This window comes from Actinomadura craniellae (assembly GCF_003289645.1).
GTDB classification, from domain to species: domain Bacteria; phylum Actinomycetota; class Actinomycetes; order Streptosporangiales; family Streptosporangiaceae; genus Actinomadura_D; species Actinomadura_D craniellae.
The window spans coordinates 57,672-171,095 of the sequence record NZ_QLYX01000002.1; the positions used below are offsets into that span (position 1 = coordinate 57,672).

A 113,424-nucleotide genomic window follows, 5' to 3' on the forward strand; every position below is an offset into this window, starting at 1 on the left:
CGCCCTCATCCGCACCTACGAGGTCCAGTTCGTCCCCGGCCTGCTGCAGACCGAGGACTACGCCCGCGCCGTCATCAGGCTGGGTCACCCCGACGCCCCCGCCGCCGAGATCGAACGCCGCGTCAACGTCCGGATGACCCGGCAGCGGCGCATCCACAACGGCCCCGACCGGCTGCGCTTCTGGGCCGTCGTGGACGAGGCCGCGCTGCGCCGGCCGCTGGGCGGCCGGGACGTGATGCGCACCCAGCTACGGCACCTGATCCACCTCACCGAGGCCAACACGGTCACACTGCAGGTGATCCCGTTCGACGCGGGCGGGCACGCCGCCGCCGGCGGGCCCTTCTCGATCCTGCGCTTCACGGAGCGCGACCTCTCCGACGTCGTCTACCTGGAGCAGCTCACCAGCGCGCTCTACCTGGAGAAGTCCGACGACATCGACCGGTACCGGCATGTGATGGACCGCCTCGCCGTGGAGGCGCGACCCGCCCCGGCCACCCAGGGCCTGCTCGAGGAACTGCTCGATCGACTCTGATCCGGGGTCAGCCGTCGACCGGGACAATGGCGGGACGGCCGTCCGGGCCGACGCTCCAGCCCGGGTTGTGGCAGACCTCCCAGCGGAACCCGGCCGGGTCGGCGAAGTAGCCGTGGAAGCCGCCGAAGGCGGCGGGCTGCGGCTCCTTCAGGATCGCCGCACCGGCCGCGGCGGCCCGGTTCATCACCTCGACGACCTCCTTCTCGCCGCCCACGTTGTGCGCCAGCGTCATCCCGGTCGGTCCGCCGGCCGGGGCGGTGCCGCCGAGGTCCTTCTCCAGGTCCTCCGCGCCGAAGAGGGCGAGCGCCAGCCCGTGCCCGACCTGGAGGAAGACGATCTCCCCCTCGACCTCGGTCATGGGCTCCCAGCCCAGCCCCTCGACGTAGAAGCGGCGGGCGGCGGCCAGGTCCGGCACGCCGAGCGTGATCAGGTCGACTCGTGGTTGCATGTCGGTCTCTCTCCCCAGTGGACGGCGGGTCACGCCATCCTCCCGCTCCGACCGTTGTTCCGTATTGTCGGAATCGGCCACGCTCCTCCGGAAACGATTCCGTGGAATAGTTGAAGATTCCACCGAATCCCCGCATGCTGTCCCGTGTGCGCGAACCATCCGTCGCGCCGAATTCCACAGACAGCGTCGTTCCCACCCCACGACCGCCGACAGGACACATGAATGTTCGAGATCTGGGAGACCGGCGAACCGACCAGGTTCATCACCGGTGCCGACACCCTGGAAGTGGCACTCGACAAGGTCGACACCATGTGCCGGCTCCGGCACGACCAGGAATCCGCCGACATCGAGCGCTCCCAGGGCGGTTACACCTTCGAGATCCGTGACCAGGGCGGTGTGGCCCTCGCCCGGCTGACCTACCAACCCGACGTGTCGCGCCCCTACCAGAGCGTGATCGTGGAGGAACTGCTGCGGCGCACCGGCCCCTGAGCGGGAATCACCGCCACCCGTAGCCGCGCACCCGGCGACTCGTCCTTACTTCAGATCCCGGTGTTTCCGATGCCGATCGCCGCTAACCCGCCGGTAATGCAGAGCAGCGCGGTAGCTTCGCCTGAACAGGGCCGCCTCCGGAACCACCCGCCCCCACCCCGAACGGACGGGCCCGCGCCGGAGCCGTCCGCCAGCGTCGAGGAGCCCTCATGCCCGAACCGACATCGCCGCCCCAGCCGGAGTCCGTGGAGCCGTCCGTCCGGCAGGTCCACGCGCTCACCGGGCTCATCGGCCCACCCGGGATCGAGGACCGGCTGGCCGAGATCCGGCGGGCCGCTCCGACCGGCGAACCCGCGGGCCTGGCACTGCTCGCCGAACTCATCGAGCTGAGCGCCGACGACGACCCCGACTTCGCCCGCGCGGACGAACTCTACAAGTCCGCCCAGGCCGCGCTCCCGGCCGGCTGGGAGAAGGTCGTCACCGCGGCGGCCCTGGGCCGGCTCGCCGTCGACCCGGCACTGGACGCCGACTCCGCCGACCCACGCGCCACGCGCCCGGAACGAGACGGCGCCGCTGCGGGCCGGTGAACCCGCCCGCCTCCCGGAGGCCATGACCCGACCCGACCGGAAATTCGGTGGCTTCGGGCGGTACCGGCCCCTACGGTCGGATCTGCGGGTATTCGGACGGCACCGGCGTCCGGCGGATGACGGCAGGGAGCACGGTGGACCGCGAGATCCGGGCCGACCACGATCGCGACACCATCGTGGTCTACCAGGCCTACGGCCCGGCGATCGCGCGCCCCGCGCTGGCCGCGCAGCGGTTCGTCCCGCCGTTCTCGACCGGGCGGATGACCTGGATCAAACCGTCGTTCCGCTGGCTGATGCACCGCAGACCGGGCCAAGCGCCTGCTCCCCCCGGAGCGGGTCTATCCCCTGCCGCCCGACCTCGCCCGCCGGCTCGGCATGCGCTGAGCCGGCGGAACCGCCGGTTCAGCTCGCGCCGCCGAAGTCCGGCTCTCCGGTGAGGGTGCGCTTGAGCTCGAAGAACCCCGGAACGCCGGCCAGTAGGAGCAGCCCATCCCAGAGCCGGCCGGCCCGCTCGCCCTGGGGAGCCGGGGAGATCACCGGGCCGAAGAACGCCGGCCGCCGGCCGTCCTCCGTCGGCGGGAGGGCGAGGATCGGGGTGCCGACCCCTTCGCCGACCAGATCGACGCCGGCCTGGTGGGAGGCGCGCAGCGGGCCGTCGTACTCCGGCGACCAGGCAGCGCCGGCCAGTTCCGTCGGCAGCCCGGCGTCGTCCAGGGCGGGTTCGAACCCGCTCTCCTCGGCCCGCACGATGAAGCGGGTGCCCATCGCGGTGTACAGCCGGCCGAGCGCGGCGTGGCCGTGCTCCTGCTGCACGGCCGCGCAGAGCCGGGCCGGGAGCCAGAGGTAGCCTTCCGGGTCGCCCTCGGGGTCGTCGTCACGGTGCTCGTTGAGCACCGACAGGCTCATCACGTTCCAGCGGATCTCGATCGGCCGGACCCGCGCCGCCTCCAGCAGCCACCGGGAGGTGATCCACGTGTACGGGCACGAGGGATCGAACCAGAAGTCCACAAGGTGTTTCCCCGGCACCATCCACCTCCGCGTCGGTTACCCGTCCACGTTAACCTCGCCGGGCAGTCAGGGCTTGCGGCCGACCCCGCCGATGTACCACCCGGCACTACGCCTCGTGGCCCGGACCGGGCGCCAGTCCTCCACCATGACCAGGCCGGGTTCGACCAGTTCGAGGCCGCCGAACATTTCGGCGACCTGTCCGGGGGATGTGACGGTGAAGGCGGAGCCGGCCGACTCGACGATCCGGCGCACCCGCTCGAAGGCCTCCGCGGGCTGCCGCTGGTCACTGACATGGGACAGCACCAGGTGGCTGCCGGACGGCAGCGCGTCGGTCAGCGTCCGAACGATCTTCCGCTGGTCGTGCTCCACGCCCACCAGGTGCAGGACGGCGGTCAGCAGCAGGCCCACCGGCCGGTCGAAGTCGATCACCGCCCGCACCTCGGGGTGTTCCAGGATCTCCCGGGGCCGGCGCACGTCGGCGTACACCGAACGCATCGGCTCGTGCTCCGCGGCGATCTCCCGCCAGGCCGCCACCACTTCGAGATCGTGGTCCACACACGCCACCGCGGCGTCCGGCCGGTGCCGGCGGGCCACCTGGTAGACGTTGCCCCAGGCCGGCAGCCCCACCCCGATGTCGAGGAACTGCCCGACGCCCTGCCGGGCGAGGTAGTCCACGGCGCGGACCAGGAAGGAACGGTTCTCCACCCCGGGCATCCCCCGCAGTTGCATGGCCTCGTCCAGGGCGCCGAGCACCGCCAGATCGGCGGAGGTACCGCTGCGCGCTCCGATCGACTCGTTGTAGATCCGGGCGCTGGAAATCCTCCGGCGTTTCGGCCGTCCGGCCTCGTTCACGCTGGTCCCCTGCCCGCCGCCCGCCGCACCGTTCCTTCGGCCGTCCGCACGAGAACAGATCTTGAACGGTGCCGGAGGCCGGGTTTGCCCGGTGCCCCTCTCCCGTGGCGCCCGGTGAGCGGGTCGGCGCGCCGATCCGGGTTCCGCTCGTGAACGGTGTCCTGCTCTTTCGGACACCGGTGATGGCCAATCCTTGGGCCGATACGGGACAGGCGCGTAGCCGAGGAAGGAGAAACCCGGAGGGCGGTGCGGAAACATGCTGCGCGCACGGGCGGGGCCGGCATCCGCGCCGGTGCATGGAAGGCGTGTCGACAAGCGATACCGCCGTGCGCGGTACCGGGGAGGAGTTCCATGAGAGGGCCTGTCTTCATCGCGGCGGTGACGTTCTCGGCGGCGAGTGCCGTGCTCGGCGGGTCGGCCGCGGCCGAGAGCGTCCCCCGCAAGCAGATGTGCTCCACCGTCCGGGATGGCCTGGTGTGCATCAGCGTGACCGGCCGCCCGGGCGAGAAGGGCCTGGTCGGCGTCCGGTACCAGCGCGGCGACGATTCCACCGGCCGGGTCCGGATCGGCTGGCAGGGCAACCGGGCCGACGTCCCGACCCGCCTGTCGGAGGAGATGAAGGTCTCGCCCAACGGCACCGTCGCGCGCAACTGGCGGATCACCGTGCCCCGCGGGTGCGTGCGCGCCCTGGTCCAGGAGGCCGCCGGGGCCGGCATGGCCGTCCGCCCGGGCCCCTGGCAGTGCGACAAGCAGCAGCTCCAGCTTTCCGACCTCTCCCGGGGCGAAGGGGCGGGCGGCCCGGCCCCGGCCACCGGCCGGATCTGAAACCACCGGCCGGCTCCCGGGCGCGCGCCGGTGCGGCGCGCGCCCGGGCCGGTTCAGCCGGCCTGGCGGTGCCGGGTGCGCAGCGCCAACCGGGTGCGGAGCAGCCCGACGGCCTGGGCCGGGGTGGGTGCGGCGGCCTGGGCGCGCACCCGGCGCCCGCCGAGTTCGACATCGGCCTGGACGAGAGCGGGCCGGGGCAGTGCCGGATCGGCGAGAACGCTCAGCGTGACCCGTACCGCGGAGATCGGCTCGGTGGAGTCCGCCAGCACCTCGCGGACCACCCGGCCGGCGCGCTCGGTGTCGGCCTCGTCGACGGCCCCTGAAGTCAGGAACCGGATGGGCGGAACATCGTTCTGCATCGTTCCTCCTTCTGTCTGTGGCCGTACGGCCCCTGGTTCGGCCGTACAACGGATAGACCGAGGAGCCCTTCCCGAGGTTCACATCCGACCCGGTGGAACGGCGAGAGCTTCGTCACTCCGCCCCTGGAGAAAGTGCGTGTCACCCTGTTTCGGATGGGTATGCGAACACTCCAGCGTCTGACCGAAACGGGGTAACGACCATGAGCCATACCTCCGCCCAGACCACGTCCACACGCGTCAAGAGCGCGCTGCAGAAAGCGGCCCTGACGCTGGGCGCGATCTTCCTGCTGCTGGGGATCCTCGGGTTCATCCCCGGCATCACCACCAACTACGACGCGATGAAGTTCGCCGGCCACACGTCCGACGCCAAGCTGTTCGGCCTGTTCCAGGTCTCGGTCCTGCACAACATCATCCACCTGCTGCTCGGCGTGGCGGGTCTGGCGATGGCGAAGACGTCGAGCCTGGCCAAGGCGTTCCTGATCGGCGGCGGTGTGATCTCCCTGATCATGTGGTTGTACGGCCTGTTCGTCGGGCCGACCAGCGGGGCCAACTTCGTCCCGTTCAACGCCGCCGACAACTGGCTGCACCTGGTGCTGGGTGTGGTCATGATCGGGCTCGGCGCGCTGCTCGGCCGCCAGCACACACCCGCCCGGACCTCCCGGGGCCGCGCGGTGTGACCGCCGTCCCGTCCCGGTCGCCCGGCCGGCTCACCGAAGGCGGCCGGGCGGGACAGGTGGGTCCGCCGCACGCGCTCCGGTTCCCGACAGGACCGTGGCGCCCTGCCGCAGATCGGGTGCCCGAACGCTTGTAAACCCCGGTTTCCGTGGTCTTCACCACCTACTCATGCAGTCCCGCAACCGCGCTGATAGCGCGTATTCACCCACCCGCACCAGCCAATTTCAAATTTGGAACGCGGCAATTCACAATGCCCCTGAGCAGGCAACTCTTTGGAAACCTCAGTAGCTTATTTTGAATACATCACGTTCGACCGGCTGGATGCATAACGCGCTCAGCGACCATGAAAGTGGTGAACCCACGTGATGGATGAGAGCAAGTTCGTCGTCGTCGCAAATCGACTGCCGGTGGATCGCACAGTCAAACCGGACGGGACGGCGGGCTGGCGGCGCAGCCCCGGAGGGTTGGTGACGGCGATCGGCCCGGTCATGCGCAGCCGCGACGGCGCCTGGCTGGGCTGGGCCGGCGCCGCAGGCGAGAAACTCGATCCCTTCACCGAGGAAGAGATGGCACTGGTACCGGTGCCGCTGTCGGCGGAGGAGGTGGAGCTCTACTACGAGGGCTTCTCCAACACCACGCTGTGGCCGCTGTACCACGACGTGATCGCTCCCCCCGTCTACAAGCGCCGGTACTGGGATGCGTATGTGGCGGTGAACCGGCGGTTCGCCGAGGCCGCGGCGGGGGTGGCGGCGCAGGGGGCGATGGTGTGGGTGCAGGATTACCAGTTGCAGTTGGTGCCGGCGATGCTGCGGCAGTTGCGGCCGGATCTGCGGATCGGGTTCTTCCTGCACATCCCGTTTCCCCCGCCGGAGCTGTTCCACCAGTTGCCGTGGCGGCGACAGATCATCGAGGGGTTGCTGGGGGCGGATCTGGTGGGCTTCCAGCGGCCGGGCGCCGCGGCCAACTTCCTGCGGCTGGCCCGCCGGCTGCTCGGCGTGCGGACGCAGGGATCCTGCGCGTACGTCGAGGACCGGGTGGTCCGGGCCCAGGCGTTCCCGATCTCGGTGGACGTCGGCGAGCTCGCCCGGCTGACCGCGCGGCCGACGGTGTGGCGGCGGGCCGCGGAGGTGCACGCCGGGCTGAGCGCGTCGAAGATCCTGCTGGGGGTGGACCGGCTCGACTACACCAAGGGCATCCGGCAACGTCTGCAGGCGTTCGGTGAGTTGCTGGAGGACGGCGAGCTCAAGCCCGGTGAGGCGGTGTTCGTGCAGATCGCCACGCCCAGCCGGGAGCGGGTCGAGCAGTACCAGTTGCTGCGCGACGAGATCGAGCAGTTGGTCGGGCGGATCAACGGCATGCACGCCTCGATCGGCACCCCCGTGATCCACTACATGCACGCCTCCTACGACCGGGAGGAACTGGCCGCCCTCTACCTGGCCGCGGACGTCATGGTCGTCACCCCGCTGCGCGACGGCATGAACCTGGTGGCCAAGGAGTACGTCGCCTGCCGGGCGGACCTGGGCGGAGCGCTGGTGCTCAGCGAGTTCGCCGGCGCGGCCGACGAGCTCCGGCAGGCGTACCTGGTGAACCCCTATGACATCGACGGGCTCAAGCGCAGCCTGCTCGCCGCCATCCGGGCGGAACCCGAGGACGTGGCCCGCCGGATGCGGGCGATGCGGCGCCGGGTGACCCAGCACGACGTCGACCGCTGGGCGCAGGACTTCCTCACCGCGCTGGAGGTGGCGCCCGCGCCCTGAGGCGGGCGGCCGGTGCGCGGGCTGTCGCCCGCGCACCGGGGTTCTCCGCCGCTACCCGCCGGGGCTGTAGATGACCCGCTCGGGCCGCACCCGGACGGTGACGCGCTGCTCGTCGGGCCGGCGGAACGGGTAGGTGTCGGCGTCGAGGTACTTCTTGGCGAGACGGTCGATGATCGCGTCCGCTCCCTCGAGTTCCAGCTCGGCCGGGCCCGAGACGCTGACGAAGTGGTAGTCGTCCTCGGGGTCGAGCACCCCGAGGGACACCCGGGGATCGTCGTGCAGGGCCTTCTCCTTGATCCGGCCGACCGCCGTGTTGAAGATGACGTCGTCCCCGTCGACGTCGACCCAGACGACGGTGCTGTGCAGCAACCCGTCGGGGAGGACGGTCGTCACCCATCCGTGGATCGGGCGGCCGAGCAGTTCCCTGGCCTCTTCGCTGAGTTTGGGCATCGGCGGCTCCCCCGTCGGAACATGTGCGCCATCGGTCCCGGTTTCCCTGCCCCGCCCCTCCCGCCCCATCCTGCCGCCGGACATTTCCTGATGTGCTCTTCACCACGACGCGCGCCCCCTCCGCCGCTTTTTGCCCGCGGAACGCGAGGGATCTCCGCGCGCTTGGCCGCCCCGGCGATCGGCGGGGTTCCCTAGGATTGCGGGGCACGGGCCGGTACCTTCTTGGTGAACATCCGTTCGACCGCCGCCCGAGGGCTTCACGTGCCGACCACTGAGACTCCCGAGACCGCCCCGCCGCCCGCGCGGCTGCTGCGTCGCTGGGACCTCGGCGAGGTGTCCGCCTGCGTCCCGGTGGGCGAGGGCCGCAGCCGCCGGATCGACGCCTCCGCGGGGCGCTTCCTGCTGCGCGAGTACACGACCACCACCCGCCGGGAACTGCTGTTCCGGCACTCGGTGCTGGCGGCGCTGGCCGCGGCCGGGCTGCCGGTGCACCCGGCGGCGCCGGCCCGCGACGGCCGCACGGTGCTCCAGAGCGAGGGCCGCCGGTACGCGCTGTTCCCCTGGGCGGAGGGGCGGCGGCTGGGCGGGCTGGAACTCTCCCTCACCCAGTGCCACCGGCTCGGCGGGTTGCTCGGCCGGGTGCACGCCGAACTCGACGCGCTCACCCCGCCGGTGCAGCAGAGCCTCCTGGTGCCCACCCCGCACGCGGCCGAGGCCGTCGCCACGATCGACGGGCTGCTGGCGGCGCTGCCCGCCGACGGCGACGACTTCGACGCGCTCGCCGAGCGGCGGCTGCGCGAGCGACGGGCCCTGCTGGTCGAGCTGTCCGACCACCAGCCGCCCGAGGCCGAGATCATGGCGATGGGTCACGTCCACGGCGACTTCCACGACCGCAACCTGCTGTACGGCTGGTCGGGCTCGGTGGCCGCCGTGCTCGGCTGGGACCGGCTGCGGGTGGCGCCCCTGGCGGGCGAGCTCGTCCAGGCCGCCATCTCCCTGTTCGGGCACCCCGACGAGCGCGGGCTCGACCTCGACCGGGTGGCGGCCTTCCTCGGCGGGCACGCCGAGGAGCTTCCGCTCGACCCCGGGCAGATCTGCTCGGCGGTGCACCGGCTGTGGTGGGAGCGACTGTGCGACTTCCGGCCGCTGCGGCGGCGCTACCTCGACCACGACCGGTCCAGCGACCACCTCTTCCCCGGGGCGGCGGCGCTGGTCGAGTGGTGGACGCCCCGCCTGGACCTCACCCTCGACGTCTTCGCCCGCCCGTACAGCTCCGCCTCCTGAGCCGGGGGAGCGCGCGGAGCGGGCCGTGCGGAACGAGCGGGCCGCGCCGTGCACGAGCGAGGCGAAGGAGGCCGTACGCGCGCCTCCCGAAAAGCCCCGGCAACCGGGACGAAACGGTTGTTCTCGCAGGTGGTACCGGGCCACCATGAGGGCGGAGGGCTGATACGTGTCGTCACCGTTCCACCGGATGTACTCACCCCCCGAGCCGCCCGCCGCACAGCGGCGGCGCAGCCGGGGCCGCGGTGTGGCGATCGCGGCCGCCGCCGTGGTCCTGGCCGGCGCGGTGGCGGCCGGCCTGCTGTTACGAACTTCCGCCCCAGGGGCGACCACCACGCGGGCGCGCCCGGCCGCCCCCGCCCCCGCCTCGGCCCCGGCCGCACGACGGCAGGTGACCGTGGTCCCCTACACCGGCCCGACCGCCCGGATCTCCGACGAGGCCGCCGACCGGCGCCGGCTCACGGTGGAGGAGGTCTTCCCGTCCGGCCGGTTCACCCTGGACGGGAGGGCGTACACCCGGGACAAGGCGGCCTCGACCCCGCGCTGCGAGTGGACCGCGCGCGGACCGCTGGCCGCGGCGCTCGCCGAGCAGGGCTGCGGCCTGGTGGTGCGGGCCACCTTCGTCGACGCCGACCGGCGGCACGCCGTCACCGCCGGGGTGGCGGTCCTGCCCACCGCTGCGGCGGCCCGGGCCGTGAGCGTGCTGGGCGACCCGGCCGAGCGCACCTGGTTCCGCGGCATGCGGGGCCGGACGGCCGAGAACATCGACGAGGCCCTCGGGCGTGCGGCCCTGTCGGTGCGGGGCCGGTACGTCGTCTACGCGTACGCCACCCGCTACGACGGCCGCCCGCCCGGCCCCGAACTCGCCGGCCTCGCCGCGCGCTTCGTCGGGCACGCCGCCCGCCCGCTGGACCGGCGCGCCGCGGGCCGAGCCTCCTGAGGCCTCCTGAGGCCCCCTGCAGCCCCGGATTCCGTCGTACCGGGGCGGTAGGACGGCGGGCGGGAGACACGCCGCCCACCGAAAGGCTGGAAAACCCTGGAATCGTCAGGAAGATCAGATAACCTCCGGGCCATGCGGGAGTCGCCCGACGCGCTGGAGGAGCGCATCGCCGAACTGCGCGGGGCCGTCCGGCGCGCGGTGGCCGGCGGCGACCGGCGGCAGGCGCGGACGCTCCGGGCCAGGCTGCGCGAGGCCGAACGGGCCTGGGACCGGGCGGTGGTCGGCGAACCCGAGCCGGCGCCCGCCGCGGCTCCCCCGGACCGCTCGGTGCGGGTACCGGCCCGCGAGCACGTGCACCACGCGCTGACCCTGCTCGGCGGCCCGGCCGCACCCAAGCTGATCCTCGCGGTGCACGATGCGTTCTTCCCCGGGCCGCTCGGCAACTCGCGGATCAGCAGCCTGCGCCGCGACGAGGAGCGTTCCTTCCGCGGCTCCCCCTACGCCCGGCCGTACTATGTGTGCGCGGCGCTGACCGCGGACCTGCTGGCCCCCGCCCGGGGGCTGCTGGCGATCAGCACCTGGCCGCTGGAGCGGCGGATGGTCGGCCCGCTCAGCCCGCGCACCGACTTCCTCACCGCCGCCCTGCGGATCGCCGAGCACCTGGAACGGCTGGGCGACGTGCCCACCCCCGGGGCGCGGCGGCTGCTGTGGCGGTTCGCCGCCAACATCCCCGGTGCCGCCGCCGACCCGGGCGCCGCGCAACCGGCCGGGCTGGCCGCCGCCGCGCGCGCGGAACTCCAGGTCCACGCCGAGGCCGACGCCGCGCACCGGGCCACCGCCGCCCGGCGCGCGCTGGACCGGCTCGACGAGGCCGAGCAACTGTTCGGCGCCCGGCTCACTGCGGTCCGACGGCGCACCGGCACCCACGGAAAGACAGAAACGGAACCATCGACGTGACCGACCTGGCCGCACGACTCGACCGGCTGCGCGGGGCCGCGCAGCCGCGCAACCACGACGCCCGGACGATCGCGGCGCTGACCTCCAACCCGGGCTGCGCCCGGCGCGGGGTGCTGGACGCCGCCGGGATCGACAAAGACGCGATCGCCGCGGAGCTGGGGTTCGCCGCCCCGTTCGGCCAGTCCCAGTTCGCGATCACCCGGGGCAACGTGTTCGAGGCCCAGGTGAAGGCCGACGGGTGCGCCGAGTTGCTGAGCCTGCTGCGCGACCGGCTGGGGCTGTCGATCCCCGAGGTCGCCTACGACGACCTGGGCGTGGTCGGCGGCAACGAGAGCCGCAAGGTGCGGCATGCCCGCACCCGGCAGCTCTTCGCCCGGGCGCTGGGCGAGGGGCCTGGCACGCTCTTCGACCACCCGTTGCTGCGGCTGGACATCGCCGGCCAGCCCGCCTATCTGGAGCCCGACGTCATCGCGTTCCAGTTCGAGGGCCGGTTCCACATCATCGAGATCAAGTCGTTCGCGATGATCGACGGTCAGGCCGACCCGGCGCAGGTGGCCTCGGCCGCCCGGCAGTCGGCGGTGTACGTGCTGGCGCTGCGCCGGCTGCTGACCGAGCTGGGACACGACGAGGACACCGTCTCGCACGAGGTGGTGCTGGTCTGCCCGGAGAACTTCTCCAACCGGCCCACGGCCACCTTCCTGGACGTGCGCCCGCAGCTCGCCGTGCTGCGCCGGCAGCTCGCCCGGCTAACCGGCATCGACAGGATCGTCGCGGAGCTGCCGGCGGACCTGACCTTCGAGCCCGGCGCGGGGCTGGCCGGCGCGGTGCGCAGCGTCGAGGCCCGGTACTCGCCCGACTGCGTGTCGGGCTGCGAGATGGCCCTCTTCTGCCGGGACGAGGCGCGGGCCTGCGGCTCCACCGGAGCGCTGGGCCGGTCGATCCGCGACGACCTGGGCGGCGTCGACTCCATCGCCACCGCGCTGGCCCTCGCCGACGGCTCGCTGGAGCCCGCCGAGGAGCTGGCCGAGACCGCGGCCGGCCTGCGCCTGGCCGCCCGCCTGCGCCGCGAGGCCCTGGGCGCCGCCTCGTGACCGTCCCGGTGCGAGAGGCGACGGCGTGAGCGCGCTGGGGGCGCTGGCCCGGCTGGAGGCGGTGGCGGCCGGGCGGGCGGTGCCGGTGGCGACCGTCCGGCACTGCCACCTGTCGGAACGGCCGCTGGTGATCGTGCCATTGCGGCTCGCCGGGGAGGCGGTGGCGCCGCTGGCCGCGATGGTCGGCACCGACCCGGAGCGGCCCCGGCTGCTGTTCGTCCCGCAGCCGCGCAACCGCGACCTGCGTTTCCGCTTCGCCGCGGAGCTCGCCGAGGTGGTGCTGGGCCGGATCGAGGAGTGCCGGACGGCCGTGGAGGAACTGCCGCCGGCCAAGGACGGGACGGAGCGCGTCCGGTACGGCGAGGCCCCGCAGATCATCGTGCCGAACCAGGCCGGGGTGGGGTTCCTGCGGATGCTCGGCCGGTCCACCCGGTTCCGCCGCACCGACGGCCCGTACCCGGTGGACCCGGCGGTGCCGATGCTGGGCCGCTGGCTGACCTGGTTCGCCGACCGGTACGAGCGTCCCGGCGCCGCGCTGCTGCTCGCCATGACCGAGACGCTGCGGTTGCACTGGGCCAGCGGGCAGAGCTCGCTGGAGGACGGCAACCTGGCGGCGCTGCTGGGCTGGATCGACCCGCCCGAGGGACTGACCGGGCCGCAGGCCGCGGCGCTGGCGGAGGACCCGGTGGCCTCTCCCCCGGCCGGGCCCGCCACCGATCCCTCGTTCGACAACGAGGTGCTGGCCCCGGCGATCGCCGGCTACGACGAGGCCGCCGACGAGACCGGCCTGTCCCATGCCAAGGAGCGGCTGCGCACGGTGCTGTCCTCCCAGCTCGTCCCCACCTGGGAGCTGATGTGGCGGGCGATCGGCCTGCTGCGCGCACTGCCCGAGGGGGCGAACGTGGCCGCCCGCCACGACCGCGACCGCGACTCCTTCACCTGGTACGCGGAGACGTTCGAGGAGGGGTTCCCGCAGGCCCGCCGCGACGACGCGGTCAACGCCGCGCGGCGGCTGCACGACCTGGAGCGCGCGCAGGAGTCCTACGACGCGCAGCGGGCGTTCGACGACCCGCTGGTGATGGCCGAGTACCGGCTCACCGGCGAGGCGTTCGGCGGTGTGGTGACCGAGTGCCTGCCGACCCGGCTGGACGAGACCGGCAAGAAGCCGAAGCTGCGGCCCTGGCTGCGGGTCCGGACCGGCGACCCCGTCCGGCTGGAGCCGGGACGCGCGGTGTGCAGCGCGGCGCGGCCGGGGCTGAAAGGCCGGATCGTGGAGGTCGCGGCGGGCGAGGTGCTGGTGGAGCTGACCGGCGGGATGGGCCGGAAGCTGACCCCCGAGCCCGGCAGCGTGCCCGAGGTCGGTGACCGGGTGTGCTTCACCTCCCTGGGCACCGACTCAGCCCGGGGCCGGCCGAACTTCCCCGAGCGGGAGCAGACGCCGTGGACGCACGGCGGTCCCCCGGCCGAGTACGTCCCCACCGACGAGGACGCCCAGGAGGCGTGGTCGTGACCTTCGATCCGGGCGCCGAGGCCGGGCGGGTCGTCGACGCGGTGCTGGCCGACCTGGCCGCGGGACACCGCGGGGTGGTGGTCGACTCGCCGCCCGGCGCCGGGAAGTCCACGCTGGTGGTGCGGGCCGCCGCGCACCTGGCCGGGGCCGGCGAGCGGCTGATGATCGTCGCCCAGACCAACGAGCAGGTCGACGACCTGATCGACCGGATCGCCACCGGGCATCCGGAGCTGGCGCTGGGCCGGCTGTCGGCCGCCGGTTACGCGCCCTCGGCCCGGGTCGCGGCGCACCCGGCGGTGCGGATCGCGCAGAAGGCCGCCGACCTGGACGAGCATTCGGTGGTGATCGCCACCGCGGCGAAGTGGGCGACCCTGGCGGAAGGGTCGTGGCCGTGGGCGATCGTCGACGAGGCGTACCAGATGCGCTCGGACATGCTGCTGCGGCTGGCGGGGCGGTTCGAGCGGGCGCTGTTCGTCGGTGACCCCGGGCAGCTCGACCCGTTCTCCACGGTGGAGGTGGAGCGCTGGGCCGGCCTGTCCTGGGATCCGCTGCGCAGCGCCGTGTCGGTGCTGCTCGCGCACAACCCCGAACTGCCGGTGCACCGGCTGCCGGTCTCGTGGCGGCTGCCCGCCTCGGCCGCCCCGGTGGTGTCGGAGGCGTTCTACCCGTTCACCGGGTTCCGGGCCGGGACGGCCCCGGGCGACCGGCGGCTGGAGTTCTCCGCCCGCGGTATGGGCACCCCGCACGACCGGGCGCTGGACGAGGCGGCCGCGACCGGCTGGGCGCTGCTGGAACTGCCGGCCCGGCACACCGTGCGCACCGACTCCGAGGCCGTCCGGGCCACCGCGGCGCTGGCCGTGCGGCTGTTGCAGCGCGGCGGGGTGGCGCATTCGGAGCGGGGCACCGCGCCGGTGGACGCCGCCCGGATCGCGGTCGGCGCGGCCCACCGCGATCAGGTGACCGCGCTGCGGGCGGCGCTCGGCCCGGCCGGGGCGGGCGTCACCGTCGACACGGCCAACCGGCTGCAGGGCCGGGAGTACGACGTGACCGTGGTGCTGCATCCGCTGTCGGGGCGCCGGGACGCCACCGCGTTCCACTTGGAGTCGGGGCGGCTGTGCGTGCTCGCCTCGCGGCACCGGCATGCCTGCGTGGTGGTCGCCCGGGCCGGGATCCCGGAGCTGCTCGACGCCCACCCGTCCGCGGAACCGGTGCACCTGAACGTTCCGGTGCGCTTCCCCGACGGCTGGGAGGCCAACCAGGCGATCCTCGCCCACCTGGCGGAGCACCGTGTGCGTGCGTGAGCGGGGCGGCCCCGCCGCGGGGTTCCGCTCCGCTCACTGGCCGGCCTACCGGCTGGCGTAGACGCTTTCCACGAACTCGGCGAGCTTGTCCTCGGGCAGGCTCCGGGCCAGGTCGGCCTCACTGATCATGCCGACCAGCCGCTTGTTCTCCAGCACCGGGACCCGGCGGATCTGCCTCCGTTCCATCATCTGCACGACCTTTTCGGCGTCGTCGTTGGCGTTCACGCACTGCGGCGCGCCCTGGGCGAGCTCGCCGGCCATCGCGTCCGCGGGGTTCTTGCCCTCGGCGATGCACTTGATGACGATGTCCCGGTCGGTGATGATCCCCTTCAGCCGGTCGTCCTCGCCGCAGATCGGCAGTGCCCCCACTCCCAGGTCGCGCATCATCCGTGCGGCCGAGAGCAGGCTCTCGCTCTCTCCGACGCACTGCGCGCCCTCGTGCATGATCTCTCGTGCAGTGGTCATGTCCCCTCCTTCGGTCTCTCCCTCGACCCTGTTCCCCTTTTCCCACCCATCCCACCTTTTCCTGACATCAGCCTTGTACCAGGTCATAGGGGGTATTCCTGGCGGTAATCGGCCGAGTCGTTCCCATGACCGAGCGGCCGGAGGGATTGCGTCCCGGTGGGTTCTGGTATGCGGTTAGGGTGACGACTAGGTCCGGCACTGCGTGGAAGCGGGAGGGACATGAACGACCTCGGTTTCATCTGCGCCCGCTGCGAGGGCGAGGTTCAGGACGTCACGCACGGCCGGGAGAACGAGCTCGAAGGCGTCGGCTACCGGCACGACCGGCGGGTCGAGCCCTGGGACCACGAGCTCGAACTCGCCGTCGGAGAGCCGATCGAGAGCGAGCCCGCCTGCGACTTCTGCGCGGCCACCGACCCGCGGTGGCTGTACTACCCGAGCTTCGACGCCGAGGACGACGAGACCTTCGAGGTCGAGCTCGACGTCACCGGGCTGTCCCCCGACGACACCGCCGGGGCCGTGCTGAACGTGCTGTACCCCTGGTACGCCTGCGACACGTGCTCGGTACTGGTGGCCGACCGCAACCTCAACGGCCTCGTCGACCGGGCGCTCCGGCTGACCCCCGTGCCGCCCGAAGGGCGGCTCGACGAGAAGGCCGTCCGGACCCGGCTGACGGGGGCCTTCTCGGTCTTCCTGTCCACCCGCCCGGGCCGGCCGCAACCGTCCCGGGCCCTCTGACCCCGAAAACCCGTGCTCCACCGATCTTCGAGCCGGTAGCGTGCCCGAATGACCGTTCACCAGGAGGACTCCGGGCAGACCGACCGAATCGCCGGGGTGCTGCTCGGTGCGGCCTGCGGCGACGCGCTCGGCGTGCCCTACGAGTTCGCCACCCCGCCCGGCCCGGACGAGGCACCCGAGATGATCGGTGGCGGGCTCGGGCCCTACGCCCCCGGGGAGTACAGCGACGACACCCAGATGGCGGTGTGCATCGCCCGGGTCGCGGCCTCCGGGGCCGACCTGCGCGAGGAATCCGCGCTCGACGCCGTCGCCACCGGGTTCCTGGAATGGTTGCGCGAGGGCGCCAGCGACGTCGGCATGCAGACCCGCCGGGTACTGGAGGGCGCCCTGGCGGCCGGCTCCCGGCCCCCGGCACTGACCATGCGCACCATCACCGCCACGCTGCACGAGAAGACCGGCCGGACCGCGGGCAACGGCTCACTGATGCGGACCGGCGTGGTGGGCCTCAACCACCTGGCCGACCCGGTCGCGACAGCCGAGGCGGCCCGCGCGGTCAGCGAACTCACCCACTTCGACCCGCTGGCCGGAGACGCGTGCGTGCTGTGGTGCGAGGGCGTACGGCAAGCGGTGCTCGACGGCACCTTCGACGGAGTACGGGCCGGACTGGACCTACTGCCGCCCGAGCGCCGCGACCGCTGGGCCGACTGGCTGACCGAGGCCGAGTCCCGGCCACCCGGCGACTTCATCCCGAACGGCTTCGTGGTGCAAGCCCTCCAGGCCGCCTGGTCCTCGATCACGCACACCCCCGGCACCGGCACGGAACACCTGGTGGCGGCACTGGCCACGGCCGTACGGATCGGCGACGACACCGACACCGTGGCGGCGATCGCCGGAGCGCTGCTGGGCGCCCGGTGGGGCGCGAGCGCCATCCCGGCGCACTGGCGGCGATCCGTCCACGGCTGGCCCGGCCTGGTCGCCGAAGATCTCATCGACCTAGCCCGTAGAGTCTAAGTTTGCTTGGCGCGCAGGGTTTAATTGGCTCGCTTCGCTCGCTTGTCGCGGCGCCTTCGGCGCGCCGTCTTCCCTCGTCGTGGTGAAGATCGCTCGTACCTCACGATCTTCACCACTCCTCAGTCCAGACGACGCGGGCGCCGCTCCCTTTCGCCTCGCTGCGCATCGGCACCTGTCTCGTCCGGCCGGGGGCGCACGACCCCTCAGCATCCAAGGCGCCATAGCGCGCCAACTGAAGGATCAGCTGGCGGGTGCAGTCGTGCCGGTGCTGAATCAGGGGCGGACGTAGAGCGGGTCGTCCCGGAGCGGGTCGTCTCGGTCGGGGGCGCCGTTGGGTGGTGGGGGGCTGCCCAGCGGGGAGGGCTGGGGGGTCGGGGGGTGGCTGGGCGGAGGTGCGGGCGGGGCGCCGAACGGGATGGCGGGGGTGGGTGCGGGCGGCGGGGGGCTGCCCAGCGGGGATCCGGCGGGGCGGGCCAGATCGCCTGGCAGGGGGGATCCGGCGGGGCGGGTGGGGGCGCCTGACGGTGGGGGGGCGCCGTGGCGGGCCAGGTCGCCCGGGAGGGGGGATCCGGTGGGGCGGGCGTGGGCGCCCGGTGGGGGGCTGCCGGGGACCACGTTGGAGGACAGGCTGTTGTGGGTCAGGTTGTCGATCTGGCGGCGGGCGCGGTCGGCCTCGGCCCGGGCCGCGTCGCGTTCCTCGGCCAGCGCGAGCAGCGCCGACTGGAGTTCGGCGACGGTCTGGCCGAGGCGGCGCGTCTGGGCGGACTCCTCGGTCAGCCGGGTGGTGAGCTGGTCGCGTTCGGCCATCGCCTGCTGGATCCGGGCCAGCAGGGCGTCGCGCTCGGCGGCCGCCTCGGCGCGCAGCGCGCTCGTCCGGGCCGCGTCGGCCTCCAACTCGGCCTTGACCCGCAGCACCTCGGACCGCTCGGCATCGGCCTGGGCGACCGCCTGGACGGCCTGCTGCCGCTGCGCCTCGGCGTCGCGCATCGCGGCGCGCAGTTCCTCCGCGTTCTGGCGGGCCGCCGACAGCTCCGCGCGCAGCGTCTCCACCGCGCTCTCCGCCTCGGCGGTCCTGGCGTGCAGGGAGACGAGTTCGGTCCGGGCGGACTCCATGCCGCCCAGCAATTCGGCCTCCCGGGCGGCGACCCGGTCACGCTCGCTCTCGGCGGCCTGCTTCGTGGTCATCGCCTGCTGGGCTATCTGGTGCGCCTCCTCCCAGGCGCGCTGGGCGGCGTCCCGCTTGGCGGTGGCGCGCTTGGCCTCCTCGCGGGCGCGGGCGGCCTCCTGCTCGGCGTTCTCGGCACGGGTCCGCGCCGAGGCGGCCTCGCGCCAGGCGTCCTCGGCCTGCCGGTGCGAGGCGTCGCGCTCGCTCTGCGCGACCGCCAGATGCTGGGCGGCCTCCGCGCGCACCTCGGCGATCTGCCGCTCCACACCGGAGACGCTCAGCTCGGAGGTCAGCGCGCCGGCCAGCACATCGGCCATGCTCTCCAGCCGCTCGACCATCTCCCAGGTCCAGGCGACCTGCCCGGTCAGCCCGGGGGCGCCCCGGCCCCGCTCGCGCTGCTCCCGGGCGGAGCGCTCGCAGGCCCCGTCATTGTCCTGGCAGTAGCGGACCGTACGGACCCCGCCCACCTGCTGCGGCACCGGACGCCCGCAGTTGGCGCACGGCCACACCGTGACCGGGTCGCCCAGCCGGGCAACCGTGCCCTCGGCGTTCTCGGGCCGGGCCCATTCACCCGGCGGGGTGGAGCCGGGATCTTCCCCCTGTGCATTCACTTCAGTCACACCACTTATGTCGACCTGCTGACCGTCTGACATGGTAGGCACCCTACGCCTTGATAACAGGATGGCCCCGGGTACTTCCGTGAAACCTGTTAGCTGCTTATACTCTGCGCGCTCGAGTTATGGCATCGCGTACAAGACACGGCACCCACGGGGATGAACGCCATGAGACGCCCGGCCCGGCTCACCGGAACTCGGCCATGGCCTTGCGGATGCGCTTGTCGGAGACCGGATGCCGGGTGCCGAGCTGCTGGGCGAAGTAGCTGACCCGCAGTTCCTCCAGCATCCAGCCGATCCGGCGCACCTCCTCCTCGTCCCGGCGAGCCGGGATCAACCGCGCCACGAACCGCTCGTACTCCTGCTCGACCACCGCGGCCTGGGCCATCAGCTGCCGGTCACGGCCGGGGCTCTCGGGCAGCTTGTCCAGCCGGACCTCCAGGGCGCGCAGGTAGCGCAGCAGGTCGGGCAGGCGGCCCCAGCCGGTCCCGGTCACGAAGCCGGGATGGACCAACCGGTCGAGCCGGGCGCGGACGTCGGTGAGCGACGGCACCAGGGTGAGGCTGGCGGTGCCGCGCAGCCGGCGGTCGATGCCGTGGGCGACGGCCAGCGCCCGCCCCGTCTGGGCCACGACCGCCGCGGTGGCGTCGGCCAGCCCGGACCGGACGTGGTCGCGCAGCCGGGCGAAGCCCGCCTCGTCCCAGACCGGGCCGCCCGCCTCGGCCATCAGGTGGTCGGCGGCGCACGCCAGGCAGTCGTCCAGCAGTTTCTGCACCGAGCCGTACGGGTTGTGGCTGAGCGCCAGCTTGGCCTGGTTGGTCAACCCCGACTGGACGAGCTTGAGGGGCGACGGGCTGGTCAGCAGGAGCAGCCGGCGGGTGCCCGCCCACATCGCCCGGCGCTGGTCGGCCTCGGTGGCGAACATGCGCACCGCCACGCTGTCGCCCTCGTCGGCCAGCGCCGGATACGCCTTGACCGCGCCGCGCTCGAAGGTGCGCGGCAGGGTGCCGATGCTCCACTCCGTCAGCCCGCCGCGCTCGACGCTGTCGGCGGCGGCCGACAGGGTGGAGCGCACCTTGGTCTGCAGCCGCCGCTTGAGCGCCTGCAGGGAGGTGTCCTCGCCCAGGGTGCGCGAGCCGTCCACCACCCGGAAGGTCACCTTCAGGTGATCGGGGAGCCGGCCGAAGTCCCAGTTCTCCCGGGCGACGGTCACCCCGGTCATCGCGCGCAGTTCGCGTTCGAGGGCGTCCAGCAGCGGTTCGGTGCGCGGCCGCACCCGGGCCAGCACCTTGCCGGCCACGTCGGGGGCGGGAACGAAGTTGACCCGCAACTGCTTGGGCAGCGACCGGATCAGTTCGGTGACCAGTTCCGCCCGCAGCCCGGGGATCTGCCAGTCGAAGCCGGCGGCGGTCACCTGGTTGAGGACGCGCAGCGGGATGTGCACGGTCACGCCGTCGGCCTCGCTGCCCGGCTCGAACTGGTAGGTCAGCTTCAGCCGCAGCGGCCCCTGCTGCCAGAAGTCGGGGTAGTCGGCCTCGCTGACGTCGCCGGCCGACTCGTTGATGAGCATCGACTTCTCGAAGCTCAGCAGGTCGGGGGCGGCGCGGCGGGCCTGCTTCCACCAGGAGTCGAAGTGCCGTCCGGAGACCACGTCGGCGGGGACGCGCTCGTCGTAGAAGTCGAACAGCGTCTCGTCGTCCACCAGGATGTCGCGGCGCCGGGCCCGGTGCTCCAGGTCCTCGACCTCCTCCAGCAGCGCCCGGTTCTCGTGGAAGAAGGCATGCCGGGTCTCCCAGTCGCCCTCCACCAGGGCGTGCCGCAGGAACAGCTCGCGGGACGTCCCTGGGTCGATCCGCCCGTAGTTGACGCGGCGTTGCGCGACGATCGGCACCCCGTACAGGGTGACCCGCTCGTACGCCATCACCGCCGCCTGTTTCTTCGACCAGTGCGGTTCGCTGTACTGGCGCTTGACCAGATGCTGGGCGAGGGGCTCCACCCACTCGGGCTCGATCCGGGCGTTGATGCGCCCCCACAGCCGGGAGGTCTCCACCAGCTCGGCCGACATCACCCAGCGGGGCGGCTTCTTGAACAGGGCCGAGCCGGGGAAGACCGCGAACCGGGCGCCGCGGGCGCCGGCGTACTCGCGCTTCTCCGGGTCCATCAGGCCGATGTGCGACAGCAGGCCGGGCAGCAGCGACAGGTGGACCTTGTCCGGGGCGGCGTCGACGGTGTTGTCGGTGACGCCGAGGTTCTTGGCCACCTGGCGGAGCTGGGCGTGCAGGTCCTGCCACTCGCGGACGCGCAGGTAGTGCAGGAACTCGTTCTTACACATCCGCCGGAACTGGCTCGACGACAACTCGCGCTGCCGCTCCCGCAGGTGGTTCCACAGGTTCAGGTAGGCCAGGAAGTCGGAGGTGGGGTCGGCGAAGCGGCGGTGCCGCTCGTCGGCGGCCTGCTGGTGCTCGGCGGGGCGCTCGCGCGGGTCCTGGATCGACAGCGCGGCGGCGATGACCAGCACCTCGCGCACGCAGCCGTTGTCGTCGGCGGCCAGGATCATCCGGGCCAGCCGGGGATCGACGGGCAGCTGGGCCAGCTTGCGGCCGAGCGGGGTCAGCCGTTTGCGGGGGTCCTGCTCCTTGGGGTCGAGCGCGCCCAGCTCGTGCAGCAGGTCGACGCCGTCCTTGATGTTGCGCCGGTCGGGCGGCTCCACGAACGGGAACTCGGCGATCTCGCCCAGCCCCAGCGAGATCATCTGCAGGATGACCGAGGCCAGGTTGGTGCGCAGGATCTCGGGGTCGGTGAACTCCGGCCGGGACAGGAAGTCCTCTTCGTCGTACAACCGGATGCAGATGCCCTCGGAGACCCGCCCGCACCGGCCCTTGCGCTGGTCGGCGGAGGCCCGGGAGATCGCCTCGATGGGCAGCCGCTGCACCTTGAGCCGGTGGCTGTAGCGGGAGATCCGCGCGGTGCCCGCGTCGATCACGTACTTGATGCCGGGGACGGTCAGCGAGGTCTCGGCGACGTTGGTGGCCAGCACGACCCGGCGGCCGCGGTGCCGCTGGAAGACCCGGTGCTGGTCGGCGGACGACAGCCGGGCGAACAGGGGCAGCACCTCCACCGCGGGTGCCGCGCCCGGCCGGTTGAGCCGCTTGTTCAGCGCGTCGGCGGTGTCGCGGATCTCCCGCTCGCCGCTGAGGAAGACCAGGATGTCGCCGGGGCCCTCCGCGGTCAGCTCGTCCACCGCGCCGAGGATCGACTGGACCTGGTCCGCGTCCTCCTCCGGCGGGCGGTAGCGCACCTCGACCGGGTAGGTGCGGCCGGACACCTCGACGATCGGTGCGCCGCCGAAGTGCCGGGAGAACCGCTCGGGGTCGATGGTCGCCGAGGTGATGATCACCTTGAGGTCGGGGCGGCGGGGCAGGATCTCCTTGAGGTAGCCCAGGATGAAGTCGATGTTGAGGCTGCGCTCGTGCGCCTCGTCGATGATCAGAGTGTCGTAGCGGCGCAGCAGCCGGTCGTGCTGGATCTCGGCCAGCAGGATGCCGTCGGTCATCAGCTTGACCAGCGTGTCGTCGCCGGAATGGTCGGTGAAGCGGACCTTGTAGCCGACGGCGTCGCCGAGTTCGGTGCCCAGTTCCTCGGCGATGCGCTCGGCCACCGTGCGGGCGGCCAGCCGGCGTGGCTGGGTGTGGCCGACGACGCCGGTGACGCCCCGGCCCAGTTCCAGGCAGATCTTGGGGATCTGGGTGGTCTTGCCCGAGCCCGTCTCACCAGCGACGATCACCACCTGGTGGTCGCGGATGGCCGCGGCGATGTCGTCCTTCTTCTGGCTGACCGGCAGCTCTTCGGGGTAGGTGATCTCGGGCACGGCCGCACGGCGGTTCGCGACACGGCGCTCGGCCGCGTCGACCTCCGTGGTGATCTGGGCGAGGATCGCTCGCTTCCTGGCCGCGTCCCGGATCTTGCGTGCGCCGTCGAGGCGCCGCCCCAGCCGGTGCCGGTCGTGCGGCATCAACCCGGTCAGGCGTTCGTTCAGCGGGGCGTTCACAGGTGGGGTTCCCATTGCGCTGCAAGGATAGGTACTCGCCGGGACCGACCCGTCATCGGACACGGCGACCTTCCGACGCTAGTCCCCCACCCCCGCCCGGCGCGATCCGTTTTCCGCCGGTCAGCCGGCGGCGCGGCCGATCTGGCGGGCGAGCCCGGTCACCCGGGTGGCCGCGGCCTGGAAGGGGCTTCCGGCGGGCTGCAGGGTCAGCAGCACCAGGACGTACCGGTCGCCCTGGCCGAAGGTGCCGGTGGTGTGCAGGACCGGGCGGCCCAGCCCCAGGTCGGGGGCCGCCACCGGGTGGAAGGCGGGACCGCCGCCGGCGGCGGGACTCACCCCGGGGGCGCGGGGCCCGGTGCAGGGGACGGCGGGGACGTCGCCGAAGCCGGACCACCCCTGCTTGACCGCCCACGGCCGGGGCAGCGCCCGGGGCACGCCGAAGTACTGGTCGAACCGGTCGACCCCGCACTGGGTGGCCTGGTGCAGCTGGGTCATGATGAACGTGCGGGCCGGGCGCGGCGCCCGCTCCAGCAGGTAGCGGTAGGTCCGGGCGATGTCCAGCGCGCTGATGGCGGTGTACCCCCAGAACCCCGGCTTGTCGGCCGGGGGCGGCGCGGTGTCGGTGAGCCCGATCCGGGCGCGCATCCGGCCGATGATCGCGCCCTGGCCGCCCCGCCGCCACAGCAGGGTGGCGGCCCGGTCGTCGCTGGAGCGCAGCATCGGCCGCAGCATCGCCGCGTCGGCCGCCGGGACGGGGGCGGACGCGGGCCGCGCGGCGAAGTAGTCCAGCGCGATCAGCACCTTGACCACGGACGCCGACCGCATGGTCCGGCGCTCGTTCCCGCGCAGCACCACCCGCCGGGTCTGCCGGTCGTACAGCACGTACCCCGCGGTCACCCCGGCCGGCACCCGGGGCGCCCGCACCGCCGGGCGGGTCGGCGCGGGAGTCGGCGCGGCGGAAGCGGAAGTGGGCGCCGCCGGCTCGGCGGCGGGCGGCGCGCTCGCCGGGCCGAGCATTCCGCAGCCGGCGAGCAGGGGCGCCACGCCCGCCGCCACGAGCAGCCTGAAGGACCTCACCGCCTCTGCCTACCAGATCCGCCCACCCGGAGGTGGGAATCCGGCGAGGTCAGGTGCCGGGTTCGGCGTACCAGCGGGGCCGGGCGGGGCGTGGCGGGTCGACGGCGTCCAGGGCGGCGCGCAGGGCGTGCAGCGCCTCGTAGACGCGGGTCTTGACGGTTTCGACGGGCAGTCCGAGAACGCTCGCGGCCTCGTTGACGGAGCGGCGCCGGAAGTAGGTCTCGACCAGGATCTCCCGGTGCGCGGACGACAGGCTGTGCAGCGCTTGGGACACGTTCGCTGAACGCACGGGGTCCTCCCACCGTCGGCGGTGCGCCCACCCGTCCTCGAACCCGCCGGACACGTGACGGTCATCGGTGGGGTACGGGGTCGTGCGGCGCTGTGTCACCCCCTCAAGCTGGCACGCTCCCCGCCTCCGACCAAGCCTCTTATGGCGCTCTTAATCCACGACTAAGTCCCTGATATCGGAGCCCGGTGAACCCGCGACAACTCCTTACCGTTCCAGGACGTCGCCCCTGCCACGCCCCGCCGGCCCGCACCGGAGGGCTAGCGTCACGATCATGCGAGTACTGGTGACAGGATCGGCGGGTTTCATTGGATCGCACATCGTCGAGGCGCTGGCCGCGGCGGGCCACGAGGTCGTCGGGCTCGACCTGCGGGCGGCGGCCGGCACGGCCGCCGGGGACGTGCGCGACCCGGAGCGGGTCGCCCGGTGCCTGGCCGGAGCCGACGCCGTGTGCCATCAGGCGGCGATGGTCGGGCTGGGCACCGACATCCACGACCTGCCCGCCTACACTTCCGTGAACGCGTTCGGGACCGCGGTCCTGCTCTCGGAGATGGCCCGGTCCGGGGTCGGCCGGCTGCTGCTGGCCTCGTCGATGGTGGTGTACGGGGAGGGCCGCTACACCTGCCCGGAGCACGGGCCGACGCCCGCCCCGCCACGGGCCGAGGAAGATCTGGCCGCGGGCCGGTTCGAGCCCGGGTGCCCGCGGTGCGGCGCCCCGCTGGAGCCGAGCACGATCGGCGAGTCCACCGGCCTGGACCCCCGCAACGTCTACGCCGACACCAAGGTGGCCCAGGAACATCTGGCGGCCTCGTGGGCCCGGGCGACCCGCGGCCGGGTGATCGCGCTGCGCTACCACAACGTGTACGGGCCCCGGATGCCGCGCGACACCCCCTACGCCGGGGTGGCGGCCATCTTCCGGTCCGCCCTGGAGCGCGGCGCGGCGCCCGAGGTCTTCGAGGACGGGGCACAACGGCGGGACTTCGTCCACGTCCGTGACGTGGCCGCGGCCAACGTGCTCGCGCTGGAGTCGGCGTGGTCGCGCCCGTTCCGCGCGTACAACGTCGCCAGCGGCGACCCGCGCACGGTCGGCGAGATGGCCCGGGCCCTCGCCGCGGCCTGCGGCGGCCCCGACCCCGTGGTGACCGGGCAGTACCGGCTCGGCGACGTCCGCCACATCGTCGCGTCCCCTGAACGCGCCCGCCGCGAGCTCGGGTTCACCGCCGCGGTGTCCTTCGAGGCGGGCCTGGCGGAGTTCGCCCGCCGGCCGGTGAACGAACCGCGATGACCCGGATATGACCGGGCAAAACCGTCGGCCCGTCACCGCTTCGTAAGGGTCTGCCACGGGGATCCGGGCCTAGCGTCGATCGCATGACCGATGTCGTGCTGCCCTGCCTGAACGAGGCGGAGGCGCTGCCCTGGGTGCTCTCCCGGATGCCCGACGGCTTCCGGCCGATCGTGGTCGACAACGGCTCCGACGACGGATCGGCCGAGGTCGCCGCCCGGTACGGCGCGGACGTGGTCCGGGAGGCTCGGCGCGGCTTCGGCGCCGCCTGCCAGGCCGGCGTGCGGGCCGCCACCGGTGAGGTCGTGTGCTTCATGGACGCCGACGCCTCCCTGGACCCCGCCGAGTTGCCGCGGCTGGTCGCGGCGCTGGCCGGCGCCGACCTGGTGCTCGGCCGGCGGCGCCCGGTGCGCCGGTCCGCATGGCCGGTCCACGCCCGGGCCGGCAACGCCGTCCTCGCCGCGTCGCTGAACCGCCGCCATCCGGATCTGCGGGTCCGCGACCTCGGGCCGATGCGGGCGATCCGGCGCGCCAACCTGCACCCGCTCGACCTGCGCGACCCGCGGTTCGGCTACCCGCTGGAGATGGTGCTGCGGGCCGCGCAGCGCGGCTACCGGATCACCGAGATCGACGTGGCGTACCTGCCGCGGCGCGGCCGGTCCAAGGTCACCGGGACCGTCCGCGGCACCCTGCGCGCCGTCCGCGACATGCGGCGGGTGCTGGCGGCGTGAGCGCGTTCGACGTGGTGGTCATCGCCAAGGAGCCCCGGCCGCGGTATGCCAAGACCCGGCTCACCCCGCCGTACACCCCCGGCGAGGCCGCCGCGCTGGCCGAGGCCGCGCTGACCGACACGCTGGCCGCCGTGGCCGGCTCGCCCGCCGCCGTCCGGACCGTCTGCCTGGCGGGCCGGCCCGGGCCGTGGCTGCCCGCCGGTGTCCGGGTGACCGGGCAGCGCGGGGACGGGCTGGCCGAGCGGCTGGCGCACGCCTTCGACGACGCCCACGCGGGCCGGCCGGTGGTGCTGATCGGCATGGACACCCCGCAGGTGACACCCGGCCTGCTGGCCGCCGCCGGCGACGCGCTGCGCACCCACGACGCGGTGTTCGGGCCCGCCACCGACGGGGGTTTCTGGCTGCTCGGGCTGCGCGAACCCGATCCGGCGTTGCTGCGCGGCGTCCCGATGTCGCGGGCCGACACCGGCGCCCGGCAACTCGCCCGGCTGCGCGGCGCGGGCCTGGCGGTGGCGAAGGCTCCGGAGCTGACCGACGTGGACACCGCCGCCGACGCCGCACTCGTCGCGGCGCAGGCGCCCGGCGGTGCCTTCGCCGCCGCGTTCCACCGGTACCGGCGGGAGGCTCCGGCGTGATCGGCGAGCCGTACGCGGCGGCGCTGGCCGGTCGCGGAACCGCCGAGATCGAGTCGGCGGACGGCCGGCGCCGGCCGCTGCGGGTGGCGGACTGGCTGCGCGCCCGGCCCGGGGACGCGGGCCTGCTGCTGCGGTGCTCCGGGGCGACCCTGGACGTCGGCTCCGGGCCGGGCCGGCTCACCGTCGCGCTGGCCGAGCTCGGCCTGCCCTCGCTCGGCATCGACGTGACCCCGTACGCGGTCGAGATGACCCGCGCGGCGGGCGGGCTGGCACTGCACCGGGACGTTTTCGACCGGGTCCCCGGCACCGGGCGGTGGCGGACCGTACTGCTCGCCGACGGCAACGTCGGCATCGGCGGCGATCCGGGGGCGCTGCTGCACCGGGTCGCCCAGTTGCTCGCTCCGGACGGCCGCGCGCTCGTCGAGGTCGAGCCCCGGGGCGGGCGGAGCCGGGTCGAGCGCGTCCGTCTGGTCGCCGCGGAGCGTCGCACCCCGTGGTTCGACTGGGCGCACCTGGCCCTCGACGACGCCCCGGCGCTCGCCGCCCGGTGCGGCATGCGCCTGACCGACCACTGGGAGGAGGCCGGACGATGCTTCGCCGTCCTCGCACACCGGACCGCCGCACGACCGGCCGGCTGAACAGCCCCGGGATCCGGCGGTCGCTCGGCCGGGCGAGCACCGTCCCGGCCACGGTCGGCGACCGGTTCACCAGCGCGCTGCACGGCGAGCGGGTCGCGGCCTGGCTCGGTGTCTGGCTGGGCATCAGCTTCACGGTCGCGTTCGTCACCGGGCTGATCAGCCATTTCATGCAGCACCCACCCGGCTGGGCCGCCTGGCCGGCGCGCCCGGTGGGCCTCTACCGGTTCACCCAGGGACTGCACGTGATCGGCGGGCTGGCGACCGTCCCGCTGCTGCTGGCCAAGCTCTGGACGGTCTACCCGAAGCTCTGGCGGTGGCCGCCGTTCCGCTCCCCCAGGCACGCGGTCGGGCGCGGCCTGATCTTCCTGCTGGTCGCGGGCGCGTTGTTCCAGGTCGGCACCGGCGTGCTCAACATCGCCTACTGGTACCCGTTCCCGTTCTTCTTCACCACCGCCCACTACTGGACTGCCTACGTGCTCTTCGGGGCGCTGCTCATCCACGCCGCCGACGAGTGGGCCAAGGTGCGCCGGCACGTTCCGGGCGGCTCCCTGGACCGGCCGCTCCGGCCCCGCTCGGCCGAGGACCGGACGCGGCGCGGTTTCTTCGCCTCCGTCGCGGCCGCCTGCGGGCTGGTCGCCCTCACCACGGCCGGGGAGGCGTTCACGCCGCTGGCCCGGCTGGCGGTGCTCGCGCCCCGCCGGCCCGGCGTGGGACCCCAGGGGCTGCCAGTCAACAAGTCCGCCGCGGCGGCGGGGGTCACCGCCGCCGCCGTCGATCCGGGCTGGCGGCTGGCCGTCACCGGCGACGTGGCCCGGGAGTTGTCGCTGAGCCTGGCGGAGTTGCAGGCGCTGCCGCAGCGGACGGCGCGGCTGCCGATCTCCTGCGTGGAGGGGTGGAGCGCCGAGGGGACCTGGAGCGGTGTGCGGCTGCGCGACCTGCTGCGGCGGGCCGGAGCGCCCGACGGCGCCCGGGTCCGGGTGGAGTCCCTGGAGCGGGGCGGCCGGTACCGGACCTCGACGGTCGATCCGCCGCACTGGCACGACCCGCTCACCCTGCTCGCGCTGCGGCTCAACGGTGAACCCCTCGACCTCGACCACGGCCGGCCGTGCCGGCTGATCGCCCCCAACCGGCCCGGCGTCCTGCAGACCAAGTGGGTGACCCGGCTGGTGGTGACCGCGCCATGAGGATCAGGCCGCCGGGGGCCGGTGCCCTCGTCCGCGCGGCCGGGATCGCGCTGATCGGTGTCGGCGCGGCCGGGCTGCTCGCCCACGCCGCCGACACCCGGCCCGCCGCGTGGGCGGTGTGGTTCGCCGGCGCCGCCCTCGTCCACGACCTGCTGCTGGTGCCCGCGGTCCTAGCCGTCGGGGCGGCCACCACCTGGATTCCCGGTCCTTACCGCCGGCCTGTCCAGGCCGGGCTCGCCATCGGCGGGACCGTCGCCCTGGTGGCGCTGCCCGTGGTCCTCGGGTACGGGCGGCGCCCCGACAACCCCTCCGTCCTCCCCCTGGACTACGGCGCCAACCTGCTGCTCGTCCTCGCCCTGGTCGCCGCGGCGACCGGTGCGGCGTCGGCCGCCACGTGGTGGCGGCGCCGGCGGCGGAAATCCCGGGGCCGGTCACCACTCCGATAGCACCAGCGCCTGGACGGCCACGGCGGTCAGCGCCTGTGCCGCCAGCCAGCCGCGGGCCGGCGGCCGGTGCAGGGCCGCGGCGACGACGATCCAGGCGGCGTACGGCACCCAGATCCGCTCGACCTCTCCCCGGGTCACCCCGGAGACGGCCAGGGCGAGCGTGCCCAGCAGCGCGGCCCCCACCAGCGGCGCGACCCCGGTGGCCCAGGCGGCGGGCACCGGGCGGCGGCGGGCGGCACGGCGGGCGGCCGCCGCCACCGCCGGCAGCGCGTACGCGACGGCGGGACCGGTCAGCAGCCCGAGCACGGCGAAGTCCGCGACCAGGAAGTAGGTGTAGGAGCGGCGGGCCGAACCCCCGCTGACGAGGTAGGTGTCGAGCGTTGCGGCCACCCCGTCGGGCCACCAGAACCCGGCCAGGGTGAAAGCGGCCGGGACCACCGCCATGCCGCCCAGCAGGACCGCGACGGCCGCCCGGCGCGGGCGCCCGACCAGCAGCACGGCCAGCGGCACCGCGAACAGCGGCAGCAGCCCGTAGCTCAGGTACGGCAGCGTGCCGAGCAGCAGCCCGCCGGCCGCGGCGGCGAGCAGGCGCCCCCGGCCCCCCCGCTCCTCGCGCCGGACCGCCAGCGCGACCAGCGCCGTCCCCCACGCCGCCACGCCGAGGAAGAAGGCGTCCATCGCGGTGGCGATCCACAGCGCGAGCGGGGCGAGCACCAGGAACGGCAGCGCCCGCCGTGCCGCCGGCTCGCCGGCCAGGCAACGGATCGTGATCGCGATGGCCGCGACCGCCGAGCCCCCCACCGCGATGATCAGGGCCGCGGCCCAGCCCGTGCCGCCGAACCCCAGGGCCTCCCAGCCCCACAGCACCAGCATCGGCAGCGGCGGGTGCCCGCGGGTGTGCACGGGGTAGGCGGGCAGCGCCTCAGTGAACGTCCGCAGCCAGTGCAGCGGGTCGGCCCGGACCGCGGCGAGCCCGGCGGGGTACTCGGTCGGAGCGTTCAGCGGGGCGGCGAGCGCGCCGGGGCCGTCGGCGGCCGCCAGCGCGACCGCCCAGCCCACGGCCGCCGCCCAGGACACCAGGAGCAGGGGACGCCAGGCCAGCCGGCGCGCCGCCACCGGGAACGCGGCGACGACCAGCGCGGCCACCGCCACCGCGGGCAGCAACTGCCAGGTGAGCAACCGGGCCTGGGCGTGCAGGGGCGGCAGGTCGTCCTCGGTCGCCAGCCCGGCCCGGCGGAGCAGGTACCCGACGATGAACGCTCCCGCGATCAGCAGAGCCCAGCAGGCCACGGCGATCCACCCGGCCCGCGGGCGGCCCGCCGAGCGGCCGGAGCCGCGCCGGGTGCTCTCACATGCGGTCACCCGCCCAACCTAGATCCGGCCGGACCCGAACCCGCCGACGCGTCACCGCCTCGTAAGGAAGTCTCAGCGGCTCGCGGCGGCCTGCCAGGTGCGCAGGAAGGACTCGGCTCCGGCGGCCATATCCCGCACGATGGGGTCGCCGGCGACCAGGCGCAGGTCCTCGATCCAGTCGGGGACCAGCCCGTAGTGGGCGACGCCGTCGGTGTTGACGTCCCAGACGCGCTGGCCGGTGCGCTGCCGGTCCAGGGTGACGCCGCCGTCGAAGGACCTGAAGGGGTAGCGGACGGGGTTGCCGGCGTTGCCGGCCCGGGGCGGTGGGAGGGCGCCCAGGCCGTTGGCGTCCAGGCCGTAGCCGTAGCCGGGGACGCCGTGCTCGTCGCGCAGGTGCTCGGTGCGGCGCCATTCCTCGGTGAACCGCTCGGAGCCGAACCCGTAGGAGGTGATCATGCCGCCCAGGGCGTAGATCCGGTGCTGGTAGGCCGGTTCCATCCAGCTGTGCGAGGACAGGACGCCCGGGTAGCCGGCGGCCTCCAGCAGGTCGAGGGTGCGGTCGGCGGCCTTGACGCTCATGTGGTCGATGTCGATCATCATGCCCCGCCGCATCATGCCCTGGAGCGCGTACTCGCCGAGCCCGGTCAGGCCGTGGACGTTGCAGTGCGGCGCGGGCGGGTACAGCGGCGGCGGGAGGAGCCCCGCGAGGAAGTCGGGGATGACTCCGCCGGGCTCGATGGGGTTGTCGTGCTCGGGGCCGGTGCAGGTGCGGGCCTGCCAGAAGCGCCCGGTGCTCAGCAGGTTGCCGAGGTTGACGATGACCCCCTGGGCGCCGGAGTCGAAGCGAACTCCGCACAGCGCGTTGTCGTACTTGTGGCACAGGAACATGCTCCGCACGCCCATCGCGTGCAGCTCGTCCAGCCTGCGGTCGATCTGTCCCCGGGTGCAGTGCGGGATGCCGAAGGTCTGGCGGCAGCCGAACGGCTCGGAGGTCTCGACGCCGAGCACCACGGCGAGTTTCCCGCCGGTGATGACCTGGCGGGCCTCGGCGGGGGTGCGCACGACCCGGAACCAGCCCCGGCCCGGCCCGCCGCTGCGCTCGTCGATGTACTCCTGCAGTTCGAGGGTCCGGCGGGCCTGGACCCGCAGGATCTCCATCTCGTCGCAGGTGTTCTGCTTGAGCGGGTAGATCTCGCACAGCTGCCGGTTGGCGACCAGCTGGTTGACCATGAGGCGGAGGCCGCCGCGCCACGCCCGCTCGACCCACTTGTGGTACGCCTGCTGGTGCGTCAGCGAGTCGGGTGCGGGCCAGTCCTCGAAGGTGGGCCAGCCGACCGGGTCGTGCGTGCCCAGCGGGGAGCCGTGCCGCAGCAGGTTCTCGATGAGGGCGAGCTCGCCGTTGGGCAGGTGGTCCGGGCAGTCCGCCAGCGCCTTGGTGATGCCCTCGGGGTGGAACGGCCGCCCGCACAGCATCCTGCCGCCGAACGCCTCGTAGGAGAACAGGTGGCTGTGCGCGTCGACGAACCCGCGGACCGAGCCGTCCGGGGCGGTGCCGGTGAACGGCTCCCCGACGGCGTTGACCTCCGATTCCGGCGGCGCCGCGCCGGCCGGGGCCTGGGCCAGGCCCACGGCGAGGGCCGCGCACAGCACCGCGGCGAGCGTTCGGATCCCGGGACGGCGACGGAACATCGCGCACCTCACAGTTCGGGGGGAACCGCCGCCCGCACTGTAAAACGGCACACGGCCGGGATCAATGAAACCTGAAAGGGTTTCGCATTTTGGGCCCCGTCCTGGCCGGTCCGGGAGATCTCCTGGACGGGGACCCCGGTGGGGTCCGGCGCGGGCGGTTCGGGATCCTCCCAGGCCGCCAGGCTGAGCAGCAACAGCAGGTGGGCCAGCACGATGATCACGGCCAGGGCCAGTGCCAGATCCCGGCCGTAGCCGCGGCTCACCCCTCGGCCAGGACCCGCTGGGCGATGGCGAAGGCGGTGTTGGCCGCCGGCACCCCGCAGTAGATCGCGGCCTGCAACAGGACCTCCTTGATCTCGTCCGGGGTGAGGCCGTTGCGGAGGGCGGCGCGGACGTGCATGGCGAGCTCGTCGTGGTGGCCGCCGGCCACCAGCGCGGTGAGGGTGATGCAGCTGCGGGTGCGGCGGTCGAGGCCGGGGCGGGTCCAGATCTCGCCCCAGGCGTACCGGGTGATGAGGTCCTGGAAGTCCGCGGTGAAGTCGGTGGTGCGGGCCGTCGCGCGGTCGACGTGGGCGTCGCCCAGCACCTCGCGGCGGACCTTCATGCCCGCGGCGTGCCGCCGCTCGTCGGGCTCGTCGGCCGGGTTCATTTCCAGTACTCCCCCAGGTGGGCCGCGAGGGCGGCGGTGAACTCGACCGGGCGTTCCAGGTTGGCCAGGTGCGCGGCGCCCGGGAGGACGGTCAGCCGGGCGCCGGGGATCCCGCCGGCGAGCGCCCGCGCCACCGGCTCCGGGACGGCGGGGTCCGCGGCGCCGGCGAGCACCAGGGTGGGTGCGGCGACCGCGGGCAGGTCTGCGGTCACGTCGTAGTCCGCGAGCGCCTCGCAGCAGGTCGCGTACCCCTCGGGGTCGATGCCGCGGATCATGGCGATCGCGGCGTCGGCCACCGCCGGGTCGGCGGCCGGGGTGAACCAGCGGCCCCGCGCCCCCTCGGCGATCCCGTCCATCCCCTGGGCGCGCACCGCGGCCGCCCGGTCGTGCCACATCGCGGGCTCGCCGAACCGGGCGGCGGAGCAGCACATCGCCAGCGCGCCGACCCGGTCGGGCACCGCCAGCGCGAGCGTGACGGAGATGGCCCCGCCCAGCGAAATGCCGGCGGCCGCGAACCGCTCGACGCCCAGCCCGTCCAGCAGGGCCAGCACGTCCCCGGCCAGGTCGGCCAGGGTGGCCGGGCCGGGGACGACCTCCGAGCCGCCGTGCCCGCGCAGGTCGTACCGGATCACCCGCCAGGACTCCGCCAGCACGGGCAACTGCGGGTCCCACAGCTCCAGCGTGCTGCCCAGCGACGGGCCCAGCACCAGCACGGGCGCCCCGTCGGGGCCGTCCACCCGGTGGTGCAGCCGCGCGGGGCGCTGCGGGGACGGGGACGTCATGGCTTCCTCCGGTGGTAGTGGGCCTGGTAGTGAGCCAGGGCCCGGTCGGTCAGCTCGGCGGCGGCCCCGGTGGTGCCGTCGAGCCCGGCGAGGCCGGCGAGCATCCGGTCGGGGTGGACGACCATACCGCCGGTCAGTTCGGCGGCGGCGTCGGCGGCACCCGCGACCAGCCGCAGGGTCTCGCGCAGCGGCTGCCACTCCGCGTGCCAGGCCCCGACCGGCCGCTCGTGCTCGCCGACCGCCGAGGCCGCCAGGACCGAGACGTAGGCGGGCACCTGGAGCGCGGCCGAACGCACCCGCACCGACAGCACCGGGTTGCGCTTGTGCGCCATGATCGAGGAACCGCCGCGCCCGGGGGCGGCGGGCTCGGCGACCTCGCCCACCTCGGTCTGCGCCAGCCAGATCACGTCGGTGGCGAGCTTGCCCAGCGCCCCCGAGGTCTCCGCCAGCGCGGCGCCCAGCCGCAGCACCGGGGCGCGCCGGGTGTGCCAGGGCAGGATGGGCTCGGCCAGGCCGAGTTCCGCCGCGTACAGCGGCAGCAGTTCGGGCCCGGCGGGCGCGGCGAGGGTCCCGGCCGCGCCACCGAGCTGGACGGGCAGCGCCCGGCGGGCCCGGTCGAGCTCCTCGCGGGCGTCCAGGCAGCCCAGCAGCCAGCCCGCCGCCTTCAGCCCGAAGGTGGTCGGCACCGCGCGCTGGCCGAGGGTGCGGGCCGGCATCGGGGTGTCGCGGTACCGGCCGGCCAGCCCGGCGAGCGCCGCCAGCGTCCGGTCGAGCGCGGCCAGGACGGGTTCCAGGGCCCGGTGCGCCACCAGCATCGTGGCGGTGTCGACGATGTCCTGGCTGGTGGCCCCGCGGTGGACGTGCCCGGCGACCGCCGGGTCCAGGGCGGCGCGCAACTCCGCCAGCAGCGGCACCACCGGGTTGCCGGTCTCCAGCGCGCGCAGCGCCAGCGCTCCGGGGTCCGGGCGCAGCCCGGCCGCCACCCGGGTGATCTCGGCGGCCGCGGCGGCGGGTACGGTGCCGGCCCGCGCCTGGGCGCGGGCCAGCGCGGCCTCGGCGTCCAGCAGCGCCCGCACCCAGGCGGCGTCGCCGGTCGAGGCGGACGCGCCGGCCCGCGCCGGCGCGAGCAGCCCCACGTCGGCGGACGGCGGGTCCGGCCGGATCTCGGGCGGCACGGGTCTCCTCTCGGCTCCGGCCCGGCCCAGCAGGCCGGGAAGGCTCAGTAGGCCAGGAAGACGGTCTCCCGCTCGCCCTGCAGGTGCACGTCGAAACGGTATTCGCCGGGCCCGGCGACGGCGGCGACCAGGGTGTCCCGGCGGGCGGGGTCGACCGCGGCCAGCAGCGGGTCCGCGGGGTCGGGGGCGAGGTAGGCGCGGGTGGCGACCGGTTTGAGCAGCCCCCGGGCGAAGACGAGCACCGCCAGGTAGGGGGCGCGGGCGGTGGTGAAGCGGTACTCCCCGTCCGCACCGGTGGGGCAGCGGCCGAAGCCGGCGTCAGGGTGCCAGATCTCCACCAGCGCGTCCGGCACCGGGTCGCCGGCGCCGTCGAGCACCCGGCCGTGCAGCACGATCGCGCCGGGCGTGCCGGGCGGCACCGTCTCCGGGCCGCCCTCGTAGGGCAGGGCGTAGTGGAAGAACGGTCCGACGGTCTGCGACGGGGTCGGCATCACTGCTCCTCGAAGGGGACGGCGTCCAGCACGATGTCCCATACGTAGCCCAGTGCCCATTCGGGCTCGGTGGTCGCCAGGTCGAAGCCGGCGATCAGCTGCTCCCGCGCCTTGACGTCCGGGATCGACTGGAAGATCGGGTCGAACGCGAACAGCGGGTCGCCGGGGAAGTACATCTGGGTGACCAGCCGCTGGGTGAAGGCCCGGCCGAACAGCGAGAAGTGGATGTGCGCGGGCCGCCAGGCGTTGGCGTGGTTGCGCCAGGGGTACGCGCCGGGCTTGATCGTGACGAACCGGTACCGGCCCGCGGCGTCGGTCAGGCAGCGTCCCGCTCCGGTGAAGTTGGGGTCGAGTGGAGCGGGGTGCCGGTCGCCGGAGTGCACGTACCGGCCGGCGGAGTTGGCCTGCCAGATCTCCACCAGCGCGTCCGGCACCGGCCGCCCGGCGCGGTCGAGCACCTGGCCGGTCACGATGATCCGCTCCCCCAGCGGCTCCCCGGCGTGGCCCCGGGTCAGGTCGCTCTCGGCGGGGTCCACGTCGGTCGAGCCGTACACCGGGCCGGTGAGCTCGACGGTCTCCGGGTCGTAGGGCACCGGCACCAGGTCCCGGGCGGGGGCGCGCAGCGTAGTGCCCCGGTAGTCGGGGTGCAGGTACGGAGGGTGGGTCATGGCCGGTGGCCTTCCGGGAACGCGGGTGGAACGGCTGGAATGTCGGCGGGGACGTCCTCGAACGGCAGGCCGACGTAGTTCTCCGCCAGCGTCGCCGCCGCCGCGTCGGAGGAGGTGACGTAGTCCAGGTAGGAGCGCTGCAGCCGCCGCCCGTAGGCGTCGTCGGAGTCGAAGGTGTGCAGCAGCGTCGTCATCCACCAGGAGAAGTGCTGGGCCCGCCAGACCCGGCGCAGGCAGGTGTCCGAGTAGCCGTCGAGCAGGTCGGTGGAGCCGGTGGCGTACCAGGCGGCCAGCGCCTCGGTGAGCAGCCGCACGTCGGCCACCGCCAGGTTGAGGCCCTTGGCCCCGGTGGGCGGCACGATGTGCGCGGCGTCGCCGGCGAGGTAGAGCCGCCCGCAGCGCATCGGCTCGGCCACGAAGCTGCGCATCGGGGTGACGCTCTTCTCGATGATCGGGCCGGTGGTCAGCGCGAACCCGGGGACGGTCTCCAGCCGGGTGCGCAGCTCGGCCCAGATCCGCTCGTCCGGCCAGTTCGCCACGGGCTCGTCCGGCGGCACCTGGAGGTAGAAGCGGCTGATCGTCGGGGAGCGCATGCTGTGCAGCGCGAATCCCCGGTCGGTCTGGGCGTAGATCAGTTCCTCGGCGGAGGGGGGCACCTGGGCGAGGACGCCGAGCCAGGCGAACGGGTAGTCCCGCTCGAAGACCGACAGCACCCCCGGCGGGATCGCGGGCCGGGACACCCCGTGGAAGCCGTCGCAGCCGGCGATCACGTCGCAGTCGAGCCGGACGCGCTCGCCGTCGGCCCGGGTGAAGGAGATCGCGGGCTTGTCCGTCTCGAAGCCGTCGGGCACCACGTCGGAGACCTCGAACAGCACCTCGCCGTCCGCGGCCAGCCGCGCGGCGATCAGGTCCTTGACCACTTCCTGCTGCCCGTACACGGTGATCGACCGGCCGGGCACCAGCCGCTCGAAGGCGATCCGATGGCCGGCGCCGCCGAAGCGCAGCTCGATCCCGTGGTGCGGCAGGCCCTCGCGGCGCATCCGGTGCCCGACCCCGGCCTCGTTCAGGACGTCGACGGTGCCCTGCTCCAGGACCCCGGCCCGGACCCGGCGCTCCACGTACTCCCGGTCGCGGGTCTCCAGCACCACCGAGGAGATGCCGCGCAGGTGCAGCAGGTGGGACAGCAGCAGGCCGGCCGGTCCGGCCCCGATGATCCCGACTTGAGTACGCATGAACGCTCCAGGACGAAGGATGTTCCGATCCTTCCCGAACGGGCGAACGCACCGTCACCGTTCCTTCCGCTCAGCGGAAGCCCGCCTCGGCGTCGAGGTCGCGGGAGAGCGCCCGGGCGGCGGTGAGCAGGGCCGGCGCCAGCAGCCGCATGTCCCCGGCGTGCCGGCGGGTGACCAGCGAGAGCGCGGCCACCACCCGCCCCCGGGACCGCACCGGGACCGCCACCGAGCGCGAGCCCAGGGACATCTCCTCGTCGGTGCCGGCCACTCCGGAGTCGCGGATCCGGGCCAGCTCGGCGCGCAGCCGGACCGGGTCGGTGATGGTGTGCGGGGTGTGCCGGTGCAGCCCGGCGGCGATCACCCGGTCGGTCAGCTCGGGCGGGCCGAAGGCCAGCAGGACCTTGCCGACGCCGGTGGCGTGCAGCGGCAGTTCGGCCGCCACCCGGGTGACGATCGGCACCGACCGCGGGCCGCGCAGCCGCTCCACGTACAGCGCCTGGTCGTCGCTCAGCACCGCGAGCTGGACGTTCTCCCGGGTGGCCGCGTACAGGTCCTCCATGTAGGGCAGGGCCAGCTCGCGCAGCTCGCGGGGCTCGGTGGCCTGGGCACCGATCCGCCACAGCCGCATGCCCACCCGGTAGGAGCCGTCGGGCAGCCGTTCCAGGAACCCGCCGCCGACCAGTTCGCCGACCAGCCGGTGCCCGGTCGACAGCGGCAGCCCGGCCCGGCGGCAGATCTCTGTTAGCGTCAGCCGCACGTCGCCGGGCAGGAACGCGGCGAGGATCGCCATCACCTTGCCCGCCACGCTGGGCGGGCTCGCCGGATCGCCCATGGGCCCCCTCCCCGGCCTGGTACCCCAGATCAATGTTCGGCAGAGTATTGACTGTCGTCAAGAAAAAGCCTAATTTCACCCCCGTCCGTGATCAGGTCGGGCGGCCACCGCCCGCATTCCAGGAGGTAGCCGCGTGCGCGATCAGGGTCTGGGTTCGTGGCCGGCCCGCCGGGCCCGGATGGCCCCCGAGCGGACGGCACTGATCTTCGAGGGCCGGGCGACCAGCTACGGCGACCTGGCCGAGCGGGTGGCCCGGCTGGCCCGCGCGCTGCGCGGCCGCGGGATCTCCCCCGGCGACCGGGTCGCCTACCTGGGCCCCAACCACCCCGCGTTCCTGGAGACGCTGTTCGCCACCGCGGCGGCGGGCGCGGTCTTCGTCCCGCTCAACTTCCGGCTGGCCGGGCCCGAGCTCGAGTACATCCTCGACGACTGCGGTGCGGAGATGCTGGTCTACGCGCCCGACCAGGCGCCCCTGGTGGCCGGGCTGGACGTCCGCGTCCGGCACCTGGTGTCCCTGGCCGAGGACTACGAGGACCTGCTGACCGAGGGCCGGCCCGAACTGCTGGACGAGACGGTGGGCCACGACGACGTGTGCATGATCATGTACACCTCGGGCACCACCGGCGTGCCCAAGGGCGCCATGCTCACGCACGGCAACCTCACCTGGAACTGCGTCAACGTGCTGCTCGACATCGACCTGACGCGGGACGAGGTGACGCTGGTCAGCGCGCCGATGTTCCACGCGGCGGCACTGGGCATGACCTGCCTGCCGACCTTCATCAAGGGCGGCGCGGCGGTGATCATGCCGTCCTTCTCCCCCGACGGCGCCTTCGACCTGATCGAGAAGCACCGGGTGACGTTCATGTTCGGGGTGCCCGCCATGTTCGCCGCGATGAGCCAGGCGCCCCGCTGGGCGGACGCGGACCTGTCGTCGGTGCGGATCCTGGAGTGCGGCGGGGCCCCGGTGCCCGGCGCGCTGATCGAGACCTACCGCGAGCGCGGCCTGACCTTCCTCCAGGGGTACGGCATGACCGAGGCCGCGCCCGGGGTGCTGTTCCTCGGCCCGGAGGCCGCCGACCGGGTCGGCTCGGCCGGGAAGGCGTCCTTCTTCACCGAGGCCCGGCTGGTCGGCCCCGACGGCTCTCCCCCGCCGGCGGGTGAGCCCGGCGAGATCCAGGTCCGCGGCCCGAACGTGATGAAGGGCTACTGGAAGCGGCCCGACGCCACCCGCGAGGTCTTCGCCGAGGGCGCGTGGTTCCGCTCCGGGGACGCCGCCTACCTCGACGACGAGGGCTTCTTCTACATCTACGACCGCATCAAGGACATGATCATCTCGGGTGGGGAGAACATCTACCCGGCCGAGGTCGAGCGGGCGCTGGCGGGCGACCCGGCCGTCGCCGAGTGCGCGGTGATCGGCGTTCCGGACGAGACCTGGGGAGAGGTCGGCAAGGCCTTCGTGGTGCCCCGGGAGGGCATCGCGCTGGAGCCCGGCCGGCTACTGGAGTCGCTGGCCGGCAAACTCGCCAAGTACAAGATCCCCAAGTACGTCGAGGTGGTGGACGCACTGCCGCGCGGCGGGTCCGGCAAAGTGCTCAAACAGCACCTGCGGCGGAGCTGAGCCCGTGGCCGCCGGCCCCGCCCCCCGGACCACCCCGGAGCCCTGGCCGCCGCCGGCGAGCCGTCCCTCCTCGGTGGAGCGGGCGCTGACGATCCTGGCCGCGTTCTCCCCCGAACGCCCCCAGATGACCCTGTCGGAGATCAGCCGCCCGACCGGCCTGCCCGTCGCCACCGCGCACCGGCTCACCGGGACGCTCACCCGGTGGGGCGCGCTGGAGCGCGACGAGCGAGGCGTCTACCGGATCGGGCTGCGGCTGTGGGAAGTCGCCGCGCTCGCCCCGCGCGGCGTCGGGCTGCGCGAGGCCGCAATGCCGTTCCTGGAGGACCTCTACGAGGCGACGCACCAGAACGTGCAGCTCGCCGTGCTCGACGGCCCGGACGTGGTCTACCTGGAGAAGATCTCCGGGCGGAGCGCGGTGAACGTGCTGACCCGGGTGGGCGGCCGGTGGCCGGCGCCCGCCACCGGGGTGGGCCTGGCGCTGCTCGCGCACGCCGAGACCGAGGTCCAGGAGCGGGCGATCGCCGGACCGCTGCGCCGGTTCACCCCCCGCACCATCACCTCCGGCGCCGAACTGCGGCGGGCCCTCGCCGAGGTGCGCCGCACCGGGGTGGCCGTCAGCGACGGCCAGGTCGAACTCGTCGCGCTGTCGGTGGCGGCCGCGATCCACGGCCCCGACGACACCGCCGTGGCGGCGCTGTCGGTGGTGGTGCCGACCGGCGGGCTCCCCGCCCACGCGTACGTCCCAGCCGTCCGCGCGGCGGCCCGGGGCGTGTCGCGGGCACTGGGGGCGCCGAGCGTCCGGGGGGCCGGACGCGGGTGACGCGGAAGCCGGGCCGCCCCGGGGCGGGGGCGGCCCACTCCGCTCGCTCCCTCGGCTCAGCGGTGCCGGCCGCCGCTTCACCTCACTCACTCCGCGGACCGCTCGTCCCTCACGGCCCACTCCGCTCGCTCCCTCGGCTCAGCGGTAGAAGCGGGTGACGCTCTGCAGGACGCAGGCGGGCTTGGTGCCGCCCTCGATCTCGATGGTGCCGTCCACGGTGATCTGCACGCCGTTTCCGGCCACCTCCTCCACCGAGGCCAGGCTCGCCCGCAGCCGCACCCGGGAGCCGACCGGCACCGGGGCCGGGAAGCGCACCTTGTTCAGCCCGTAGTTGATCTTTGTGGTGACGTTCTCCACGTCCAGCAGGGCGCTGTAGAGCGGGATGAACAGCGAGAGCGTCAGGTAGCCGTGCGCGATCGGCGCGCCGAACGGGCCGGCGGCGGCCCGCTCGGGGTCCACGTGGATCCACTGGTGGTCGTTCGTAGCGTCGGCGAAGGTGTCGATCCGCTTCTGGTCGATCTCGATCCAGTCGCTGACACCCAGGTCGGTGGTACCGAGCTTCACCAGCTCGTCCAGGTCCTTGAGGAGCAGTGCCATGGGGGTTCTCCCTGGTTTCTTCAGTCGGAGCCGAGGCCGAGCAGCCGGACCGCGTTGTCCTTGAGGATCTTCGGCCTGACCTCGGGCTTAATGTCCAGCTCGGCGAAGTCGGCGAGCCAGCGGTCGGGGGTGAGGACGGGGTAGTCCGAGCCGAACAGCACCTTGTCCTTGAGCAGCGTGTTGGCGTAGCGCACCAGCTGCGGCGGGAAGTACTTCGGCGACCAGCCCGACAGGTCGATGTAGACGTTGGGCTTGTGGGTGGCCACCGACAGCGCCTCGTCCTGCCAGGGAAACGACGGGTGGGCCAGGATGATCTTCAGCCCGGGGAAGTCCGCGGCGACGTCGTCCACGATCATCGGGTCGGAGTACTTCAGCCGGATACCGCCCCCGCCGGGCAGCCCCGCCCCGATCCCGGTCTGGCCGGTGTGGAACAGGGCGATCACCCCCAGCTCCTCCAGTGCGGCGTACAGCTCGTAGGCCATCCGGTCGTTAGGGAAGAACGCCTGCAGGTTGGGGTGGAACTTGAACCCCTTGACCCCGTGCTCCTCGACCAGCCGCCGGGCCTCGCGGACGCCCGCCCGCCCCTTCCAGGGGTCGATGCTGGCGAACGGGATCAGCACGTCGGAGTTGGCCTGCGCGGCAAGGGCGACCTCCTCGTTGGGCACCCCGGGGGTGCCCAACGCACTCTCGGCGTCCACGGTGAACACCACGGCCGCCATGTCGCGCTCGCGGTAGTAGGCGGCGAGCTCGGTGAGGGTGGGCTTGCGGTGTCCGCCGGCCTTGAAGTACGCCCCCGACGCCTCCATCAGGTCGTCGGACAGGGAGGTCTCCCCCTTCTCCGACACCTCGGCGTGGGTGTGGACGTCGATGGCGACGATCCGGTCCACGTCGATGCCACTGCCGATGCCGCTCATCGGGCCGCCTCCGCGTCCTGCGGCGGCTTGGGCGGGGCGATGCCGACGGTCTGCGGCTCGCGGCCCGCGCCCTGCGCCCACCGCTCGGCGATGGCCTCGGGCGTCCAGCCGCCCGCGGCGAAGTCGGCCGCGACCTCCTGCGGGTGCGACCAGAGCGCGAGCCGGTCGCCGCCGATGCCGATGCACTGCCCGGTGACGTCGCGGGCCGCCTCGGACGCCAGGAACGGCACCACCGCGGCGCAGTCCTCGGGGGTGCCGAAGCCCTCGTCGTGGCGGATCCAGTCCGGCAGCGGGGCGCCGTTCTTCCACGCCTCGATGTAGGGGGCGAAGGCGGGGATGGTCTCGGTCATCGCGGTGGCCGCCACCGGCACGATCGCGTTGACCGTGATGCCGGCCCGGCCCAGCTCCATCGACCAGGTGCGCGCCATCGCGGCGATCCCGGCCTTGGCGGCGGCGTAGTTGGTCTGGCCGAAGTTGCCGCGCTGGCCGGCGGGCGAGGCGACCAGGACGATGGTGCCGCCCTCGCCCTGCTCGCGCATCCGGACGGCGGCGGCCCGGGCGCAGGTGAAGGTGCCGCGCAGGTGCACCCGGATCACGTCGTCGAAGTCCTCGTCGGACATCTTCCACAGCACCCGGTCACGCAGGATCCCGGCGTTGGTGACCAGGACGTCCAGCCGGCCGAACTCGTCCACCGCGCGGGCCACCAGCCGGTCGGCCACCTCGGCGGTGCCCACCGGGCCGGCCTCGGCGACGGCCCGGCCGCCGGCCTCGGTGACGGTCTTCACCGCCGCGGCGGCGGCCTGCTCGTCCACGTCGTTCACCACGACCGCCGCGCCGGCCGCGGCCAGCGCGGTGACGTACGCCAGGCCGAGCCCGCGCCCGGCACCGGTGACGACCGCCACCTTCCCTGTCAGATCGATACGCTCGCTCACTCGCCCACCTCGTCGTCTTCAGTGCGAAAGCCGCGCCGGGCGCGGCATCCTGAAGTTAGACTCCATCTCGACGCTCGTCAATGAGACGTCCAACATGATGGTGGAACGAACCACTTACGATCGGGTGCGGGAAAGGCGGGTGAGCCACCGGGTGGAGGCCAAGACCACGGCGGGGCAGGTCGAGCCGCAGCGGGGCAAGCCCCAGGATCTCGTCCTCGCGTTCCTGGGCTCGGTGGTGCTCGACCGGTTCGACGACCGGCCCGTCCCCACCAGGGTCTTCCTGAACCTGCTCGGCCGGCTCGGCGTCAGCGACGTCGCCGCCCGCGCCACGCTCAGCCGGATGGCCCAGCGCGGCCTGCTCGCCCGGCGCCGGGTCGGCCGCGAGACGGCGTTCACCCTGACCGACCGCTCCCGCGAGGTGCTGCGCGAGGGCGAAGACCGCATCCTGTCGCACACCCCCTTCGACCACGCCGGGGACGTCTGGACGCTGCTGGCCTTCTCGCTGCCCGAGAGCCGCCGCGACGTGCGGCACCGGCTGCGCACCCGGCTGAGCTGGGCCGGCTTCGGGCCGCTGCGCGACGGCCTGTGGATCGCTCCCGGCACCGTCGACGTTACCGCCCTGCTGCGCGACCTGCCCGAGATCGCCGACGACGAGGCGGTCGGCGCGTTCAGCGCGGTCCCCCGCCCGCCGGCCCGGGTGGACGCCATGATCCGCAAAGCCTGGGCCCTGCCGCAGCTACGCGCCGCGCACGAGGAGTTCCTACGCCGCTGGGAGGGCACCGAACCCGAGCCCGAGACGCTCCCCCAGCTCGCCCGGCTGCTGGCCGACTGGATCCGGCTGCTGCGCACCGACCCCGGCCTGCCCGCCGCCCACCTCGCCGCCGACTGGCCGGCCGCCCGCTCCACGGCCGCCTTCCACGGCCTGCACGACCGGATCGAGTCCCCGGCCATCGCCGAGTTCGCCGCCCTGCTGGACCCCTGACCCCGAACCGGCCGGGCCCGTTCTTCCGCTCCTCTCCCGCCGGCCGCAGCCCATCCAAGCGGACGCCGCGCCGTCGGATGTCGCCGCCGGTCAGGCGGAAGAGCCTGCCACCAGAGGACGTCGGCGGGCGCCCGGATCATCGGCGTCGCACCGGCGACAGGCGGGAAGACCGGGCGGCCGGACGCAGGCCCGGCGGTGGCTCCCCTCGGGGTTCACAGCCCCACGATGGCAAGCAGGACCTGCTCCACGCCGAACGCCACCAGGCCGAGGGGAAGGGCGGCCAGTACCGACTGCCACCGATCCCGGCCGGTACGGCCAGGCAACAGCGGCAGCAGGAGACCGAGGGCGGCGAAGACTCCCGCCTCAGCGGTGTACTCGAGAACCCACTGGTATCTGATGGCTTCCATGAGGAACACGCCGCCCAGTACGGCGGCCCCCAGCACCCTGCGGGAGCGCCGGTCGCCGCGGGTCCAGGACCCGGCCGTGGCGAAGATCGGCCCGGCCACCAGAGCCGCCGCCAGCCACACCGCTGGTGCGTACAGATCTCCCATGCCGTCACGGACCAGTTCGGCGTATCCGTAGTAGCCGACGACGGCACCAGCCTGGGTACCGACCCCAGCGATGACGGTCCACCGTCCCCGGCCCGGCAGCAGCAGGCCCGTGACGAAGGCGGCCACCACCCAGACCGCCCCGGAGTTGACGAACTGGTTCCACACGCCGGGCAGCAGTCCCTGTCCGATGTTGGTGAGCACACCGACCGCAAGCCCGGCCCCGATCGCCCAGGCCACCACCCGCCACAACCGGGCCGAACCGGATCCGGCCTCGCCGGCGGCGGGGGACGACGGGGACACCACGCTCTGCGGCAAATCGACCATGAGGCACGATAACCAGCGAAGGGGTTCCAGCTCGACTGGGCGGCGCGCAACGCCCAGGAGGCGCTGGCGGCGGGCGGCCCGGCCGTCCAGACGTCCAGTGGTACCTGGACCTGCTGCGCGGTTTCGTCCTGGACCTGTCGCAGATCATGATGGACGAGACCGCCGAGTGGGTGACCGGCTTCCCATCGGGCCCGCTGCAGCTCCAGTCCCAGGCCACCCGCCGCGGTTCAGCCGCGGGACTGCGGGAGGAGCTGGAGCCGGACGCTCCCGTCGTAGGGGATCACGAAGGTCGAGACGCGCGCCGTGGTGTCGGTGGGCCGCCAGGTCAGGGGGACAAGGAAGAGCCTCCCGCCCGAGGCGGTGAGCAGGCGCAGGTTCCGGTAGCGGTACCGGAAGGCGACCTTCTCCCCGAAGTCCTCCTGGTGGGGGGCGTCGGTCAGCGGTTCCTTGGTGTACAGGACGACCTCGGGCAGTTTCTGGAAGTTGCGGGCGTCGTCGTAGGCGCGGGCGACGCCGACCTCGCCGGCGAGGCTGTTGGCGGCCCAGAACAGGCCCACCACGGCCAGGGCGATCGCCACGAGGCGCCCGCCGCGTTGCACCTCGCCCATCACCGGCCGGTCCCGCCACCCGCCGTCGCCCGCCTGGCGGGCCAGCCAGAACGCGTACACCAGCAGCGGGGCGCAGGCGGTCAGCGACAGCGGGGTGATTCCCGGGGTCTCGTTCTCGGCCACCCGGGGCCAGAAGACGCCGGCCAGCGCCCGGACCGCCAGCGCCGCGCCGGCCAGCGCGAGGGCGAGCGCGATCCCGCGGGCCAGCCCTGGCCGGGTGGGGAGGACGATCCCTCGGATCAAAAGGTGCGCCCCCAGCGCGCCGAGCGTGATCAGCAGCAGCAGGGTCGCCGCCGGGTAGGCCACCTCCAGGCCGTACAGCAGCAGGTCCTGGTTGGACAAGCCAGTGAGCTTCAGGTCGACCCCGAAGTACCGGAAGCGCTGCAGGGTGGCGACGTAGCCGTACCAGATCAGGACACCGGCGACGAGCGTCGTCGGCGGGCCGAAGGTGCCGAGGGCGGTCAGCCGCTGGGTCCAGTCCGGCGCCGGTTCCGCCGCCGGTGCGGCCTCCTCGGCGGCACGGCGCCGCTGTTCGGCCCTTCTACGAGCCGGGGCACTGGGCAACGACGCCCTCCCCGCGGTTGACCCCTTCGGGATAGTCGATCCATAGCACGCAGCTGGCGACGGTCGTGGTCACCTGCCAGAAAGCGCGTACCGGACGGCCGGAAGACGGCTGCACGCCGCCCTGAAGCCGTGCGCACGGCCCGCTGGCGGCGTCGGTGCACCCCTTCGAGAGGCTCCAGGTGATCGTCGTGGTGTACCTGGCCGGCAGGGCGGGCTGGGGATCGCCCGCCGTGAAGTCGGGCTCCACCGCGCAGCCCGCCCTCGAGTCGATGATCCTGCCGGGCGCGCAGGGCTGCCGGCCCTGCGGACCTCCGCCCAGCTCCGCGCCGCCCGTGCACTGCGGAGCGGCCCGGTAGTTCACGGTGGCGAACTTCGCCCGCTGCCGGACCTCGGCGTCCAGCTCCGAGGCGTCCCGCGCCACCGGCGGGTACGAGGTCCGGAAGTGGACGTTCTCGATCCGCACCGAATCGGCCGCCCAGATCACCAGGCACGTGCCGTTGGGGGTGCGGTTGTCGAGCCGCGAGCCGCTGAGGCTGGGCACTCTCGGCGTGGTCCAGGGCTGCGCGGACGGCCCCACGGACGGCGGCGGCGAGACCTCCGCCCCGTACGACGGCTGTCCGGAGGTCGGGCCGAGCGGCGCGGGGGTCACCGCAATGCCCCGGTCGGGTGGCCCGCCGCATGCTACGACGGCCAGCGGGACCGATACCGCCAACACCGCCTTCTTGAACCGGAACACATTCACCAGGCAAGTATCAGACCCCTTGCCCATATTTGTCGTGGCATTTCATGTCCGACGAAGACTGCCGCGGACCGACCAAACAGTGACCCACCCAAAATGGCCCCCCAGAAATCACCGGCAAGACTGACCAAAAAAAGGATATTCCTGGCATGCGGGACCAGCCGCTCCATGGAATCCGCTTTGCCGATGATTACCCTGCGCAATACCATCATCACCATCCGGGGCGGGCCGGCGAGGCCCGCCGGACGAACGGGGGGCTCATGGCCGACGAGATGGTCCGCACGGCGCAGCAGTGGGTCAACGCCACCTACCAGAACGTTCCCGGCTACCAGCCGGTCGAGGAGAACGGCAGGACCGGGTGGTCCACGGTGTTCGCGCTCACCCGCGCCCTCCAGCACGAACTCGGCCTCTCCCCCCTGTCCGACAGCTTCGGTCCGGCCACCCTCGCGGCGCTGTCCGCGAGATGGCCGGTGATCGACCACACGGCCGGGCCGGCGAACCTCGTCAAGATCGTGCAATCCGCGCTCTACTGCAAGGGGTATCCGGGCAGCGGGATCTCCGGCTCCTACGACGTCGAGACGGCCAACAGCGTGCGGCGCCTCAAGGAGGACACCGGTGTCATCGGTGTCCTCCCCGGCTTCGGGCTCGTCCCGAAGGTGTTCAAGGCGCTGCTGACGATGGACGCCTATGTGGTGCTCTCCGGCGGCTCGCCACGAGTACGCGAGATCCAGAAATGGCTCAACAGCACCTATGTCGGCCGCCGCGACTTCTTCATCATCCCCTGCGACGGCCACTTCTCGCGTGACGTGCAGAAAGCGCTGGTCCGTGCCCTCCAGTACGAGCTCGGCATGGACGACGACACCGCGAACGGACGGTTCGGCCCGGGTACCCAGACGGGCATCCGGAACCACGCGGCCCTGAACACCGGTGCCGCCGACTCGACCAGGCGGTTCGTCCGCCTCTTCCAGGCGGCCATGGTGTTCAACACCTGGGACGTCCCGTTCGACGGACGCTACACCGCCGCGGTGGCGGGCACGGTGGCGGAGTTCCAGCGGTTCGCGTGCCTACCGCGGACCACGGGGGCGGCGGACTTCCCCACCTGGGCCTCGCTCCTGGTCAGCACCGGCGACCCCACCAGGCGCGGATCGGCGTGCGACTGCGTCACCACCGTCACCCCCGCCCGGGCCCAGGCGCTGCGCGCGGCCGGTTACACGACCGTGGGCCGCTACCTGAGCAACGTCCCCGGGTCCAAGCTGAACAAGAAGATCCAGCCCGGAGAGTTGCAGGCCCTCGTGGCGGCGGGCCTGGCGGTCTTCCCCATCTACCAGACCAAGGGCGGCACGGCCGACTACTTCTCCGCCGCGCAGGGAGCCGACGACGCGCTGGCGGCGGTGGAGACGGCCCGCGAGCACGGCTTCCAGCGCGGCACCACCATCTACTTCGCGGTCGACTTCGACGCGATGGACCACGACATCACCCAGCGGATCATCCCGCACTTCCGCATGGTCTCCCAGCGCCTCGCGCAGTACGGCGGCGAGTACCGGGTGGGCGTCTACGGCCCGCGCAACGTCTGCCGGCGGCTGGCGAAGGAGGGCCTGACGGTGTCGAGCTTCGTCTCGGACATGTCCACCGGGTTCAGCGGGAACCTCGGCTTCCCGCTCCCCCGCGACTGGGCGTTCGACCAGATCGCCACGATCACCGTCGGTACCGGCGACGGGCACATCGAGATCGACAACAACATCGCCTCCGGCCGTGATCACGGTCAGAACCGTTTCGCTCCGGCACCGCCCGGCCGGCCGGCCCTCGACCTGCCCTTCGACATGTCCCGGCAGCCGGCGCTCACCCAGGACATCGTCGCCTACATGAACGGCATCGGCTGGGGCGAGGGCGTCCTCGAACCGCTGACGCACCCGAACTCCCCGCCGGAGAGCGTCTCCATGACGCTGGGGCACGACGAACTGATCACCGGGCTGAGCCGGGCCTACCGGGTACGCAAGTTCACCATCCAGAGTCTCCTGCTGACCGAGGTCCGCACGGTCACCCGGGACGACCCCGTCGTCGACCTCACCGTCCGGGCCAACTACCTCTACGAGGAGAAACTCGAAGAATGGATGAAGAACCCGGTGGGCGATCCGCCCGCCCCGCCGCTCGTCAGGCGTACCGACTCCAGCACCGGGCCGGGTGCCATCTTCGCCAAGACGGCCATCAAGGCCCGTAACCACGCGGCGTCGATCGGCCTCATCCCCGACGAACGGCTGAACGCCGCCGACTGGCACGACGTCTGGAAGGTCTGGAAACGGCTCAACGAGGACACCGGCTACAACATCACCACCCTCGCCCTCGTCACCATCGAGGCGGCCCACGAGCTCGGCATCACCACCGACCGCCTCCGCTACGGCGAGGAGGAGACGCGCCGGATCCTGGCCCGCTACAACGGCACCGGTTCCGCGGCCGACGGCTACGGCACGAAGGTCCTCGGCATCTACCGGATCTTCGAAAAGCACCGGACCCCGGCCGGGTAGCGCACACCAGGCCGGCCGCGTCACCGGCGAGGAGGCGGACGGCCCGCGCCTCCGCGCGGGTCGCCGGGGATCCGGGCGGACGTCCCGGCGACGCCGCGGGCTCCGGTGAGGTCGCCCGGGACGCGCTCAGGCCCGCAGTTCGGCCGCCAGCGCCCGGAGCCAGGGCTCGGTGACGGCGGGCTCGCCGGCCATGACGCGGGCGAGCCGCCGCCGGACCTCCCGGTCGCGGCCGGCCCGGACCAGGGAGACGGCCTCGGCCAGGGCCGCGCGCGCCGCCTCGTCGCGCGGGGGCCGGGTGACCTCCGGGTCGGCCCACCGGCCGCGGTGGAACGAGCGGGTCAGCTTGTGCTGCACCTCGCCCAGGCAGCGCCAGACGTCCGGGGCGAGCGAAACGTTGACGACGGCCCGGGGCGGCAGGTCAGCCGTCCACGCGGACCGCTGCTGCCAGCGCCAGGTGGTGGGGCTGGTGTGCTTGCGTGCGGTGACCCCCAGGAAGCGCAGCTTCGGCCGCACCGCCCGCCAGGGGACGCGCTCGTCGTCGATCCAGTCGCGGATCAGGCCGTACAGGGCCTCGAAGGTGCCGCCCACGGAAACGATGTCGGCGAACACCACCGGGCGGGGGCGCCCGGCTAGGTCCCGCGGCGCCAGGCCCGCCGCGGCCAGCCGGGCGCGGAACCGCCGGACGTCGGCCGCGGCGAACCCGCGCCTCCTGCCGCCGTAGGCGGAGAACGGCAGCAGGTGCAGCCGCTCCCGCCACGAGGTGGCCGCCAGGGCCCCGCCGAGCAGGTCGTGGACGCTGTCCAGCGAGCGCCCCACGAAGTACAGGTCGCCGTTCCCGCAGCGGGCCAGGATCCGCCCGGCGCATCCGACCAGTTCGTCCAGGTACCAGGGCGGGCCGGGCGGGTCCTCGGGCAGCAGCGTCCCCAGCCGGTCTCCGCGGACCAGGTCCCAGCGGAACGGCCGGACGGGCTCCTCCGGGTCGGGCGACATGCCCGCAGTGAAGCAGACCGCCCCGCCCTCGCGACACCCGTTTTTCCGGGTGGACGGCCGCCGACCTGGGCGAAAACCGGTGGCGCGAGGTCACGGCCATCGGGTTGACTCCGCCCGTGATCGTCATTACCGCCGCATCCGGGGCGCTCGGCGGCCTCGTGCTCCAGGAGCTCCAGAACCTGCCCGCGGGCCCGGTCCGCCCGACCGCCCGGCGCCCGCGGCGCCCGGAAGAGGTCCGGGCCGACTACGACGACCCCGCGAGCATGCGGGAGGCGTTCGCGGGAGCCGACCGGCTGCTGCTGATCTCCTCCCCCGAGCTCGATCCCGCCCGGCGGCTGCGCCAGCATCTCGACGCCCTCGAAGCGGCCCGGCGGGCGGGGGTGAAGTCCGTCGTCTACACCAGCTTCCTCGGCGCCGACACCGACCCGACCGGTCTGACCGAGGCGCACCACGCCACCGAGCAGGCGCTGATCGGCGGCGACCTGCCGTACACCGTCCTCCGCAACCCCTTCTACAGCGAGGCGTTCCTGCCCCCGGCGGCCGCACGCGGGGTGACCAGCGGCACCGGCGGCCGGGGGCTGAACACCGCCTTCCGCGCCGACCTCGCGCGGGCGGCGGCCACGGTCCTCACCGAGGACGGGCACCTGGGGCGCGCCTACGACCTGACGGGCCCGCTGTGGACCTTCCCCGGGCTCGCGGCGGCGCTCGGCCTCCCCTACCGGGAGCAGGAACCGCCCGGCGCGCTGGGATGGCTGCACGCCCAGGTGCGGTCGGGCCGGTACGAGCGGCAGACCGGCGACCTGGAACGGCTGCTCGGCCGCCCGCCGACGCCGATCACGCGCTAGTGAAACTCCCGGGCGCACCGGGGGTCGGGCGGACCCGAACACCGTGAGTGATCCGTACCTCCTTGGCGTCGGTGGAGGTGGTACGCCCGGTCCCCCGCCGTTACGGTGCTGGGACCCGACGGCCGACGGCCGCTACGTGCCGACCGGGGTGCCGGAAGAGGAAGGCCGATCGGTGTCGGCGGCATGCCTGCCCCGGACGCGGGCATCCCGGCCCGTGAAGTCGATGTGTAAGTGCGAAGCACGGACGGCAGGAGACATGAGCACCGCCATCGTCGTGGGCGCGGGCCCCAACGGGCTCGCCGCCGCCGTCACCCTCGCCCGGCGGGGGGTGCGGGTCACCGTCGTGGAGTCCGCCGGCACCATCGGCGGCGGGACCAGGAGCGAGGAGCTCACCGTGCCCGGGCTGACGCACGACCGCTGCTCGGCCGTCCACCCGCTGGGCGTGGCGTCGCCGTTCCTGCGCGGCCTGGACCTGGAGCGGCACGGCCTGGTCTGGCGCCACCCCGAGGTCGATCTCGCCCATCCGCTCGACGGCGGGCGCGCCGCGGCGATGACCCGGTCGCTGCCGGACACCGTCGCCCGGCTGGGCGAGGACGGGCCCGCCTGGCGGCGCCTGTTCGGCCCGCTGGCCGGCGACTTCGACAAGCTCCTCGCCGAGGTGCTGCGCCCGCTGCCGCACCTGCCCCGGCACCCCCTGCCACTGGCGCGCTTCGGCGTGCGCGCCCTGCAGCCCGCCGCGCTCCTCGCCCGGCGCTGGCGCTCGGTGGAGGCGCGGGCGCTGTTCGGCGGGGTCGCCGCGCACGGCTTCCACCCGCTGCACCGGCCCACCACCGCGGCCGTCGGCCTCATGCTGATCGCCGCCGGCCACCGGTACGGCTGGCCCGTCGCCGCGGGCGGCTCCCAGGCCATCGCCCGCGCGCTGGCCGCCGACCTCGCCGAGCACGGCGGCACCGTCGAGACCGGCGTGACCGTCCGCTCCCTGGCGGACCTCCCGCCGTCCGACGCCGTGCTGCTGGACCTGGCGCCCGGCGCGGTGGCCGCGCTGGCCGGCGACCGGCTGCCCCCGCGGGTCCGCCGCGCCTACCGGCGTTACCGGCACGGGCCCGGCGCCTTCAAGCTCGACCTGGCCGTCGAGGGCGGGATCCCCTGGGCAGATCCGCACAGCCTCCGCGCGGGCACCGTCCACCTCGGCGGCACCCTGGAGGAGATGGCTCAGGCCGAGCGCGACATCAACCGGGGCCGGATGCCCGAACGCCCCTTCGTCCTCGTCGCCCAGCAGTACCTCGCCGACCCGGCGCGCTCCCGGGGCGATGTCCACCCCGTCTACAGCTACGCGCACGTCCCGCACGGGTACTCCGGGGACGCCACCGAGCACGTCCTCCGCCAGTTCGAACGCTTCGCCCCCGGCACCCGGGAGCGCGTCGTCGCCACCGCGTGCACCCGGGCGGACGCCTGGAGCCGATACAACGCCAACTACGTGGGCGGGGACATCGCCACCGGCGCCGGCACCGCCCGCCAGCTGGTGCTGCGCCCCCGCATCGCCCCGGACCCCTACCGGACCGGCATCCCCGGCGTCTTCCTCTGCTCGGCCGCCACCCCACCCGGCGCCGGGGTCCACGGCATGTGCGGCCACAACGCGGCCCGCTCCGCCCTCCGCTTCCTCACCGCGAAGTGACGGCGCCCCGGAAACAGTTTCAGGGGGCCGTCCCGGAGGCGGCACCATGGGGGGATGAACTGGACTGTTCCGCGGAGTGCCCGGGTCGATGTTCCGCCGGCCGGTGACGAGCGCGTGTTGCTGGAGGCGTGGCTCGACCACCACCGGCAGACCCTGCTGGGCAAGTGCGCCGGGTTGACTCCCGGGCAGCTCGTGGTCCGCAGCGTCGAGCCGTCGAACCTGACGCTGCTCGGCCTGGTGCGCCACATGGCGGAGGTGGAGCGCGCCTGGTTCCGGTTCCGGGTCGCGGGTGAACCGGTCGACCTCCTGTACTGCGATCTCGACACCAACCCCGACGGCGACTTCGACGACGTCGACACCGCCGACGCGCGGGCGGACTTCGAGACCTTCGCCCGCGAGGTCGAGCTGGCCCGCGCGGCGGTGGCCGGGCGCTCCCTGGAGGAGACTTTCCACCACGAGCGCCGGGGCGTCGAGATGAACCTCCGCTGGGTGTACCTGCACATGATCGAGGAGTACGCCCGCCACAACGGCCACGCCGACCTGCTCCGCGAGCGCATCGACGGCGCCACCGGGGCGTGAGACGGGACGAACGTCCAGCCTCCGGAAGCCGAAGGAGCAGGTCGGCAGCGGCTCGGGAGGGTGCGGGCACAGCCGGTGCCGGTACGCGGTGGGCTCCTGACCTCACTTCGAGGCACGGCCTGGAGGGCTTCATCACCGGCGGATAAGGTACGCGGAGCTTGTTCGACGGATGCGGGAGGTGCCCGGTGGCGGTCGATCCGACCGGGGAGTCGCTGAAGGACTATCTGGCCGAGGACCCCGGTGGCCCGGTGGTGATGCTCAACCTGCTGCGCTTCAAGGAGGGCGGGCAGGCCGACTACGCCCGGTACTCGCGGGCGCTGGCCGAGACGGTCCTCCCCCGGTACGGCTCCGAGGTCATCTACTACGGCAAGGGCTCCACCGCCCTGGTCGCCGAGGACGGCCAGGCGTGGGACGCGGTCCTGCTGGTGCGCTACCCGTCCCGGGAGGCGTTCTCCCAGATGGTCGCCGACCCCGACTTCCAGGCCGTCACGCACTTCCGCACCCAGGCCCTCACCGAGGCGGTCCTCCAGGCCACCGTCCCGATCGTCCCGGCGAGCTGACGGGGTCCTCGGGTCAGCCGAAGGCGATGTAGGCCGCCAGGGCGAGGCCGACGACCACGACGAGGCCGGTGAGGACGGGGGCGAAGGCGGGCGGCGGCAGCGGTTCGCCGGTGCGCAGCGCCCGCTGCACCTTCCGCCAGTGGACGAAGGCGAAGACGCTCAGCGCCACCCCGGCCAGGATCGGCAGGGCCGCGAGCGCCCTGCCGGGGGCCGGGCCCTTGAAGTGGTCGCCGAGCTGGGCCAGTACCACCCCGCCGGCGATCAGGGCGAGCGAGGTGCGGATCCACGACAGGAAGGTCCGCTCGTTGGCGAGCGTGAACCGCGGATCGGGCTCGGAGTCCATGGTTCCGTCCTTTCCCGGACCGCCGAACGCGGGAGGCCCGCTCGTGATCATCACCGTATCGCCGGGCGGCGGGACGGCGTCGTGCCGGGGCCACCGGCCGGTCACCCCGGATATCGGGTTGCCGGGCGGCGGGATCGCGGACACGATCGACTCATGGGAGTTCGCCCGTGCGGTTGAGGTTGCGCCAGTTCCGTCCGCGGTTCGGGCCGGTGGAGTACCGGGTCGTCCAACCCTGGCATCCGCTGCGGCACACCGCGCTCGCCGACCCCGACACGTACGGCTACCTGGTGGGCGACCACGACGGGCTGTCACGGCTGGCGGGCCTGTTCTCGTTCGCCGCCTACTCGCGCCGCACCATCGTGCACGTCCCGCTGCGGAACGGGGTCCCCCTGCACGGGGAGGAGCGTTTCATCGAGTCCTGCGGTGGCCGGGTCGACCTGGTGCTGGCGCACCACTCGCTGGGCCTGCGGGTGTCCGCCTGGCCACGGCTGCGGCGCAGGCTGACCGGCGGCACCCCGCTCACGGTGCGCACCGACGAGCACCGGACCGCCCGGGACGCCGCGGCCTGGCTGCGGCGCTCCCCTCATGCCGGGACGCGGGACCGGCTGCGCCCGGTCACGTACGCCCGGACGCTCTTCCTGGTCGGGAGCCGGGACGTCTTCGCGTCCGCCGCCACGGAGTTCGAGGCCGCGGCGGGCTGGGGGCCGCGGCGGAAGCGGGTGCACCGGGGCGACTCGGCCTTCGTCTCCACGATCACCTATGAGTTGGAGCGCCGCCCCGGCGACCGTCGCGGCCCGGAGTTCGACATCGCGTTCAAGGCGTACCCGCCGTACGCCCACTTCCGGCGGCCGGGGTGAGCGGCCTGCTGCGCGACCACTGGTGGTCGCGGCCCGGCGTCGAGGACGGCCGCCGCATGCTGGTCTGGCACGTCCTGCTCGACGACGCGCCGGAGGCGGTCGAACTCGCCGGCGCGTTCCGGGCCCGGCTGGCCGCCCTGCCCGGGCTGGACCCGGTGCCCGCGCCGTGGCTGCACATCACCACCCAGGTCGTCGGGTTCACCGACGAGATCACCCCCGCCGAGGCCGCGGCGATGACGGCTGCCGCGGCGCGCTGGCTGCGCGGGCACGGCCCGGTCGGCGTCTCCCTCGGCCGTGACCTGTTCCACCCCGAGGGCGTCGTGCTCGGCATCGACCCGCCCGGCGCGCTCGACCCCGTCCACCGCGCGGTCCGGGAAGCCGCCGCCGCAACGGTCGCCGCCCACCGGCTGGCCGACTACACCGACTGGGCCGACTGGGGCCCGCACCTGTCGGTCGCCTACGCCAACGCCGACGTCCCCACCGCCGCCGTCGCCGCCGCGCTGGCCCCCCGCCCGCAACCGGTCCCGCTGACCGTCCGCGCGGTGCACCTGGTCTCCCAGCAGCGCGTCGGCCGCCTGTACCGGTGGGACCCGGTCACGTCCGTCCCGCTGACCGGTTGAGGGGCACAGCCGACGATCAGGCCGGGTGGCCGGGGGCGATGTCCGGCAGCCCGGTGAAGGTGAGCGGGGCCGTGCCGGCGCCGGTCCACACCTCGACGGGGGCGAGCAGGAAGCCGTGGTGGTCGCCGAGGTCCACGCGCGCGCGGATCTCGCCGACGAGCCGGCGGGGGCAGTCCGTCAGGAGGGGGACGCCGTGCGGGCCGGGCTGCCAGGCGCAGCGGGCGAACTTGTCGATCTCGTCGCCGGTCTCGCCGCCGAACAGCTCCGCCAGATCGGTCTGGTCGCGGGCCGGGGCGTGGACCGCCAGGACGGGGGCGGCCGCCGCGATCCGGAAGGTGCGGTTCCGCGTGGAGAGGCAGACGAGGTAGCGGAACGGGTCGATGCTGGTCTGGGTGGTGAAGCCGACCAGGCAGCCCGCGCGCTCCCCGGTTCCGGGGTCGGCCGCGGTCACGACGAACATCGGGTAGTCGAACCCGTCGACGAACCGGTCCGCGCCGCCGGTCGGCGCCCGCTCCCCGGGTCCCTGGGCTCGCAGGTGGCCGTCGTGTCGCCGCATCCCGATCCGCCTTCCCTCCGGTGCTCGCGTGCCCGTCCGGTCTTCCCCGTCCGGCGCCGGCGATGCGGGCCGGGTCAGCGGGAGGATTCGTACCACACGTGGGGGATGGTCCAGTCCCAGCGCTCCGGCGGTTCCGGGACGGGGTCCAGGCACTGGGGCGCCCAGAGGAGGGCGTACGCGCGGCCGGCCTCGGCGGCCCAGGAGAGGCACAGGCGGACGGCCCACCCGCGCAGGGGCCACCGTCCGCGGGTCAGCGGCAAGAGGGCCATCGGGCATCACTCCTCGACGGGTCGGGGCCTGCTCGTTCCCGATCGCGTGCGGGTCGGGGGCGGGAAAGGTGGTCCGCCGAGGATCTGGTGGGCCGGGCCCGGACCTGGGCGTGTCCCCGATCGGGGTGAGCGGGTCCGGGCCCGGCAGGGTGTTCCGCGAGGGCCGCGGGCGCCATCCGGTCAGGGCGTTCGGTGGTGGGGGAACGCAACGGGCGGGGCCTTTCCGGTACGGCGCGGCGGCGCGGGTCAGGTGAGCTTCAGCGCGGCCATCGGGCAGGCGCGGACGGCGGCCCTGACCACGGGGAGGGAGTCGGGGGGCAGGTTCGGCTCGACGTGCAGGTCCCCGTTGTCGTCCACGCGGAACAGGTGAGGGGCGGTCTCCTCACACATGCCGTAGCCCTCGCAGCGGTCCCAGTCGACCTCGATCTTCATGGTCAGCCCTTCGTGACGGTCACCGGGAACGAAGCGAGCCCCCGAGTGATGGCGGTGAAGTGCCGGACGGGCTTCCCGTGCCACTTCGATCTCGGCCGGCCGCCGCGCCGAACACCGCCCGGTCCCGAGCCCGGCCGGCACGGCGGTGAACGCCGTGCCCGGAGCCTGGGTGGCCGGTGGTGTCGCGGCCGATGTCGAACGCGTCGGGCAGGTCCGGCACCGCTCCTGTCGGTGGGCGGCGCCGGACATCGGGAACCCCCGCTGTCCGGCGGGAATCGTCGCTCCGCAGACGCCGGTGTCCGGGAGGTGGTGCGGGAGCCGCCCTGGACGGGTGGCTCCGGGCGGGGCGCCTCCTCGAACGCCCCGTCGCTGGAGGGCGGGTCGGCCCTGACCGCGCCCCAGGTGCCTGGACGGCGGGCGAACGGCCCCGCGACGCCACCGATCGCATCGGTCGTCGCGGCCATGCTCGCCACCAGGTGTCCCGACAGCGGCGGCGCACCGACTTGTGGTCGATGTCACCACGCTGGGCGGCAGCGTACACCGTCGCGGCCGTCCCGTCAGGACTCAATCGTCGGGGGTCCGCCGGGGGTCATCGCCCTGGTGACAGGCGCCGGACCGGGCCGTGGCAGTGCCGGTCCCGGCGCGCCCGCCGGGACCGGGGCGGATTGTGACGAGTACCGGTACGACCCCGCTCGTTTTCGACTGGGTCACACGTTCCCGGCCGTTCGACGGCAGGCCGGTAATTCCACCGATGCCCCGGTAACAGGGCCGCAACAAACTGCTGGCAATTCGGTTCTTGAATCGGATTCGGTTTCCGGCCGACCGGCGGGAGACCGTCCGCCCTGCATTTCGCGGGACCCCCCGGAAGGAATGCCATGCGTTTGAAGAGGTCCCTCGGGCTGCTGCCCGCCGCGACCGTGCTGCTCGCCGGCCTCGTCTCCGCCCCCGCCGCCCAGGCCACCGCCCAGAGCCCCTACGAGAAGGGCCCGAACCCGACGGAGTCCCTGGTGAACTCCGCCCGCGGCCCGTTCTCAACGTCGCAGACGAACGTCTCCTCGCTCAGCGCGACCGGGTTCGGTGGCGGCGTCATCTACTACCCGACCACCACCAGCGAGGGCACCTTCGGCGCCATCGCCATCGCCCCCGGATTCACCGCCTCCTGGTCCACCCTCGACTGGCTCGGCCCGCGGCTGGCCTCGCACGGCTTCGTGGTCTTCGGCATCGAAACCAACACCCGGCTCGACCAGCCCGGCCAGCGCGGCGACCAGCTCCTCGCGGCGCTGGACTACCTGACCCAGCGCAGCACGGTGCGCAGCCGGGTCGACGCCTCCCGCCTGGCCGTGGCCGGCCACTCCATGGGCGGCGGCGGCACCCTCGAGGCCGCGGCGGACCGCACCTCGCTGAAGGCCGCGATCCCGATCGCGCCGTGGAACCTGGACAAGTCCTGGCCGGAGGTCCGCACCCCCACCCTGATCATCAGCGGGTCCGCCGACACCATCGCGTCCACGGGCTCGCATTCCATGCCGTTCTACAACAGCCTGTCCAACGCCCCCGACAAGGCGCTGATGGAGCTGCGCGGCGCCAGCCACTTCTTCCCGCAGTTCTCCAACACCCTCATGGCCAAGATGATGATCAGCTGGCTCAAGCGGTTCGTCGACGACGACACCCGCTACGAGCAGTTCCTGTGCCCGCCCCCCGGCGGCCTGGACATCTCCCAGTACCGCAACACCTGCCCACACAGCTGAGATCCCTCCCGGTGGCGGCCGTGCGTGTGCACAGCCGCCACCGGCGTTCAGACGCGGGCTCTCGTTCCGGCCCCGTCCGATCGCCGTCCCTGGCGGGGAACCGGGGGCGGCGGTCCCGCCCGACCGGCCGAGCAACCGGGACACGAATACCTCCACCGTCGAGGGGTCGGTTCTGCCGCGCCGTGCGTCGAAGGGGCTGCGAATCACTTGGCGGGCCACGCCCCCGCCGATTCACCGAATTCCGGAATTCTTTTAATAAAGAATTCACGAACTATTAATAGGGCCTCCCAGCAGGGGATTTACCGGGCGAACAGAGATCCCGCAGGCCCATTATTAATAGGCCCTGGGGCCCTTTTTGGGTGATCGCTCAACTCATACCTTCGAAGCTCGTACGGTGCCGGCCGGAAACTAGCTGACAGGCGGTAATCGACATGCCTCCGCACGCCCGCGAGCGCGGCAGGAACTCCGGAGAGGGGACCGTCAGCTACCTAGCGGTGATCTCCCTGCTCGGCGCGATCCTCGCGACCGTCACCATCACTCCTGTCGGGACGAAAGTGACCGGCGGTATCGAGTCGGCCATCTGCCGGGTCGTGGAGCAGGCCCTCGCCCAGGCGTGCATCCCGGGCACGAAGGGCGGCAACGGCGATGTCACGTCGGACCCGCGACCGCCCGTCGACCCGAACGCGCAGCCCACGCCGGAGGACGAAGCCTTCCAGCCGAATCGGTGCATCATCTCCCAGGAGACGACCACGACCCGGTCGGCGATGCGGATCCTCTTCATCAAGATCACCTCGACCAGCCAGGTGAAGGTCATCCAGTGGTCCGACGGCACGGTGACCGTCGACAGCACGGGCGTCGCCGCCGGCGGGGTGGAGGCCGCGTTCGACATCCCGGGGCTCGGCAAGTGGGGTGGCAGCGCCTCGTTGCAGGGCAGCTTCACCAAGGGCAGCGGCGGCGGCGGGCGGTGGCTGTTCGACAAGCACAAGACCGGCGACCCGCAGAAGGACCTGGAACTCAACCACGCGGACGCCGAGCAGTTCATCGAATACCTCAAGGGCGCGGCCAAGTGCAACTCCCGCCCGCCCGGAGCCCGCAGCACCGAACTCGGCATGCTCTGCCACCACAACAACCAGGACAAACTGCCCCCGCTACCGCCCGACCGGATCCCCGACCTGGACATCACCCGGACCACCATGGAGGCTGCCGGCGACCTCAAGTTCGGCGGGTCCTTCAGCAAGGGCGACAAGAAGATCCTCAGCGGCACCACCAAGGGCCTCGCCGGCACCGTGCTGGATGACGTCCTGGTGATGCGCGGCAACGGCGAGGTCACCTTCGTCTACACCATGGAGATCGGCGGCAAGATGGGCGCCGGCTACCAGGCCGAAGGCTCCTACATGCAGCAGGTCTACGTCACCTATAACGCCGAGGAGTACGACAAGGCCAAGAAGGAGGGCCGGTCCCCGAGCCCGGTCTACCTGCGGATCACCACCGCCCGCCGGGGCGCCGACGGCAACCCGGGCTTCGAAGGCAAGATCACGCCGCAGGCGGGGCCGTTCACCATCCAGATCGAGGGCGGCGGCGGCAAGACCGACACCACCGTCCACACCGAGGTCGCCGAGCTGGACCTGCACAACAACCCCGGCGACAGCGCGATCGTCCAGGAATGGCTGGAGGGCCGTGGGCGCAACCCCGCCGCCAGCCTCCCCACCCCCCGGGACTTCACCAACCCCCTGCCGCCCAACGCCTCCGAGTTCGAAAAGCTGATGCACGAGAAGGCCAAGATCAGCAGCCTCGAGTACAGGGTCAACATCGACTGGTGGAAGGCCGCCTTCGCGATCGGCCTGGGCGTGTCCACGGGCAAGGGCGGGACCGTCGGCTTCAAGCTCTTCGGCCTGGAGATCAGCCAGGAGACCGAGACCCAGACGCTGTCCGGCAACCCGCTCTACGCGGGCGCGCCCGACCCCGACGGGAGCCGCCCCTGGTTCCCGTTCACCAACTGCACCAAGGTCAAGCCGATTCCCTGACCCGCCCGGCACGACCCGATGGCGGCCGGCCTGCCCGACTCACCGTCCGGGTGAAATGCCAGATCACCGGCGGGCTGCCGGGGCCGATGCCAATGAACTGATCGGTGCCGGACTCCACCGCCACCCGGCTTTACCAGATCACCCACCGGTCGCATGAAGGGCCTGGGGACCCATTTCCAATGGGTCCCCAGGCCCTTTTTGGTGGGCCTACAGGCCCTTTTCAGGTGAACATTCGGCTTCTATCTTCGGAATTCTTGCGGTGCCGGTCGGAAGCTAGTTGACAGGCGGTTAGCCGAGATGTCTCCGTACGACTGCAAGCACAACAGGAACGCCGGAGAGGGGACCGTCAGCTATCTGGCGGTGATCTCCCTGCTCAGCGCGGTTCTCGCGACCATCACCATCACCCCCGTCGGGACGAAGGTGACCGGCGGCATCGAGTCGGCCATCTGCCGGGTCGTGGAGCAGGCCCTCGCCCAGGCCTGCATTCCGAGCACGAACGGCGGCGGTGGCGGCAACGGCGACGTCTCGTCGGACCCGCCCGTCGACCCGGACGCGCGACCCACACCGGAGGACGACGCGTTCCAGCCGCCCAAGTGCATTCTCGCCCAGGAGACGACCAAGACCAGAACGGTGATGCGGATCCTCTTCATCAAGATCAGCTCGACCAGCCAGGTGCAGGTCACCCAGTGGTCCGACGGCACGATCACCGTCGACAGCACGGGCGTCGCCGCCGGCGGGGTGGAAGGCGGGCTGGACATCCCCGGACTCAGCCAGTGGGGCGGCGATGCCTCGTTGCAGGGCAGCTTCACCAAGGGCGGCGGCGGCGGCGGACGGTGGCTGTTCGACAAGCACAAGACCGGTGACCCGCAAAGGGACCTGGAACTCAACCACGCGGACGCCGAGCAGTTCATCGAATACCTCAAGGGCGCGGCCAGGTGCAACTCCCGCCCGCCCGGAGCGCGCAGCACCGAACTCGGCATGCTCTGCCACCACTCCAACCAGGACAAACTGCCCCCGCTGCCGCCCGACCGGATCCCCGACCTGGACATCACCCGGACCACCATGGAAGCCTCCGGCGAGTTCGAGTTCGGCGGGGCCTTCAGCAAGGGCGACAAGAAGATCCTCAGCGGCATCACCCGGGGCCTCAGCGGCACCGTGCTCGACGACGTCCTGGTGCTGCGCGGCGGCAACAACGAGCTCACCTTCGTCTACACCATGGAGATCGGCGGCAAGATGGGCGCCGGCTACCAGGCCGAAGGCTCCTACATGCAGCAGGTCTACGTCACCTACAAGGCCGACGAGTACGACAAGGCCAAGAAGGAGGGCCGGCCCCAGCGCCCGACCTACCTGCAGGTCGTCACCTCCCGCCGGGGCGCCGACGGCAACCCGGGCGGCGACGTCAAGATCAACCCGCAGGTGGGACCGTTCACCATCCAGGTCGAGGGCGGCGGCGGCGAGACCGAAACCACCGTCCACACCGAGGTCGCCGAACTGGACCTGAGCAACAGCCCCGGCGACAGCGAGATCGTCCAGAACTGGCTGGAGGGCCGCGGGCGCAACCCCGCCGCCAGCCTGCCCACCCCCCGGGACTTCACCAACCCCCTGCCGCCCAACGCCTCCGAGTTCGAGAAGCTGATGCACGGCAAGGGCAAGATCAGCAGCCTCGACTACAAGGTCAACATCGACTGGTGGCGGGCCGCCTTCGCGATCAGCCTCGGAGTGGCCACGCGCAAGGGGGGGACCACCGGCTTCAAGCTCTTCGGCCTGGAGATCAGCCAGGAGACCGAGACCCAGACGCTGACCGGCAACCCCCTCTTCGCGGGCGCGCCCGACCCCGACGGGAGCCGCCCCTGGTTCCCGTTCACCAACTGCTCCAAGGTCAAGCCGGTTCCCTGACCCTGCCGACCCCGCCCAGCACCAGGAAGCGCTCCGGACGCTCGGCGACCTCGCCGGCGTCCGGGCGCCACAGGGGGACGTAGACCACGCCGGGATCGAGGAGCTCGTAGCCCGCGAAGAAGCGGAGGATCTCGGCGTGCGTGCGCGCCACCGCGGGCGAGCTCGCCCGGGTGTAGAGCTTCTCGATGGCGGCCGACTTGCCCGGCTCGTCGTCCCGGGTGAGATGCGAGATCACCAGCAGGCTGCCGGGGGCCGAGACCTCGCGCAGGGCGCCGACGATGCCGTAGGGGTCCTCGTCCGGCTTGATCAGATGCAGTGCCGCCACCAGCAGGAACGCCACTGGGCGGGAGAAGTCGATCAGGTCGCCCACGGTGGGGTGCCCGAGGATGTCCGCCGGCCGCCGCATGTCGGCCTCGATCACGGCGGTGCGCTCGTCGCCCGCCAGGATGGCCTTGCTGTGCGCCACCGCCACGGCGTCGTTGTCGACGTAGACGACGCGCGCCCGCGGATCGACCTGCTGGACGATCTCGTGCACGTTGCCCTGGGTCGGGATGCCGGAGCCGATGTCGATGAACTGGTCGATGCCGGACTCCACCGCCATCCGGGCGGCCCGGGTCAGGAAGGCACGGTTCGCCTGGGCGAGCTCACGGGCCTGGGGCTCGATCCTGAGCAGGCCGGTGGCCAGATCCCGATCCGCGGGGAAGTTGTGCGTCCCGCCGAGCAGGAAGTCGTAGACCCGCGCCACGCTGGGCTTCTGCTCGTCGATCTCGGCGGGGATCCGGGCCGAGTCCATGCTGGTCCACCTCCGGTGATCACCTGGGTGCAGGCTCCCGGGAATCGTAGCCTTTTCGGAATCTGTTGCCCTAGATCCCCGCGCATAGGAAAATAAGCAACGCAGGCGACGGGATAGTTCTCTGGCACATTTCCGCACGGAGGCGAGGCGCACCGCGGTGGAAGCGGCAGGTTGGCCGTTCCCGGCCACCGTGGTGCTCGGCCCCGAGGGCCGGGTGACCGGCTGGAGCTCCGGGGCCGAACGGTTGCTCGGCCTCCCCGCCGGGCAAGCCCTCGGGCGCGACGTCCGGGACCTGCTCGACCACCCCGCGCTGGAGCAGGGGCTCGCGCTCGCGACAACGGGCGGGACCTGGCACGACACCTGCCCCGCCGGGGTGCGGCTGGTCTGCGAACCGTTGCTGCGCGACGGGCGCGTCTCGGTCCTCCTCACGATGATCCCCGGGATCCCCGGCGGCCTGGAACTGCTGAACGAGGCCGCCGACCGGATCGGCTCCACGCTCGATCTCGGCCGTACCGCCCGGGAGATCGTCGAGGTCGCGGTGCCGCGCTTCGCCGACGCCGGCGGCGTCTACGTGCTGGAACGGCTGCTGGCCGACGAGGACTCCCCGCGCCGGGAGGCCGACGGCCGCATCGTGGTGCGCCGGCTGGCCATCGTGCTCGCCGCGGACGATCCGGACGACTGGAGCGACGTGTTCCCCGTCGACGAGGTGATCGTCCATCCGGCCGGCAGCCCGTACGCCGAATGCGTGGCCACCGGCCACCCGGTGCTGTGCACCGGAGCGGACGTCGGCGACCTCATCACACACCGCACCGGACGGCACCTGGCCGAGGTCCGCGACCACGCCTCCCTGCTGACCGTGCCGCTGACGGCCCGCGGCCGGACCCTGGGCTTCGCCCTCTTCAGCCGCAAGCGGCCCCGCCCTCCCTTCGCCCCCGCCGACACCCGCCTGGCGGTGGAACTGGCCGGGCGCGCCGCGGTCTGCGTCGACAACGCGCGGCTGTACCGGCGCGAGCACCGCACGGCGGTCACCCTGCGCGCAAGCCTGCTGCCCGCGCAGATCACCGTGCCGGACGCGCTGGAGGTCGCGCACCGCTACCTGCCCGCCGACGACGTCACCGAGGTCGGCGGCGACTGGTACGACGTCGTCCCGCTGCCCGGCGGCGACGTCGCCCTCGTCATCGGCGACGCGATGGGGCACGGGGTGACGGCCGCTGCGGCGATGGGGCAGTTGCGCGTCGCCGCGCACACCCTGGCCGGCCTCGACCTGCCGCCGCACGAGGTGCTGACCCGGCTCGACAAGATCGCTCAGGGGCTGACCGCGGCCCAGTTCGCCACCTGTCTCTACGTCGTCTGCTCCCCCACCACCCGGCGCTGCCGGATCTCCGGCGCCGGGCACCCGCCGCCGCTGCTGGCGCTGCCGGACGGCACCACGCGGGTCCTGGACCACCCGCCGGGGCTTCCCCTCGGTGTCGGGGACACCGGCGTCGGGACCGGCTACGAGACCACCGAGTTGGAGATCCCGCCCGGCGCGACGCTCGTCCTCTACACCGACGGCCTGATCGAGAGCCGCCGGCACGATCTGGAGACCGGGATCGCCGCGCTGCGGGAATCCCTCACCCCGCACCGCGGCTGCCTGGAGTCCGCCGCCGACGCCGTCCTCGACACCCTCCGGCACCGGCGGGGCGACGACGACATCTCCCTGCTCCTGGCCCGCCCCGCGGCACCTGATCCGGACCGGCCCGCCATTACGCCCTGCGCGTGAAGCGTTCCGGGGGTGATCCGCACGGGCCACAGTGGACGGCATGAAACTGCTGATACTGGGCGGTACCGAATTCGTCGGACGGGCCTACGTCGCGGCGGGGCTGGCCCGGGACTGGACGGTGAGCGTCTTCAACCGGGGCACGCACGCGGCGCCCGCCGGGGTGACGGCGCTGCGCGGCGACCGTACCGCGGCCGGTGGGCTCGCCGCGCTCGGCCGCGGTGAATGGGACGTGGTGGTCGACACCTGGTCGTGGGCGCCGGCCGCGGTACGCGACACGGCGGCGCTGCTGGCGGATCGGGCCGGGCGCTACGTGTACGTGTCGAGCCGGTCGGTGTACGCGTTCCCGCCCCCGGCCGGGGCCGCCGAGGGCGCGCCGCTGGTCGAGGCGTCCCCGGACGACGACGGCTCGGTGGAGTACGCCCGGCTCAAGGCCGGCGGGGAGTCGGCCGCCGTCGCGGCGTTCGGCGACCGCGCCCTGCTGGCCCGGGCGGGGCTGGTGCTGGGGCCGTACGAGAACATCGGACGGCTGCCCTGGTGGCTGCACCGGATCGCCCGGGGCGGGCCGGTCCTCGCCCCCGGCCCGGCCGACGCCACGGTGCAGTACATCGACGCCCGCGACCTCGCCGGCTGGAGCCTGGACGCCGCCGCGCGCGGGCTCGGCGGGCCCTACGACCTGGTCTGCCCGCCCGGCCGTACCACCCTGCGGGAACTGCTCGAAGCCTGTGCGGCGGTGACCGGCGGCGCGGCGGAGCTGCGCTGGACCGACCCCGGACCGATCCTGGCGGCCGGCGTGCAGCCGTGGACCGACCTGCCGATCTGGCTGCCGCCGGGCGAACTGCGCGACGCCATGCACGGGGCGGACGTGTCCAAGGCGCTCGCGGCCGGGTTGCGGTGCCGCCCGGTCGCCGAGACGGTGGCCGACACCTGGGCCTGGCTGGAGGACCTGGGCGGCGAGCCGCCGCTGCGCCCCGACCGGCCGCCCGTCGGCCTCGACCCCGCGGTGGAGGCGAAGCTGCTGGCCGGCTGAGCCGTCCCTGCGGCGCAGGTCCTGGCCCTCGGTGTTTCGACCGGTCAGCGGCGGTTATCCGTCGGGGGAACGAAAGGAAGAGCATGACCCCGACGTCCCCGCCGCCGACGGGCCCGCCCCAGGCCGGAGTGGTGCGCACCAAGATCCCGGCCCGGCTCGACCGGTTGCCGTGGTCCCGCCCGCACTGGATGATCCTCATCGGCCTCGGCACCGTCTGGATCCTCGACGGTCTCGAAGTCACGATCGTCGGCAACATCTCGGGACAGATCGCCAAGCCCGGCAGCGGCCTGGACATCACCCAGGCGCAGATCGCCGGGCCGGGCGCGGCCCTCTACGTCGCCGGAGCCTGTATCGGCGCGCTGTTCTTCGGCCGGCTCACCGACCGGTTCGGCCGCAAGAAACTCTTCATCATCACGCTGGCCGTGTACCTGGCGGGCACCGCCCTCACCGCCCTGGCGTGGACGCCGTGGTGGTTCTTCCTGTGCCGGTTCATCACCGGGTTCGGGATCGGCGGCGAGTACGCCGCGATCAACTCCGCCATCGACGAGCTGATCCCGAGCAAACACCGCGGGCGCGTCGACATCGTCATCAACGGCTCGTACTGGCTGGGCGCCGCGGGCGGCGCGCTGCTGACCGTGCCGCTGCTCAACGAGTTCTCCACCGGCGTCGGCTGGCGGCTGGCGTTCGGGCTCGGCGTGGTGCTGGGCCTGGTCATCCTGCTCGTCCGGCGGAACGTCCCGGAGAGCCCGCGCTGGCTGATCATCCATGGCCATACCGAGCAGGCCGAACGGGTGGTCGGCGGGATGGAGCGGCAGGTCGAGCGGGAGACCGGCGACCGGCTCGCGGAGCCCGAGCGGAGCATCGACATCCACCAGCGCAAGACCATCGGGTTCGGGGAGATCGCCCGCACCATGGTGACCCGGTATCCCCGGCGGACGATCCTGGGTTTCTCGCTGTTCGTCGGGCAGGCGTTCCTCTACAACGCCATCACCTTCGGGTACGCCCAGATCCTGACGAAGTTCTTCGGGGTGGACACCTACACCGGCTACTACTTCGCCGTCATCGCGATCGGCAACTTCCTCGGACCGCTGATCCTGGCGCCGCTGTTCGACACGGTCGGCCGCAAGCCGATGATCGCGGGGACGTACATCCTGTCCGGCGTCCTGCTGCTGGGCACGGCGTACCTGTTCGGCCAGGGGCATCTCACCGCCACCACGCTGACCGCCTGCTGGTGCGTGGTGCTGTTCTTCGCCTCCACCGGCGCCAGTTCGGCCTACCTGACGGTCAGCGAGATCTTCCCGATGGAGACCCGCGCGATGGCCATCGCGTTCTTCTACGCGATCGGCACGGCGGTCGGCGGGATCACCGGCCCGCTGCTCTTCTCCAAGCTCGTCGAGACCGGACGGCCCGGCGACACCGCGCTCGCCTTCGTCATCGGCGCCGTCCTGATGATCGCCGCCGGGATCGTCGCGCTCCTCTTCGCGGTGAAGGCCGAACGCAGAAGCCTGGAGGACATCGCCAAACCGCTGACCGCGGCGAGCTGACCTGTGACCCTTCGGCATCCCGGTGCGCCGTGGCACCTCGGATGCCGAAGGATCACAGGTCGGTCCGCCGCAGGCGGGCGAGGTCGTGTCCCGGTAGGCCGGTCAATTCGAATGCCCGGCAGGAACGGTGAATCCGGGCTGGAACCGGGTCAGTCCTCCGGCGGCGAGCGACCTCCGTACGCGGTCGCCGAAGACCCGGTCGTCCACCGCCGCCACGAACGACTCCGGGGCGGCGCCGACCGCCGCGGCGAGTTCGGGAAGGTCCGCCAGCAGCGCCGCGATCAGGGACGGCTGGTCGGTGAGCCGGCGGGGACGGCCGGACCCCCGCTCGACGACGCAGCCGTGCCGGGACGCGTACACCCAGCAGCGCGGGACGTCCGGGGAGCCGCCGGGCAGGCGCACGGGGTGCCGGGCCGGCAACCGGACGCGGTGGTAGTTCGGCTCGGTGGCGTCCAGCACGGCGAGCGCGGCGTCGTCCGGCCAGATCAGGTGCAGATCTGAGACCTCTCCAGGAACGGCGACCGGGGTGGCGGGCACGTACCCGGCGCGGTTGACGTGCGCGGAGACGCCGGCGATCACCCCGGACACCCGTACGGCCGTGATCGGCACAAGCGGGCGCACCCCGGCCCGGGCGAACTTGCGGTGGAGCTGGGCGGGACTGGCGTTGGACCCCACCGCCAGGACCGGGTACCGCGCACCGATCGGCGCCCCGCCGGCCCGTGCCAGGAACTCGTCCAGCGGCACGTCTCCCCCGGTCCCGACCGTCCAGCGGCCGACCGGGGCCGCGGCGGGGCACACCTCGTACAGGAAGCGGCCGGACAGGACGGCGGCAGGGCCGTCCGGCGTCCGGCCCGGATAGTCGAGCGGGACGGTGGCGGGGGCGGCGCCGAACTCGATGACCGCACGGCGCCCGGGCGGCGATCCGCCGCCCCGTTCGCCTGCCCGGTCCGGGCGCCGCCGGGTCATCGGCCCGGGAGGAACTCCGCCAGCACCGGGGCGAGCTCCTCGGGGGGCACCACGTGCTCGTGCCCGTCCAGAACGCGGTACCGCCCATCGGGCAGGGCCGCCGCGATCCGCCGGCCCATGTCGATCATCCATCCGTAGCTCGCCCCGCCGCACAGCACGAGGGTGGGCGCGGCCACCTTGCCGAGCAGTTCACCCGGCACCGTGCCGCCCCTGGTCAGGTCGCCCATGACCGCGGAGTCGTAGGCGAGCGTGGGCGCCATCGCCTCGGCACCCGCCCACCACGGCTCGGCGCGCATCCCGTCGATCACCTCGGGCGGCGTGCCCACCGTCGCCATGAACAGGGCGGCCGCGTCGCCGCGGCGGCCGGCGGCCAGCAGGGATTCGAGCTCGCGGGCGTACTCCCGCGCGACGTGCCGGTCTTCGGCCTCGTCGGGCGTGTAGGGCGGCTCGTGCAGGACGAGCGCGGTGATGGGCAGGCCGGCCGCCGCCGCGTGCAGGGCGAGACCCGCGCCCGAGGAGTGGCCGTACACCGCCGCCGCTCCCCCGACCTCGGCGACGAGCGCGCCGAGGTCCCCGATCTCGCGCTCGACCTCGTACGGCGCGGTGTCACCGCTGTCGCCCCGGCCGCGCCGGTCGTAGCAGACCGCGGTGAACCGCTCGCCCAGCCGCTCGGCGTGCGGGCGGATCACGGCCCGGTCGCACAGCGCGCCGGCCACCAGGATGAGCGGCGGGCCCGTGCCGAACCGCTCGTAGGCGATGGAGGTGCCGTCCGGCGAAGTCACCTTGTGCACGACCGCTCCGTTCCTCTCGGCGGGGTGTCCCTGGACCCAGCCTAGGAAACGCGGGGGACATTTTCCGGCGGTGCCGTGCGAGGTCCGCTTCCGGTATCCGGAAAGGGCGGGTGCCGGCCGGCCGGCCCTGCCGCACCATGGTCCGCAGCGGGCGTCCGGCGTCCTCCCGGTTCCGCGCCCGCCGGACTGGAGAGGAGCCGACGATGACGGCGGAGCCCACCGGCCGTGGCGTGCTGCGGGTGGAGTGGCGGCCCGGCGGCGACCGGCTGCTGGGCGTCTGCCACTGCGGCGCCGAGCGCCGGGCCGACGGTCCGGTCGAGGTGTGGGAGTGGCTGCTCGCCCATCCCGACGGTCACCGTCCCGCCACCGGTGGGGAGCCGGGCGAGTGAGGCCGGAGCGGGCATGGAGCCGATCGTGACGGGCGACGCCGGGTTCGAGCTCGTGGTGCACGACCGGCGCGAGGCCGCCGAGGGCGTCGTGGCCCTGGACCTGCGGGCGCCGGACGGCGGCGAGCTGCCCGTCTGGGAGCCGGGGGCGCACGTCGACCTGGTCCTGGCCGGCGGCGTCGTCCGGCAGTACTCGCTGTGCGGCGACCCGGCCGACCGCACGGGCTGGCGGATCGCCGTGCTGCGGGAGCCGGCCGGCCGGGGCGGGTCGGCGCTCGTCCACGACCGGCTGCGGCCGGGCACCCGGGTGCGGGCGCGCGGGCCGCGCAACCACTTCGCCCTGGAGCCCGCCGCACGCTACCTCTTCATCGCCGGCGGAATCGGCATCACCCCGCTGCTGCCGATGGTGGCCGCGGCGCAGGCCGCCGGAGCGCGGTGGCGGCTGGCCTACGGGGGGCGCACCGCGGCGTCGATGGCGTTCGCGGACGAGTTGCGCGCCGAGCACGGCGACCGGGTCACCGTCCACCCCCAGGACCGGTGCGGGCCGCTGGACCTGGACGCGCTGCTCGGCGCCCCGGCCGACGGCGCGCTCGTCTACTGCTGCGGCCCGGCGTCCCTGCTCGACGCCGTCGAGGAGCGGTGCGCGGGACGGCCGCCGGGAACGCTGCGCGTCGAGCGGTTCACCCCCGTGGACGCCGGCGAGCCGGTACGGGCGGAGTCCTTCGAGGTCGAGCTGGCCGGTACCGGCGTGACGCTGACGGTGCCCCCCGGCCGCTCGGTGCTGGAGGTCCTGGAGGCCGCGGGGGTCCCGATCCTGTCGTCGTGCCGGGAGGGCACCTGCGGCACGTGCGAGACGGTCGTGCTCGGCGGCGAGGTGGACCACCGGGACTCGCTGCTGACCGAGGAGGAGCGCGCCGCCCACGACACGATGTTCCCGTGCGTGTCGCGCGCCGCGGGCCCGAAGTTGGTCCTGGAGTTCTGACGCCGTGCAGCGCGCCGGGCGCGGGGCGGACATTACTATTCAGGCATGGTGCGCACGCCCTTGACTGCACTCGATCACCAGCGCGGCGAACGCCTGGGAGCCCTGCTCCGTCAGGCCCGCGGCGAGACGAGCATGGTGCAGGTCGCCGCGGCGGCGGGCATCTCGGCCGAGACGCTCCGCAAGATCGAGACGGGCCGCGCGCCGACACCGTCCTTCTTCACGGTGGCGGCGCTGGCGACCGTGCTCGGGATCTCCCTGGACACCCTGGCGACGATCAGCCATGCGGAGGAGCCACCGCTGTCCACCCCGGCATGACCGGCACACCCCGGCCCGGCCCTCGCTGATCGTCGTCCGGTGCGCCGCGGCGGCGCGCCGACGTACGGTGGAAGCGTGCGGGCGTGGAGCGTGGCGGCTCCGGGGCCGATGGCCGGGAAGCCGATCGGCCTGGTCGAACGCGAGGTGCCCGAGCCGGGGCCGGGCGAGCTGCTGGTGCGGGTGCGGGCCTGCGGGGTGTGCCGCACCGACCTGCACGTCGCCGAGGGCGACCTGCCCGTCCACCTGCCCGGGGTGACCCCCGGCCACGAGATCGTCGGCGAGGTGGCGGCCGCCGGGCCCGGCTGCGCCCACTCCCCCGGCGACCGGGTCGGCGTCGCCTGGTTGCGGAGCACCTGCGGGCGCTGCCCGTACTGCCGGCGGGGCGACGAGAACCTCTGCCCCCGCTCGGTCTACACCGGGTGGGACGTGCACGGCGGCTACGCCGACCACGCCGTCGCCCGCGACGCCTACGTGTACGACCTGCCCGAGGGGCGCGGCGACGTGGAGTTGGCGCCGCTGCTGTGCGCGGGCATCATCGGCTACCGGGCGCTGCGCCGGGCCGCGCTGCCGCCGGGCGGGCGGCTGGGCATCTGGGGGTTCGGCGGGTCGGCCCACCTGACCGCCCAGATCGCGCTGGCCGAGGGCGCCGCGGTGCACGTCTTCACCCGGTCCCCCGCCGCGCGGGACCTGGCGCTGCGCCTGGGCGCCGACTCGGCCGGGGACTCCTTCGACCCCCCGCCCGAACCGCTCGACTCGGCGATCGTGTTCGCCCCCGCCGGGGGTCTGGTCCCCGCCGCGCTGGAACGGCTCGACCGCGGCGGCACGCTGGCGATCGCGGGCATCCACCTGACGGACGTGCCGACCCTGGACTACCGGCGGCACCTGTTCCAGGAGCGGCAGGTCCGCTCGGTCACCGCCAACACCCGCGCGGACGGCGCGGAGTTCCTGCGGCTCGCGGGCCGGCTGCCGCTGGCGGTCAGCACCGTGCCGTACGCGCTGGCGGACGCCGACCGGGCCCTGGCCGACCTCGCCGCCGACCGGATCAACGGGGCGGCCGTCCTGGTCCCCGGCTGAGGGTCCCGCGGACTGGTCGGAGTTCATCCGGTTGTCAGTTACGGTTTCTTGCTACCGTATGGTCATACAGTATCGTGGTACTCGTCCAAGGGAGGGCAGTTGACGGCAGCGGGCAAACGCCAACGGCGCGCGGGCAAGGATCGCCGCAGGAACGCGCTGGAGGTGGCGGCGCGCGTTCTCGCCGAACGCGGCTACGAGAAGACGCGGTTCAGCGATGTCGCCGAGGCGGCCGGGGTCGCGGTCAGCACGCTGCAGTTCTACTTCGGCTCACGCGACGACATGCTGATCGAGGCGCTCTACCACTCCACCGAGACCGAGGTCGCCGTCCTCGAACAGATCGCCGCCGGGGCCGCGGACCCGTGGGAGCGGATCCTGGCGCTGCTCGACCGCGGGCTCGCGCCGCTCTCCGCCACCACATGGCGGATGCTGCTGGAGTTCTGGCACGCCTCGGCCCACGACCCGGAACTGCGCACGCACAGCGTCTCCATTCAGGAGCGCTACCGCGGGGCCTTCGCGAAGGCCGTGCGCGAGGGCGTCGAGTCCGGGGACTTCCGGCCCCGGGGCAGGCCGGAGGACATCGTCACCGCCGTCGTCGCCCTCCTCGACGGGCTCATCATCCCCCGCGTCCTCGACCACCCGTACTTCGACCAGGCCGGAGTCCGCGATGTGGCGATCACCCAGGTCGCCGCCGTGCTCGGGCTCGACGCCGACCGGGTGCCCCGGGGCGACGGGGCCGCCCACCCGAACACCGTTCCACAGGAGCACGACCACACCAGTACAGGAGAAGATCGAAGTGACACATGACATCGCTCCGGGAACACCGGTGCTGATCGACGTCACGGTCCAGGACCGCGACGCCAGCAAGGACTTCTACGCCGGGCTGTTCGGCTGGGGCTTCGACGAGGAACTCGACCCCACCGGGCACTACACCTACGCGGTCCAGGACGGGCGGATCGTGGCGGGCCTGCGCCCCAGCGCGCCCGGCCAGCCGTCCGTCTGGTCGCTGTACCTGCACACCGGCGACACGGCGGCCACCAAGAAGGCGGTGACGAGCGCGGGCGGCCAGGTCGTCCACGAGGGCGAGGCGCCGGGCCAGGGGAAGGTCCTGGTGGCCGCCGACCCCGCGGGCGCGGTCGTCGGGTTCTGGCAGCCCACGATCCCGTGGTCCTTCCACTCCGGATCCCCGGGCAGCCTGGTCTGGAGCGAACTGAACGTCCGCGACGCCGCGGCCGCCGACGGGTTCTACCCCGGTCTCCACGGCTACCAGGGCGAGCAGATCGGTGACGGCCAGCACTTCGACTACGTCGTCTGGTCCCTCGACGGGCCGCCGCGCCTCGGCCGGATGGTGATGGGGCCCGACTTCCCCGCCGAGGTCCCACCGCACTGGCTGGTCTACATCGGCGTCGATCCGCAGATCGGCACCGACAAGCTCGCCGAGCGCGCGGTCGAACTCGGCGGGAAGCTCGCCAAGGAGCCCTTCGACATCCCGGCGGGCCGCGCGGCACTGGTCGCGGACGTCACGGGGGCGACCTTCGCGATCATCGACGAATCCAAGCGCACCCGCCGGTAGCGACGGCGCCCGGCGGGCTGTCACGCCCGCCGGGCGACCCCGTCCAGCAGTCGGGCGCGCTCTTCCTCGTCGGCGGCCGCGGCGACAGCGGTCCAGGCGAGGGCCAGGGCGCCGTCCAGCACGGCCCGGTCCGCCGACGGTGTCGCGCACGCCGCGGCGAACTCGGGCTGGTGGTTGACCGCGTCACCGCAGTCGATCGCGATGGTGGGATGGACGACCGGCAGCACCCGGGAAACGTTGCCCATGTCGGTGCCGGCGGCGATCCGGGGCCGGCCCTCCGCCGGCCGGAGCGGGCGGCGCCCGAGTTCGGCGACCGCGGTGCAGTAGGCGTCCGCCAGCCATCCGTCGCAGGTGAGTTCGGCATAGATCGGGGAGACATGATCGACCTCGTGGGTGCAGCCGGTCCCCATCGCCCCGGCCGCCAGGCAGGCCCGGACCCGGGTCTCCAGCCGGTGCAGCGCCGCCACGTCCGGCGCGCGCAACTCGAACAGCGCGCCGGCCTCGGCCGGGACGATGTTCGGCGCCGCACCGGCGTCGGTGACGATCCCGTGCACCAGCTGCCCCGGTTCGAGGTGCTGGCGCAGCAGGCCGACGGCGACCTGCGCGATGGTCAGCGCGTCGGCGGCGTTGACCCCCAGATGCGGGGCGAGCGCGGCGTGCGACGCCCGGCCCGAGAACCGCACCCGGAGGTCCATGATCGCCAGCGATGCCGGGGCCCCCACCTCGTCGGGCGACGGGTGGACCATCATCGCCATCGCGACGTCGTCGAACACACCCTGCTCCAGCAGGGCGATCTTCCCTCCGCCGCTCTCCTCGGCGGGGGTTCCGAGCAGCTTGACGGTCAGGTCCAGTTCGTCGGCGACCTCGCGCAGGGCCAGGGCCGCCCCCGCCGAGGCGGCGGCGATGATGTTGTGCCCGCAGGCGTGCCCCATCCCGGGCAGGGCGTCGTACTCGGCGCACAGTCCGGCCACCAGCCGGCCGGAGCCGTAGGTGGCGGTGAACGCGGTCGGCAGGCCGCCCGCACCGCGCTCGACGCGAAAACCTCCGTCCTCCAGCACTCTGGCGACCTTTTCCGCGCTGCGGAATTCCTGGAACGCAGTTTCCGGCTCCGCATGCAGGCTTCGCGACAATGTGATCAGCTCGGCGGCATTTCGCTCGACCGAAACTCGGCAACGATCCCTTGGAGACACGACAAGCGACGATAATTTCCAGCCTTCACAGGTTCAAGGATTGACAGTTTCGCCGCTTTGTGCATACGGATGATATGCACTTTCACGTACCGCGCCCAAAGGGACGCGTGCGCTTACACTGACGGCACGACAGGGAGGGTCGATGACTGCTGTCGAATGGACTGTCCAGGCCGGACCCGTACTTCTCGACGTGCGATTGTTGCCATGGTTTTTGGTACGCGCCCCAGGCCATCCGATCGAGCTGGTCGACGCGCTTTCCAGCGCCCGTCTCCTCGATATGGCCGACGAGCTGATCGTCATGGAACGGGCGTTGAACACCCATGAAAGGGAGTTCCTCGACGAGCACTGGCCCGCGCTGCGCCGGGTCGCCAAGAGCGATCCCGAACGTGCCCCCGCACCCTTCCGCGAGCTCCTCCGGGCCTACCGGCGGATCGAGTCCGGCGACCCGCTGGACGACCGGGCGAACCGGGCGCTGACCGCGGCCGGCGTCACCCGGTGGGCGGAGGAGTGGAACCTCCTGCTCGGCCGGCGGGACACCGCGCGCACGAAGGCCGCACAGGAGCTGGCGGCCGCGTCGTCCGACGCGTACCGGCAGGTCGCGCGGGCCTTCGACGAGCCGTCGCTGCGCCACGCGGTGTTCCTGTCCAACCCGGGGTTCTACCGCAACGCGCTGGCCTCCGGCCCGCTCACCGACCGGCTCGGCAACGGTGCCGGCCCGCCGCGCGCGGCCCGGCGCAGGCTGGCCACCGCCCACCGCTACCTGCGGCGGTTCACCACCAGGTGCGAGACCGTGGCGTTCTCCGGGCCGACCCTGTTCGGCCGTTTCTCCCCCGACCAGGCCGAGCCGCTGCACGTGGGCCGGCCCGGCCCCCCGAGGGTGTCCGTCGAGGCCAGCGTCTGGGCCGTCGACCTGCTGGAACGGCACCTGACCTCGATCACGCCCCTCGCCGGGCGCCGGGCCTGGCGGGACCCGACGTTCCGCCGGCTACCGGGAAAGGACATCCTGGAGCGGACGGTCGACGGGCGCCGCCTCAAGGTCCCCGCCGACCTGCTGCAGCTGTGGGAGGGCGCCGACGGCCGGCCCCTCGGGGAGATCGCCCGCGACGCCGGGATCGGCGAGGAGGCGCTGCTCGACGCCCTGCGCAGGCTGAGCCGGCTGCTGACCGTTTCCGGTCACCGGTCCGCGGCCACCGAACTGCACGCCCTGGACGCCCTGGCGGCGGCCGACCGGCCCGACGGTCCCGCCACGGCCCTGCGGTCGGTCCGGAACGTCTACGCCGCCGAGCCCTGGCCCGCCCGCGCGGACCGGCACACCGCCGCGGAGGAGGTGATCGCCGGGCTCGGGGAGCGTCCCGACCTGGAGGGCAGGCACTACGCCGACCGCGAGGTCTTCCACGAGGACTGGTCGAGCCCGTACAGCGAGCGCGTGACGATCGGCGGCCCGGCCCTCGACGGGCTCCGCCGCGCCCTCGACGCGGTGCTCCCGATGACCTACCTCGCCGCCCTCCTCGCCAGGGAGGACGCCCGGGAGGTCGTCCGCTACGCCCTGCGCGGGGAGGGCGCCCCGCTGGCCCGGCTGGCGGCGGCCGCGCTGGAGCCGCAGTGGCCGCGCGTCGAGCGGATGCGCGCGGCCCTCGCCGGCCTGGTGCGGGACGGGCACGCCGCCGGCGGCGTCGCCGCGCTCACCTCCCAGGACGTCGCCGACGCCGTGGCCGACCTGTGGGAACTGGTCCCCGAGGCCGACCGCGCCGACCCGTGCCTGCCGAGCCCGGACCTGATGGCGGTGGGCGAGGACCTCGCGACCGCGACCTGGGTGCTGGCCGAACTCCACGACGACTGCAGTTCCGTCTTCGGCGGGCTGGAGCGGACCGTGCACAGCCGTCCCGACCTGCTGTGGCGGGAGTTCGAGGACGCCGTGCGCGACCTCGTCCCGGCCGAGACCATGGCCACGATCGTGTCGCGGCGACGCAGCGCGCACGTCACCCCCGAACTGCCCGGAGCGTCGATCGAGCTGAGCGGGCTGTCGGCCCGGCCCCGCGCCGAGACCGTGCCGATCGGCGAGGTCACGGTGCCACCCGACGCCACGACGGCGATCGTCCGCGGCGCCCCCCGCCGGCTCTACCCCGGCGACCTGTCCTCGCCGCTGCACCGCGCCCTCGCGCTCCCCGCCCTCACCCCCCTGACCGTCGAGATCGGCGCACACACACCCCGGATCACGATCGACGGCGTGGTCGTCCAGCGGGCCCGCTGGCGGGTGCGGCATCCTGGCACCCCGGCGGCCGAGGCCGTCGAGCGCTGGGCGGCGATGCACCGCCTGCGCGTCGAGCACGGCCTGCCGCGGCGGGTGTTCGTCCGCCACCCCGCCGAACCCAAACCGCTGTACATCGACTTCGCCGACCCGCTGGGCGTGGACGACCTCGCCCGCATGCGGGAGGGCGAACTGGTGATCACCGAGATGCTGCCCGGACCCGAAGAGCTGTGGTGGCGGGTCGACGGGCGGGCGCAGTGCGCCGAACTCCGCCTGGGCTGCCTGATCAGCGCCCGTACGAAGGGACCTCATGACGATTCACGCGCCTAGCCCGCGTCTCCTGCCCGATCCCGGCACCGAGTTCGGCGCGCGGGTGCGCCGGCGGCTGGCCGAGGAACGCGTCGTCTGGCTCACCGCGGTCGCCGACGACGGGACCCCCCAGCCCAACCCCGTCTGGTTCGTCTGGGACGGCGACGCCTTCCTGATCTACACCTCGCCCGACTCGCGGCGGATGCGGCACCTGCTCCGCCGTCCCCGGGTCTCGCTGCACTTCAACGGCGACGAGGTGGGGCACGACATCGTGGTGTTCGGCGGCGTCGCGGAGCAGGTCCCCGAGCCGCGGCCGGCGGTGGAGGTCCCCGAGTACCACGCCAAGTACCGGGAGGCCATCGACCGGGTGTTCGGCGGGCCCGGCGAGTTTACTCGCACGCATCCGGTCGCGCTGCGGATCCGGCCCACCTCCCTGCGCGGGCGGTAGGCCGGGCCCGCCGGCCGGGTCTGGCCGGGTCAGGCCGGTACGGCCTCGACGAGGCTGACCCGCCCGTGCCCGGCGTGGGCGACCTCGGACACCGCGAACCCGGCCGCCTCCAGCAGGGCCGCGGTCTCGCCCGCGGTGCGCTCCCGGCCGCCGGTGAGCACCAGCAGGTGCAGGTCCAGCATGTTCCGGCCCGCGGGGTCGGCGTCGCTCGCCAGCCCACCCGCGACGATCAGCCGGGCGCGCGGGTTCATGGCCCGCCGGCAGTTGGCGAGGATCGCCTGCGCGTCGGCGTCGTTCCAGTCGGCGAGCACGCGGCACAGCAGGTAGACGTCCGCGCCGGGCGGCACCGACTCCAGGAAACTCCCGGTCACGATGGAGCACCGATCGGCCATGCCCGCCGCGGCAAGTCCGGTGCGCGCCGCCGCCGCGGCGTCGGGCAGGTCCTGCAGGATCGCGGTCAGGTGCGGGTGCGCGCGCAGCAGCTCGGTCACGACGGCGCCCGCGCCGCCGCCGACGTCGGCGATGGTGGAGACCTCGCGGAAGTCCCGCCGGGAGAGCAGGAACTCGCAGGTCTCGCGCACCGAGGCGGACATGCCCGCCGCGTACTCGCGGGCCGCCGCGGGGTTGGCGGCGAGGTTGTCCCAGAAGCTCTCGCCGTACACCACGTCGAAGGCCGGGCGACCGGTCCGGACGGTGTGCAGGATCTGGCTCCAGGCGACGTATTGCTCCTCGGAGACGGTGACGACCCACGAGGCCAGGCTGCCGGGAACGTCCGAGCGCAGCAGGGCGCCCGTCCCGGTGAGCGCGTACGTCTCCGAGTCCGCCTCGCGGGAGACCAGGCCCGCGGCGGCGAGCACCCGCAGGACGCGCGCCAGGACGCCGGGATCGGCCCCGCACTCCCGCGCGACGGCCCCGACCGGCCGGGGGCCGGCGCCGAGCGCGTCCGCGACGCCGAGCTTGGTGGCCGCGTAGACGACCTGGGACAGGCGGTAGCCGCTCACCATGGCCCGGAGCCGCTGTTCGGGGTCCTGCGGCTGTGCGAGGTCGGGCTGGAACACGTGACATCCCTCCGCCATACCGGGTTATGGGACGGCCGCATCGAATCATTAGGGGTGGCCATCCGGCGAAACCGTCCGATCCTTGTCCATGGACGGTACACGAATATCTCGTTGCGCAGACCAAACTAATTCTGTCAATAGATGACATTAACCTTTCCACTATGTGCCACCTTACCGAGGGTCACACCTTTCCGTCCTGCGTGAACTCACCAGGAGTGCACGCCGGGCGCACTGCGTAATTGAATGGAAAATAAAGGGCAAAGAATGCTGTTGACTCCCTGCGCCGCATCGGGTGAGACTGTTGCTCGTTACCCGAAGTGATCGTCCATGGCGATGGAGCCCCTTTAGGACTCACTTCCGACAGACAGCACGGGGAAGTCGATAACGCAGATCATGGAACGGTCGTACTGCGCACGATAACAGCCCACTTACTATCACGCGCAGATCACGCCGCCCTTTGGCATGCCATTCATCGGCCTCCCCCGCCCCCTGCCCGATGAATCGGAGGAATTCTCGTGGCCGACCTGCAGAGCCCCCCGGAGACGACCACCCCCGAAGACCCGCCGGAGACCACGGACGCGCTGGCGGACGACGTCGAGGACCTGGACGAGCTGGACGACATCGACTTCGACCTCGAAGAGGTCGAGAACAAGATCGCCCCGCTCGCGCTGGCCTGGGCCGAAGCAAGCCGATGACCGTCTCCTCTGAGCACGACCTGCGCGCCGTCCCCACCGGGCCGACGGTCGAGGTCGACGCCGGCCGCGGCCCCGCGGAATCCTTCGCGGGGCTGCGCGCCGCGCTCGCCGGCCTGCGCGCGGCCGGCGCGACGTTCACCGACGTGCCCCAGCGGGGCGGCCCGGAGTGGCGCGAGCTGTTCCCCGCCGAGCCCTGCGACGCACCCCCGCTGGCGGAGATCGCGCTGGCACCCTCGGAGCGGCGGCTGCACCGGGAGTCCGAACAGGTGTTCCGGGTGCTGGCGGCCGGCGCCGCCGCCCTCTGCCACGGCGCGGTGGAGCTGGGCCGGCCGGTGGTGATCCGGGGCGTCGGGGAGACCGACCTGGCGTCGCTGCGCGGCTTCATGCGCGCGGTCGAGCACGCCCGGCTCCTCGACGGCGCACGGCTCGTCCTGGCCGACCCGGCGACCGTGCGCGCCCCGCTGTCCCCGGTCGCGGACCTGCGCGCGGAACGCGCGCGCTGCCTGACCCGGATGGGCCTGGACGTCTCCGCCGCCGGCCTCGCCGTCGTCACGCGCGCCGCCCCCGCCGTCCCCTCCATTCCCGCGACCGGCGAGGGCCGCCACTTCGCCGTCGCGACGGCCGGGGACGCCGACGTCGTGGACCGGCTCGCCGCCGCCCTCGTCTACACGCGGCTGGCCTTCTTCTCCGCCAACTGGGAGGGCATGGCGGCCGTCGCCGCCACCGGCCTCTCCCTCATCGACGGGCTGCCGGACAGCCGGGTGGCCGAGCTCGTGGCGGCCGCCGAGGCGCCCGTCGGGCAGGCCGACGCCATCGAGTTCGAGCCGGCGATCGTGCGCACCACGGCCGACGTGCGCGCCTTCTTCCACAAGGTCCTCGGCGTCCAGGCGACCTTCCGCGGTCTCCAGGAGGAGGCGCTCGGCCACTTCCGGCGGATGCGGGACGACGGGGAGGACGCGGCAGGGCTGTCACCGGAGAGCCGCGCCCAGTCCCACCTCTACAGCGCCCTCACCCTCGCCAAGCGGCTCCGCCGGGTCGACGAGGCCACGGCCGAACTCGCCGAAGGCTTCGCCGCGGTGCGGGAGCGGGCCGGCGAACCCGACAGCGTGCGCCGGGAGCGGGGCTGGCTGCACAACCTCCAGGCCCTGGCGTACTTCTCCCGGCGCAAGCTCCGCAGCGCCTTCGAGCACGAGAAGCAGGCCCTGGGATGCATCGAGGGCCTCGACGACGCCAGCTCGATCCACCTGCGGGTCAACCTCTTCTCCAACCTGAGCGTGCTGCAGGAGAAGGCGGGCAAGCCCGAGCAGGCCATCCGCACCTGGAACAAGTTCACCGAAGCCGCCGGCTCCTCCGACACCGCGTTCCTCAAGCACCACGCCTACCGGGCGGCCGGGCTGAAGCTGCTGATCGGCGACCGTGAGGAGGCGATCGACGACCTGGCCCGCTCGCTGGCGTGCGCGGCGGAGTTCGACGACGACTTCCACGAGACCGAGATCCGGCTGGAGACCGGAACGCTGCTGCTCGCGGAGAAACGGCGGGAGCAGGCCGCCGAGCACTTCACCCGCGCCCGCGCCGCTGCCCAGCGGCTCGGCGACCCCTACCGGTCGAGCCTGGCGCTGGCCGGGCTCGGTGTCGCGCGGGGCGGTCCCGCCGACGAGGGGGCGGTGGCCCGGCTCGCCGGGCTGAGCCTCAGCCGCCCGCGCGCGGCCGCCGACCTGGCCGGCTCGGCCGGCGCCCCGGACGCCCTGCTGCCCTGGCCGCACACCAAGCTCAACCGCCCGTTCGACCTGATCAATTTCGACGGATGAGCGCGCCGCGAAGCGGGGACGCCCCCCGATGGCGCCTGTACCCCCCGCTCCTCCTGCGCCGGGCCGGGTTCGACACCGGCCTGCTGGAACGCCTCGCCGACCCGGAGGTGCTCCAGGCGGCCGCGGAGCATCAGCGGCGGCTCCACGAGCGGGAGGAGCAGCGTTCCCGCCTGCTGCAGGAGGAGATTCCCAAGGCCGTGGCCCGCGCCTCGGCCGAGGGCGACCGGAACGCGCTGCGGGCCCTGTCCGGCCTGCGCAGCCGTGTGGGGCGGCGCCGCCCGGCGGGTGACGCCGCCCGGCACGGCGAGCTGGCCGGCCCGGTCGCGGGCTACGCGGCGGCGCTCGACGCGGAGCACGCCGCGTTCGAACGGCTCCGGTCCGCCGTCGAGGCCGAGTCGTCCGCCCGCGGGGCCCGGCTGGCCGGCGTCCTGGCGGAGCCCCGAGTCCAGGACGCCCTCGTCCAGCTCGCGCCCTCGTTCTTCGCCCACACCCGGCGCTGGCTGGCCCGCCCGGAGCGGGCCGGGGCCTCGACCGCCAAGGAGCGCGGCTTCGCCCGGCGCGCGTACCTGTACTGCCAGCGGCTCGCGGCCAAGAACGAGACGACGAGTTTCTTCGGCCCGCTGGTGCACGGCCGGGTCGAGCCGGGCGCCACGGGCATCGGGTTCGGGGCCGAGACCGACGCCGGGTTCACCGCGGCCGAGGCGTTCGTCGCGTTCTGGGCGGTGAGCGCGCTGGCGCGGGCCATGGCCGCCGACCACCGCGTGACCGACCGGGTTCCGGTCACCCTGGTCCCCGCCTGCCGCCTGGAGCCGGCCGGCCTCGTCCTCCCCGCGGGCCGGCGGATCCCCCTGGCCGGCGCCCATCGCCGGCTGGCCGGCGCGATCGACGGGGTCCGCGGGACACCCGAGCTGGCCGAGGCGGCCGGGCTCGACCCGGCGGCCGCCCGGCGGCTACTCGCCCGGCTCGCCCGGGCGGGGGCCGTCCGCACCTGGCCCGAGCCGCCCTCGACCGCCCCCCGCCCCCTCGACGTGCTGATCGAGGACGCCCGGGCGCTGGCCGCCGGCACCGAATGGCCCGACCGGCTGCGGGACCTGCGGGACCTCGCCGCCGGATACGCGGACGCCGACGGCGCGGACCGGCGGCTGGCCGCGCTCGAACGGGTCGAGCGGGCGTTCGTCGAGCTCACCGACACCGAACCCCGGCGGGCCGGCGGGCAGATGTACGCCGACCGGACGGTCGTCTCCCTCGACACCCGGGGGGACCAGACCCCCGTGCTCGTCGGCGGTGACGTCGCCGGGCGGTGGGAGCAGCAGCTCGGCCCCGTCCTCGACCTGGCGGGGCACTACGGCGCCCTGCGCCGGCAGGCGTGCCTGGACCTGTGCGCCGCGGTCCTGCGGGAGGCCGGAACGGACCGGCTGCCCTACGACGCGCTGATCCCCCGGATGCAGGACCCCGAGCAGCTGGCCCGGTTCGCCGGCCCGGCGCAGGAGCTGGCCGGCGAACTGGCGGAGCTGGTGGAGCGGCGCCGCGACGGCGTGCAGGCCACGCTGGACCCCGAGGAACTGCGGCGGCTCGTTCCCGACACCGGCGAACCGTGCTTCGCCAGCCCCGACCTGATGCTGGAGCGCCGGCCCGGCGGGCCGGACCTGCTGGTCCTCGGCGAGCTGCACCCCTACGTGTTCGCCTGGGGTTCCCAGGGCCTGTTCAGCGACGACCCCGACCGGTTGCGGGCGGCGTTCACCGCCGACCTGTCACCGTGGGGCGGCGCCGCGCGGCTGGCCACCGTGGTGCGGCGGCGGCGGCACAAGGGGCTCGTCGCCGAGTGGTTCCCGGGCCGGTTCGTGGAGGTCACGGCGGTCGCCGCCCGGGACCGCCGCCGGACGTCGCCGATCACCGACCTGGTGGTGCGGCTGGTCGACGGGACGCCCCGGCTGTCCGGGCCGGACGGTGACCTGGTGCTCTACGCCGGCGAGGACGACCACCCGCACCTGCGCGCCTTCGCCGCGCCCGCCGCGGTGCTGCCGCCCGTCCGGGCCGGCGGCTCCGTGTCCCTCGTCGTCCCCCGCATCGTGGTGGGAGACGTCCTGGTGCAGCGCGCCCGCTGGCGGATCGACGCGGCCGAGCTGGCCCCGCCCGGCTCGCCCCCGGCCGCCGAGACCTTCCGCGCGGCGCAGGAGGTCCGGGCCCGGCACGGGGTGCCGCGGCACGTCTTCGCCCACGTCCCCGGCGAGCCGAAGCCCATCTGCGTGGACCTGGGCGTCCCGGTCGCCGTGGAGACGCTCGCCGCGCTGGCCGGCCGGGCCGGGGGCGCCGTCGAACTGGTCGAGATGCGGCCCGCGCCGGACGCGCTGTGGCTGCACCGCCGGGGCGGACCGACCACCTCGGAGTTCCGGCTCGCGCTGCGGAGGGTGCCGTGATGGACGAGCTGACGAGACCCCGTCCCGCCGGGCGACCGGTCGCCGAGCCCGGCGGGACGGACTGGTCCCTGCTGCCCACCCTCGTGGTCCGCAGCACGGGCTTTCCCTGGCAGGTGCTGGACGGGCTGGCGTTCACCGAGAGCGCGGAGGCCCTCGCCGAACTCGTGCGCCTGGAGCGCGCGGCGGCGGCCGTCGTGGCGGTCACACCGTTCGGCGGGCGGCTCACCCGGGGCGCCCGGGCCCGGCTGCGGAACCTGCGGCCGCTGCCCGAGGACGCGCCCGTCGACCCGGTCGCGCTCGCCCGCTGGAACGCGCTCACCGGCCGGATCGAGGGGCTGCGCAAGGAGGTCACGGCCGCGGTGGAGCGCGACGCCGGGTCCGTCCAGGAGGCGTTGCGACGGCTGGCCGCCGACGAACGCTTCCTCGACGCGGTGGCCTGCTCGTCCCCGGCCGCCTTCCGCGACCTGCGCCGGGGCGCCCGGGGGGCACGGATACGGCGCCAGATCGCGGCCTACGCCCAGCGGTTCTGTGCCAAGTGCGAGACGATGAGCTTCTTCGGGCCCATCAACTACGGGCGGGTGGAGCCGGACCTGACCGGCCCCGCGCGGATGGAGTGGTCGGGCCACCGGAACTGCCCGGAGCGGCGCGCCTTCACCGCGGCCCGGGTCGGCGACGCCCTCCAGGCCGCGCTCCTCGCCCATCCGGCGGCGGCCGGGCGGCTGGTCCCGCGGCGCAAGACCTGGGCCGGGCCGGTGCCCGCCGGCGGCGATCCGCTGGTGCCGGACGTGGTGGGCCGGGCCGACGGGCGGCGCGACGTCACCGAGATCGCCGCGCTGCTGGACGTGCCGGTCCGGCAGGTCGCCGCCGCCACCGCCACGGCGATGCGGCGCGGCCTGCTGACCCACCGGCTGTGCCCGCCCGCGACGACGACCGACCCGCTCGGCTGGGTCCGGGAGCGCCTGGCCGCCGAGCCGTTCCCCGGCGCCGAAGAGCTCACCGGCTCCCTGGACGAGCTCATCGCCCTGCTCGACGCCCACCCCGGCGCGCCGCCGGAACGGAAGGTGGAGTTGCAGGGGCGCGTCGCCGCGCTGGCCGCCGGCTGGGACGCCGCGGCGACCGGGCCGCGCGAGCCGGGGGCCGGGGACGCCGCGCGCGGAACCGGGTCGCGCTTCTACAACGACCGGGTCATCGTGCACGAGGCGGCGGTCGGGACGCTGCGGGTGACGGTGGGCGGCGACCTCGCCCGCGACCTGCGCGGAGCGGTCGGCTCCGTGCTCGACCTGCTGGCCCACGACGCGGAGCTGACCCGGCTGGCGACCAACCGGGCCCTCGCCGGGCACCTGGGCCGGGGGCGTTTCCCCCTGGTCACCGCCATGCGGCGGAGCGCCGACCTGCCGATCCGGCACAGCGGATGGCTGGCGGAGCTGATCGGCGCGGCCCTCGCCGAAGCCGGGCCGGACGCCGCCGAGGTGGACCTGGCCGGCCGGGCGGCCGCCCCGCCGCCGGCCGCGCCGGTGCTGTGCTCGGTCGACGTCATGGCGGGCACCGACGACCTCGCCCGCTACCGCTCCGGCGAGACGCCGCTGGTGCTGGGCGACATCCACGACGCGGCGCTGCTGACCCCGTGGGCGCTCCAGTTCCACCCCGAGGGGGCCGCCCGCCTGGCCGAGCGCGACGCGGCCGTCCGCGCGGCGCTCGGCGGGACGCGGGCGCTCTCCGTGGTCGGCCGCCGCACCACCGGGCTGCCGCCGCTGGAGTTCCCCGGCCTCGTGCTCGAACTGGGCGGCACCAGCGGTGGCACCGCCGCCCGGGTCGCGCTCGACGAGCTGTACGTCGACAGCGACGGCGAACGGGCCGAGTTGCGGGCCGCCGGCGTGCCCGAACCGCTGATGTTCCACAACGGCGAGCTCGACACCGGATTCCACACCGCGCTCGCGCTGCCGCGGATCCGCCGGCCCCGGCCGCCCCGGGCGGCGCGGCTGCCCCGGATCAGGCTGGGCAACGTGGTGCTGCTGCGCCGCCGGTGGACCGTCACGGTCGACGCGCTGCCCGCGCCGGTCGCCGACGACGGCGAGCGGCTGGCGGCCATGGCCCGGTTCCGGAACCTGGTCGGCCTGCCCCGGCGGTTCTTCGCCAAGTCCGCCGCCGAGCGCAAACCGATCTACGTCGACACCGCGAGCCCGGTGCTGCTCGACGGCCTCGCGCGGCTGGCGGCCGGCGCCGCGGAGCTGGACCTGTCGGAGGTCCTGCCCGACCCGGACGGGCTCTGGCTGCGCGACGGCGACCTGCGTTTCGCGGCGGAACTGCGCTGCGTGTACCTGCGACCGGCGGAAACGGCGGAAAGGTCATGATGCTCGTCCTCCCACCGCTCACCGACCCGACCCTGCGCGTCGTCTCGGACACGCCCGTCCTGGACCTCAACGACCACCTCGTCCACCGGCTGGCCGCACCGGACCGGCTCGACGCCCTGGCCGGCGGGCTCGACACGGCCGGCGCCACCGGCGACCGCGCCCTGCACGCGCTGTTCGCCCGCGCCGCGGCGGCCGTGCTCCGGGCGGGCCGTCCGGACCGGGCCCGGCTGCGCGCGCTCGGGATGGGGCTGCGCCTGGCCACCGCCGACGACCCCGCGGTCAACCTGGCCGTCGACGACGTGGAACTGGTCGGGGGCACCACCCAGCGCAGCCGCGACGTCCTGCGCGCCGTCGCGCGCACCGACCTGTTCGCCGCCGAGGTGGACCGCGCCCGTGCTGCGCTCACGGACGGCGGCACGCTGCGGATCGTCCTCGACACCGACCAGCAGCTGCCCGGCGCGTTCGCGATCGCGCTCGGGGTGGGCCCGGAGCACGTGACGATGTGCGGCCGGTTCGCCGTCGAGCACCACGCGGCGCTGGTCCGGATCCCGGAGCTGCGCGGCTGCCGGTTCACCGGCGAGCAACCGCCCAGGGAGGTCCGCGCGGAGTGGGCCGGGCCCGGCCCCGCGCCCCGCTGGGCGACCGAACCCGGCGACGTCCCCCGGAACGGTCCCTGGGCGGGCTGGCTCGACGCCGCCGCCGTGGCGGCTCTCCCCGCGGCGAGCCTGGAGCGCTGCCGGTCGCTGACCGTGACGATCGCCCGGTTGCCCTCCTGGGCCGCGGTCACGGGCGCGACCGGCGAGACCGCGGACCTGCGGCCGGCCCTCGACCGGCTCCCGGCGGAGGTGCCGGTGGCCGCCGACCTGCTGGTCGGCGCGCCGGGAGCGGAACCGGAAACCGCCCTCGCCCGGCTGCGCGAACCGGCGGGCAGGGTGCGGCTCGCCGGGCTGCGGCCGTTCCGGGTCCCGGCCGGCGCGCACCGCTGGCCGGTGGCGGACCGGCCCGCCGACGACCACGACCTGCCGCGCTGGGCCCGGTCCGCGGCCGCCGCGCCGGTGGCGGTGCCGGTGACGGTGCCGGCGGAACTCGCGGCCGCGGCGGACCTGTATCCGGGCCGGCTCGCCGGAGCCGCCCTGCGCCCGGATCCGGGCGGCGGAGACACGTACTGGGACCCCTCGGCCACGGTGGTGCCGGTCCGGGACGCCGATCCCGACGGCCGCGGGCCGGGGACGTTCCTGGTCAGCCTGCGCACCGGGACGGTCATGCGGCTCGCCCCCCGGCTCGCATCCCTGCTGGAACGGCTGTCGGCGGGCGGCGGCGACGCCCTCGCCGGGCTGCGCGCCGACCGCCGCGCGGCGCTGGTGGACCGGCTGACCAGCGCCGGGGTGCTGCGAGGTGCGGCATGACCCGCCGCTGGCGGCTGGGCCGCGTCTTCGTGGTGCGGCACGCCGGGATGCCCTTCGACTGGCTGGAGGGCCTCGGCGCACCGGAGGAACTGCTCCGCCTCGCCGACGAGGTCATCGACCTCGAGGCGGCGCTGCCGGCCGCGGCGGCGGAGGCCGTGCTGGAGTGCGCCCCCGAGCGGCTGCCCGCCGCCCGCTCGCAGGCGCACCGGGAGGCAGTCGCCACCTGGCGGGCGGCCGTCGACCACTACCGCCACGCCTACGAGAAGGCCGACGTCTCGGCCACCGAAGCGCTCCACCTCGTCCTCGACCGGGAGGAGGTGCGCGAGGCCGTCTACCTCTCCAACCCCGACGCGCACCGCAACATGCTCGAACCGTTCCTCGCCCGCGGCACGGCGCTGAACGCGCGCTGGCGCCGCGCCCGCCGCCAGATGTACACCTACGTCCAGCGGTTCTGCGCCAAGAACGAGACGGTCAGCTTCTTCGGCCCGATGGCCTACGGGGCCGCCCGGCCCGGCGGGGGCGCCGTGCTGCGCACCGACCTGCACCCCGTCCGCCGCGTCTTCTTCTCGGGCTGGGCCGCCCGCGAGCTGTGCCGGACGATCGCCCGCTCCCCCCGGCTGCTGCCCGACCTGACGTTCTGCGCGACGGGCGGCGGGCCGGCCGGGGACCCCGTGCTCGACCGGCTCGGCGGCGAGGGCGCCCGCTTCCGCACCCTCGCCCGCGCCACCGGGATCCCCGCCCGGCGGCTGGCGGAGCGGTTGCGGGCGCTCCTCGCGGAGGGGCTGGTCGACGTGCGCCTCGGCGGCGGGCCCTACGACCTCGAACCGCTGCACACCCTCCGCCGCCAGCTCGAAGAGCTGCCGGCCACGCCCGACCGGGACGCCTGGCTCGGGCACGTGGACCGGCTGGAAGGGCTGCGCGCCGCCCTCGAAGCCGCCCCGTGGCCCGACCGCCCGCGCCTGGTGGACGCGCTGGAGGCGGCGTTCACCGAGGCCACGGGCGCCCCGGCGCGCCGCGGCGCCGGGGCGACCTACGCGGACCGGGCCGTGTTCTTCGAGGAGTGCTCCTCGCGGTTCGCCCTGGAGGTCGGCGACGACCTGCTGGCGGCGTGGGAGCGACGGCTGGCCCCGGTGCTGGAGATGTGCGTCGCGCACGGGCACACCGCCCAGCGCGCCGCCGCCGACCGCGTCCTGGCCGCGCTCGGCGACACCGGGGACCTCACCCTGCGGGAGTACGCCGCCCGCACCGGCGCGGCCTTCGACGCCACCGGCGGCTCGGCCTTCCAGGCCGACCACGCGCCGGTCTACCCGGCGCCGGCGCACGCCGCCGAGACGGCCCGGCTGCGCGCCGCCGCCGGCGCGCTGGCCGGCGACCGCTACGCGGTGATCGACCTGTGCCCGCGGGCCGCGGACGCGTCCGGGCTCGCCGGGGCCGGTCTGGTCGTCGCCCGCGTCCACCACCACCTGCTGGTGCAGGGCTGGCTGGCCGGGATGCACCCCGATCCGGGCGCCTTCGGCGCCGAGGCCGCGGCCTGGGTCGCCGAGCAGGGCGGCCGGCTGGTCGGTCTCGACTTCGGCCGCCGCAACAAGGGCTACTACCTGTTCCCCGGCCGCCGGGTGGCGCTCCGCCGCCCCTCCTGGACCGACCACGGCCGGGCGGACCTGCTCCGGCCCGAGGACGTCGTCGTGCGGCGGGTGCCCGGCGGCCTGCGGATGCGGGATCCCGCGGGCCGCGACGTGTCCGGCTACGTGCCGCTCAGCGACTTCGTGAAGTACCCGCCGTACGCCGCGCTGTCGCACCCGCAGGTGATGCACCCCTCCTTCACCGGCGACGGCGCCGTGCCGGAGGTCTCGGTGGACGGCGTCGCGGTGCAGCGGCCGCGCTGGGCGGTCGATCCGGCCCGGCTGACCGCCCGCCGGCCGGAGGCCCGGTTCCTGGAGCTGCGGCGGCTGGCCCGGCGCGCGGGCGTCCGGTTCGTCTTCTGCCGCAGCGGCCGGGAGCGCAAGCCCTACCTGCTCGACCTCGCCTCCCCGCTCGCGGCGGACCTGGTCGCGCACATCGCCAAGGAGGCGGGCACGCTGGTGGCCGAGGCCATGTCCCCCGGTCCCGGTGAACTGTGGCTGCGCGACGACCGCGGCCGCCGCTACACCTGCGAGCTGCGCATGCAGGTCGTGGGACGGGACGCCCGATGACCGGCGGCGCGCCCGGGATCCGGCTGTTCGCGGAGCACACCCGCCGCCAGCACCGTGGCTACCGGCCCGACGGCACGGTCGAGGTCGAGACGACCCGGACCCTGGGCGCCTGCGTCGACCTGCACGAGGGGCCCGGGGACGTGCGGCACCGCTTCGCCGACGGCGACGACCTGCTGCGCGATCCGCCCGTCCCGCTGCCGGCCGCCGTGGTCGAGCAGGCCCGCGCGGTGCAGGCGGGCCCGGCCTTCGAACTCGGCGAGGAGGACGACCGCGCGCTGCGCGACCTGGCCCGCGCCACGGGCGCCGGGCTCGGCTGGGCCTGCTACCACCAGCAGGTCCTGGCCGGCGGGCCGGACGGCGTCACCGCCGACCGGCGGCTGGCGGCCACGCTGGAGGTCTCCCTGCCCGGGGCCGGTCCCGAGGTCGTGCCCTGGCGGGCGGGCGGCGTGGCCGCGGCCGAGGCCGCCTGCGCGCGGGCGCTGGCCCGCGCCGCGCTGCCCCCGGTGGACCTGCCGCCCGGCGGCGACCTGGTGCTGCCGCCCGGCCGGGCCGGCGCCTTCTTCCACGAGCTGGTCGGCCATCCCATGGAGGCCGACGTGCTGGCCAGCGGAACCAGCTACCTGGGCGGCCTGGCGGGCCGGGCGGTGGCCCCGGACTGGCTGACGATCACCGATGGGGCGGTCGGCGCCCGGCACGGCTACCGCGCGGCGATCGACGACGAGGGGACCCCGACCCGCGAGGTGACGCTCATCGACCGGGGGGTCGTCGGGGAGCCGATGAGCGACCGCGCCACCGCGGCCCTGCTCGGCCGGCCCCCCTCCGGGCACGGCCGGCGGCTCGACTACCGCCATCCCGCGATCCCGCGGATGACGCACACCCGCGCCCGCACCGCCCCGGGCACCCCGGCCGAGACGCCCGACGGCCCGTTCATCGTGCCGTTCGGGCTGCGGATCGAGGCGATGAACATCGCCACCGGGCACTTCGTGTTCAGCGTCGGCGCCCCGGTGCTGCACGATGCGGCCGGTCCCGTGGGCCGGCTGCCCGCGTTCGACCTGCGCGGGCACGCCCCGCGGGTGCTGGCGGGGCTCCGGCCCGCCGTCGGCGACCAGGCGGAGTACTTCCGGGCCAGCCGGGGCTGCGGGAAGCTCGGCCAGTTCCCCCTCGTCGTCTCGTTCGCCAACGGCGGCCTGCTGCTGCCGCGCGATCTCGTCACGGTGGAAGTGACGGGCGGTGACCGGGATGGCTGACGCGGCGGCTCCCGCCTCCGGCACGGTCGCGGTCACCGCGTACGGCCTCGGTGTCCCGCTCGGCACCGGCCGGCGGGTGAGCCGGTGGACCGACGCCGTGGCGCTCGACCGCGACCCCGGAGGGCGGGTGCGCGCGTCACGCCGGCTCGGCGGACCCGGCGGAACGGCCCCGCCGGCCGCCGAGACCGCGGACCGCGCCGCCGGCCGGCTCGTCGGCAGCACCCTGGACGCCCTGGGCGCGGCCCCGCTGCAGAGCGTCCTGGCCACGGTGCGCTGCCGGGTCGAGGGCCCCGCGGGCGAGACGGCCTGGCGCGCCCACGTCGTCGCCCGGATCGAGACGGCCGCGGGGCCGGTGCTGATCGGTTCCGCCACCGGCGACCCGGACGCGCTCCCCGCCCTGGAGGGCCCGCCCGCCACCCGGCCGGGCACCCCGCCGGCCGGCTGGACGGACCTGCCGATCGTGCTGGCCCCGCCGGTGGCGGCCATGGCGGTCGGCGCGGCACGGCTGGCCCTGGCGTCCCGGTCCGGGCGCGCGATGCGGGAACGGATGGCCGGGCGCCGGGCCTTCCATGACCTCTCGCTGCACGACGTGCCGGTCGCCCACCCGTCCGGCGGGCTCGACGACGCGGGGGCGCCGGTGACGACCGCGGCGCTCCTCGACGCCGGGCGGCTCACCCCGCCCGGGACGCCCTCCGGCCGGGCGGTGTGGGACCACGACCGGCGGGCGCTCGGCCCGGCCCCCGTGACCCGGCTGGAACTCGACGGCCCGCCCCTGCCCGTACCGGAGCCCGCCGTGGAGCTCGCCTGGTGCGTCGAGGGCGTGCAGCGCTACGACCCGGGCGGGGTGCTGCGGCTGACCTGCCTGGCCCGGGTCGCCGACCGGTGGTTCCCGGCGGTGCTGCGGGCCCGGCCGCTGCGGCTGCTGCAGGCCGCCCGCGGGGTCGCCGGGCCGCGGACGCGCACGTTCAGCGAGGACGAACTGGAAAGTCCGAGCCTGCTGCTCCCCGGGGCGCGCGGGCTGCGAGAGAGAGGTAGTGGTGCGGTTGAAAGCCCATGACGTCGCTCTGGTCGGCGGCGGGATCGTCGGCGCGTGCCTCGCGGAGGAGCTGGCGCGCCGCGGCCTGTCGGTGGTCGTGTTCGACGCCGGATCCGAGCCCGGGCACGCCACCCCGCGCGCGGCCGGAGTCGCCGTGCCCTCCCTGCGCTACGCGCAGGACACCGAGTTCTACCGGTGGCTCCAGGCCGGCCGGGGCCGGCTGGACGCCGACATCGCCCGGCTGGAACCGGAGTTCGGGACGTTCAGTGTCGCCCGACCGATCCTGCGGGCACTGCGCCCGGCGGACGCCGAGGTGCTCGCCCCGCATGTCGAGGCGGCGGAGACCGTCCGGTGGATCGACGCCGCCGAGGCCGGTGCCGCGGCGGCCGGGCTGAAGCTCCCGGCCGGCCGCCGGCTCCTGCACGACGACACCGGCCTGATGGTCGACGGGCGGCGCTACCTGGCCGCCGTCCGCGAGGCGTGCCTGCGGGCGGGGGTCACCTGGCGGCAGGGCGTCACGGTCCTGTCGGTCGAGGAGGGGGGCAGCGCGGACGGCTCGGGCGGCTCAGGTGGCACGGTCGAGCTGAGCACCGGCGACGGCCGGGTCCGCGCCGACCGGGTCGTGATCACCGCCGGGGCCTGGGCCGGCGGTGACGGGCTGGCCGCCGGGCTGCCGGTGTTCCCCCAGCGGGGGCAGCTCGCCGTCCTGACCGGGGCCGAGCAGCCCGGAGCCATCCTGTCCTCGGCGTTCTACCTGGCCCCCGGGCTCGACGGCACGACCGTGGTCGGGGCCACCGAGGAGGACGCGGGCTTCGACGACCGGTGCACCGCGGCCGGGATCGCCCGGCTGCTGACGTTCGCCTGCGCCGCGATGCCGTCCCTGGCCGGGGCCGAACCGGCCGGGCTGCGGGCCGGGCTGCGCCCGGCGACCCGTACCGGCCACCCCCTGACCGGGCGGGTGCCCGGCCGCCGGCGCGTCTACCTGTGCGCCGGGCACGCGGGCCACGGCCTGCTCTCGGCGCGGCACACCGCCGAGGGGTTCGTCGCCGGGATGCTGCACGACGCGTGGGAGTCCCTGCCGATCTCGATGTGCCCGACCGTCGTGATGGAAGGGAGCCCGGCGTCGTGAGAGCGTCCCCCACCGGGCATCCGACCCGGCAGAGCGGCACGCCGCGCATCGACCACGTGATCCTCGGCGCTCGCTCGATCGCCCCGCTGCGCGACCTGCTGTGGGAGGAGTACGGCTTCGGCGTCACCGACGGGAGCCCCAACCCCGACGGCACCGCGAGCTGGGTCGTGCCCTTCGACTCGGCCGACGTCCAGTACCTGGAACTGCTGGTCCCGGGCGACGAGCGGCAGCTGGCCGCCACCGATTTCGGCCGGCTCTTCCTCGACCGCACCGCCGCGGGGCCGGTGTTCCTGAACTGGGCGGTGCTCGTCGAGGACATCGCCGCGGCGGCCGACCGGGTGCAGCGGCTCACCGGGCAGGACCCCGAGATGCTCCGCGGCGAGTCGGTGCGTGCGGACGGGCAGCGCGTGCCCTGGGCGGAGGCGGCCTTCGCGGCGTCCTGGGCCACGCCGTCGCACCCGTTCTTCCTGGAGTACGGCAACTGGGCCGCCCGGCGGGCCAGGGTCGCCGGCGACATCGCCGCCGCGGGGCACCGGTGCCGTCCGGTCTCGATCGACCGGCTCGCGGTGCGCACCGCGCGGAACGACCTGGACTCCTGGCTCGGTGTCCCGGAGCCGCCGGTGACGGTGGTGCACGGCACCGGCGAGGCGATCATCGCCGCCACCGTGCGGACGGACGCGGGACCCGTGGAGTTGCGGGTGCCGGGCGGCCCGGGAGACGGGACGCCATGACGACAGGACCCACCCAGAGAAGGGAGCGGCCATGACCGCGCCGCAGTTGGTTTTGCTGAGCGGCTCGCTCAGCCAGGATTCGCGAACCAACCGGATCGCGCGATGGTGCGCCGGTCAGTGCGCCGCCCGCGGCGCCACCACCTCGGTGTTCTGCGGCGCGGACCTGGACTTCCCGTTCTACCGGCCGGACGGCGCCGAGCGCACCGAGCGGGAGACCGCCTTCCTGGACGCGCTCGCCGACTCCGACGGGGTGATCCTGGTGTCGCCCGCGTACCACGGCACCGTCTCCGGGCTGCTGAAGAACGCGCTGGACTACGTCAACGAGCTGGCCCGCGACACCCGGCCCTACCTGGACGGGCGCGTCATCGGCTGCGTGTCGGTCGCGCTGAGCGAGCAGGGCGCCGGCTCCACCCTCACCACCCTGCGTACCATCGGGCACGCCCTGCGGGGCTGGCCGACACCGCTGGGCGTGGCGCTGGCCGGCGCCCGGGCCTCGCTCGACTCCGAGGGCGGCCCCGCCGACCCCGTCGTCCACGCGCAGATGGCCACCATGCTCGGCCAGGTACTCGGGATGGCGAAGGTCAGCGCGCGCCGGCGGGAGCGGTCGGCCCGGCCCGTCGGCGCGACCGCATGACAGGTCCCGGCAGGGAGCGGGTCCGCACGCCGCTGGTGTACGGCGGGCTCGTCGTGGTCCCGCTCGCCCTGACCACCCTCCTCCTGGCGACCGGCACCGACGCCACCGCCCCGGTCACTCCGGCGGGCGGGGCGGGCGGTGAGCACGTCCTGGTCAGGCTGCTGGTCGCCGCGGCCCTCATCGTCGCCGTGTGCAGGCTGGCGGGGGCGGTGGCGGGGGCGCTGGGGCAGCCGCCGGTCCTCGGCGAGATCGCCACCGGGATCCTGCTGGGACCCTCGGTGCTGGGCGCCCTCTGGCCGGGCGGGACGGCGTGGCTGCTGCCGGACCCGGTGCTGTCGCACCTGGGCGTGCTCGCCCAGCTCGGGGTGATCCTGTTCGTCTTCCTGGCCGGGCTGGAGATCGACCTGCGCTCGCTGCGCGGCCGGCGCCGGCTGGCCCTCGTGGTGAGCCATGTCAGCATCGCCGTGCCCCTGCTGCTGGGGGTGGCCGTGGCGCTGGCCGTCCACTCCCGGTTCGCGCCGCCCGGGGTCGCGTCGATGCCGTTCGCGCTGTTCATGGGCGTGGCGATGAGCGTCACCGCGCTGCCCGTCATGGCCCGCATCCTGATGGACGCCGGCCTGCACCGCTCCCGCCTCGGCACGCTGGCGCTCACCTGCGCCCTGGTGGACGACCTGACCGCCTGGTGCCTGCTCGCCGTGGTGATCGCCCTGGTCGCCGCCGGCGGGGCGGCCGGCGTCCTGACCACGATCGCGCTGAGCGCGGGCTTCGCCGCCGCGGTCCTTTACGGGGTGCGGCCGCTGGCGCGCCGGTTCGGTGACGCCGAACCTGCCGCGCCCGTGGTGCTGGGCGGCGTGCTCCTGGCCGCGGCGTGCACGGACTGGATCGGCGTGCACGCGATCTTCGGCGCCTTCCTGCTCGGCCTGGCCCTCCCCGCGGACACGGCGCTCGCCCGGCGGGTGCGCGAACTGGCCGGCGGGGTGACCATGGTGCTCCTCCTCCCGCTGTTCTTCGCCTACAGCGGTCTGCGCACCGACCTGTCCCTGCTCGGGACGGACCCCGTGCTGTGGGGCTGGTGCGCGCTGATCCTGCTCGTCGCGGTCGCCGGCAAGCTCGGTGGCGCGTCCGTCGCGGCCCGCGGGCTCGGGGTGAGCCCGCGCGAGTCGCTGCGGATCGGCGCGCTCATGAACTGCCGGGGGCTCACCGAAATCGTGGTGCTCAACATCGGCCTGGACCTGGGCGTGATCGGCCCCGAGCTGTTCACGATCCTGGTGGTCATGGCGCTGGTCTCCACCGCGATGGCGGCGCCGATCGTCCGGGGCGCCCGGGGTGCCGAGGAGCGCGCCCCCGACCCGCCCGATCTCCCGCCGGTACCGCCCTCCGCTCCCGCCCTCGTTTCGGACACCCACCGATAAGGAGCCGTCCTCATGGCCGCTGGAACCGACGACAAGACACGCGCCTTCCTCGACGGGCTCACCGACGCCGAGGCGTCCGCGCTGCGCTCCTGGCTGGGCGGCGCCGCCGCGCCGCTGGACTTCGCCTCCCTGCACGGCGACCACGAGCACGGTCACCGTCCCGCGGGCGGCGACCTGCCCCGCCCCCGCGCCGACGACCCGCAGGCCATCCGCACGGTCGGCGTCATCGGCGGCGGCACCGCCGGGTACCTCACCGCGCTGGCGCTGCGCGCCAAGCGGCCGTGGCTGGAGGTGACCCTGGTCGAGAGCAAGGGCCTCCCGATCATCGGGGTGGGCGAGGCCACGGTGCCCTCGATGGTGCCCTTCCTGCACCACTACCTGGGCATCGACCCACGGCACCTCTACGAGCAGGTGCGGCCCACCTGGAAGCTGGGCATCCGCTTCGACTGGGGCGCCAACCCCGCGGGGTTCATGGCCCCGTTCGACTGGAACTCCAACTCGGTGGGCATGCTCGGCTCGCTGGCCACCCGCGGCGACATCAACGCCTTCACCCTCCAGTCGCTGCTGATGATGGCCGACCGGGCCCCGGTGTACCGGCTCGACGACGGGCGGCACCTGTCCCTGATGAAGCGGCTGCCGTTCGCCTACCACCTCGACAACGAGCGTTTCGTGCGGTTCCTCACCGAGCTCGCCCTGGCCCGGGGCGTGCAGCACGTGGAGGCCCGGCTCCAGGAGGCCGTGCTGAGCGGGCCGGACCGGGTGGAGAGCCTGCGCACCGACGACGGCCGCGAGCTGCGGTTCGACATGTACGTGGACTGCAGCGGTTTCCGGTCGTTCCTGCTCGGCAAGACCCTGGACGTCCCGTTCCGCAGCTACGCCGACAGCCTCTTCACCGACTCGGCGGTGACCGGGAACCTCGGGCACGGCGACCACCTCAAGCCGTACACCCGGGCGACGACCATGGACGCCGGGTGGTGCTGGACCATCCCGACGCCCGAGAGCGACCACCTCGGCTACGTCTACTCCTCCGCCCACCTGTCCGACGAGGAGGCCGCCGCCGAACTCGCCCGGAAGTTCCCCGGCATCGGCCCCCCGCGCCAGGTGCGGTTCCGGGTGGGCCGGCGCGACGAGGCGTGGCGCGGCAACGTCTTCGGCATCGGGAACTCCTACGCGTTCGTGGAGCCGCTGGAGTCCAGCGGCCTGATGATGATCACTCTGGGCGTGCTGGCGCTCGTCGGCTCGCTGCCCGCCTCCTGGGCCGACCCCACCGGGCGCGAGGTGGTCAACGCCGCACTGGCCCAGAAGTGGGACGCGATCCGCTGGTTCCTGTCGCTGCACTACAAGTTCAACGACCGGCTGGACACCCCGTTCTGGCGGGACGCGCGCGAGAACGCCGACGTGTCCGGGCTCCGGCCGCTGCTGGACGTCTTCGCCGCGGGCGCGCCGCTGCGCTTCCGCGACCCCATCACCCGGGGGTTCCTGGAAGCCACCGCGCCGACCTTCTACGGGCTGGAGGGCGTCGACTGCATCCTGCTCGGCCAGAACGTCCCGGCCCGGCTGCTGCCGATGACCGAACCCGTCGAGCTGTGGCAGGCCCGCAAGGACGCCGCGGACATCATGGTCCGCCGGGCCCTGCCGGTGCGGGACTCGCTGCACGCCTACCACACGGTCGCCGAACTGCACGAGGAGTTGCTGGAGGACCCCGACAGCTGGGTCGTCCGCAGCGGGGTGGACCGGCTGGTGGTCTCCGAACCGGTACCGGCCCGGCCCGCGGCGGAGCCGGTGCACGGCTAGGCGGCGGGCGACATGGACGACCGGTGGGCGATCGAGCGCCGCTCCCTGGAGCCGGTCCCGGAGGCCGAGCGGCACGGCGGTCCGGGCAGCCTGTTCACGCTGTGGTTCTCCGCCAACATGACGATCACCGCCGCGGTCACCGGTGCCGCCGTCGTGGGCATGGGGCTGGCACCGGTGCCGGCGATCGCCGCGGTGCTGGTGGGCAACCTGGTCGGCGGCGTGCCGATGGCGCTGCACGCCGTCCAGGGCCCCCGGCTCGGGGTGCCGCAGATGATCCAGAGCCGGGCCCAGTTCGGGGTGTACGGCGCGGTGGTGCCGCTGCTCGCCGTCCTGGTGATGTACGTGGGCTTCTTCGCGACCGGGACGGTGCTGGGCGGGCAGGCGCTGAGCGCCCTGACACCGCTGCCGCAGAACGCGAGCATCGTGGTGTACGCGGCCGTCACCGTCGCGTTCACCCTGCTCGGGTACCGCTTCATCCACCGGTACGGGCGGTGGGTGTCCCTGCTGTCGGTGCTGGTGTTCGCCTACCTGTCGGTCCGGCTGGTCGGCGCGCTGGACGCGGACGTCCTCTCCGCGCCCGGCCGGGCGGACCTGCCGGCGTTCCTGCTGGCCGCGGCGATCGGGGTGTCGTGGCAGCTGAGCTTCGGCCCGCTGGTGGCCGACACCTCCCGGTACCTGCCCTCGGGGGTGTCGGGGCACGCCACGTTCTGGTTCACCTACGCCGGCTCCGTGGTGGGCGCCTGCTGGGGGATGATCTTCGGCATCCTCGTCCACGCCCGGGCGGGGGCGGCCTTCCGCGGCGACGAGGTGGACCATCTGGTGGGGCTGGGCGGTGCGTGGCTCACCGTCCCGCTGCTGGTCTCGGTGGCGGCGGGCAAGCTCGTGATGAACGTGCTCGGCACCTACGGCGGGCATCTCTCGGCGGCGACGGTGTTCACCGCGTTCTCCCCGGCCCGCCGGGACGGCGCGCTCACCCGGGGCGCCCGGGCGGGCTACATTCTGCTGATCGCCGGCACGGGCGGCGTGCTGGCCCTGCTGGGGCAGGGCGACTTCCTGCGGAACCTGACGGTGTTCCTGGGGCTGCTGCTCTGCCTGATGACCCCGTGGAGCGCGATCAACCTGGTCGACTTCTACGTCGTCCGTGGCCGGCGGCACGATCCGGCCGCGCTCTACGACGCCGGCGGTGCCTTCGGGCGAGTCCGCCCGGCCGCGCTGATGGCGTACGCGGCGGGCATCGCCGTGCAGATCCCGTTCCTCAACGTCGAGGGGATCCCGCCCGGTCTCCTCGTCCCGGCGCTGGGCGGCGCCGACATCGCCTGGTGCGTCGGCCTGGCCGTGCCGGCGCTCCTGTACTGGCGGCTGGCCGGGTCCCCGGCCCGGCCGGCGGTCAGCGGCACCTTCGGCCCCGCCGACCCGGCGGTCTCCGGCGGCACCCGAACTGGAGGGGACTGAACAGTGGAACAGAACTGGATACCCGAGGGCATCGACACCGGCCGGGCCAGCGCGGCCCGCGTCTACGACTACTACCTGGGCGGCACGCACCACTTCCCCGCCGACCGGGAACTGGCCGAGCAGGTGATCTCCCTGCTGCCCAAGACCCCTGCGATCATGCGGGCGAACCGGGCCTTCCTCCGCCGGGCGGTGACCTTCTGCGCAGCGACCGGGATCGACCAGTTCCTCGACCTCGGCTCCGGCATCCCGACCTCCGGGCCGGTGCACGAGGTCGCCCGGGACATCCGCCCGGACGCGCGCGTCGTCTACGTGGACAGCGACGAGGTCGCAGTCGCCCACGCCCGCGAACTGCTCCGCGACGACCCCCAGACCACCGTGCTCCACGCCGACCTCCGGGAGGTCGAGCGCGTCATGGGCGCCCCGGAGCTGCACGGCCTGCTCGACCTGGAACGGCCGGTCGCGGTGCTGCTGCTGTCCGTCCTCCAGTTCGTCCCGGACGAAGACGACCCCGCCGGGGTGGTCGCGGCCTACCGCGACCGGATCGCGGTCGGCAGCCACCTGGTCCTGTCGCACGCGACCGCCGAGGGGCTGACCGAGCAGGCGTCCGCGATCACCGACCTCTACGCCCGCAGCGAGAACCCGATCCGTTACCGCCCCACCGAGCAGGTCCGGCGTATGTTCGAGGGGTTCGGCCTGGTCGAGCCGGGGCTGGTGCACCTGCCGCAGTGGCGTCCCGACGGCTCCGCGGAGGCCCTCCGGCACCTCGAACAGGTCCATGGCGCGGCCGGCGTCGGCATCAAGGCATAGGCAGACACAAGGCAGACACGAGGCAGGACACGAGGAGGCGCGCGTGCTGTTCCGGCAGGAGGTCTTGCAGGGCATCGCGGACGGGAACGTCACGCTGGCCTTCCGGCGCTGGAAGCGCCGCGCGGTGCGCCCGGGCGGCCGGCTGCGCACCGCGGTGGGGGTCGTGGCGATCGACGCCGTCGCGGAGGTCTCCGCGGACGAGGTGACGCCGCAGGACGTCCAGGCCGCCGGGTACGCCGCTCCCGAGGAGCTGTGGCGGGAGCTGTCCCGGTTCCCGGGCGGGACGCTGTACCGGATCGAACTGCGGCTGGCCGGCCCGGACCCGCGGGTCGCCCTGCGCGAGCAGGGCGACCTCGACGCCGCGGAGACGGCCGAGATCCACCACCGGCTGGCCCGCCTGGACCGGGCCGCGCGGCGCGGGCCGTGGACCGGGGACCTGCTGCGCCTGGTCCGCGAACTGCCCGCCACGCCCGCCGCCGTGCTGGCCGAACGGCTCGGCCGCGACACCCCCGCCCTCAAGCGCGACGTCCGCAAACTCAAGGAGCTGGGGCTCACCGAGAGCCTGGGCACCGGTTACCGGCTCTCCCCGCGCGGCCGAGCCGTCCTGGAGTCCCTAGAGCCCTCCGCGGGGGAATGAACCGGCTGCGTTCCCGGCATCGGCCGGAAGGGCTTCGCACCGTCAGTCGACCTGCGAGCCGCAGGTGATGTTGAGGGAGGTCGCGGTCATGGCGCGGGCCCGGTCCGAGGCGGCGAAGGCCGCCACGGCGCCGACGTCTTCGAGCGTCGCGGCCCGCCCGAGCATCGTCTTCCCCACGATCTCGGTGGTGATGGCCTCGCGGTACTCGAAGTCCGCGGGAAGCGACTCGGTGATTCCGCCCGTCTGCAGGGTGAGGACGCGCACCCCGTGCGGCCCCAGCTCGCAGGCCAGGGCCCGCCGCAGGGACTCCAGCGCACCGAAGGCCACCTGGAGCCCGCCCAGCCGGGGCGCCGGGTCCCCGTAGCCGCCGAACATGAGGATCACGCCCGAGCCCTGACCGATCATGTGGCGCGCCGCCGCCCGGGAGGTGAGGAACATCGTCCGCGCGGCGGTCAGGACCGGTCGCTCGAAGTCCGCGAGCCGCATCTCGGCCAGCGGCGTTCCCTGGACGTCCCCGTGCGTGATGAGGTTGAAGGAGATGTCGAGGCCGCCCGCGCTCGCGGCCACGGCGTCGGCGTGCTCGTCCACCGCGGCCTCGTCCAGGGCGTCGATCCGGGCCGTCTCGACCTCCCCGCCGGCGGCGCGGATCTGCCCGGCCACCGCCGCCAGGCTCTCCGGGTTGCGGCCGGCGAGATGGACCCTCGCCCCCTCGCGGGCGAAAGCGCGGGCCACCGCGCCGCCGATCGAGCCGCTGCCGTAGATGACGGCGTTCTTGTCCTTGAGCAGCATCGTGTTCCCTCCGTGGTCGTCTTCGGCGGTCAGCTCGTCCGGGCGAGTTCGGTCACCAGTTCGTCGAGGCGGTCCAGGGACTGGCCGAGGCCCGCCTCCGCTCCGGCCGCGGTGTAGCCGTCGCGGTGCTCGACCGACTGGTAGACGGTGTTCTGGCGCAGCAGCGTCCCGCCGCCGCGGTCCTCGAAAGTGATCGTGTTCAGCGAGATCTCGCCCGGCAGGTCCGTGAACTCGTAGGTCTGCACGATGCCGTCGGGCGAGGGGGTCCCGTGGTAGAGGCCGTGGAAGGAGTAGGTGTTGCCCTCGGCGTCGTAGTGGGTGTAGCCCCACCTGCCGCCGTCCCGGACCTCCAGCCGGTCCACGGTCATGAGCAGGTCGCGCGGGCCGAGCCACCGCACCAGCAGGTCCGGGTCGGTGTGGGCGCGGAAGAGGAGGTCCCGCGGTGCGGCGAACTCCCTGGTGACGATGAACTGCGGGATCCCGGGTTCCGCGATGAACTGGGCTTTCCCCACGCTGGGCTCCTTTTCTCTCGGCGACCGCCCGCGGCGGTCAGTCGGCGGGGTTGTCCTGGAGGGAGGCGAGCAGGCCGTCGAGCCGGTCGTAGCTCTCCTCCCAGTACTCTCGGTAGTCGAACAGCCACGCGACCACCACCCTGAGGGGTTCCGCCTCGAGGTGGCTGAGCCGGGCGGTCGCCCGGCGGCTGCGCGAGATGAGCCCGGCCTGTTCGAGCACCTTGAGATGCCGGGAGATGGCCGGCTGGGAGACGGCGAAGGGCGCCGAGAGCTCGGCGACGGTCGCGTCGCCACGGGTCAGCCGCGCGAGGATCGCCCGCCGGGTGGGGTCGGCGAGGGCACCGAACACGGCGCTGAGCTGGTCCACAGCCATCCATAACCACTTTCTTTTAGAACCAGTTGGTTAAGAATGCCGGACGCCGGCAGCCCCGTCAAGCGCGGGCAGCCGCGATCCCTTCCATCCCACGCGCACCAACGGCCACATCGTGGGTAGGTCGGGTTTCGGCGCGCGACACCCGGAGAAAACCTACTAACCAAGTAGGTTTAATTTTAAACTTTCGGAGGTGTGATGACCCTGCCCGGCTTCCTCGTGATCGGCGCCCCCAAGGCCGGCACGACGGCGCTGCACGCCGCGCTCGGCCGGCATCCCGGCCTGCACATGTCCGCGGTCAAGGAGCCGAAGTTCTTCCTCACCGACGGCCCGCCGCCCACCCGGGGAGGTCCCGGCGACGCGCAGACCTACCAGGAGCACATCTGGCGGCGCGCCGACTACGAGGCGCTGTTCGACGAGGCCCCGGCGGGCGCGCTCTGCGGCGAGAGCACCCCGTTCTACCTGCACGACCGGGACGCCCACGTGCGGATCCGGCGGCTGGTCCCCGGCGCCCGGCTCGTCGCCCTGCTCCGCGACCCGGTGGACCGGGCGCACTCCAACTGGGCCCACCTGTGGGCCGCCGGGCTGGAACCCCTCGGGGACGTGGTCGCCGCCTGCGCCGCGGAGGAGCGCCGGGTCGCCGACGGCTGGGCCGCCTTCTGGCGGTACGTCGACCTGGGCCGGTACGGCGAGCAACTCCAGCACCTGTACAAGCTCTTCCCGCGCGAGCAGGTGCTCGTCCTGCGCTACCGGGAACTGCGCGACCGGCCCGCGGCCACGCTCGACCGCATTTGCGCGTTCCTGGAAGTGCCGCCCGGCGTGATCGACTCGGTGCCGTGGGCCAACGTCACCCGCCATGTCGACGACTCCGCGGCGACCCGCGCGCTGCGGTCCGCGCTGCGCACCGGCGCCGCCGTCGGCATGCACGTTCCGCCGGCCGTCCGGCGCACGGTCCGCCGCCCCTTCCTGGCGGTGCTCCAGCACGGCCGGCCGCCCCGCCGCCCGCTGACGGCGGAGCAGCGCGAACGGCTGCTCCCCTACTTCGCCGAGGACATCCGGCTGCTGCAGGAGGTCACCGGGGCCGACTACTCCGACTGGCTCAGGCCACGCTGAGCCCGCCGCCCACGAGCGGCCCGTCGTGGACCTCGGTGCACAGGTCGTGCGCGCCGTCGAGCCGGGTCAGCTCGTAGTAGAACCGGTGACCGCCGCCGGGCAGCGCGACCGGGCACACGTAGCGCAGCCCGTGCCCGGCGTACGGGGAGGCGGCCGCGGGCTCGGTGCCGTGGGCGGTCAGGATGCCGAAGCCGTCCCCGAGGGCGACGCCGGTGCGCTCCTCGTAGTTCTCCGCGGCGCTGGCCCGCCCGTCGTAGTACGCGACCGTCCGGCCGTCGTCGAGCACGACGGCCGTCACCCGGGCGCCGCGCGCGTCCCACAGCCCCGGCCGCCCCGACAGCACCGTGCCCTGCCAGGTCCACTCCAGCCCGTCGGCGCTGGTGGCGTGGTCGGTGACCATCCGGTCGGTGGCGTGCGGGTCGTCCAGCGGATGGCAGGAGGCCCACAGGTGCCACTTGCCGCCGGTGTGGACGATCACCGGGTCCTTGACCCCGAACCGGTCGCTGCCGGGCAGCACCACCCGGGCCGTGCGCGGGTCGAACCCGGCCGGGTCGTCGGCTTCGAGGAGTTCCACCCGCCAGTGCTTGGTCCCGGTGGTGGCGCAGCTGAGGTACAGCCGCCAGGCGCCGTCCTCGGTCCGGGCCAGCGCCGGGCGCTCCAGCGACTCGGTGCCCATCTCCTCCTTGGTGATGGTGACCAGCGGGTCGAACCGGATACCGTCCGCGGAGCGGGCGACCACCACGGCGTGGCCGCGGCCCTCGCCCAGCGGCCGGCGCAACCGGTAGGCGAGGTAGAACATGCCGTCGGACAGGCACGCGCTCGGCGCGCCCGCCCAGTTCCCCGGGCCGTCTTCCGGCGGGGCGATCACCGTCCGCGCCCGTTCCGGGTCGGGGACGGCGACGGGCCGGGGACTGGACGACGCCATGGGTCTACCTCCTGGTCTCACGGTGGCGCGGGCGCGCTCCGGTACGTCAGCGCTTCACCTCGCGCAGCCGTCCGGTCTCGATCTCGTAGACGAAGCCGCGGACCGAGTGCTTGTGCGGGATGAACGGGTCGGCGAGGATCCGGCCGATCGACTGGAGGACGTCCTCCTCGAGGTCGGGGAACGCCTCGGCCGCCCAGTCGGGCCGCAGCCCGGTATCGCACTGGATGTCGGCCTTGAACTCGTCGTCGGTGAAGGTGAGCATGCCGCAGTCGGTGTGGTGGATCAGGATGATCTCACGGGTGCCCAGCAGCCGCTGGCTGATGGCCAGGCTGCGCCGCTCGTCGGCCGTGATGACCCCGCCCGCGTTCCGGATGATGTGCGCGTCGCCCTCGCGCAGGCCAAGGATCTTGTAGGGGTTGAGCCGGGCGTCCATGCAGGCGACGACCGCCAGACGCCGGGCCGGCGGCAGTGCGAGCCCGCCCTGGTCGAAGCCCGCCGCGTACCGCTCGGCGTTGGCCAGCAGTTCGTCCGTCACGCTCACGTGACCACTCCCTTCCCGTGTTCGCACCGTATCCGATGCGTCACCCAATTTACCCACCAAGAAGATCAATTAAGTCGGCTTACTGGAACGGGAGGGAGGTGTCACGGGAGCGTGCCGGACTGCCTGGCGGGTCAAGAGGGATAGGCCAGCAGCGTCCGGTCAACCGCCTCCCAAGAGGCGCGCAGGTCGGCCAGCAGGCGGGGGTCGCGCCGGGCGAGGTCGGCCTGCTCCCGCGGGTCGGCGGCCAGGTCGTGCAGCTTCTCGGTGCCGGCGGCGGTACGCAGGTACTTCCAGTCGCCCCGGCGCAGCGCCCGCTCCTGCCTCGTCCGCCAGAAGAGGTCGCGCGCGGGCGGGCGCGCCTCCTTGAGCAGGTACGGGACGAGGCTGTGCCCGTCCAGCGGATGGGTGCCGGCCGGCTTGACCCCGGCGGCCTCCAGCAGTGTCGCGGTCCAGTCGTGGGTGACGACGGGAATGTGGCTGACCTGCCCGGGCCGGATCGCGGCCGGCCAGCGCAGGATGTTGGGGACCCGGATGCCGCCCTCGTTCAGGCCGGCCTTCTGCCCCGACAGCGGCCACTGGTGCGACCAGCGCTCGCCGCCGTTGTCGCTGCTGAACAGGACGATGGTGTCCTTCTCCTGGCCGGTGACGCGCAGGGCGTGCAGCACCCGCCCGACGGCCGAGTCCAGGCTCTCGACCATCTTGCGGTAGGTCTCCAGCGACCCGCCGTCGTCGTGCCACAGCGCCCGCGGGTCGCCGGCCCTGACCCGGGCGGTGATCATTGCGCTGACGTCCCGGTCCCCGGGCGCCTCCCACGGCCAGTGCGGGGTGGTGAAGTTGAGGTTCAGCAGCCACGGCCGGCCGTGGTCCCGCCGGACGAACTCGGCGGCCCGGTCGGCGATGGTGTCGGTGTAGTAGTCCAGCGACTCGACCGGCACCTCTCCCTCGTACAGGTCCACCCCGGCGCCGGAGACCTTGGAGTAGTAGTCCACGGCCCCGGAGAGGTTGCCGAAGAAGACGTCCCACCCGGACTTGAGCGGGCTGTACCAGGGCAGGAAGCCGCAGTGCCACTTGCCGAACATGGCGGTGGCGTAGCCGGCGCCCTTGAGCAGGGAGGCCAGCGTCGGGTGCTCGGGCGGGATGCCCACCAGCTTGTCGGGCCGGGCGATCGGCTCCTCCAGCCCGCCGCGCAGCCGTCCCGGATAGCGCCCGGTGTAGAGGGCGAACCGGGTGGGCGAGCAGACGGCCGCGGCCGAGTAGGCGTGGGTGAAGCGCACCCCCTGGCGGGCCAGCCGGTCCAGGTGCGGGGTGCGGATGTGGGGCGACCCGTAGCTGCCCAGGTCGGCCCAGCCCAGGTCGTCGCCGAGGATGACCAGGACGTTGGGGCGCCGGCGCGGCCCGCGCCCGGGGTCGGCCCGGAACTCCCGCTCTCCGGCCTGGGCCGCGGCCGTGCCGCCGGGCAGCACCGCACCCGCGGCGGCCCCGGCGGCCACCGCTCCGGCCACCGTGGCCAGATCCCGCCGGCTGACGCTCTGCTTGCCGGCTCCGCTGTTCTCCGCCACCTTCTACCGCCTTTTCCGATAAAACTGGTTAAACCGACGGAAATAGTAGGGATTACCGCGAACCACCGCAAGACCCGGCGGTACTGCACCGAGGGCGCCGACGCACGGGCGGCGCGTGGACATCTAGCCAGATGGCTGGTGTGAACCCAGGACCGCAGGGTGAGCATGGGTGGTGTCATGTCCGGGCTCTGTGCGGCCGGCAGAGGGGATGCGTCGGCGGAGGAACCCGCCACGGGCGGCGGATGACCGGCCGTCCAAGGCTCGATCGAGTTGCGGAGCGCGACCACCTATGGGGGTGGCTACCTGGTGTTTCATGGAGTCATGGCGGGTTCGTCATCGACTGCCCCGAACCTCGTGACCGGTGCCGGTCTCGGGCGGCCGTCGCGGCCGGGCTGGCGTGGCCGGGATCGTGAGTCACAGGCCGTCGCCGAACTGCTGTCCGCCGCCGAGAGCGGCCGGGGCGGGGCGCTGCTGGTCGAGGGCCGGTCCGGGGTGGGCAAGAGCCGGCTGCTGACCGAGGCGATCGACGTCGCCGCCGGGCACGGCTTCATGCTCGCCCAGGGTGCGGCCGACGAGTGCGGCCGGTTGCGGCCGATGGAACCGCTGATGTCCGCCCTGGGAGAATCGGCCCACACCCTGCGAGCGGCCCAGGGCGGAACACTCGCGGACATGGCCGACCTGCGGTTGTGGCTGCTGGAGCGGTTGCAGGCCCGGCTGGAGGAACGCGTCGCGCGCGGTCCGATGCTGATCGTGCTGGACGACCTGCACTGGGCCGACCCCACCGCGTTGCTGGCGTTGCGGTCGCTGGTCCCCGAGTTGGCCTCCTACCCGCTGGCGTGGGTCCTGTCCCGTACCGCCGGCGACGGCTCCGGCGACGCGGAACGGCTGTTCGACTTCCTGGAAAGCGACGGCGCCACCCGGATCGAACTACGACCGCTGGACTACGTGGCCACCGCCGAAGTCGCCACCGACATCCTCGGCGCCGAGCCCGGCCCCGATCTGCTCGCCCTGGCCGAGGAGGCCGGCGGCGCCCCCTATGTACTCACCGAGCTGTTCGAGGGACTGCTGGACGAAGGCGCGGTCGAGATAGCCGACGGCCACGCCGGGGTGACCTCCCGCCAGGTCCCCCGGCGGGTGCAGGCGGGGACGCGCACCAGGTTGGACAAGCTGTCCCCGCGTACCCGGCACCTGCTGGAGGTCGCGGCCGTCCTGGGGCGCTCGTTCCCGGTGGACGATCTGGCCGACCTGCTCGGCGAACCCGCCAGCGCCCTGCTGCCGGAACTGGAGGAGGCCCAGCGCGCGGGGGTCGTGACGCCCGACGGGGACCTGCTCACCTTCCGGCACCACCTGATGTGGCGGGCCGTGACCGAAACCCTCTCCCAGCCGGTGCGGCTGGCCCTGCACCGGCAGGCCGGGGAAATGCTGCTGGCCCGCGGCGGCTCGGCCATCCCCGCCGCCGGCCACCTGATGCGCTACACCCGGCCCGGCGACACCGGCGCCCTGGCCGCCCTGGACCAGGCCCTCCAGGAAGTGCTGCCGTCCTCCCCACAGACCGCCGCCGACCTGGCCGTCCGCGCGGTCGAACTCACCGACCCCGGCGATCCCCAACGCTTCGACCGGTCGATGACCGCCGTCTACGCCCTGACCGCGGGGGGACGGCTGGCCGAGGCGTCCGAACTCGCCAACACCGCGCTGGAGCAGGCGTCCCCCGACAAGATCGCCCGGCTGCGCTACGAACTGTCCTACATCCATCTGGTGGCGGGCCGGCCCGCCGACGCCGCGGACGAGGCCGAGCGGGCGCTCGCCGCGGAAAGCCTCTCCGACGATCTGCGTGATCTCGCCCAGCACGTGCTGTTCCGGGCGCTGTTCTTCGCCTTCGACCACCCGCGCGGGCGGGAGCGGGCCGAGGCCGTCGTGGCCCACCCGGAACGGCACGGCCATGCCGCGCTGGGCGGGGCCCACGCGCTGCTCGCCCACCTCACCTGGGCGGAGGGACACGCGGCCGAAGCGATCGCGCGCGGCTGGGAGTCCGTGCGCGTCGCGGCCTCCGGGCCGCTCCGGGCGCGGCACGCGCACCCGGCGCTGCACCTGGGTGCCCTGCTCACCAACATCCGGCAACTCGACGAGGCCGAAACCGTCCTGCGGGCCGCCGACGAGGAGATCACCGCGCTGGGCCACACCGTGCACGCCGCCAGCCCCGCCCTGTTCCGTGCCCGGCTGCGGCTCGCCGCCGACCGGCTCGACGACGCCGCCGCCGAGGCCCGGGCCGGGCTGGCCCTGGCCGACGAACTCGGCACGCACGCCTTCGCGTTGCTGGGATTCGCCGTACTCGCCGTCGTCGCGGTGCGCCGCGGGGACCTCGGCGCCGCCGCCCGGCAGGCCGAACTGCACGACTCCCTGTACCGGACCCGCCGGGGCATGATGTACGGGAGCGTGTGGAGCAGTTGGGTCATGGCGACGGTCGCCGAAGCCCGCGGCGATCTCGGCAAGGCGCTGGAGATCGCCCATGCTCCCTACACCGAGCCCACGAGGCGCCGCTGGCTGCTTCTGGTGGAGCCCGACGCCGCCCCCTGGCTGGTCCGGACCGCGCTGGCCGCCGGGCGCCGCTCCGCCGCCGAGGACATCATCGCCACGGCCGAGCGCCTCGCCCGTGACAATCTGGAGTTCCCCGTCCTGGCCGCCGCGGCCGCGCACGCCCGCGGCATCCTGCACGGTGACGCCGAGGCCCTGACCCAGGCCGTCACCACCCACCCGAGCGGGTGGAACCGCGCTTCCTCGGCCGAAGACCTCGGGGTCCTGCTGGCAAGCCCGGAGACCGCGGCCGGCTCCGACCGCGAGGCCGCGATCGACGCCCTGGAACAGGCTCTGGACGGCTACCAGCAGACCGGCGCCTCCCGGGACGCCGCGCGCGTCCGCGCCCGGCTGCGCGGCCTGGGCGTCCGGCGCCGGCAGGGCACCGGCGCCGAACGCCCCGACACCGGCTGGGACAGCCTCACCGACACCGAACGCAAGGTCACCGCGCTCGTCGCCCAGGGGCTGACCAACCCCCAGATCGCCGGCCAGATGTTCATCTCCGCCCACACCGTGAAATTCCACCTGCGCCAGGTCTTCCGCAAGCTCGGCATCGCCTCCCGCGTCGAACTCGCCCGCCTGGCCACCGGCCGTTCCCCGGAGACCGCCCTTCCCGGCGCACGATAGAGCCGGTCGGCCGTCCGGAGTCCTATCGGGTTGCGGGGCGGGGTCGGTCATAGAGGTGGCTACCTGGTGTTTCATAGAACTATGGCGGGTTCGTCATCGACTGCCCCGAACACCGTAAGCGCGTCCGGTCTCGAGCGACCGTCGCGGCCCGGCTGGCGTGGCCGGGATCGCGAGTCACGGGCCATCACCGACCTGCTGCGCGCCGCTGCCGAGGGTGGCCGGGGCGGGGTGCTGCTGGTAGAGGGCCAGTCGGGGGTGGGCAAGAGCCGGCTGCTGGCCGAGGCGGTGGATACGGCGGCCGAGCACGGTTTCATGCTGGCCCAGGGTGCGGCCGACGAGTGCAGCCGGCTGCGGCCGCTGGAACCGCTGATGTCGGCGCTGGGAGAGTCCGCGCACACGCTGCGGGCAGCACGGAACGAAACGCACGCGGATACGACCGACGTGCGGTTGTGGCTGCTGGAGCGGTTGCAGGCCCGATTGGAGGAGCGGGTCGCGCGCGGCCCGATGCTGATCGTGCTGGACGACCTGCACTGGGCCGACCCCACGGCTTCACTGGCCCTGCGGTCGCTGATCCCTGAACTGGCCTCCTACCCGCTGGTGTGGACCCTGTCCCGCACCACCGAAGGCGATGAACCCGGCGAGGACAGGCTGTTCGACGTCCTGGAAGGCGAGGGCGCCGTCCGGATCAAGCTACGACCGCTGGACCGTGTGGCGACCGCCGAAGTCGTCGCCGACGTGCTCGGCGCCGAGCCCGGCCCCGAACTGCTCGCCCTGGCCGACGAGGCCGGCGGCAACCCTTACGTGCTCACCGAGCTGTTCGAGGGACTGCTGGACGAAGGCGCGATCGAGATAGCCGACGGCGGCGCGCGGCCGACCTCCCACCAGGTCCCGCAGCGAGTGCGGGCGGTCACGCGCGCCAGGTTGAGCAGGTTGTCGCCCGCCACCCGGCATCTACTGGAAGTCGCGGCCATTCTGGGGCGCTCGTTCCCCGTGGACGATCTGGCCGAGATGCTCGGCGAGCCCGCCGGCGTCCTGCTGCCACAACTGGAGGAGGCCCAGACCACGGGCGTCGTGGTACCCGAGGGGGATGAGCTGAAGTTCCGGCACCACCTGATGTGGCGGGCCGTGACCGAGGTCCTCTCCCGGCCGGTGCGGCTGGCCCTGCACCGCCAGGCCGGGGAAATGCTGCTGGCCCGCGGCGGCTCGGCCATCCCCGCCGCCGGCCACCTGATGCGCTCCGTACGGCCCGGGGACACCAGCGCCCTGGCCGCCCTGGACCAGGCGGTACGAGAAGTACTGCCCTCCTCCCCGCAGACCGCCGCCGACCTGGCCACCCGCGCAGTCGAACTCACCGCCCCGCACGACCCCGAACGCTTCGACCGCTCGATGACGGCCGTGTACGCCCTGACCGCCGGAGGGCGGCTGGCCGAAGCCTCCGAACTGGCCCGCACCTCGCTGGGCCAGACCCTGCGCCCCGAGCAGGCCGCCCGGCTGCGCTACGAACTGGCCTACGCCCTCATGCTGGCCGGCCGACCGGCCGACGCCGTCGCCGAGGCCGAACGGGCGCTCGCCGAGGAGGGCATCTCCGACGAGTTGCGCGACCTCGCCCAGCATGTGCTGTTCCGCGCGGTGTTCGACGGCTTCGACCACCTGAGCGGCCGGGAGCGGGCGGAGGCGGTGCTGGCGCATCCGGAACGGCACGGCCACACCGTCCTGGTCGGGGCCCACATGCTGCTCATCTATGTCATGTGGACGGACGGGCGGGTCACCGAAGCGCTCGCCTACAGCCGGGAGGCCGTGCGCGTCGCGACCTCCGGGCCGCTCCGGGCGCAGCACGCGCACCCGGCGCTGCACCTGGGCGCCCTGCTCACCAACCTCCGGCAACTCGACGAGGCCGAAACCGTCCTGCGCGCCGCCGAGGAGGAGATCACCGCGCTGGGCCACACCGTGCACGCCCCCAGCCCCGCCCTGTTCCGCGCCCGGCTGCGGCTCGCCGCCGACCGGCTCGACGACGCCGCCGCCGAGGCCCGGGCCGGGCTGGCCCTGGCCGACGAACTGGGCGTCAAGGCCTTCGTACTGATGGGGGTCGCCGTGCTCGCCCTCGTCGCGATGCGCCGCGGCGACCTGGACACCGCCGCCCGGCAGGCCAAGCTCCACGAGCCCTTGTACCAGGCGAGCCAGGGCGTGATGTACGGGAGCGTGTGGAGCAACTGGGCCATGGCGGTGGTCGCCGAGGCCCGAGGTGACCCCACGCGGGCGCTGGAGATCGCCCGCCCCCTTTACACCGACCCGATGCGGCGACGCTGGCTGCTCATCGCCGAGCCCAACGCCGCGCCCTGGCTGACCCGTACCGCGCTCGCCAACGGACGCCGCTCCGCCACCGAAGACGTCGTCTCCACCGCCGAGGAACTGGCCGCCGGCAACCCGGAGTTCCCCTCCCTGGCCGCCGCCGCGACGCACGCCCGCGGCATCCTGCACGGCGACGGCGAGGCCCTGGCCCGCGCCGCCGCCTCTCCCGACCTTGGGCTGTGGGCCCGCGCCTCCGCCGCCGAGGATCTCGGGGTCCTGCTGATGAGCCGGGAAACCGGCCGCGACGCCGTGGTCGGCGCCCTGGACCAGGCCCTGGACGGCTATCAGCGCGGCGGCGCCACCCGCGACGCCGCGCGCGTCCGCGCCCGGCTGCGCGGCCTGGGCGTCCGGCGGCGGCACTGGACCGGCGTCGAACGTCCCGACACCGGCTGGGACAGCCTCACCGACACCGAACGCAAGGTCACCGCGCTCGTCGCCCAAGGGCTGACCAACCCCCAGATCGCCGGCCAGATGTTCATCTCCGCCCACACCGTCAAGTTCCACCTGCGCCAGGTCTTCCGCAAGCTCGGCATCGCCTCCCGCTTCGAACTCGCCCGCCTGGCCACCGAGCACTCCCCGAAGACCGGCCTTCCCGGCACACGGTAGAACCGGCCTTCTCCCGTTCCGCCGGGCGCCCGATCGCCCGCCGACAGCCTTGATCCACCGGCCGGAGACCCTGGCACACGAACGAGGTGAACACACCTAGCCAGATGACTGGTGTGAGGTTCGGGACCGCAGGGTGAGCATGAGGACGTACTTCCAGTTCCCCGCGCACGGGGCGGGGACGCGCCACGCGAGCAGAGACGGCAGATGGCCGGGCCCGCCAGGGCGAGCGCAGGCAGCCGTCAGGTCGACCCGCGGCCCAGAGCCCGGTCACGGTGCGGAGTACGACCGACCATATGGGCAACTACCTGGTGTTTCATAGAACTATGGCAGGCTCGTCGCCGACAGTCCCCCCTACCGGGGCCGGAACCGGCCCCGGCCCGCCGTCGCGGCCCGGCTGGCGTGGCCGGGATCGCGAGTCACGGGCCATCACCGACCTGCT

At 73.9% G+C, this 113,424-nt stretch carries 106 protein-coding genes and 1 pseudogene (2 of these 107 running past the window's edge); 65 read left to right on the plus strand and 42 right to left on the minus strand.

The genetic code is table 11. The features are described 5' to 3' along the window. Positions 1-532: the 3' portion of a helix-turn-helix domain-containing protein gene (locus DPM19_RS03855; RefSeq protein WP_111863419.1), read on the plus strand. It extends 386 nt beyond the left edge of the window; only the last 532 of its 918 coding nucleotides appear in the window; the start codon falls outside the window, past its left edge; the stop codon is at positions 530-532. A gap of 7 nt (positions 533-539) precedes the next feature. On the opposite strand, the gene DPM19_RS03860 is transcribed toward DPM19_RS03855, so the two are convergent. Beyond that, a complete protein-coding gene (locus DPM19_RS03860; protein ID WP_111863420.1) occupies positions 540-980 on the minus strand; it encodes a VOC family protein in 441 nt (146 codons plus the stop codon). 222 nt (positions 981-1,202) lie between these two features. On the opposite strand from DPM19_RS03860, the gene DPM19_RS03865 reads away from it, so the two are divergent. From DPM19_RS03865 to DPM19_RS35610, 3 genes are all read left to right on the plus strand, one after another. Further along, the gene (locus DPM19_RS03865; protein ID WP_111863421.1) at positions 1,203-1,469 is read left to right on the plus strand and encodes a hypothetical protein; all 267 of its coding nucleotides are present in this window, start codon (positions 1,203-1,205) and stop codon (positions 1,467-1,469) included. Positions 1,470-1,678: 209 nt separating this feature from the next. After that, the gene (locus DPM19_RS03870) at positions 1,679-2,056 is read left to right on the plus strand and encodes a hypothetical protein (RefSeq protein ID WP_111863422.1); all 378 of its coding nucleotides are present in this window, start codon (positions 1,679-1,681) and stop codon (positions 2,054-2,056) included. A 116-nt stretch (positions 2,057-2,172) separates the two neighbouring features. Continuing rightward, positions 2,173-2,493 (plus strand): DUF4291 family protein, encoded by a 321-nt coding sequence (locus DPM19_RS35610; RefSeq protein ID WP_199484837.1) that lies wholly within the window; start codon positions 2,173-2,175, stop codon positions 2,491-2,493. On the opposite strand, the gene DPM19_RS03880 is transcribed toward DPM19_RS35610, so the two are convergent. Both DPM19_RS03880 and DPM19_RS03885 read right to left on the minus strand, forming a co-directional pair. Further along, the gene (locus tag DPM19_RS03880; RefSeq protein WP_111863423.1) at positions 2,459-3,085 is read right to left on the minus strand and encodes a DsbA family protein; all 627 of its coding nucleotides are present in this window, start codon (positions 3,083-3,085) and stop codon (positions 2,459-2,461) included. The genes DPM19_RS35610 and DPM19_RS03880 overlap by 35 nt on opposite strands. A gap of 45 nt (positions 3,086-3,130) precedes the next feature. Continuing rightward, complete coding sequence (locus DPM19_RS03885) at positions 3,131-3,916, minus strand: SAM-dependent methyltransferase (RefSeq protein ID WP_158566688.1); 786 nt, start codon at positions 3,914-3,916, stop codon at positions 3,131-3,133. A gap of 351 nt (positions 3,917-4,267) precedes the next feature. Between DPM19_RS03885 and DPM19_RS03890 the strand changes: the two genes are divergently transcribed. Further along, positions 4,268-4,741: a hypothetical protein gene (locus DPM19_RS03890; RefSeq protein ID WP_146778732.1), complete on the plus strand. Its 474-nt coding sequence runs from the start codon at positions 4,268-4,270 to the stop codon at positions 4,739-4,741. Between the two features lie 53 nt (positions 4,742-4,794). Here the strand turns inward: DPM19_RS03890 and DPM19_RS03895 are convergent, their stop codons facing one another. After that, positions 4,795-5,100, minus strand: coding sequence for a hypothetical protein (locus tag DPM19_RS03895; protein WP_111863426.1), 306 nt, complete (start codon positions 5,098-5,100; stop codon positions 4,795-4,797). 200 nt (positions 5,101-5,300) lie between these two features. Between DPM19_RS03895 and DPM19_RS03900 the strand changes: the two genes are divergently transcribed. Both DPM19_RS03900 and DPM19_RS03905 read left to right on the plus strand, forming a co-directional pair. After that, positions 5,301-5,777: a DUF4383 domain-containing protein gene (locus DPM19_RS03900; protein ID WP_111863427.1), complete on the plus strand. Its 477-nt coding sequence runs from the start codon at positions 5,301-5,303 to the stop codon at positions 5,775-5,777. A 363-nt stretch (positions 5,778-6,140) separates the two neighbouring features. Next, on the plus strand, positions 6,141-7,532 hold the full coding sequence (locus DPM19_RS03905; protein ID WP_111863428.1) for an alpha,alpha-trehalose-phosphate synthase (UDP-forming): 1,392 nt from the start codon (positions 6,141-6,143) through the stop codon (positions 7,530-7,532). 51 nt (positions 7,533-7,583) lie between these two features. On the opposite strand, the gene DPM19_RS03910 is transcribed toward DPM19_RS03905, so the two are convergent. Next, positions 7,584-7,982, minus strand: a complete 399-nt coding sequence (locus tag DPM19_RS03910; RefSeq protein ID WP_111863429.1) for a TIGR03618 family F420-dependent PPOX class oxidoreductase — start codon at positions 7,980-7,982, stop codon at positions 7,584-7,586. A gap of 261 nt (positions 7,983-8,243) precedes the next feature. Between DPM19_RS03910 and DPM19_RS03915 the strand changes: the two genes are divergently transcribed. The 6 genes from DPM19_RS03915 (at position 8,244) to DPM19_RS03940 (ending at position 15,062) form a co-directional block, all read left to right on the plus strand. Beyond that, positions 8,244-9,266 (plus strand): phosphotransferase enzyme family protein, encoded by a 1,023-nt coding sequence (locus DPM19_RS03915; protein ID WP_111863430.1) that lies wholly within the window; start codon positions 8,244-8,246, stop codon positions 9,264-9,266. Between the two features lie 187 nt (positions 9,267-9,453). Next, on the plus strand, positions 9,454-10,203 hold the full coding sequence (locus tag DPM19_RS03920; RefSeq protein ID WP_111863431.1) for a hypothetical protein: 750 nt from the start codon (positions 9,454-9,456) through the stop codon (positions 10,201-10,203). A 132-nt stretch (positions 10,204-10,335) separates the two neighbouring features. Beyond that, positions 10,336-11,160: a hypothetical protein gene (locus DPM19_RS03925; RefSeq protein ID WP_111863432.1), complete on the plus strand. Its 825-nt coding sequence runs from the start codon at positions 10,336-10,338 to the stop codon at positions 11,158-11,160. Next, positions 11,157-12,251: a hypothetical protein gene (locus DPM19_RS03930; protein WP_199484838.1), complete on the plus strand. Its 1,095-nt coding sequence runs from the start codon at positions 11,157-11,159 to the stop codon at positions 12,249-12,251. Before DPM19_RS03925 ends, DPM19_RS03930 begins: the two co-directional genes overlap by 4 nt. A 25-nt stretch (positions 12,252-12,276) precedes the next feature. After that, entirely contained in the window at positions 12,277-13,761 is a 1,485-nt protein-coding gene (locus DPM19_RS03935; protein WP_111863433.1) for a hypothetical protein, read from the plus strand. Continuing rightward, positions 13,758-15,062: an AAA family ATPase gene (locus DPM19_RS03940; RefSeq protein ID WP_233509842.1), complete on the plus strand. Its 1,305-nt coding sequence runs from the start codon at positions 13,758-13,760 to the stop codon at positions 15,060-15,062. Before DPM19_RS03935 ends, DPM19_RS03940 begins: the two co-directional genes overlap by 4 nt. Positions 15,063-15,107: 45 nt before the next feature. Here DPM19_RS03940 and DPM19_RS03945 read toward each other — a convergent pair whose 3' ends face one another. After that, the gene (locus DPM19_RS03945; protein ID WP_111863435.1) at positions 15,108-15,527 is read right to left on the minus strand and encodes a CBS domain-containing protein; all 420 of its coding nucleotides are present in this window, start codon (positions 15,525-15,527) and stop codon (positions 15,108-15,110) included. A 219-nt stretch (positions 15,528-15,746) separates the two neighbouring features. On the opposite strand from DPM19_RS03945, the gene DPM19_RS03950 reads away from it, so the two are divergent. Both DPM19_RS03950 and DPM19_RS03955 read left to right on the plus strand, forming a co-directional pair. Continuing rightward, on the plus strand, positions 15,747-16,262 hold the full coding sequence (locus tag DPM19_RS03950; RefSeq protein WP_111863436.1) for a hypothetical protein: 516 nt from the start codon (positions 15,747-15,749) through the stop codon (positions 16,260-16,262). A 48-nt stretch (positions 16,263-16,310) separates the two neighbouring features. Continuing rightward, positions 16,311-17,273 (plus strand): ADP-ribosylglycohydrolase family protein, encoded by a 963-nt coding sequence (locus tag DPM19_RS03955; RefSeq protein WP_111863437.1) that lies wholly within the window; start codon positions 16,311-16,313, stop codon positions 17,271-17,273. 273 nt (positions 17,274-17,546) lie between these two features. Here DPM19_RS03955 and DPM19_RS35125 read toward each other — a convergent pair whose 3' ends face one another. From DPM19_RS35125 to DPM19_RS03980, 4 genes are all read right to left on the minus strand, one after another. Next, positions 17,547-19,049, minus strand: a complete 1,503-nt coding sequence (locus tag DPM19_RS35125) for a chromosome segregation ATPase (protein WP_158566689.1) — start codon at positions 19,047-19,049, stop codon at positions 17,547-17,549. A 190-nt stretch (positions 19,050-19,239) separates the two neighbouring features. Continuing rightward, a complete protein-coding gene (gene hrpA / locus DPM19_RS03970; protein WP_111863438.1) occupies positions 19,240-23,115 on the minus strand; it encodes an ATP-dependent RNA helicase HrpA in 3,876 nt (1,291 codons plus the stop codon). Positions 23,116-23,220: 105 nt separating this feature from the next. Then, on the minus strand, positions 23,221-24,177 hold the full coding sequence (locus tag DPM19_RS03975) for a serine hydrolase (RefSeq protein WP_111863439.1): 957 nt from the start codon (positions 24,175-24,177) through the stop codon (positions 23,221-23,223). Between the two features lie 49 nt (positions 24,178-24,226). Continuing rightward, positions 24,227-24,466 (minus strand): sigma factor-like helix-turn-helix DNA-binding protein, encoded by a 240-nt coding sequence (locus DPM19_RS03980; RefSeq protein ID WP_233509843.1) that lies wholly within the window; start codon positions 24,464-24,466, stop codon positions 24,227-24,229. Between the two features lie 271 nt (positions 24,467-24,737). Between DPM19_RS03980 and DPM19_RS03985 the strand changes: the two genes are divergently transcribed. The 6 genes from DPM19_RS03985 (at position 24,738) to DPM19_RS04010 (ending at position 29,379) form a co-directional block, all read left to right on the plus strand. Next, positions 24,738-25,748, plus strand: coding sequence for an NAD-dependent epimerase/dehydratase family protein (locus tag DPM19_RS03985; protein WP_111863441.1), 1,011 nt, complete (start codon positions 24,738-24,740; stop codon positions 25,746-25,748). A gap of 83 nt (positions 25,749-25,831) precedes the next feature. Beyond that, entirely contained in the window at positions 25,832-26,476 is a 645-nt protein-coding gene (locus DPM19_RS03990) for a glycosyltransferase family 2 protein (RefSeq protein ID WP_111863442.1), read from the plus strand. Continuing rightward, complete coding sequence (locus DPM19_RS03995; protein ID WP_111863443.1) at positions 26,473-27,111, plus strand: TIGR04282 family arsenosugar biosynthesis glycosyltransferase; 639 nt, start codon at positions 26,473-26,475, stop codon at positions 27,109-27,111. Before DPM19_RS03990 ends, DPM19_RS03995 begins: the two co-directional genes overlap by 4 nt. Further along, positions 27,108-27,749, plus strand: coding sequence for a class I SAM-dependent methyltransferase (locus DPM19_RS04000; protein ID WP_111863444.1), 642 nt, complete (start codon positions 27,108-27,110; stop codon positions 27,747-27,749). Before DPM19_RS03995 ends, DPM19_RS04000 begins: the two co-directional genes overlap by 4 nt. Next, entirely contained in the window at positions 27,701-28,933 is a 1,233-nt protein-coding gene (locus tag DPM19_RS04005; RefSeq protein ID WP_111863445.1) for a molybdopterin-dependent oxidoreductase, read from the plus strand. Before DPM19_RS04000 ends, DPM19_RS04005 begins: the two co-directional genes overlap by 49 nt. After that, entirely contained in the window at positions 28,930-29,379 is a 450-nt protein-coding gene (locus DPM19_RS04010) for a hypothetical protein (RefSeq protein ID WP_199484839.1), read from the plus strand. Before DPM19_RS04005 ends, DPM19_RS04010 begins: the two co-directional genes overlap by 4 nt. Here the strand turns inward: DPM19_RS04010 and DPM19_RS04015 are convergent. The 10 genes from DPM19_RS04015 to DPM19_RS04055 all read right to left on the minus strand — a co-directional run bounded on the left by DPM19_RS04015 (position 29,365) and on the right by DPM19_RS04055 (position 38,250). Beyond that, complete coding sequence (locus tag DPM19_RS04015; protein ID WP_111863446.1) at positions 29,365-30,741, minus strand: hypothetical protein; 1,377 nt, start codon at positions 30,739-30,741, stop codon at positions 29,365-29,367. The genes DPM19_RS04010 and DPM19_RS04015 overlap by 15 nt on opposite strands. 63 nt (positions 30,742-30,804) lie before the next feature. After that, positions 30,805-32,421, minus strand: a complete 1,617-nt coding sequence (locus DPM19_RS04020) for an amidohydrolase family protein (protein WP_111863447.1) — start codon at positions 32,419-32,421, stop codon at positions 30,805-30,807. 8 nt (positions 32,422-32,429) lie between these two features. Next, a complete protein-coding gene (locus tag DPM19_RS04025; RefSeq protein WP_111863448.1) occupies positions 32,430-32,684 on the minus strand; it encodes a hypothetical protein in 255 nt (84 codons plus the stop codon). Continuing rightward, on the minus strand, positions 32,681-33,070 hold the full coding sequence (gene pcaC, locus DPM19_RS36065; protein WP_233509844.1) for a 4-carboxymuconolactone decarboxylase: 390 nt from the start codon (positions 33,068-33,070) through the stop codon (positions 32,681-32,683). Before pcaC ends, DPM19_RS04025 begins: the two co-directional genes overlap by 4 nt. Further along, the gene (gene pcaD, locus DPM19_RS04030; protein WP_233509845.1) at positions 33,067-33,852 is read right to left on the minus strand and encodes a 3-oxoadipate enol-lactonase; all 786 of its coding nucleotides are present in this window, start codon (positions 33,850-33,852) and stop codon (positions 33,067-33,069) included. The genes pcaC and pcaD overlap by 4 nt, the downstream gene beginning before the upstream one ends. Next, positions 33,849-35,027 (minus strand): lyase family protein, encoded by a 1,179-nt coding sequence (locus DPM19_RS04035; RefSeq protein WP_233509846.1) that lies wholly within the window; start codon positions 35,025-35,027, stop codon positions 33,849-33,851. Before DPM19_RS04035 ends, pcaD begins: the two co-directional genes overlap by 4 nt. A gap of 44 nt (positions 35,028-35,071) precedes the next feature. After that, a complete protein-coding gene (locus tag DPM19_RS04040) occupies positions 35,072-35,518 on the minus strand; it encodes a dioxygenase family protein (RefSeq protein WP_199484840.1) in 447 nt (148 codons plus the stop codon). Beyond that, complete coding sequence (gene pcaH, locus DPM19_RS04045) at positions 35,518-36,186, minus strand: protocatechuate 3,4-dioxygenase subunit beta (RefSeq protein WP_111863450.1); 669 nt, start codon at positions 36,184-36,186, stop codon at positions 35,518-35,520. Before pcaH ends, DPM19_RS04040 begins: the two co-directional genes overlap by 1 nt. Beyond that, a complete protein-coding gene (gene pobA / locus DPM19_RS04050) occupies positions 36,183-37,418 on the minus strand; it encodes a 4-hydroxybenzoate 3-monooxygenase (RefSeq protein WP_111863451.1) in 1,236 nt (411 codons plus the stop codon). Before pobA ends, pcaH begins: the two co-directional genes overlap by 4 nt. 70 nt (positions 37,419-37,488) lie before the next feature. Next, the gene (locus DPM19_RS04055; protein WP_111863452.1) at positions 37,489-38,250 is read right to left on the minus strand and encodes an IclR family transcriptional regulator; all 762 of its coding nucleotides are present in this window, start codon (positions 38,248-38,250) and stop codon (positions 37,489-37,491) included. A 133-nt stretch (positions 38,251-38,383) separates the two neighbouring features. On the opposite strand from DPM19_RS04055, the gene DPM19_RS04060 reads away from it, so the two are divergent. Together DPM19_RS04060 and DPM19_RS04065 are read left to right on the plus strand one after the other, a co-directional pair. Beyond that, entirely contained in the window at positions 38,384-39,868 is a 1,485-nt protein-coding gene (locus DPM19_RS04060) for an acyl-CoA synthetase (protein WP_111863453.1), read from the plus strand. Between the two features lie 4 nt (positions 39,869-39,872). Further along, on the plus strand, positions 39,873-40,688 hold the full coding sequence (locus DPM19_RS04065; protein ID WP_199484841.1) for an IclR family transcriptional regulator: 816 nt from the start codon (positions 39,873-39,875) through the stop codon (positions 40,686-40,688). A 138-nt stretch (positions 40,689-40,826) separates the two neighbouring features. Here the strand turns inward: DPM19_RS04065 and DPM19_RS04070 are convergent, their stop codons facing one another. From DPM19_RS04070 to DPM19_RS04080, 3 genes are read right to left on the minus strand one after another with little or no spacing between them, the layout of a single operon-like run. After that, complete coding sequence (locus DPM19_RS04070) at positions 40,827-41,285, minus strand: MaoC family dehydratase (protein ID WP_111863454.1); 459 nt, start codon at positions 41,283-41,285, stop codon at positions 40,827-40,829. 20 nt (positions 41,286-41,305) lie between these two features. Beyond that, positions 41,306-42,199: an amidohydrolase family protein gene (locus DPM19_RS04075; protein WP_199484842.1), complete on the minus strand. Its 894-nt coding sequence runs from the start codon at positions 42,197-42,199 to the stop codon at positions 41,306-41,308. After that, positions 42,196-43,131, minus strand: coding sequence for an SDR family NAD(P)-dependent oxidoreductase (locus tag DPM19_RS04080; RefSeq protein WP_325050194.1), 936 nt, complete (start codon positions 43,129-43,131; stop codon positions 42,196-42,198). Before DPM19_RS04080 ends, DPM19_RS04075 begins: the two co-directional genes overlap by 4 nt. Positions 43,132-43,270: 139 nt before the next feature. On the opposite strand from DPM19_RS04080, the gene DPM19_RS04085 reads away from it, so the two are divergent. Continuing rightward, positions 43,271-44,113 carry a PaaX family transcriptional regulator gene (locus DPM19_RS04085; RefSeq protein WP_158566690.1) on the plus strand — a complete coding sequence of 281 codons (843 nt, stop codon included), beginning with the start codon at positions 43,271-43,273 and terminating at the stop codon, positions 44,111-44,113. Positions 44,114-44,325: 212 nt separating this feature from the next. Here DPM19_RS04085 and DPM19_RS04090 read toward each other — a convergent pair whose 3' ends face one another. From DPM19_RS04090 to DPM19_RS04100, 3 genes are all read right to left on the minus strand, one after another. Beyond that, entirely contained in the window at positions 44,326-44,988 is a 663-nt protein-coding gene (locus tag DPM19_RS04090; RefSeq protein ID WP_199484843.1) for a DUF6518 family protein, read from the minus strand. A 227-nt stretch (positions 44,989-45,215) separates the two neighbouring features. Continuing rightward, on the minus strand, positions 45,216-46,160 hold the full coding sequence (locus DPM19_RS04095) for a hypothetical protein (RefSeq protein WP_111863456.1): 945 nt from the start codon (positions 46,158-46,160) through the stop codon (positions 45,216-45,218). Continuing rightward, positions 46,138-46,809, minus strand: a complete 672-nt coding sequence (locus DPM19_RS04100) for a hypothetical protein (RefSeq protein WP_146778733.1) — start codon at positions 46,807-46,809, stop codon at positions 46,138-46,140. The genes DPM19_RS04095 and DPM19_RS04100 overlap by 23 nt, the downstream gene beginning before the upstream one ends. A 350-nt stretch (positions 46,810-47,159) precedes the next feature. On the opposite strand from DPM19_RS04100, the gene DPM19_RS04105 reads away from it, so the two are divergent. Continuing rightward, positions 47,160-49,421, plus strand: a complete 2,262-nt coding sequence (locus tag DPM19_RS04105) for a glycoside hydrolase domain-containing protein (RefSeq protein WP_111863458.1) — start codon at positions 47,160-47,162, stop codon at positions 49,419-49,421. 126 nt (positions 49,422-49,547) lie between these two features. Here the strand turns inward: DPM19_RS04105 and DPM19_RS35615 are convergent, their stop codons facing one another. Then, the gene (locus tag DPM19_RS35615; RefSeq protein WP_199484844.1) at positions 49,548-50,411 is read right to left on the minus strand and encodes a hypothetical protein; all 864 of its coding nucleotides are present in this window, start codon (positions 50,409-50,411) and stop codon (positions 49,548-49,550) included. Between the two features lie 116 nt (positions 50,412-50,527). On the opposite strand from DPM19_RS35615, the gene DPM19_RS04115 reads away from it, so the two are divergent. From DPM19_RS04115 to DPM19_RS04130, 4 genes are all read left to right on the plus strand, one after another. Further along, on the plus strand, positions 50,528-51,256 hold the full coding sequence (locus tag DPM19_RS04115; RefSeq protein WP_199484845.1) for an NAD(P)H-binding protein: 729 nt from the start codon (positions 50,528-50,530) through the stop codon (positions 51,254-51,256). A 256-nt stretch (positions 51,257-51,512) separates the two neighbouring features. After that, positions 51,513-52,931 carry a phytoene desaturase family protein gene (locus DPM19_RS04120; protein WP_111863459.1) on the plus strand — a complete coding sequence of 473 codons (1,419 nt, stop codon included), beginning with the start codon at positions 51,513-51,515 and terminating at the stop codon, positions 52,929-52,931. A gap of 54 nt (positions 52,932-52,985) precedes the next feature. After that, positions 52,986-53,510, plus strand: a complete 525-nt coding sequence (locus tag DPM19_RS04125; RefSeq protein ID WP_111863460.1) for a DinB family protein — start codon at positions 52,986-52,988, stop codon at positions 53,508-53,510. A gap of 185 nt (positions 53,511-53,695) precedes the next feature. Beyond that, the gene (locus DPM19_RS04130; protein WP_111863461.1) at positions 53,696-54,070 is read left to right on the plus strand and encodes a DUF1330 domain-containing protein; all 375 of its coding nucleotides are present in this window, start codon (positions 53,696-53,698) and stop codon (positions 54,068-54,070) included. Positions 54,071-54,083: 13 nt separating this feature from the next. Here DPM19_RS04130 and DPM19_RS04135 read toward each other — a convergent pair whose 3' ends face one another. Further along, complete coding sequence (locus DPM19_RS04135) at positions 54,084-54,413, minus strand: YidH family protein (protein WP_111863892.1); 330 nt, start codon at positions 54,411-54,413, stop codon at positions 54,084-54,086. Between the two features lie 167 nt (positions 54,414-54,580). On the opposite strand from DPM19_RS04135, the gene DPM19_RS04140 reads away from it, so the two are divergent. Together DPM19_RS04140 and DPM19_RS04145 are read left to right on the plus strand one after the other, a co-directional pair. Further along, entirely contained in the window at positions 54,581-55,270 is a 690-nt protein-coding gene (locus DPM19_RS04140) for a hypothetical protein (protein ID WP_111863462.1), read from the plus strand. Then, on the plus strand, positions 55,267-55,890 hold the full coding sequence (locus DPM19_RS04145) for a 2'-5' RNA ligase family protein (RefSeq protein ID WP_111863463.1): 624 nt from the start codon (positions 55,267-55,269) through the stop codon (positions 55,888-55,890). Before DPM19_RS04140 ends, DPM19_RS04145 begins: the two co-directional genes overlap by 4 nt. 16 nt (positions 55,891-55,906) lie before the next feature. Here DPM19_RS04145 and DPM19_RS04150 read toward each other — a convergent pair whose 3' ends face one another. The 3 genes from DPM19_RS04150 to DPM19_RS04160 form a co-directional block, all read right to left on the minus strand. Further along, a complete protein-coding gene (locus tag DPM19_RS04150; RefSeq protein ID WP_111863464.1) occupies positions 55,907-56,446 on the minus strand; it encodes a flavin reductase family protein in 540 nt (179 codons plus the stop codon). 74 nt (positions 56,447-56,520) lie between these two features. Continuing rightward, positions 56,521-56,715 carry a hypothetical protein gene (locus DPM19_RS04155; protein WP_111863465.1) on the minus strand — a complete coding sequence of 65 codons (195 nt, stop codon included), beginning with the start codon at positions 56,713-56,715 and terminating at the stop codon, positions 56,521-56,523. A 246-nt stretch (positions 56,716-56,961) separates the two neighbouring features. Beyond that, positions 56,962-57,147 carry a ferredoxin gene (locus DPM19_RS04160; protein WP_111863466.1) on the minus strand — a complete coding sequence of 62 codons (186 nt, stop codon included), beginning with the start codon at positions 57,145-57,147 and terminating at the stop codon, positions 56,962-56,964. An 875-nt stretch (positions 57,148-58,022) separates the two neighbouring features. Here DPM19_RS04160 and DPM19_RS04165 point away from each other — a divergent pair. The 3 genes from DPM19_RS04165 (at position 58,023) to DPM19_RS04175 (ending at position 62,812) form a co-directional block, all read left to right on the plus strand. Next, a complete protein-coding gene (locus tag DPM19_RS04165) occupies positions 58,023-58,892 on the plus strand; it encodes an alpha/beta hydrolase family protein (RefSeq protein WP_111863467.1) in 870 nt (289 codons plus the stop codon). Between the two features lie 431 nt (positions 58,893-59,323). Further along, positions 59,324-60,916, plus strand: a complete 1,593-nt coding sequence (locus tag DPM19_RS04170; protein ID WP_146778734.1) for a hypothetical protein — start codon at positions 59,324-59,326, stop codon at positions 60,914-60,916. A gap of 297 nt (positions 60,917-61,213) precedes the next feature. Next, on the plus strand, positions 61,214-62,812 hold the full coding sequence (locus tag DPM19_RS04175) for a hypothetical protein (RefSeq protein WP_111863469.1): 1,599 nt from the start codon (positions 61,214-61,216) through the stop codon (positions 62,810-62,812). On the opposite strand, the gene DPM19_RS04180 is transcribed toward DPM19_RS04175, so the two are convergent. Further along, positions 62,796-63,605: an SAM-dependent methyltransferase gene (locus DPM19_RS04180; RefSeq protein WP_111863470.1), complete on the minus strand. Its 810-nt coding sequence runs from the start codon at positions 63,603-63,605 to the stop codon at positions 62,796-62,798. The genes DPM19_RS04175 and DPM19_RS04180 overlap by 17 nt on opposite strands. 157 nt (positions 63,606-63,762) lie before the next feature. Between DPM19_RS04180 and DPM19_RS04185 the strand changes: the two genes are divergently transcribed. From DPM19_RS04185 to DPM19_RS04195, 3 genes are all read left to right on the plus strand, one after another. Next, on the plus strand, positions 63,763-65,367 hold the full coding sequence (locus DPM19_RS04185; protein ID WP_111863471.1) for a PP2C family protein-serine/threonine phosphatase: 1,605 nt from the start codon (positions 63,763-63,765) through the stop codon (positions 65,365-65,367). Positions 65,368-65,407: 40 nt separating this feature from the next. After that, a complete protein-coding gene (locus DPM19_RS04190; RefSeq protein ID WP_111863893.1) occupies positions 65,408-66,394 on the plus strand; it encodes an NAD-dependent epimerase/dehydratase family protein in 987 nt (328 codons plus the stop codon). Between the two features lie 83 nt (positions 66,395-66,477). Next, complete coding sequence (locus DPM19_RS04195; protein WP_111863472.1) at positions 66,478-67,938, plus strand: MFS transporter; 1,461 nt, start codon at positions 66,478-66,480, stop codon at positions 67,936-67,938. 102 nt (positions 67,939-68,040) lie between these two features. On the opposite strand, the gene DPM19_RS04200 is transcribed toward DPM19_RS04195, so the two are convergent. Then, on the minus strand, positions 68,041-68,904 hold the full coding sequence (locus DPM19_RS04200) for a gamma-glutamylcyclotransferase family protein (RefSeq protein WP_111863473.1): 864 nt from the start codon (positions 68,902-68,904) through the stop codon (positions 68,041-68,043). Continuing rightward, entirely contained in the window at positions 68,901-69,695 is a 795-nt protein-coding gene (locus DPM19_RS04205) for an alpha/beta fold hydrolase (RefSeq protein WP_111863474.1), read from the minus strand. Before DPM19_RS04205 ends, DPM19_RS04200 begins: the two co-directional genes overlap by 4 nt. A gap of 203 nt (positions 69,696-69,898) precedes the next feature. On the opposite strand from DPM19_RS04205, the gene DPM19_RS04210 reads away from it, so the two are divergent. The 6 genes from DPM19_RS04210 to DPM19_RS04235 all read left to right on the plus strand — a co-directional run bounded on the left by DPM19_RS04210 (position 69,899) and on the right by DPM19_RS04235 (position 74,022). Continuing rightward, positions 69,899-70,084 (plus strand): hypothetical protein, encoded by a 186-nt coding sequence (locus DPM19_RS04210; protein WP_111863475.1) that lies wholly within the window; start codon positions 69,899-69,901, stop codon positions 70,082-70,084. 13 nt (positions 70,085-70,097) lie between these two features. Beyond that, the gene (locus DPM19_RS04215; protein WP_111863476.1) at positions 70,098-71,063 is read left to right on the plus strand and encodes a PDR/VanB family oxidoreductase; all 966 of its coding nucleotides are present in this window, start codon (positions 70,098-70,100) and stop codon (positions 71,061-71,063) included. 45 nt (positions 71,064-71,108) lie between these two features. After that, positions 71,109-71,378, plus strand: a complete 270-nt coding sequence (locus tag DPM19_RS04220) for a helix-turn-helix domain-containing protein (protein WP_111863477.1) — start codon at positions 71,109-71,111, stop codon at positions 71,376-71,378. Between the two features lie 75 nt (positions 71,379-71,453). Further along, positions 71,454-72,452, plus strand: coding sequence for a zinc-dependent alcohol dehydrogenase family protein (locus DPM19_RS04225; RefSeq protein ID WP_111863894.1), 999 nt, complete (start codon positions 71,454-71,456; stop codon positions 72,450-72,452). A gap of 99 nt (positions 72,453-72,551) precedes the next feature. Beyond that, positions 72,552-73,256, plus strand: coding sequence for a TetR/AcrR family transcriptional regulator (locus DPM19_RS04230; RefSeq protein WP_146778735.1), 705 nt, complete (start codon positions 72,552-72,554; stop codon positions 73,254-73,256). Beyond that, positions 73,246-74,022, plus strand: a complete 777-nt coding sequence (locus DPM19_RS04235) for a VOC family protein (protein ID WP_146778736.1) — start codon at positions 73,246-73,248, stop codon at positions 74,020-74,022. The genes DPM19_RS04230 and DPM19_RS04235 overlap by 11 nt, the downstream gene beginning before the upstream one ends. A 20-nt stretch (positions 74,023-74,042) precedes the next feature. Here the strand turns inward: DPM19_RS04235 and DPM19_RS04240 are convergent, their stop codons facing one another. Beyond that, entirely contained in the window at positions 74,043-75,212 is a 1,170-nt protein-coding gene (locus DPM19_RS04240) for a M20 family metallopeptidase (RefSeq protein ID WP_111863480.1), read from the minus strand. A gap of 142 nt (positions 75,213-75,354) precedes the next feature. Here DPM19_RS04240 and DPM19_RS04245 point away from each other — a divergent pair, with 142 nt between their 5' ends. Together DPM19_RS04245 and DPM19_RS04250 are read left to right on the plus strand one after the other, a co-directional pair. Next, positions 75,355-77,790 (plus strand): lantibiotic dehydratase, encoded by a 2,436-nt coding sequence (locus tag DPM19_RS04245; protein WP_111863481.1) that lies wholly within the window; start codon positions 75,355-75,357, stop codon positions 77,788-77,790. After that, a complete protein-coding gene (locus DPM19_RS04250; protein ID WP_111863482.1) occupies positions 77,771-78,217 on the plus strand; it encodes a TIGR03667 family PPOX class F420-dependent oxidoreductase in 447 nt (148 codons plus the stop codon). Before DPM19_RS04245 ends, DPM19_RS04250 begins: the two co-directional genes overlap by 20 nt. A gap of 29 nt (positions 78,218-78,246) precedes the next feature. Here the strand turns inward: DPM19_RS04250 and DPM19_RS04255 are convergent, their stop codons facing one another. Continuing rightward, complete coding sequence (locus tag DPM19_RS04255; protein ID WP_158566691.1) at positions 78,247-79,275, minus strand: methyltransferase; 1,029 nt, start codon at positions 79,273-79,275, stop codon at positions 78,247-78,249. A 587-nt stretch (positions 79,276-79,862) separates the two neighbouring features. Between DPM19_RS04255 and DPM19_RS36070 the strand changes: the two are divergent. The 16 genes and pseudogenes from DPM19_RS36070 to DPM19_RS35130 all read left to right on the plus strand — a co-directional run. Further along, a pseudogene (locus DPM19_RS36070) lies at positions 79,863-79,970 on the plus strand (ammosamide/lymphostin RiPP family protein); the annotation flags it as partial. Further along, positions 79,967-81,778, plus strand: coding sequence for a tetratricopeptide repeat protein (locus DPM19_RS04265; RefSeq protein ID WP_199484846.1), 1,812 nt, complete (start codon positions 79,967-79,969; stop codon positions 81,776-81,778). The pseudogene DPM19_RS36070 and the gene DPM19_RS04265, both read left to right, overlap by 4 nt. Then, positions 81,775-84,195: a lantibiotic dehydratase gene (locus tag DPM19_RS04270; RefSeq protein WP_111863485.1), complete on the plus strand. Its 2,421-nt coding sequence runs from the start codon at positions 81,775-81,777 to the stop codon at positions 84,193-84,195. The genes DPM19_RS04265 and DPM19_RS04270 overlap by 4 nt, the downstream gene beginning before the upstream one ends. Next, positions 84,195-86,546 (plus strand): lantibiotic dehydratase, encoded by a 2,352-nt coding sequence (locus DPM19_RS04275; RefSeq protein ID WP_111863486.1) that lies wholly within the window; start codon positions 84,195-84,197, stop codon positions 86,544-86,546. The genes DPM19_RS04270 and DPM19_RS04275 overlap by 1 nt, the downstream gene beginning before the upstream one ends. Further along, positions 86,543-87,952 carry a hypothetical protein gene (locus DPM19_RS04280; protein ID WP_111863487.1) on the plus strand — a complete coding sequence of 470 codons (1,410 nt, stop codon included), beginning with the start codon at positions 86,543-86,545 and terminating at the stop codon, positions 87,950-87,952. Before DPM19_RS04275 ends, DPM19_RS04280 begins: the two co-directional genes overlap by 4 nt. Then, on the plus strand, positions 87,949-90,144 hold the full coding sequence (locus DPM19_RS04285; RefSeq protein WP_111863488.1) for a lantibiotic dehydratase: 2,196 nt from the start codon (positions 87,949-87,951) through the stop codon (positions 90,142-90,144). Before DPM19_RS04280 ends, DPM19_RS04285 begins: the two co-directional genes overlap by 4 nt. Further along, a complete protein-coding gene (locus DPM19_RS04290; protein WP_111863489.1) occupies positions 90,141-91,391 on the plus strand; it encodes a metallopeptidase TldD-related protein in 1,251 nt (416 codons plus the stop codon). Before DPM19_RS04285 ends, DPM19_RS04290 begins: the two co-directional genes overlap by 4 nt. Continuing rightward, a complete protein-coding gene (locus DPM19_RS04295; protein WP_146778738.1) occupies positions 91,384-92,448 on the plus strand; it encodes a hypothetical protein in 1,065 nt (354 codons plus the stop codon). The genes DPM19_RS04290 and DPM19_RS04295 overlap by 8 nt, the downstream gene beginning before the upstream one ends. Further along, a complete protein-coding gene (locus tag DPM19_RS04300) occupies positions 92,435-93,556 on the plus strand; it encodes an NAD(P)/FAD-dependent oxidoreductase (protein WP_111863896.1) in 1,122 nt (373 codons plus the stop codon). Before DPM19_RS04295 ends, DPM19_RS04300 begins: the two co-directional genes overlap by 14 nt. Next, entirely contained in the window at positions 93,553-94,287 is a 735-nt protein-coding gene (locus tag DPM19_RS04305; protein ID WP_111863491.1) for a VOC family protein, read from the plus strand. Before DPM19_RS04300 ends, DPM19_RS04305 begins: the two co-directional genes overlap by 4 nt. 31 nt (positions 94,288-94,318) lie before the next feature. Further along, positions 94,319-94,921, plus strand: coding sequence for an NADPH-dependent FMN reductase (locus tag DPM19_RS04310; RefSeq protein WP_111863492.1), 603 nt, complete (start codon positions 94,319-94,321; stop codon positions 94,919-94,921). Further along, the gene (locus tag DPM19_RS04315; RefSeq protein ID WP_111863493.1) at positions 94,918-96,333 is read left to right on the plus strand and encodes a cation:proton antiporter domain-containing protein; all 1,416 of its coding nucleotides are present in this window, start codon (positions 94,918-94,920) and stop codon (positions 96,331-96,333) included. Before DPM19_RS04310 ends, DPM19_RS04315 begins: the two co-directional genes overlap by 4 nt. A gap of 12 nt (positions 96,334-96,345) precedes the next feature. Beyond that, the gene (locus tag DPM19_RS04320) at positions 96,346-98,127 is read left to right on the plus strand and encodes a tryptophan halogenase family protein (RefSeq protein WP_111863494.1); all 1,782 of its coding nucleotides are present in this window, start codon (positions 96,346-96,348) and stop codon (positions 98,125-98,127) included. A gap of 12 nt (positions 98,128-98,139) precedes the next feature. Next, on the plus strand, positions 98,140-99,579 hold the full coding sequence (locus DPM19_RS04325) for a purine-cytosine permease family protein (protein WP_111863495.1): 1,440 nt from the start codon (positions 98,140-98,142) through the stop codon (positions 99,577-99,579). A 3-nt stretch (positions 99,580-99,582) separates the two neighbouring features. Next, entirely contained in the window at positions 99,583-100,386 is an 804-nt protein-coding gene (locus tag DPM19_RS04330; protein ID WP_111863496.1) for an SAM-dependent methyltransferase, read from the plus strand. A gap of 43 nt (positions 100,387-100,429) precedes the next feature. Continuing rightward, positions 100,430-101,023 (plus strand): ASCH domain-containing protein, encoded by a 594-nt coding sequence (locus DPM19_RS35130; RefSeq protein WP_158566692.1) that lies wholly within the window; start codon positions 100,430-100,432, stop codon positions 101,021-101,023. A gap of 42 nt (positions 101,024-101,065) precedes the next feature. On the opposite strand, the gene DPM19_RS04340 is transcribed toward DPM19_RS35130, so the two are convergent. From DPM19_RS04340 to DPM19_RS04350, 3 genes are read right to left on the minus strand one after another with little or no spacing between them, the layout of a single operon-like run. Further along, positions 101,066-101,812: an SDR family NAD(P)-dependent oxidoreductase gene (locus DPM19_RS04340; RefSeq protein WP_111863497.1), complete on the minus strand. Its 747-nt coding sequence runs from the start codon at positions 101,810-101,812 to the stop codon at positions 101,066-101,068. Between the two features lie 29 nt (positions 101,813-101,841). Next, the gene (locus tag DPM19_RS04345) at positions 101,842-102,324 is read right to left on the minus strand and encodes an SRPBCC family protein (RefSeq protein WP_111863498.1); all 483 of its coding nucleotides are present in this window, start codon (positions 102,322-102,324) and stop codon (positions 101,842-101,844) included. A gap of 37 nt (positions 102,325-102,361) precedes the next feature. Further along, positions 102,362-102,697 carry an ArsR/SmtB family transcription factor gene (locus DPM19_RS04350; RefSeq protein WP_111863499.1) on the minus strand — a complete coding sequence of 112 codons (336 nt, stop codon included), beginning with the start codon at positions 102,695-102,697 and terminating at the stop codon, positions 102,362-102,364. A gap of 195 nt (positions 102,698-102,892) precedes the next feature. On the opposite strand from DPM19_RS04350, the gene DPM19_RS04355 reads away from it, so the two are divergent. Then, positions 102,893-103,807 carry a sulfotransferase family protein gene (locus tag DPM19_RS04355; protein WP_111863500.1) on the plus strand — a complete coding sequence of 305 codons (915 nt, stop codon included), beginning with the start codon at positions 102,893-102,895 and terminating at the stop codon, positions 103,805-103,807. On the opposite strand, the gene DPM19_RS04360 is transcribed toward DPM19_RS04355, so the two are convergent. The 3 genes from DPM19_RS04360 to DPM19_RS04370 all read right to left on the minus strand — a co-directional run bounded on the left by DPM19_RS04360 (position 103,794) and on the right by DPM19_RS04370 (position 106,832). Continuing rightward, positions 103,794-104,732, minus strand: coding sequence for a hypothetical protein (locus DPM19_RS04360; RefSeq protein ID WP_111863501.1), 939 nt, complete (start codon positions 104,730-104,732; stop codon positions 103,794-103,796). The two genes, DPM19_RS04355 and DPM19_RS04360, sit on opposite strands and share 14 nt — an antisense overlap. Before the next feature lie 46 nt (positions 104,733-104,778). Continuing rightward, entirely contained in the window at positions 104,779-105,273 is a 495-nt protein-coding gene (locus DPM19_RS04365; RefSeq protein WP_111863502.1) for a beta-class carbonic anhydrase, read from the minus strand. Positions 105,274-105,404: 131 nt separating this feature from the next. Next, the gene (locus tag DPM19_RS04370; protein WP_199484847.1) at positions 105,405-106,832 is read right to left on the minus strand and encodes a sulfatase-like hydrolase/transferase; all 1,428 of its coding nucleotides are present in this window, start codon (positions 106,830-106,832) and stop codon (positions 105,405-105,407) included. 354 nt (positions 106,833-107,186) lie between these two features. On the opposite strand from DPM19_RS04370, the gene DPM19_RS04375 reads away from it, so the two are divergent. The 3 genes from DPM19_RS04375 to DPM19_RS04385 form a co-directional block, all read left to right on the plus strand. After that, entirely contained in the window at positions 107,187-110,030 is a 2,844-nt protein-coding gene (locus DPM19_RS04375; protein ID WP_158566693.1) for a helix-turn-helix transcriptional regulator, read from the plus strand. A gap of 81 nt (positions 110,031-110,111) precedes the next feature. Then, positions 110,112-112,985, plus strand: coding sequence for a helix-turn-helix transcriptional regulator (locus tag DPM19_RS04380; RefSeq protein ID WP_111863504.1), 2,874 nt, complete (start codon positions 110,112-110,114; stop codon positions 112,983-112,985). A 323-nt stretch (positions 112,986-113,308) separates the two neighbouring features. Then, positions 113,309-113,424 carry the 5' end (the start) of a helix-turn-helix transcriptional regulator gene (locus tag DPM19_RS04385; RefSeq protein ID WP_158566694.1) on the plus strand. Its footprint extends 2,764 nt past the window's final position, so the window shows 116 of its 2,880 coding nt (coding positions 1-116); the start codon lies at positions 113,309-113,311; the stop codon falls past the right edge of the window.

Excerpts from the sequence above, each read along its gene's own strand:
- pcaD (WP_233509845.1), bottom strand. The coding sequence starts at position 33,852 with ATGACGTCCCCGTCCCCGCAGCGCCCCGCGCGGCTGCACCACCGGGTG.
- hrpA (WP_111863438.1), bottom strand. The coding sequence starts at position 23,115 with ATGGGAACCCCACCTGTGAACGCCCCGCTGAACGAACGCCTGACCGGG.
- DPM19_RS04215 (WP_111863476.1), top strand. The coding sequence starts at position 70,098 with ATGGAGCCGATCGTGACGGGCGACGCCGGGTTCGAGCTCGTGGTGCAC.
- DPM19_RS04180 (WP_111863470.1), bottom strand. The coding sequence starts at position 63,605 with ATGGACTCGGCCCGGATCCCCGCCGAGATCGACGAGCAGAAGCCCAGC.
- DPM19_RS04055 (WP_111863452.1), bottom strand. The coding sequence starts at position 38,250 with ATGGGCGATCCGGCGAGCCCGCCCAGCGTGGCGGGCAAGGTGATGGCG.
- DPM19_RS04360 (WP_111863501.1), bottom strand. The coding sequence starts at position 104,732 with ATGGCGTCGTCCAGTCCCCGGCCCGTCGCCGTCCCCGACCCGGAACGG.
- DPM19_RS04245 (WP_111863481.1), top strand. The coding sequence starts at position 75,355 with ATGACTGCTGTCGAATGGACTGTCCAGGCCGGACCCGTACTTCTCGAC.
- DPM19_RS04265 (WP_199484846.1), top strand. The coding sequence starts at position 79,967 with ATGACCGTCTCCTCTGAGCACGACCTGCGCGCCGTCCCCACCGGGCCG.
- DPM19_RS04020 (WP_111863447.1), bottom strand. The coding sequence starts at position 32,421 with ATGTTCCGTCGCCGTCCCGGGATCCGAACGCTCGCCGCGGTGCTGTGC.
- DPM19_RS04155 (WP_111863465.1), bottom strand. The coding sequence starts at position 56,715 with ATGGCCCTCTTGCCGCTGACCCGCGGACGGTGGCCCCTGCGCGGGTGG.
- pcaC (WP_233509844.1), bottom strand. The coding sequence starts at position 33,070 with ATGAACCCGGCCGACGAGCCCGACGAGCGGCGGCACGCCGCGGGCATG.
- DPM19_RS03955 (WP_111863437.1), top strand. The coding sequence starts at position 16,311 with ATGACCGTTCACCAGGAGGACTCCGGGCAGACCGACCGAATCGCCGGG.
- DPM19_RS03990 (WP_111863442.1), top strand. The coding sequence starts at position 25,832 with ATGACCGATGTCGTGCTGCCCTGCCTGAACGAGGCGGAGGCGCTGCCC.
- DPM19_RS04250 (WP_111863482.1), top strand. The coding sequence starts at position 77,771 with ATGACGATTCACGCGCCTAGCCCGCGTCTCCTGCCCGATCCCGGCACC.
- DPM19_RS03865 (WP_111863421.1), top strand. The coding sequence starts at position 1,203 with ATGTTCGAGATCTGGGAGACCGGCGAACCGACCAGGTTCATCACCGGT.
- DPM19_RS04290 (WP_111863489.1), top strand. The coding sequence starts at position 90,141 with ATGACCGGCGGCGCGCCCGGGATCCGGCTGTTCGCGGAGCACACCCGC.
- DPM19_RS04320 (WP_111863494.1), top strand. The coding sequence starts at position 96,346 with ATGGCCGCTGGAACCGACGACAAGACACGCGCCTTCCTCGACGGGCTC.
- DPM19_RS04295 (WP_146778738.1), top strand. The coding sequence starts at position 91,384 with ATGGCTGACGCGGCGGCTCCCGCCTCCGGCACGGTCGCGGTCACCGCG.
- DPM19_RS04010 (WP_199484839.1), top strand. The coding sequence starts at position 28,930 with ATGAGGATCAGGCCGCCGGGGGCCGGTGCCCTCGTCCGCGCGGCCGGG.
- DPM19_RS03905 (WP_111863428.1), top strand. The coding sequence starts at position 6,141 with ATGGATGAGAGCAAGTTCGTCGTCGTCGCAAATCGACTGCCGGTGGAT.
- DPM19_RS04075 (WP_199484842.1), bottom strand. The coding sequence starts at position 42,199 with ATGAGCGGCATCGGCAGTGGCATCGACGTGGACCGGATCGTCGCCATC.
- DPM19_RS04195 (WP_111863472.1), top strand. The coding sequence starts at position 66,478 with ATGACCCCGACGTCCCCGCCGCCGACGGGCCCGCCCCAGGCCGGAGTG.
- DPM19_RS04175 (WP_111863469.1), top strand. The coding sequence starts at position 61,214 with ATGTCTCCGTACGACTGCAAGCACAACAGGAACGCCGGAGAGGGGACC.
- DPM19_RS04090 (WP_199484843.1), bottom strand. The coding sequence starts at position 44,988 with ATGGTCGATTTGCCGCAGAGCGTGGTGTCCCCGTCGTCCCCCGCCGCC.
- pcaH (WP_111863450.1), bottom strand. The coding sequence starts at position 36,186 with ATGACCCACCCTCCGTACCTGCACCCCGACTACCGGGGCACTACGCTG.
- DPM19_RS04210 (WP_111863475.1), top strand. The coding sequence starts at position 69,899 with ATGACGGCGGAGCCCACCGGCCGTGGCGTGCTGCGGGTGGAGTGGCGG.
- DPM19_RS04190 (WP_111863893.1), top strand. The coding sequence starts at position 65,408 with ATGAAACTGCTGATACTGGGCGGTACCGAATTCGTCGGACGGGCCTAC.
- DPM19_RS03910 (WP_111863429.1), bottom strand. The coding sequence starts at position 7,982 with ATGCCCAAACTCAGCGAAGAGGCCAGGGAACTGCTCGGCCGCCCGATC.
- DPM19_RS03860 (WP_111863420.1), bottom strand. The coding sequence starts at position 980 with ATGCAACCACGAGTCGACCTGATCACGCTCGGCGTGCCGGACCTGGCC.
- DPM19_RS03870 (WP_111863422.1), top strand. The coding sequence starts at position 1,679 with ATGCCCGAACCGACATCGCCGCCCCAGCCGGAGTCCGTGGAGCCGTCC.
- DPM19_RS04270 (WP_111863485.1), top strand. The coding sequence starts at position 81,775 with ATGAGCGCGCCGCGAAGCGGGGACGCCCCCCGATGGCGCCTGTACCCC.
- DPM19_RS04125 (WP_111863460.1), top strand. The coding sequence starts at position 52,986 with ATGAACTGGACTGTTCCGCGGAGTGCCCGGGTCGATGTTCCGCCGGCC.
- DPM19_RS04150 (WP_111863464.1), bottom strand. The coding sequence starts at position 56,446 with ATGCGGCGACACGACGGCCACCTGCGAGCCCAGGGACCCGGGGAGCGG.
- DPM19_RS04355 (WP_111863500.1), top strand. The coding sequence starts at position 102,893 with ATGACCCTGCCCGGCTTCCTCGTGATCGGCGCCCCCAAGGCCGGCACG.
- DPM19_RS03945 (WP_111863435.1), bottom strand. The coding sequence starts at position 15,527 with ATGACCACTGCACGAGAGATCATGCACGAGGGCGCGCAGTGCGTCGGA.
- pobA (WP_111863451.1), bottom strand. The coding sequence starts at position 37,418 with ATGCGTACTCAAGTCGGGATCATCGGGGCCGGACCGGCCGGCCTGCTG.
- DPM19_RS04310 (WP_111863492.1), top strand. The coding sequence starts at position 94,319 with ATGACCGCGCCGCAGTTGGTTTTGCTGAGCGGCTCGCTCAGCCAGGAT.
- DPM19_RS04170 (WP_146778734.1), top strand. The coding sequence starts at position 59,324 with ATGCCTCCGCACGCCCGCGAGCGCGGCAGGAACTCCGGAGAGGGGACC.
- DPM19_RS35615 (WP_199484844.1), bottom strand. The coding sequence starts at position 50,411 with ATGTCGCCCGACCCGGAGGAGCCCGTCCGGCCGTTCCGCTGGGACCTG.
- DPM19_RS03925 (WP_111863432.1), top strand. The coding sequence starts at position 10,336 with ATGCGGGAGTCGCCCGACGCGCTGGAGGAGCGCATCGCCGAACTGCGC.
- DPM19_RS04280 (WP_111863487.1), top strand. The coding sequence starts at position 86,543 with ATGATGCTCGTCCTCCCACCGCTCACCGACCCGACCCTGCGCGTCGTC.
- DPM19_RS04070 (WP_111863454.1), bottom strand. The coding sequence starts at position 41,285 with ATGGCACTGCTCCTCAAGGACCTGGACGAGCTGGTGAAGCTCGGTACC.
- DPM19_RS03900 (WP_111863427.1), top strand. The coding sequence starts at position 5,301 with ATGAGCCATACCTCCGCCCAGACCACGTCCACACGCGTCAAGAGCGCG.
- DPM19_RS03950 (WP_111863436.1), top strand. The coding sequence starts at position 15,747 with ATGAACGACCTCGGTTTCATCTGCGCCCGCTGCGAGGGCGAGGTTCAG.
- DPM19_RS04005 (WP_111863445.1), top strand. The coding sequence starts at position 27,701 with ATGCTTCGCCGTCCTCGCACACCGGACCGCCGCACGACCGGCCGGCTG.
- DPM19_RS04120 (WP_111863459.1), top strand. The coding sequence starts at position 51,513 with ATGAGCACCGCCATCGTCGTGGGCGCGGGCCCCAACGGGCTCGCCGCC.
- DPM19_RS04350 (WP_111863499.1), bottom strand. The coding sequence starts at position 102,697 with ATGGCTGTGGACCAGCTCAGCGCCGTGTTCGGTGCCCTCGCCGACCCC.
- DPM19_RS04040 (WP_199484840.1), bottom strand. The coding sequence starts at position 35,518 with ATGCCGACCCCGTCGCAGACCGTCGGACCGTTCTTCCACTACGCCCTG.
- DPM19_RS03920 (WP_111863431.1), top strand. The coding sequence starts at position 9,454 with ATGTACTCACCCCCCGAGCCGCCCGCCGCACAGCGGCGGCGCAGCCGG.
- DPM19_RS04340 (WP_111863497.1), bottom strand. The coding sequence starts at position 101,812 with ATGCTGCTCAAGGACAAGAACGCCGTCATCTACGGCAGCGGCTCGATC.
- DPM19_RS03895 (WP_111863426.1), bottom strand. The coding sequence starts at position 5,100 with ATGCAGAACGATGTTCCGCCCATCCGGTTCCTGACTTCAGGGGCCGTC.
- DPM19_RS04200 (WP_111863473.1), bottom strand. The coding sequence starts at position 68,904 with ATGACCCGGCGGCGCCCGGACCGGGCAGGCGAACGGGGCGGCGGATCG.
- DPM19_RS04285 (WP_111863488.1), top strand. The coding sequence starts at position 87,949 with ATGACCCGCCGCTGGCGGCTGGGCCGCGTCTTCGTGGTGCGGCACGCC.
- DPM19_RS04220 (WP_111863477.1), top strand. The coding sequence starts at position 71,109 with ATGGTGCGCACGCCCTTGACTGCACTCGATCACCAGCGCGGCGAACGC.
- DPM19_RS04315 (WP_111863493.1), top strand. The coding sequence starts at position 94,918 with ATGACAGGTCCCGGCAGGGAGCGGGTCCGCACGCCGCTGGTGTACGGC.
- DPM19_RS04135 (WP_111863892.1), bottom strand. The coding sequence starts at position 54,413 with ATGGACTCCGAGCCCGATCCGCGGTTCACGCTCGCCAACGAGCGGACC.
- DPM19_RS04165 (WP_111863467.1), top strand. The coding sequence starts at position 58,023 with ATGCGTTTGAAGAGGTCCCTCGGGCTGCTGCCCGCCGCGACCGTGCTG.
- DPM19_RS03890 (WP_146778732.1), top strand. The coding sequence starts at position 4,268 with ATGAGAGGGCCTGTCTTCATCGCGGCGGTGACGTTCTCGGCGGCGAGT.
- DPM19_RS04275 (WP_111863486.1), top strand. The coding sequence starts at position 84,195 with ATGGACGAGCTGACGAGACCCCGTCCCGCCGGGCGACCGGTCGCCGAG.
- DPM19_RS04325 (WP_111863495.1), top strand. The coding sequence starts at position 98,140 with ATGGACGACCGGTGGGCGATCGAGCGCCGCTCCCTGGAGCCGGTCCCG.
- DPM19_RS03985 (WP_111863441.1), top strand. The coding sequence starts at position 24,738 with ATGCGAGTACTGGTGACAGGATCGGCGGGTTTCATTGGATCGCACATC.
- DPM19_RS04160 (WP_111863466.1), bottom strand. The coding sequence starts at position 57,147 with ATGAAGATCGAGGTCGACTGGGACCGCTGCGAGGGCTACGGCATGTGT.
- DPM19_RS04380 (WP_111863504.1), top strand. The coding sequence starts at position 110,112 with ATGGCGGGTTCGTCATCGACTGCCCCGAACACCGTAAGCGCGTCCGGT.
- DPM19_RS35610 (WP_199484837.1), top strand. The coding sequence starts at position 2,173 with ATGACGGCAGGGAGCACGGTGGACCGCGAGATCCGGGCCGACCACGAT.
- DPM19_RS04105 (WP_111863458.1), top strand. The coding sequence starts at position 47,160 with ATGGCCGACGAGATGGTCCGCACGGCGCAGCAGTGGGTCAACGCCACC.
- DPM19_RS03880 (WP_111863423.1), bottom strand. The coding sequence starts at position 3,085 with ATGGTGCCGGGGAAACACCTTGTGGACTTCTGGTTCGATCCCTCGTGC.